This window comes from Marinobacter oulmenensis, assembly GCF_014201735.1.
Taxonomy (GTDB): domain Bacteria; phylum Pseudomonadota; class Gammaproteobacteria; order Pseudomonadales; family Oleiphilaceae; genus Marinobacter; species Marinobacter oulmenensis.
In genome coordinates, this window is the sequence record NZ_JACHFE010000007.1 from 1 (window position 1) to 115343 (window position 115343).

Sequence of the window (115343 nt, forward strand, 5' to 3'; positions counted from 1 at the left end):
CTCTGACAGGTCGCTTGCCTTGATATCTCGTATCCGACATACCTCGGCCAGCGCCCACACGAATTACTTGGTCCACTTGTTAAAGAGCGTTGAGCTGCTGCTCAATCAAGGCCGCGTATTCTACATCGCTTGCCGCCTCTGTCAACCGCTTTTTTTGAAGAGTTTTTCGAAGCGACTCAAGCGCCTAACCCCGACTTTCCTTCAAGACCAAAAGCGGCCTTTTCTCCGAATCAGTCGCCGTGGCTGACTGCCTCAGAAGTGGTGCGCATTTTACAGCGAATCGCCACCCTGTCAACCACTTTCTCGCAAATCCAATTTAAAAATTTTCTATGCGTTTCAAGCGGTTAAACCTCTCAAATCTCCCCGCCTTACGGCCGGGTGCCTCAAGAGAGATGCGCATTCTACAGGTGGCAGAGAAACTGTCAACGACCTATGAAAGAAAAAGCATTCCAGCTTCGGTTTCCACCTACATGCCGCCCCACAAACGTCCCTGCATCGGTCAGATATCGATCAATTCGGGCGCCAAGGGGAAAGCGACACAACAGGACTATGTTTGACCCGGGTTTTCGTGAAAATTCACGACCGGCGAACACCGGCCGAGAATCGTCACTGGCTGACTCGACCAGGCTTACCCCGGAACAGAGCCCTCACTGGACCCGAGACCGCGTAAAGCAGGAACGCGGTAAACAGCACGGTGGCCGGATCCAGGGCGATCACCACCAGCATCAGGACCACCAGCAGGATAGCCGCGAAAGGAACGCGTCCGCGCAGATCCAGATCCTTGAAGCTGCGATAGAGGATATTGCTCACCATCAGCAATCCAGAGCCAGCCACCACGACGATGGTTAGCAGGGACAACCAGGATGATTCGCCAAAATCATGGAAACACCAGACCAGGCCGGCTACGCAGGCCGCCGCCGAGGGACTGGCCAAACCCACAAAGTACTTCTTGTCCACAGAGCCGATCTGGGTGTTGAACCGGGCCAGCCGGAGCGCGGCGCCCGCCACGTAGATAAAGGTGACAGCCCAGCCGATTTTGCCCAGGCCATTCAGTGACCAGAAAAACGCCACCAGTCCCGGCGCCACACCAAATGCCACCATGTCCGCAAGGCTGTCGTATTCCTCGCCAAACTTGCTCTGGGTGTTGGTCATACGCGCAACACGGCCATCGAGCCCGTCCAGAACCATGGAGACAAACACGGCAATGGCGGCATTGTCGAAAATACCGTTGGCCGCAGAAACAATGGCGTAGAAGCCGGAGAACAGGGAGGCGGTGGTCAGGGCGTTGGGCAACAGGTAAATCCCCTTGCGCCTGACTTTGGCGCCTTCCACCATCTCTTCTTCCACCACTTCTCCGTCTTCGATTTCCACGTCCTCGGGGTCCCGGGTATCGGGTGCGTCGGCAGATGTCTTTTCTTCGGTCATTCCAAAAACTCCGGAAATGCTTTGGGCGGAGTATATACGAAAAACGCGGCCACACGGGCCGCGTTCTGTCAAAACTGGTCCGGAATCCGGATCAGTTTTTGTCTTTGTCCACGATCTTGTTCGCGGAAATCCACGGCATCATGGAGCGCAACTTCTCGCCGACCACTTCGATCTCGTGCGCCGCGTTCTGACGACGACGGGCGGTCATGGACGGATAGTTCAGGCCACCTTCAGAGATAAACATCTTGGCGTATTCACCGCTTTGAATGCGCTTGAGCGCGTTGCGCATGGCTTCGCGGGATTCGTCGTTGATGATCTCGGGGCCAGTCACGTACTCGCCATACTCCGCGTTGTTGGAGATGGAGTAGTTCATGTTGGCGATGCCGCCTTCGTACATCAGATCAACGATCAGCTTGAGTTCGTGCAGACACTCGAAGTACGCCATTTCCGGCGCGTAACCGGCCTCTACCAAGGTTTCGAAACCGGCTTTTACCAGCTCAACGGTACCGCCACACAGAACGGCCTGCTCACCGAACAGATCGGTTTCGGTTTCATCCTTGAAGCTGGTTTCGATGATACCGGTACGACCACCACCAATGCCGCTGGCGTAGGACAGAGCCAGGTTCTTGGCGTTGCCGGAGGCGTCCTGGAAGATGGCGATCAGATCCGGGATGCCGCCGCCACGCTCGAACTCGGTGCGCACGGTGTGGCCCGGCGCCTTGGGAGCAACCATGATGACGTCCAGGTCCTTGCGCGGAACGATCTGGTTGTAATGGATGGCAAAACCGTGGGCAAATGCCAGGGTTGCACCGTCCTTCAGGTTCGGCTCGATGTCACTGGCGTACAGCGCTGCCTGGTATTCATCCGGAGTCAGGACCATGACCACATCGGCACCGGCAACGGCGGTCGGCACATCAGCGGTCTTCAGACCATAGGCTTCGGCCTTGGCAATGGAGGAAGAACCCGGGCGCAGACCGACAGTCACATCAACACCGGACTCTTTCAGGTTGCATGCGTGAGCATGGCCCTGGGAACCAAACCCGAGGATGGCCACTTTCTTGCTCTGGATAAGGGAGAGATCACAATCTTTATCGTAGTAAACCTGCATGAGAACCTCTTGTCTGTTGTGGCTTCGCGCCACTCAATTCAATGATCAATCACAAACAGCCCTTAAAGGCTGAGAACTTTTTCGCCCCGGGCGATACCGGAAACACCGGTCCGGACCACTTCCAGCACTCCGGAGGTGCCCACCGCCTGGATAAAACCATCGAGCTTTTCACTGTTGCCCGCCAACTGGACGGTGTAGACCGAACTGGTCACATCCACGATCTGGCCACGGAAGATGTCCACCGTACGCTTGATCTCGGCCCGCTGCGAACCGGTGGCCTTGAGCTTCACCAGCATCAGCTCACGCTCGATGTGGGAACCTTCGGTCAGATCCACCAGCTTGACGACTTCAATCAGCTTGTTCAGCTGCTTGGTAATCTGCTCGATCACCTTGTCGGAACCGGTGGTCGTTACCGTCAGACGTGACAGGGTTTCGTCCTCAGTGGGCGCCACCGTCAGTGTCTCGATATTGTAGTTACGCTGGGAGAACAGCCCAACCACCCGTGACAGCGCGCCCGGCTCGTTTTCCAGCAATACAGAAATGATTCGACGCATGATCACACCCTCTCTGTCTTGCTGAGCCACATGTCTTTCATGGAACCGCGGGCTACCTGCATGGGGTAGACGTGCTCGAACCGATCGACATAGATATCAATGAACACCAGCTTGTCTTTCATCGCCAGCGCTTCCTTGAGCTTGGGCTCCAGGTCTTCCTTGCGATCAATGCGCATGCCGACATGGCCGTAGGCCTCAACCAGCTTGATGAAATCCGGCAGGGATTCCATGTAGGACTGCGAGTGGCGGGATTCATAGTTCATGTCCTGCCACTGCTTGACCATGCCCAGCGCCTGGTTGTTCAGGTTGATGATCTTCACCGGAATGTCGTACTGCTTGCAGGTGGACAGCTCCTGGATGTTCATCTGGATACTGCCTTCACCGGTGATGCACAGCACTTCGTCATCCGGGTGCGTCAGCTTGACTCCCATGGCCGCGGGAAACCCGAAGCCCATGGTGCCCAGACCACCAGAGTTGATCCAGCGGTTGGGCCGGTCGAACTTGTAGTACTGGGCCGCAAACATCTGGTGCTGACCGACATCCGAGGCGACAAAGGCCTCACCCTTGGTCAGACGACTGAGCATCTCCACCACTTCCTGGGGTTTGATCACCTCGGGACTGGTTTCATAGCGCATGCCATGGAACGCACGCCATTCGTCGATCTGTTTCCACCAGGAGGCAAGCGCTTCCGCGTCCGGCTCGGTCTTGGCGCTCTTGACCAGGGACAGCATCTCCTTGAGCACGGCATCGACGGGGCCAACGATGGGCACATCCGCCTCAACCGTCTTTGAGATGGACGCCGGGTCAATATCAATGTGGATGATCCGTGCCCCCGGGCAGAACTTCTCCGTGGCATTGGTAACGCGGTCATCAAAGCGCGCGCCCACCGCCAGAATCAGATCCGAGTGGTGCATGGCCATGTTGGCTTCATAGGTGCCATGCATGCCCAGCCAGCCCAGGTGTTGCTTGTCGGAACAGGGGTAGCAGCCGATCCCCATCAGGGTATTGGTCAGCGGATAGCCCAGCAGACGGGTCAGCTCCGTCAACTGTTCCGTTGCCTTGCCGAGGATAACCCCGCCACCGGCATAGATCACCGGCCGACGGGCAGCCAGCATCATATCCACAGCCTTCTTGATCTGACCGGCGTGGCCACGAATGGCCGGGTTGTAGGAGCGCAGCTTCACTTTCTTCGGATAGACATACTCATACCGCTCGTTGGGCGAGGTCATATCCTTGGGAATGTCCACCACAACCGGGCCGGGGCGACCGGTGGATGCGATGTAGTAAGCCTTGCGGATGATTTCCGGAATGTCCTGGGGATGACGGACACTCAGGTTGTGCTTCACCACCGGACGGGAGACGCCGATCATATCGGTTTCCTGGAAGGCGTCTTCGCCGATCAGCGAGGAGGCAACCTGGCCACAGAGCACAACCATGGGAATGGAATCCATGAAGGCGGTGGCGATGCCGGTGATGGTGTTGGTGGCTCCAGGACCCGAGGTCACCAGTACGGTACCTGGTTTCCCGGTTGCGCGGGCGTAGCCGTCGGCCATATGAACCGCCGCCTGCTCATGGCGAACCAGGATATGCTTGACTTTGTCCTGCCTGAACAGCGCGTCATAGATATGCAGCGCTGCACCACCCGGATAGCCGTATATGTTCTCGATCCCTTCGTCCTGGAGGGACCGGATCAGCATATCGGCGCCAGACAATAACTCCACGATTAACTACCCTCTTCTACGAGTGAATGATCCGGGCCCACGCCCGGTCGCCTGGATTCCCGGTGTCCCTGCTTCTTGTGAAAGCGGTACCGGCTTACTCCTCCACACTTTCCTTTGAGAGGTTGTCTCCTGGCCGGCCGACCTCCTGAGGGTTGCGGAGAGCGGCCAATCATCGGGTTGCACGTAAGCAACAACCAACGCATATCCGAACGGATACGCTCAGTGTGGTGATCAACGGGGGATACTTGCTCGGGATTGCCTGCCGTATTGCCCCAGTTTCAGGCAGTCCACAATTCTGACAGCGGGAAACTCCCTGTCAATAGGCGCTCCGGCTTAATTCGGGCGCTTTCGGGGCATTGTCTGCCATACTGGAAGCAATTGTTATTCAGAGATTTGAACCAGGCATAGGAACCGGCATACTTCTGGTGGCATTATCAAGGCAGGAAGCAACCGATAACGGGCATAGACATGAATCGAAAACTCCTGATGCTGACGATAGTAATGAGCCTGCTGCCAGTCATGGCCGCCGGCAGTTCGGTGTACAAGTGGACCGATGAAAACGGCGTGACCCACTTCGGTGATCGTCAGCCGACCGGACAGAACTCAGAACAGGTCGACGTTCGCTCTGGCACCAGCGGCTCCGCCACCAAAGAACGGGCGAGCCCGCAGGAACAGGTTGAAGAGCTGGAACAGCGACAGCAGGAAGAGCAGCAACGCCAGAAGGAAACGGCAGTGCAGGAGGCACGACGCAAGCAGCGCGAAGCCAACTGCGCCACGGCCCGCTCCAATCTTGAGATCATCGAGAATAACGCCCGGATCCGTACCGAGGAAAACGGCGAAATGCGCTATCTGAGCCCCGAGGAGATTGAAGAGCGGCGCCAGCAGTTCCAGAAAATCGCGGAAGACAACTGCGGCCCTGCAGAAGAGGGGCAGTAGCACCGACTCCCTTCGGTGCTACCTTCCTGATCAAGCCTTGTCGAAGACCAGGGCTCCATCCTGAACCTGTGCCCGGATGGTATCGCCGGGCACAAAGTCACCCTGCAACAGACGCTGGGCCAGTGGATTTTCAATCATCCGCTGGATAGCACGCTTGAGCGGGCGGGCACCATATACCGGATCGTAGCCAACCTCTGCCAGCAACTGCATGGCGTCGTCGCCCAGATCCAGGGCAATATCCTGCTCCTTCAGGCGCAGCGCCAGATTCTCGATCTGGATACGGGCAATCCCCTGGATCTGCCCTTCCGCCAGCGGGTGGAACACCACCACTTCATCCACACGGTTGATGAACTCGGGCCGGAAGTGGGTACCCACGACTTCCATGACTGCGGCTTTCATTGCTTCATAATTCTCTTCCCCTGCCTGCTGCTGGATGATGTCCGAGCCCAGATTCGAGGTCATCACAATGACGGTATTCCGGAAGTCCACGGTGCGCCCCTGACCATCGGTCAGACGGCCATCCTCCAGCACCTGGAGAAGAATGTTGAAGACATCCGGGTGCGCCTTTTCAACCTCGTCCAGCAGCAGCACCGAATAGGGCCGGCGACGAACGGACTCGGTCAGGTAGCCCCCTTCCTCGTAGCCGACGTAGCCCGGAGGCGCACCGATCAGGCGGGCCACGGAGTGTTTCTCCATGAACTCGGACATATCGATGCGAACCATGGCCTCTTCGGTATCGAACAGGAACGAGGCCAGCGCCTTGCACAGCTCGGTTTTACCCACACCGGTCGGCCCCAGGAACAGGAAGGAACCGTTCGGACGATGCGGGTCCGCCAGACCGGCCCGTGAGCGGCGCACCGCATTGGACACCGCTTCCACGGCTTCATCCTGGCCAATCACCCGGTCGTGCAGCGCCTCTTCCATGCGCATCAGCTTGTCGCGCTCGCCTTCCAGCATCTTGGAGACGGGAATACCGGTCCACTTGGAGACGATCTCGGCGATCTCCTCGTCGGTCACGCGATTGCGCAGCAGCTTCATTTCCATCATCTCGGCCTGGCTGGCCATATCCAGCTGGCGCTCAAGCTCGGGAATGGTGCCGTACTGAAGCTCGGACATCTTGCCCAGATCGCCAGCCCGACGGGCGTTCTCCAGATCAATCCGCACCTGCTCAAGCTTGCTCTTGATCTTCTGGGAACCGTGCAGGGCCGCTTTCTCGGTGTTCCAGACCTCTTCGAGATCCGCATACTCACGCTCGACACCGGCGATCACCGAGGACAATTCCTCCAGGCGCTTCTTGGATGCCGCATCGGTTTCCTTTTTCAGCGCCTCCCGCTCAATCTTCAACTGGATCAGACGGCGCTCCAGGCGGTCCAGAGCCTCGGGCTTGGAGTCCATTTCCATACGGATCTGACTGGCTGCCTCATCCACCAGGTCAATCGCCTTGTCCGGCAACTGACGATCGGTAATGTACCGGTGGGACAGTTTGGCCGCCGCGATGATGGCACCATCCGTGACTTCAACACCGTGGTGCACCTCATAACGCTCTTTCAGACCGCGGAGAATGGCAATGGTGTCTTCCTCTGTCGGCTCACTGACCACCACTTTCTGGAAGCGACGCTCCAGCGCGGCATCTTTTTCGATGTTCTCGCGATATTCATCCAGAGTGGTGGCCCCTACGCAGTGCAGTTCACCCCGGGCCAGCGCGGGCTTGAGCATGTTGCCGGCATCCATGGAGCCCTCGGCCTTGCCGGCGCCCACCATGGTGTGAATCTCGTCAATAAACAGGATGATCTGGCCTTCCTGCTTGGCCAGTTCATTCAGCACCGCTTTCAGGCGCTCCTCGAACTCACCCCGGAACTTGGCGCCTGCGATCAGTGCGCCCATGTCCAGGGACAGGACCTTCTTGTCCTTGAGGCCATCCGGCACTTCGCCGTTCACGATACGCTGGGCCAGCCCTTCAACGATTGCGGTTTTACCCACGCCCGGCTCACCAATCAGTACCGGGTTGTTCTTGCGACGGCGCTGAAGCACCTGGATGGTTCTGCGAATCTCGTCGTCACGACCGATCACCGGGTCCAGTTTGCCCGCCTCGGCCCTGTCGGTCAGATTGATGGTGTACTTGTCCAGAGCCTGCCGGTTCTCCTCGGCGCTGGCATCGTTCACATTCTCACCGCCCCGGACCTCATCAATGGCGCTTTCGAGCGCGGCCTTGTCGACACCCTGCTCACGGAGAATCCGGCCCAGGGAGCCACGGTCTTCCAGAGCCGCCAGCAGAACCAGCTCGCTGGAAACGAACTGATCGCCGCGCTGCTGGGCGTATTTGTCGGATATATTGAACAGCCGCCCCATATCATTGGACATGGAGACGTCTCCGGCGCTGCCCTGCACTTCCGGCAGGTTTTCGATCTCCCGCGCGACCGCCTGGCGGACCCGGCCAGGCTCGACGCCGATCTGCTGCAACAGAGGCTTGATTGAACCGCCCTGCTGGTCCATCAGCGCCTGCATCAGGTGCACCGGCTCAATAAAATTATGGTCTTTGCCTACCGCGATGGACTGCGCATCCGCCAGAGCGGATTGCAGTTTGCTGGTGAGCTTGTCGATTCTCATGTGTTCTCTACCCCAAATTTTGACTCGAACGCGGGCGAGGCTGTCGGCCCACGGTTCTCATTGCTTTGTCAATAAATGTAGGGGCAGTTGGAGGGACTTCAAGCGCAGAAAGGGGATTTCGTCAGAAAATTGACGGCCATCATGATTCCGGACTGACGGTCTGTTTCAGCCAGACCAGAGTCGCCATCCGGCCAGTCTGGCCATCCCGACGATAGGAAAAGAAACGGGCGGAGTCGCTCACCGTGCACAACCCTCCCCCGTGGATGCGGGTGACACCGGCGTGCGCCAGGCGAATCCGGGCCAGTTCATAGATGTCGGCCAGATAGTGGCCGGAGCGGGACGGGCTGGTGACAAAGGCCCGCTCGGCTTCCGGATGCTGACTGATAAACGCCTCGCGGACTTCCGGCCCGACTTCGAAACGTTCAGGCCCGATAGCCGGGCCCAGCCAGGCATGCAGGCATTGGCGACCAACACCCAGACTGTCGACCAGGTTCTCAAGCACCCCACCACACAGACTGCGCCAACCGGCATGGGCCGCGCCGACAACACTGGCCTGGTCATCCGCCAACACAACGGGCAGGCAGTCTGCGGTCAGGATGGCACAGGCCATTCCCGGGTGGCGGGTAAAACTGGCATCGGCCTCCGGCACAGTGGTCACCGTTTGCGGCGTCAGTTCCACCACGCGGGTGCCATGGACCTGATCCAGCCAGCCAATGGAGCCAGACTCCAGTCCCGCCGATTGGGCCAGGCGGCGCCGGTTCCGGATTACATGGTCGGGGTTATCGCCCACGTGCAGGCCCTGGTTGAACGAATCCCAGGGCGCCTCACTGACACCACCCAGGCGCGTGGTGCACAGCGCACCTACACGATCTGTCAGGGGCCACTCGGGCTCCAGCCATTGACGTTCAGAAATCACGTGCCTCCTGCTCGCTGGCATGCTTGCGCAGAGCGTCTATCAGCTTGACCATATCATCCGGCAAAGGCACCTCCCAACTCAGGGTTTCGCCGGACTCCGGATGCTCCAGTGTCAGTTGCCGGGCGTGCAGCGCCTGGCGATGGAAACCCGCCAGCACCGCCCGCAATTCCTCACTAGTGCCCTTGGGCAGGCGCAACCGCCCGCCGTAGACCGGGTCCCCCACCAGCGGGTGATTCACATGGGCCATATGGACCCGAATCTGGTGCGTACGTCCACTCTCCAGCTTGCAGCGAACATGGGTATGGGCCGCAAAACGCTCAATCAGCCGGTAGTGAGTCACCGCGGGCTTGCCCGTGGGTACCACCGCCATGCGCTTGCGGTCCGTGGGATGGCGGCCGATCGGGGCATCCACGGTGGCGCCCCCGGTCAACGAACCTACCACCACGGCCTCGTATTCGCGGCCCATGGTTCTGGTCTGCAACTGCTCCACCAGCGAGGTGTGGGCAATCAGACTGCGGGCCACCACCATGATTCCGGAGGTGTCCTTATCCAGCCGATGCACAATGCCCGCACGGGGCAGGTTTTCCACCTCCGGCGCATGGTTGAGCAGGGCGTTGACCAGAGTCCCGTCGGCGTGGCCGGCCGCGGGATGAACCACCAGCCCGGCCGGTTTATTGATCACCAGAAGGTGCTCATCTTCATACACAACATCGAGACTGATGGGCTCGGCCTGCCAGGTAACCTGGGCTTCCGGCTCGGCATCCAGATCCAGCGCATCGTCGAGCATGACCTTGTCACGGGGCTTGCGGGTCTGGCCGTTTACCGTTAGCGCGCCCCCTTTGATCCACGACTGCAGCCGGGAGCGGGAGTGTTCGGGCATGAGCGACGCCGCAGCCTGGTCCAGGCGCTTGCCGCTTAACTCCGGGGGAATGGTGAAATGACCGGTAATTCGGTTTTCGGAAGACATTCGGCCTCGTATTGCCAGTTCGATGAAGTGTGTCCGGCCCGCAGGTTAACAGGCCGGCAAGGTTACCTTTCGGTCAGGTTATCTCAACAACCGTCTGAAGACACTGCACATGGGGGCTCTTCCCCGTTACAATGGCGCCTTCAACTTAAGTCCAGACCATTATACGGGATTCCGGCATGAGATCAGTTGTCCGTTTACTGCTACTTTCCACCATCATGATGCTGGCTGCCGGCTGTGCCTCCCAGCAACAGGATGAGCCGGAAGTTCTTGCGGAGAAGACCTACTACGAGAACGCCCGCGAAGCGATGAATTCGGGCAATTTCAATGAGGCCGAGGAAAATCTGGACGCGCTGGAAACCTACTACCCGTTTGGCCGTTATGCCGAACAAGCGCAACTGGACCTGATCTATGCCCGCTACCAGAACATGGACCTGGAAGGGTCCCGCGCGGCCGCCGACCGATTCATGCGACTGAACCCGCAAAGCGATCACCTGGACTACGCGCTCTATATGCGGGGACTGGCGTCATACAACATTGACCTGGGCCTGGCGGCGCGTTACTTCCCGATTGATCCGTCAGCACGTAACCCGGGCGAGCAACTGCAGGCGTTTCGTGACTTCACGCAACTGCTTAACCGCTTTCCGAACAGCGACTACGCGCTGGATGCCCGCCAGCGGATGATCGCCATCCGCAACCGCATGGCGGAACTCGAACTGCACGCGGCACGTTATTACATCAAACGCGAAGCCTATCTGGCCGCTAACAACCGCGCCCGCTACGTGGTGGAGAACTATCCGTCATCCCCGGCCGTGGAAGAGGCCCTGATCCTGCTGGCCGATACCTTCCGTTACCTTGAGCTCCCTGAGGGAGCCGACAGCGCCATTGCCACGCTACGCAAGAACTTCCCGCACAGCGAAGTCTTTGACGCCGACGGCAACTACCAGTCCGACCGGCTGCAGCGCCAGGACCGGTCTCTGCTCAACGTAGTGACCTTTGGCCTGATGGGCGAGGACTGATCGCCCATCAGTTGCCGAGTTTCCAGCCATTGGTGATGGGGTAGCGGCGGTCCTTGCCAAAGCCCCGCTCGGTAATCCGGACGCCTATCGGAGCTTGCCGACGCTTGTACTCATTGATATCAACCAGACGAATCACCCGCTCAACATCCGCCGGCTCGAACCCTTCCGCCACAATCGCCTCAGCGCTGAAATCCCGCTCCACATAAAGATTCAGAATCTCGTCCAGGACGTCGTAACCAGGTAGGTTGTCCTCGTCTTTCTGGTCCGGTGCCAGTTCGGCGGACGGTGGACGGGTAATCACCCGTTCCGGGATGACCGGCGACAGGGTATTACGGTACTGAGCCAATCTATACACCAGTGTTTTGGGCACATCCTTGAGGGCATCAAAACCACCGGCCATATCACCGTAGAGGGTTGAATAGCCCACCGCCATCTCGCTCTTGTTGCCGGTGGTCAGAACCAGGGAGCCGAACTTGTTTGATAGTGACATCAGCAGAACGCCGCGCAGCCGGGCCTGCAGGTTTTCTTCCGTAGTATCCGGTGTGGTTCCCTCAAAGGGCCCGGCAAGAGTCTCCATAAAGCTGTCGTACATCGGCTCAATGGAGAAGACATCGTACTGCACACCCAGCGCCCGGGCCTCGGCCTCGGCGTCCTCAATACTTATACTCGCGGTGTAACGGAACGGCATCATCACCGCCCGAACCCGCTCCTTGCCCAGAGCATCCACCGCCACCGCCAGGGTCACCGCCGAGTCGATCCCCCCAGACAGACCCAGGACCACGGACCGGAACCGGTTCTTGTTCACATAGTCGCGAACGCCGGTCACCAGTGCGTTGTAGACATTCTCCTCCAGGGAGGGCTCATCAGGAAGAGTCTGGGAGACCGGCTGGCAATGGCGCTCATGCAGGAAATCCACGGCGAACAGCCCATCGCGGAACTGGGGCACTTCCACCGCCAGGGTGCCGGAATGGTCATAGACCATGGAACCGCCATCAAACACCAGCTCATCCTGCCCGCCAACCAGATTGACGTAGACAATACTCACCTGGTTCTCTGAGGCCTTGCGCTCAAGCAGTGCCTTGCGACGGGCCTGCTTATCGATGTCGTACGGGGAGGCGTTGAGGTTAAGGATCAGCTTGGCGCCGGCCGCAGCGGCGTCTTCCACCGGGCCATCCTTCCAGAGGTCTTCACAGACTGTGATGCCCACCGACACTCCGCGGATATCCAGCACCTGGGTTTCCAACCCCGGCGCAAAGTACCGCATCTCGTCAAACACCTGATAGTTGGGCGGAAAGCGCTTGAAATACCGAGCCCGGACTTCCCCACCCTCAATAACGACCGCAGCGTTGTAGAGCAACCCGCCGCTTCGCAGGGGAACACCGAGTACAATCGCTGGCTCCAGCGCCTCGGCCTGGAGCCGATCCATGGCTTCAGCAATGCGAAGATCCAGGCTGGGCCGCAACAGCAGATCTTCCGGCGGATAACCGGTCAGGGCCAATTCCGGGAACACCACGACGTCGGCCCCGTGCCGCTCACGGGCCTCCCGGGTTGCCTGGATGATCAGATCGGTATTGCCGGGGATATCCCCCACCAGAAAATCGAGCTGGGCCATTACCACCCGAAGTTTCCGGGCACTGGCTGATTCGGTAAGTGCACTACCGGCTGCCGACATGCATGGGCTCCTGTCTATTGTTGCCATTGAACCGCTATTATAACCTCCCAGAGCTACGAATTTCTTCACTCAGGAGCCCTCGGGACGTCAATGACCACGCCACCCGGTAACGTCGCCTCGCCAGCCAGCAGCGGCTCAGTCGCAGAAATACAGCAGATCCGGCTGTTCCGCATTTACAACCACTATCGTGTGGTGGTCAGCCTGATGCTGGTAGGGCTGCTTTTCATTGAGCCATTTACCGCCGATACCCGGTTCCGCTGGCTGGAGTACTACCAGGGCGGCGTTTTCTCCTATCTGGCCATTAACGCCTTCACCGCTCTGGTGATGGTCGCGGGATTCTGTCCGCGCGAGCGCCATGTCATCGTGTCCGTTCTGCTGGACATTCTGGTCCTTCACGGCCTGCTGCTGACCAGCTCCGGAATCACCAACGGCATCGCCAACCTGGTGATTGTGTCTGTCGCCGCCGGCAATATTCTGACCCCCACCCGGATGGGTACGTTTTACGCCGCCCTTGCTGCCATCTGCTCTCTGGGCATCTCTGCCTGGGCGGTTCTCGCCATCAATGAAACTGCAGACGATATCGTTCGGGCCGGCACACTCGGGATTCTTTATTTCGCCACCGCCTTCGTGCTGCAGAGCATCTCCCGCCGCATGATCCGAAGCGAGGCTCTCGCCCGCAGCCGAGCCCGCAGCATCGCCGAGCTGGAACAGATCAATCGCCAGATCATACAGCGCATGCGTACCGGCATACTGGTACTGGATGCCTCCGGCAGCATTCGGCTGGCCAATGCGGCCGCCGAGGAGCTGCTGTTTGGCGCTGCCAGCCGAAACGACTCCGCACACCCGGGAGACCGAATCCTCCCGGCTCCCCTCAAACAGGGCCTGCTCGCCTGGCGCAAACATCCAGGCAAACGGATAGAACCCTTTCAGGCGACGGCCACCTCGCCTCTGCTGCAGGCCAACTTCACTCAGCTCGATCAGGACCAGGGCGACCAGACGCTGGTGTTCATCGAAGACATGAGCAAAGTGACCCAGCAGGCCCAGCAGATGAAACTGGCGTCCCTGGGCAGGCTGACGGCCGGCATCGCCCACGAAATCCGCAATCCACTCGGAGCCATCAGTCACGCGGCCCAGCTTATGGAGGAATCACCCCAGCTGGATGAAGGCGACCACCAGATGCTCGATATTATCCGGCGCCACTCAAAGCGGGTGAACGGTATTATCGAGAATGTGCTGGACCTGTCCCGGCGGCGCCCTGCTGAGGCTGAAGCCGTCGATCTCCCGCACTGGCTTGAGCAGTTCTGCATTGACTTCGAGCAGACCCGGGGCGATGGCGAGCCTCTGGCAATTGAACTCTCACCAGACCCTGCCACGCCCCAGGCGAGATTTGATCGGAGCCAAATCGAGCAGGTGCTGGTCAACCTCTGTGACAACGGTTTGCGATACAGCAAACAGCAAATCGGGGAAAACAGGATACAATTGGAGGCAGGGGCTACGGCCGATGGTGAGCGAGCCTACGTGGATGTCCGGGACTTTGGCCCCGGCATACCCGCCGAGCATCGCCATTCCGTTTTCGAGCCTTTCTTTACAACTGACAAGGGCGGCACCGGCCTGGGCCTTTACCTGGCACGGGAATTGTGTGAAGCCAATCAGGCCCATCTGTCGCTGGTTGAAGACGACCAGCCCGGGTGCCGTTTCAGGATCACCTTTGCCCATCCGGGGCGGATGATCTGAGTCGTCAGACTGGCCAGTGGCCAGCAGCCATTCAACAGGGAACCGAAGACTGACAATGACAACACAGACCGCGCTGATCGTTGATGACGAGCCGGATATCCGCAGCCTGCTGGAGATCACCCTCAGCCGCATGGGCATTACCACCCATACCGCACCAGACCTGACCACGGCCCGGTCTCTGCTGGAACAACACAGCCCCCAGTTGTGCCTCACAGACATGAACCTGCCGGACGGCAACGGCATCGACCTGGTGCACTGGATCCAGCAGCACGCGCCCAATACCCCGGTCGCCGTGATTACTGCCTATGGCAACATGGACACCGCCATCGAGTCCCTGAAAGCCGGTGCTTTTGACTTTGTCTCCAAGCCGGTTGATCTCCCCCGCCTGAGGGAACTGGTCAACAGCGCGCTGAAACTGTCAGAGCCCGGCCCCCGGGACACCACCGAGGCCGACCAGCCGGGCCTGTTGCTGGGTGAATCCGCCCAGATCCGCAAACTTCGCAACCAGACCCGTAAACTGGCCCGAAGCCAGGCCCCGGTGTTCGTCAGCGGCGAATCCGGTACCGGCAAGGAACTGGTCGCCCGAATGATCCACATGCAGGGCCCTCGCAGCGACGGCCCCTTCGTCGCGGTTAACTGTGGCGCCATTCCCTCCGAACTGATGGAAAGCGAGTTCTTTGGCCACAAGAAGGGAAGCTTTACCGGCGCAGTGGAAAGCAAGGACGGCCTGTTCCGCTCTGCTGATGGCGGCACCCTGTTCCTGGACGAGGTGGCCGACCTGCCCCTGGCCATGCAGGTGAAACTGCTGCGGGCCATCCAGGAGAAAGCGGTACGCCCGGTGGGCGAAACCCGGGAGGTTCCCGTGGATATCCGGGTACTCAGCGCCACCCACAAGAACCTGACAGAACTGGTCCAGGAGGGCAGTTTCCGACAGGACCTGTTCTACCGTATCAACGTGATCGAACTGGTGGTGCCACCCCTGCGCGAACGCTCCGAGGACATCCCGCTACTGGCCCGCCATGTGCTGGAACGCATTGCCCGGGAGTACGAGTGTGAGCCCGCGACACTCACTCAGACGGCCATCGAGCAACTGCGCGGCTATGAATTCCCCGGCAATGTGCGGGAACTGGAAAACATCCTCGAGCGGGCTTTCACGCTCTGCGATGACGATCGCATCGACGCGGATGACCTGCATCTGAACGGAGGCATGGCGCCGGCCAGTCCCACCAACGGGGAACCGGAAGCCACAGAAGAGCCCCGGATACCGGACGGAAACATCGATCTGGAAGGCTACCTGGAGAGCATCGAGCGCCAGGCCATTGAAAAGGCCCTGGAGGCCACACGCTGGAACAAAACCGCGGCGGCCAAACGGCTGGGGATCAGTTTCCGGGCGTTGCGTTATCGGTTGAAGAAACTGGGGATGGAGTAGAGGCAGACATCGGGTGTAGGATGGAACTGAGCAGGATGCTCGCTTGAAACTATCTCAGAACAAGGATGTCTCTGATGAAACCTACACGGACGCTTGGCGGCTTTACGCTCGTGGAGCTAATGGTAACTCTCGCTATTCTGGCAGTTATCCTTGGTTTTGGCATTCCCAGCTTCAGGTATCTTGTATTGAGCAATACAAGATCCGAATTGGCCAACAGATACCTTGGCGCGTTCGCATACGCTCGAAGCCAAGCGGTCAACACCCGGAAAATCGTCGGAATCTGCCCGCTGAATTCATCCAATGAGTGTCACGATAACTGGGATCGGCCCGTTTCCGTCTTTCCAGACGACAACCGTGATGGACATCCAGACAGCGACGAAGTATGGAGCCTGCTCGCCGGCACCAAAGAAGGCTTTTCCGTCCACTCAAGAACTGCCGGAACCGGTTCTTTCCATTTCGGGATGGACGGCATGGTTTACGGTGGAACCGGCAGCTTGGTCATCTGCCCAAACGAAGTCTCTACCGCCCAGATGACCTATATTGCAGTTAGCCGGGGAGGCAGGGCTCGATCAGTCACTGACGATGATGGTGACGGGATCATCACACTTTCCTGGGGCGGAAAGATAGTTTGCCCATGACGCTCTAATCTTGCCAGTCATTTTCACCGGCATCAGAGGTATCCCCATCATCGTTTTCATCCCAGCCCCTTCGACCGGTATGGTCCAGCGTCAAGATGCCATTTCCGGCCTGGGCGTTTTTGGGAGTAGCCTGCAGGGAATAGGAGGTCGCATCTGCGGCTTCTATGGTCAAATCATAAAATTTTTGAGCCCCATCAACCGGAGATTCATCCGCGTAAACTGCGGGGGCTCCCGTATCTGCCCCACCCGCGGCCGCTCCGGCATAGGAGCCGTTAGCTGCACGATGCCTTTCCATGGCACCCGACAGCCCCATCAATGCACCTTGGGCATCAGATCTACGTGCGCCTTCGACATAATCCATGTAGCTTGGGTAAGCGATGGCGGCGAGAATACCAATCACCGCCACGACGATCATCAACTCTATAAGGGTAAAACCTCTGGTATCTCTCACTGATAACACCCCTACTTACTCCTCATACCAATAAATCTTCTGAATTGGCGCCCCAGGCTCTGGAGGCATAAGGGTTTCTGCACCCGCCACTACAATCTCCACACCATCAATAGTTATAGCCTTGGGAGACGGAGGCAACCCGAGCGTTTTCAGATTAACGTAACGATCGGATGCCGTCAGATCCTCGTCTGCGTCGCCTCCAATACCGTCATAATTGACCACAGCCCGACCGTCCCAGAGCTTCACATGGTAAAGCCGTGACTGACCTGCCGCAGGAATGCAGGGGTCCAGATTGGCAGAAGGCTCAAAAGTTGTGAAGAACACATCACCCCGAAGCGTAGTGCTCATCGACAGCACCTTCTCTCCCGCTCTGGTGAACCGAATATACCACCCGTTCGCTTCCGAAAGTGCCACACGAGCCTCTCTTTGTTGCTCGTCAGTACCTTCCTGTATCAGGTTGGCGGTCGTATCCATCAAATCCGATTCACTCAATGTCGTATATTCCACCTCGTCATCCTCGTTCTTCGGAACACCGATGGATGAGATGGTAATTTTGTAAAATCGGTCATCGATATCCTTATCAAGAGGGTGTGCCTGGTAACCAGACCCAATCGCCAGGTTCAGATAACGAAGACCATTTTTCAAAGTGCCGGACACATCCGGCGAGTAGAAGAAACGCCGATTGGATGACGCAGTATCACCAGCGAAATCCGCAATAATTCCACCCGTTGCAAGTGAGTCAGCCTCCTGGCCATTACGGAGGTCGAACCGGAAAATCTGCCCCCCCATATCACCGACATAGATCTGATCAGCCAGGCCATCGCCATTAACGTCTACAACAGTAGGCGTAGCCGGGATGCTGTAGTCCATTCCGGTAATCTCAAGATCCGCATTACTTTCATCATTTCCGGCCCACCAGAGTCGCTCGCCGGTTTCAGCGTCCACCATGTAGAGAGCTCTGCCCATGGAGTCCTCAGTCCTGACACCGACGTTATCCTGATTGGGATCGTAGCCCCCGGAGAAGAACAACACGTCCTTCACTTCATCGCCTATCCGGACCCGGTGCTTAACCGGATCAGACCAGGTTTGCGCAAGCTCCTCATAGTCGCCGGAACCACCTCGAATAACCCATAGAGCTGAAGGAGATGAGCGATCCGTGACATCGAGCGCATAGTAATTCCTGCCACCCCGACGCATCCCTGCATAGATGTATACGGAGTCTTCGTTATCAACGACTCGGTCTAAATCGGTGTCGTTAAACCACGCAACCACCGACCCATCCATACCATAAGGCCTTGTCGTTTCCGAGAGCTGCTGGTCCATATACTGCCCTTGATTCGACAGCAGCTCACCCGGGATGAAGGAAAACTCAAGCTCCCCGGTTTCGCCATCTACAGCGTGGATATACCCCTGGTTGTCGCCATAGAAGACCGTCGTATCGGGGTTCTCTTCATCCCCACCATACACCTGGAGATAGGGACGCGAGTGAAGCGGGTCTGCGAGAAAGTTCCGTGAATCAGAACGGTTGCCGTCACTATCCTCGTCAAAGACGTCTTCCCCTCGCGTCCATCGAATCAGTTGAGCCAAGCGGGCGTCGGTCATCCCCGAATCGCCAAACAAAGTCTTGCTAAGATTGTCGTTTGTTGTAACAACGTTGTTGGCAGACGCCGTCAGGGAAGTTGAAGAAGATCCCTCGTAGTATGTGTATACGTTACGATCACTGACGTCGTCGTCCATAACACTGGAGGCACCACCAAGGTCGATTCTTGGGCCGTCGACATTTGATGACCAATAGCTTTTCGCGGAATCCTTGAAAAATCCGGTTGATTCATCGACAGCAGCATTACCATTTTGATCCACAATGGTACCGTCAGCTTTTAGTCGATATTTTTTAAGGTTACCGGGCCATAAAGGGTCCACTATCGGTTCAAATACGGCAAAGTAGAGCGAGTCAAGATGATTCAGTTGGTTAAAGTTACTGACACTCACGCCCGGTGAGGAGAATGTTGTATTTGTCGAGAGAACTTCCCGGAAAATGGAGTTAAACGCTTCTTCCAACTGATCTGCACTCTCAGCCAGGTAGTAGCTTCCATTGCCCTTATCAGCGGTATCAGAAAGCAATGTCTGATCTGTCTGGAAGCCCACTGTATGAGTGATAACCCGCTGGGTTCCCGTAAAATCGCTGTTTATGTCCTCGTTGTACATATAATCGGCGATTTCATCCAGGCAATTGCCACTACAATCGACTCCCAGCTCATTCTCCATTTCACCATCGTGGTTGGAATCCCGGGTGGGCTCACCATCTGTCAACAGAACGATATGGTTAGCCTGACACTCAAGATCAATCGGGCTTTTATAGTTGTTACCATCCATGGCTGAATCCGCTTGCCGATTGACCGGGCTAAGAAACGGCTGTCGTCCCTCAAAATATCTTTTCGCACCGAACAGCGTCTCCGACAGCGGGGTATTAGTATCCGCTCCAAGAGCATCAACAGCATTTTTGAAGTCCGACCGTCCCTCGCTGATCGGCCTGACGGGTTCCACTATGACACCGCCCTCGCCTTTGTCTCCAGCCTGTTTATCAAAAACCATCAGGCCAACATTCACACCTTCCAGCCCGTCTGCAAGGCTCTTTGCGACATCCTTCACGATTTCAAGACGGGTCATTGTTGTGACCGTGCGGTGGTTGTCATGCCAATTCATATAATTGGCGCTGTAAAACTCCTCCGCACTAATTCTGGACCAGTCAACCTGATCATTACCATCTGCTTCGCACACGGTATCGGAATAATTTACATCCGTAGATTCGAAAGAGTTCCAACGGCTCTGGTAATAATACGCCATTTTATAAGGCGCTGTTTTTCCGATGTTATTGAGCTTTGTCGAAATATCTGAACACTCAATAACACTTTTTTTGATGCTATATGTCCAGTCACCCCATCCATCAAAATAATAGATATAATCGTCGCTATAATTACCGGAATAGTCAGTCGAGGGATCAAAGTCCCGGGATTCTACTTCAACATCTGCATCCATACTCCCAGAGTTATCCAAGAGAAAGAGAATGTTTGGCGCAGATACATCCTGCTCAATATTGAAAAAAATCTCGGTATCGTCGGCACTGGCGCTGCTAAGGAAAGGAGACAACAGCAGGAACTGGACAATTGATACGTTACGCAGAAATCTATATGTATTCATGACGACACCCCGACCTTACTGCCCGTAAAACCTGACTTTTTCCGCCAAGCGCGTTTCCGGGTCAAAAAATACTACCCCGGGCTCACCGTTTTTGCTCAATGCTGAAGACACGGAAACCGCCTCGTCTCCCAAGTAGACTTCCATATTCCTGGCTGGCAGGAATGTGGTTGGCCTACACCCTTCACACTCAACAATCGAAACATTCACCGGCTCACCGGAACCTGACGCCATGATCCGTAGGTCGACGCCCTCGGCGGCTTTTTGAACCGTCACATAACGCTGACCGACCGCAGAGGAATCCTGAGCCCATGCCGAAACAGAAACCAGAAAACCGAAGACAGCTAATAGGACAGAGTGACAGAAGCAGCGTGTTAACCTCATGAGATATCTCCCCAAATGCAATCGTTCAGTTGGGCTCAAAACCCTGAATATGACTTGTCCCTACCTGAGTTTGCGCATTATCCGTTGTCAGCCGAAGCTCAAACCTTGCCCTTGGAATCTGCGCTTGCCCAGATGTTGGGGCGGATCGTTCCTGCCCCGGCCGGGCAAACAACCCTGCATCGCCCACATAAGTCATGGTGTATTCCGCAGAGACCGGCGCGGTTGCACCACTGAAGTTCTGCGCAGCACTCGGAACACCGACACCTCGATCAATGGCGTCGCTCATGGCTGTTGAGGTTCCACCGATCACAGAATCATCTTCAAGAACATCCTCCAGCAGACTGGCGGTGTTCTGGAACGCGACATTCTTGTTCTGGGCATTAACAGCCATACGCTCCTGAAATACCGCCGTCTCCAGGCTTCCCAGCCCAAGCAATGTCACGACAAGCAGTACTATCAGACTGATGACAAGCACAGCCCCTTGTTGCCGCCCGGGGCCTGCCATCGCTATCGGTTTACAATCCATAATGTCCGCCATTGTCATTACTCGACATCAATCCGGTTCCTGACCTTAATGGTCATTGTAAACGCTGCTCTCAATCGGTCATCAGCCGGGTAGACTGCATCGGCTCCCCCCGTGCCAACTGGCTGAACGGTCATTCCTGGCAACTCGTAATCTTTGGCATCCGCCAGCTCAAGCACACTCTGTTCATCGCTGACCAGTAATCCGAGTTGAACCATGTCGACAGAATTCCAATCGTCGTTCCCCATATTCTCAGCATCTTGGAACTGAACATTGTCATCATCACGAACGCCGTAAAGCACTTGCAGACGCTCTACCCCACTAACAACTTCCAGACCATTCTGGTAGAGAGCAAATATGGCGTTACCGTTCTGATCGGTACGGCCCGTATCCCCTGTCCAATAACTGGTCGTATTGAAATGATATATCCGGGACCCCTCAGGATAGGACTGAGATAGCGCCTGATGATTAATCTGGTCATCATTCAAGCCGTCCGGGTCTCCGACTGTGAAGATGTCTGCACCGGCACAGTTCGTAATAAGTGCGTTCTGCCCCATAAGATACTCAGCCACAGCCCGATCAGATTCCGTATCAATAACACTCGACTCATTGGCCATATCCTGATCGAGAGCAAAGGAAGGGCCCGCAGTCCTTCGAATTTGCAGAACGTCTGACCCCGTCACCGCCGAAGCCTCCAACGCGGGGATGGCAAAATTATCGGCCGTATCACTCCAGCCATTGGCACCAGCTCGGGCACCCTGTAAGCCAGAGTCATAGAAGTTGCTATCAAGGTTAGAGCCAACGAAAGCAGGTATGAAATCCTGCATGGGATAAGAGCAACCCTGGTAACCAACCATCCGCAGATCCCTGGCAATCAGATCGAGCGCAATACGGCCAGACTCCTGCACCCTCGCAAGGGAGCGGCTGACCCGGGATGTTTCTGTGGAATCCAGGTACATCGTCAAGATGCCCAGCGTCAGCAGCGTACTCAAAAGTAACGCTATCATCAGCTCGATCAAGGATAAGCCTGTCTGCCAGGGCAACCCCTTATGAAAATGAACTCGACTGGATTCAGACGTCATCGCTCTCTGCCTTATAGATTGAACGCCATCTGGAACTGCTGGTTGTCATCATCATTGAACTCACCATCCTGACTGCTCCACTCAACCTGCTTCCAGGTAATCGTTATCGTGAAGGTATCTCCATTACGGTTAATGGATCCACCGGCGTCCGGCAGCAGGGTTGGACCAGTACTCGCTCCCTGCAGAGCACGAGTCCATGAAGCCAAGTCAGCATCCGCTAATTCACTTGGGGAACAAGCGGTACCCCCGGAGTAACAGGCAGGAATCGTCGGCGGATTTGAAACATTGAATCCATCATAGTTACCAGATTCCGCACCTTCCGGATTAGCCCGAATTCGGTCTGCAATATCATAAGCGAGGATATTGGCTTGGGTTCTCAGATAGGCATTCCGGTTATTTTCCAGGCCATTTATCACCATGGCTGCTGCACCTAGCAAACCAACAGAAACGATGACCAGAGTAACCAGAATCTCTATCATGGTTATGCCAGTTTCGCGACGCCACGAAAGCCACACTCGACAAGTCATAGGACGCTCCAGAAAGTTATCCATTCAAGGACAAGCGATGGCGTTACCCGCATGGTCTTGACCATTGCTAACGCTCCTTACCTGGCCAGCTGCCGAAACGACCAGCGCTTCAGCATTGGCCACGCCACGGTCATCACATACGATAAATGTACCTGCGCCAATAGTGCCCGCAGGCATTCTGGGCATCCCCTCGCTGTCAAACCGCACAGAGGAGTTAACACCGCCAAACCCGCGAACACGGAGAGTATTTCCACCGGCCAGTCCATTGTTAACACGAAGGACTTCATCGGCAGCATCTACTGAAACATCACCATTCACGTCTCTGAATACTAGCCAGCCGGTTTCCCACTGAGCATTACCACTGCAACTGGCGCCATCAGTGCTTGCACAGAATGTCACAAACTCCCCTGGCCGGATCGATGCGGAGCTGCGGGCGAAAGCGAGCGTTCCCGAAACAGTATTTATCTGGGAGGCGATCCTGTTGTTCTGAACCATCACCTGAAAAGACGGAATGGCAAAACCAATGACGATGCTCAGAACAAGCAGCGTCACCATTAACTCAACCAATGTCACCCCGGACTGATACCGCATTCGATCACCGCTCATCGGATTTCATTAATAAAAGGATAGGTTCTGCCAGTGGCTTTGTAGATAGTCTAGCGACAAGCGGTAAGAAGAATGAGATGAACGGCAGAATAATTCCGTATAGCGTGACCCAGATCACGGCCAGCAATAGCCACTTTTTTTGGCAGTGAGGTAAGGAGCGAAGGTTAGTTTATTGCGGCCGGGTTATCCCACCTCGACCGCATCAATGCGAAGCTCACGGGGCATGGAGAAAACGATATTCTCCTCTCTTCCTGAGACTTCTTCAGGCTCTTCCCCACCCAGTTCCTTCAGGCGGTTGATGACGTCAGCCACCAGAACTTCCGGCGCTGAGGCGCCGGCCGTCACGCCGACGGTGTCCCGGCCTTCCAGCCATTGCGGGTCAATCTGCTGGGCCTGGTCGATCAGGTAGGCGGGCGTGCCCATACGTTCGGCCAGTTCCCGCAAACGGTTGGAATTGGAGCTGTTCGGCGAGCCCACCACCAGCATCAGGTCGCAGTCGCTGGCCAGCTGTTTAACGGCGTCCTGCCGGTTCTGGGTGGCGTAACAGATGTCGTCTTTTCTGGGGCCTTCGATCTCCGGGAAGTTGGCGCGCAGGGCATCAATCACCCGGGCGGTATCGTCCATCGACAGGGTAGTCTGGGTCACGAAGGACAAGCGGCTGGGATCTTTCACCTCAAGGTTGGCCACGTCCTTTTCGTTTTCGACCAGATAGATCTCGCCGCCGTTGCTTCGATCATACTGGCCCATGGTGCCCTCAACTTCCGGGTGCCCCTGGTGACCAATAAGAATGCATTCCCGACCGTCCCTGCTGTAGCGCATGACTTCCAGGTGGACTTTGGTCACCAGCGGGCAGGTGGCATCGAATACTTTCAGGCCCCGCCGGTCCGCTTCTTTCTGCACGGCTTGCGACACGCCATGGGCGCTGAAGATCACCAAGGTGTCGTCCGGCACTTCGTGCAGTTCATCCACGAAGACGGCACCGCGGTCACGCAGGTTGTCGACCACGAACTTGTTATGGACCACTTCATGGCGTACGTAGATGGGCGCCCCAAACACGTCCAGCGCGCGGTTCACAATTTCAATGGCGCGATCCACGCCGGCGCAGAAGCCTCTGGGATTTGCCAGTCTGATTTGCATTTTGTTGCCTTTGGATTACGTCGCCCGCGGTGTGCGGGGCTGGCCTTTCCGGGACACGCGGTAAATACGTCCATGTAGCTTGACTGCAGCATCCCTGCTGCAGACAGTCCCGAAAAGGCCAGCCCCACACCCCACTAAGTCAGAGTGTACCGGTTAGTGCGTCGGCCCTGCCGGTTCGACATCCAGAATTTTCACTTCGAATTCCAGTGTACGCCCCGCCAGCGGATGGTTGAAGTCCACGTCCACTTCGTCGCCTTCCACCCGGCTTATCACGCCCGGAAGTTCCTGTTGGCGGGCATCGGCAAAGGAAACCACCACACCCGGCTCCAGCACCATATCAGCACTGAATTCATGACGTTTGAAGCTCTGCACATTACTGGGATTATGCTGCCCAAAGCCTTTTTCCGGGGAGACTTCGTAAGCGGCATGGTCGCCAGCCTTCATGCCGATAATCAGCGCCTCAAAGTTTTCGGGCAGATTTTCATCACCGATTTCGAGAGTGGCAGGCTCACTATCGAAGGTGGTATCCACCACTTCGCCGTCCTTGATCTTCAGGGCGAAATGCAGCTGTACGCGGGTTCCCTTGTCTACGGGTAATTCTTTCATGAGTGTTGGTCACTCCTTTAGGCATCGCCGCCGTCGGCGGGCTTGCGAAACAGGTCCAGAATCATCATGGCAGCGCCAATGGTAATAGCCGTATCGGCCAGGTTAAACGCGGGGAAATGCCAGTTACGCCAGTAAAAATGCAGGAAATCCACCACGTACCCATGCACCACCCGGTCATACACATTGCCCAAAGCGCCGCCCAGAATCAGTACGATGGCGATAGCGGTCCAGGTCTCCCCGGCTTTCAGTTTCCGGAGCCACCCTACCAGAACAACACTGACCACCAGCGCCAGGATCACAAAGAACCAGCGCTGCCAGCCACTGCCATCGGCCAGAAAGCTGAAGGCGGCACCGGTGTTATGCAGCAGGGTCAGGTTGAACATCGGCAGGACCGGCAAAGGATCTGCGTAGGTCAACAGGGCACTCGCCAGAGCCTTGCTGCCCAGATCAATGGCAATAACCAGCGCCGCCAGCCAGAGCCATTTCAATTTGCTGCCTGCCCTGCCCTCCGTCACCAGCGACTCCATCAGGCGTAGGCGCGGGTTTCGCCCGGCCCTTCCACGTTGGTCACGCAGCGGCCGCACAGATCCTCGTACTTGCCGTTCTGTCCCACGTCCTCGCGATGGTGCCAGCAACGCTCACATTTGGCGTGACTGGCCGGGGTTACCTTCACCATCAGACCTTCATGGCCGGTCTGTTCGGCACCGTCAGCTTCGGCAACAGGCCGCACGCGAGCTTCGGAGGTGATCAGCACAAAGCGCAGTTCCTCACCCAGGTGGTTCAGGCGCTCGGCCAGGTCACCCTCACAGTACAGCGTCACCTCTGCACTCAGGGAGCCCTTGATTTCACCGCGACCACGCGCTTCCTCGAGGCACTTGTTGACCGCTTCCTTCACGCTATAGATGTCGCTCCAGTACTCACGGCCCAGTTCCACATTCTCCGGCAGTTCGCTCAGACCTTCGTACCAGGTTTCGTAGAACACCGTCTCGCCGCGTTCACCCGGCAGGTGCTGCCAGATCTCATCCGCGGTGAAGCTGAGGATCGGGGCGATCCAGCGCACCAGGGCTTCGGCAACGTGATAGAGCGCGGTCTGGCAGGAGCGCCGTGCCAGGCTGTCTGACTGGGTGGTGTACTGGCGGTCCTTGATGATATCCAGGTAGAAGCCGCCCAGCGTCGCCTCACAGAAGTTATAGACCTTCTGGTAAATGCGCAGGAAAGCATAGTTACCGAAGTCCTCGTGGATCTCCCGCTGCAGGCGCAGCGCCTTGTCCACCATCCAGCGGTCCAGGGCGATCATCTCTTCGGGCGCCACCATGTGCTCCGACGGTTCAAACCCATTCAGGTTGCTGAGCAGGAAACGCGCCGTGTTACGAATCCGGCGATAACCGTCCGCGGTCTGTTTGAGGATGTCATTGGACACCGTCATTTCGCCGCTGTAGTCGGTCGCAGCCACCCACAGGCGCAGGATGTCCGCACCCAGCTGGTTCATCACCTCCTGGGGAGCAATCACGTTACCCAGGGACTTGGACATCTTGCGGCCCTTGCCATCCACGGTGAAGCCGTGGGTCAGTACCTGCCGGTAAGGCGCTACACCATTCATCGCGATGGAGGTTTTCAGGGACGACTGGAACCAGCCACGATGCTGGTCGGAGCCTTCCAGGTACATGTCGGCCGGGAACTGCCCCAGTTCCGGGCGCACCCGGAGTACCGATTCATGGGTCACACCGGAGTCAAACCAGACGTCCAGGGTGTCCGTCACCTTCTCGTACTGATCAGCGTCCGCACCCAGCAGTTCGTCCTGATCCAGATCGTACCAGGCATCAATGCCAGCAACCTCGATCGCCTGCGCAGCCTTCTCGATCAGCGCCTGGGTATCCGGATGCAGCTCCTGGGTATCCTTGTGGATGAACAGGGTGATGGGCACACCCCAGGTCCGCTGACGGGAGATACACCAGTCCGGGCTCTGTTCGAACATGGCTTCAATGCGGTTCTGGCCCCAGGCCGGCACCCAGCGCACACCCTTGATAGCTTCCAGAGCGTCCGCCCGCAGGTTGTGCTTGTCCATACTGATAAACCACTGCGGGGTGGCGCGGTAGATCAGCGGCGTTTTGGTGCGCCAGCAATGCGGGTAGCTGTGCTGGAATTTCTCGGAATGGACCAGCTTGCCTTCACGGGTCAGCGCAGCGCAGACCGGTTCGTCGGCCTTGTACACGTGCACCCCGGCAAATTCGCCGGCGGCCTCTGTATAGGTGCCGTCCGCCTTCACCAGGTTGACGGTATCGATGCCGTATTCCTTGCCGACCTCAAAGTCTTCCATACCGTGATCCGGCGCCGTGTGAACCGCCCCGGTACCGGCATCCAGGGAAACGTGATCACCGAGGATCACCGGCACCTGCTTGTCATAGATCGGGTGGTGCAGTTGCTGGTGTTCCAGAGCCGCGCCAGCGACATTAGCCAGCACGCGATAGTCTTCGATCCCCCAACGGGCCATGATGCCTTCGACCATGTCGGTGGCCAGGATCATGCGCTCCGGCCCCTGGCCGGCATTCACCTGAACCAGTGCGTATTCCAGATCGGCACCCAGAGACACCGCCTGGTTGGCGGGAATGGTCCAGGGCGTGGTGGTCCAGATAACAACGGAGATATCCCCCTCACCCTCTTCGGTACCAAAGGCCGCCAGCACCTTGGCCGGCTCCACAGCGGTAAAACGCACATCAATCTGTGTGGACGTCTTGTCCTGGTACTCCACCTCGGCTTCTGCCAGTGCGGACTGACCAACCACACTCCAGTAAACCGGCTTGTAGCCACGCACCAGGTGGCCCTTCTCCACAATCTTGCCGAGGGCGCGCACAATGCCCGCTTCCACCTTCGGGTCCATGGTGAGGTAGGGTTTGTCCCACTCACCCATCACTCCGAGGCGAATAAAGTCGGCCTTCTGGCCTTCGATCTGCTTGGCCGCATAGTCTCGACAGGCCTGGCGGAAGGTTTTGTAGTCCACCTTCACCCCGGCCTTGCCGATCTCCTGCTCGACCTTGTGTTCAATCGGCAGGCCATGGCAGTCCCAGCCAGGCACGTAAGGTGCGTCATAACCCATGAAACCACGGGATTTGACGATCATATCCTTGATGATCTTGTTGACCGCATGCCCGATGTGAATGCTGCCGTTGGCGTACGGAGGGCCATCGTGCAGGATGAACTTGTCACGGCCTTCACGCTGCTTGCGCAGGTTTCCGTAAACATCAAGATCCTGCCAGCGCTTGAGCATGTCGGGCTCGCGCTTGGCCAGGTTACCGCGCATGGGGAAGGCGGTTTCCGGCAGATTCAGGGTATGCTTGTAGTCGCTCATGTCGGTGTGCGCACTCTCTCGTTGGTCAGTCTGATCAATTAAATTCAGTCATCGTCCGCGGGCAACGGGTTATCCGCCAGCCATTCACGGGCCTGCTCAAAATCCCGGGCAATCTGCTGCCTCAACTCATCAACAGAATCGAACTTCACTTCGTCCCGCAGCCCATGGCGGAACCCCACATCCAGATGCCGGCCGTAAAGTGTGCCAGCAAAGTCAAACAGGTGCACTTCCAGGGATGGCCGCTTGCCATCCACGGTAGGTCGCAACCCGATGTTGGCAGCGCCGTCGTAGCTTTCACCGTTATCAAGCGTTGCTCTTACCACGTAGACGCCCCGCAGTGCCGGCATGCGATCAAGCAGGATATTGGCCGTGGGCGCGCCGATGGTACGGCCCAGTTGCCGGCCATAGACCACACGACCGTGAACCCGGTAAGGGTGACCCAACAGGCGCTCGGCCGCTTCCAGACCGTTCACATTCAGCAAGTTGCGAACCCGAGTGCTACTCACCCGGTCCCCATCCACCATCACGGTGCGGGTATTCTCAACGGTAAACCCCCGTTCTGCACCCACTGATTCAAGTAACCTGAAATCACCGGCACGATCACAGCCAAAGCGGAAATCATCCCCCACCACCAGGTGATGCACACCCAGGCCGTCAATGAGGATATGCTCAACGAACTCCATGGCTGAATAGCTGCGAAAACGGTCGTTGAAGCGCACGCACAGGACAATATCCACCCCGGCAGCCAGCAGCGCCTCGAACTTCTGACGGAATGGCATCAGCCGCGGCGGGGCATCCCGCCCCTGGAAAAACTCCTGAGGCTGGGGCTCAAAAATCATGACAACCGAGGGCACCCCCAGTTCAGAGGCCCGGCTTCGCACCTGATCAATGATGGTCTGGTGCCCCCGGTGAACCCCGTCAAAATTGCCAATGGTTGCAATGCAACCACGAGCCAGGGGCGATGCCGGGTCCCCGGAGAGCCGCTGAAGATTGGTCAGACCTCGAATCAGACGCATGTACCGCGAACCTTAATTTGCCGTCGGGTGATTTCAACGCCCGTGCCCGGACAAGTCACTGGTGAGAAAACGGGCGATTATACCTCAGGAACCCGGTGGGTAGAAATCAATCGGCGGCTCAGGAAGGCTGCCGGAAGTGCCGAATACGCACACCGGCAACGGCCAGCGCAAAGAAGTAGGCCAACACGCCAGCGATCACCAGTACGGCCATCTGCCAGGCCCGCTCCAGACCACCAAGGGCAAACCACTGGGCCGAAGACGCATTCAGCCAGACAATGACCGCCGCCAGGGCGGCATTGGCCACCAGCAACTGCAACAGAAAGCGAGTCCAGCCTGGCTGGCTCTGCCAGGCCCCTTCCCGGCGCAGGCCACGCCACAACAGAAAACCGTTAAGCCAGGCCGAAAGCGCTGTAGCCAGTGCCAGACCGGCATGGGCCAGCGGAACAATCAACGCCAGGTTGAACACCATATTCGCCACCATGGCAATAACACCGATGCGTACCGGCGTGCTCGTGTCCTGGCGCGCGAAGAACCCCGGCGCCAGAACCTTGATCAGCATGAACGCCAGAAGGCCCGCAGAATAGGCTCGCAGACTCTGGGCCGACATGATCACATCCCGGTCCGTCACTTCGCCATAATGGAACAGAGTGGCAATGAGCGGCTCGGCCAGCAAAGCCAGCGCCAGAGCCGCTGGCAGACCAATCAACAGAACCGCCCGCACCGCCCAGTCCAGGGTTGCGGCAAACTGCTCCGCCGAGGCGGCGGCGTGTTTGCGGGAAAGGCTCGGCAGAATCACGGTACCAATGGCGATACCGAATACACCAAGAGGCAGTTCTGAGAGCCGGTCCGAATAATACAGCCAGGACACGCTGCCGGTCTGGAGAAAAGAAGCCAGCACCGTATCCAGCAGCAGATTGATCTGACTGACCGACACGCCGAACAGCGCCGGCGCCATCAGCTTGAGGATACGGATCACCCCTTCATGGCGGTAATCCACCCTCGGCCTGGGCAACAGGCCCAGTCGCATCAAAAACGGCAGCTGGAAAAAAAGCTGTAACGCCCCGGCGATCATCACCCCCCAGGCCAGCGCCATCACCTCATCCTGCATTAATGGTGTCAGGAAAATCGCTGCTCCGATCATCGACAGGTTCAGCAGCACCGGGGTAAAAGCCGGTACGGCAAAGCGGTCATAGCTGTTCAGTATCGCGCCGGCAAAGGCGGTCAGGGAAATCAGCAACAGGTAGGGAAAGGTGATCCGCAGCATATCGCTGGCCAGCTCGAACTTGACCGGCTCATCCAGAAAGCCCGGGGCGAACACCGCCGTCAGCGCCGGCGCCCCCAACATCGCCACCAGCGTAACGGCCAGCAACACCAGCCCCAGAGACCCGGCCACAGCGTTAACCAGTCGCCGGACTTCCGAGGCATCCCCCTTTTCCCGATAGGATGACAGCACCGGCACAAAGGCCTGGGAAAAGGCGCCTTCGGCAAACAGACGGCGCAGGAAATTGGGGATTTTAAACGCCACGAAAAACGCATCGGCACCGGTGCCGGCGCCAAAATAGCGGGCTATCACCATGTCACGGGCCAGACCCAGCACCCGCGACAGCATGGTCATGGAACCCACGACTCCCGAGGAACGCAGCAAGCCTGGCGGCTTGGGAACAGGGCGGTTATTCGACTCGGCCTGGCCTGGCGTATTGTCTTCCGATGGCATGATAGGGTTCCAGAATACGGATGGCGTCTCGGTAATCCACAGGGTGCCCGGAGGACCTTTCCCCGGAGCCTGAAAGCGATGCGCGAGTGTACCACAGGCCGCCACACCCGGGGATCATGGCACCTCGTCGGCCTTGACATTTCAGGGTTTCACCGGCATAGTTCCGCGTCATTTATTTCGACGCGCTGCATTTGGCGCGCACGCGATACAAACAGTTTCAGTTTCTATAGTAACGAATTTCAGGAGTTTTACGGTGGCAAATTCCCCGCAAGCCAGAAAGCGCGCTCGTCAGAACGAGAACAACCGCAAGCACAACGCCAGCCTGCGTTCCATGGCCCGTACCTACGTCAAGAAGGTTGAAGCCAAGATCAAGGCCGGCAACGCCGAAGAAGCTCAGGCCGCTCTGAAAGAAGCCCAGCCGATCATGGACAGCATGGTCAACAAGGGCGTGTTCGCCAAGAACAAGATTGCTCGCCAGAAGAGCCGCCTGAACGCCCAGATCAAGGCCCTGAACAACGCCTGATCCGAGCGACGCAGAGAACCGGAAAAGCCGCGACCCAGGTCGCGGCTTTTTTTTGCCACCGTATCCGTTCTGTCACACTTGCCTGTTAAAAGTCGCTTCTGTTCCTCCCCTCCAGTCAATCAAGGAGCAAGTGACATGACCCACCAGAACATGATCGACCCGGAAGATCATCCGGAAATTGAACAGACCGATTTCGACCGCCTGACCGCCAAAGGCATCAGCCGCCGCAACTTCCTGCGCGGCGGCACCGCAGCCATGGGCCTGTTCCTGGCCGCAAGCCCTCTGGCCCAGGCCATTGCCGCGACCAGCCAGACCAGAGCCAGCAAACTCCTGGGCTTCAGCGCGGTTCCGGCCAGCACAGCCGACACCTTTGCCGTGCCCAAAGGGTACGTCGCCAAACCCCTTATTTCCTGGGGCGACCCCATTCTGAAGGGGGCACCGGCCTTTGACCCGTCCGGCAATCAGGATGCCGCCGCCCAGGCCGGCCAGTTCGGTGACAACACCGATGGCATGAGCTTCTTCCCTCTGTCGGAAGACCGTGCCCTGCTGGCCGTGAACAATGAATACACCAACTACGAATACCTCTTTGCCCACCAGGGCAAACAGGACCTGACCGCCGACGAGGTTCGCAAATCCCAGTCCGCCCACGGCGTCTCTGTCTTCGAAATCCGCCGCAACAGCCAGGGCGAATGGCAGGTTGCACCGGATTCCGACTACAACCGGCGGATCACTGCCAACACCCCGATGGAACTGACCGGCCCGGCCGCCGGCCATGACCTGATGAAAACCGCAGCAGACCCGAGCGGACGCAAGCCACTGGGCACATTCAACAACTGCGCCAATGGCCAGACCCCCTGGGGCACCTACCTCACCTGCGAGGAAAACTTCCACGGTTACTTTGCCTCGACCCAGGACCAGGTGGATCTGCCAGCCAGGGACACCCGTTACGGTCTGAAAGCCGGCAACCGGGGCTATCAGTGGTACCGGCACGACGAACGCTTCGATCTGGCCAAACACCCCAACGAGCCGCACCGGTTCGGCTGGGTAGTGGAAATTGACCCCATGAACCCCGAGGCCACCCCCCGAAAGCGCACCGCACTGGGCCGGTTCAAGCACGAAAACGCCGCTCTCACCATCGACCGCTCAGGCCATGTGGTGGTTTATCTGGGCGATGACGAGCGTGGCGAACACCTGTACAAGTTCGTGTCCCGTGACCGCTACAACCCGGACAACCAGAAGGCGAACCGGAACCTTCTGGAGGAAGGCACGCTGTATGTCGCGCGGTTCCGCGCCAACGACGGTGAGATCAAGGGCAAAGGGGAATGGCTGGAACTCAGCCATGGCAAGAATGGACTGACGGCCGAAAACGGCTTCGCTGACCAGGCTGAAGTGATGATTTTTGCCCGTGAAGCGGCAACGCAGGTCGGCGCCACCACCATGGACCGCCCCGAGTGGGTTGCCGTTCACCCGAACAACAAAGCGGTGTTCTGCACGCTGACCAATAACAAGAACCGCGGCCAGGAAGGCCAGCCTGTGGGCGGCCCGAACCCCCGCGCCAAGAACAACTACGGGCAGATTCTGCGCTGGTGGCCGACCAACGGCGACCACACCGCGACAAGCTTCGACTGGGACCTGTTTGCCATTGCCGGCAACCCGACGGTAGCCGAAGGCCTCTACGCCGGCAGCGATAACATCAATGCTGACAACATGTTCAACAGCCCGGATGGCATTGGCTTTGACCGTACAGGTCGCCTCTGGATCCAGACCGACGGCAAGTATTCCAATACCGGGGAGTTTGCGGGCATGGGCAACAACCAGATGCTCTGCGCGGACCCGGAAACCGGTGAAATCCGGCGCTTCGCTACCGGCCCGATCGCCTGCGAGATTACCGGACTGACGTTCTCTCCGGACCAGCGCACCGTCTTCGTGGGCGTACAGCACCCGGGCGAGGATCTGGCGCCCTCCCATTTCCCGGAGGGCGGCAACAGCAAGCCTCGCTCAACCATCATGATGATTCAGCGCCGGGATGGCGGGATGATCGGAGCCTGACGGGCATCACGGGCCAGGGATGGCCCGTCGTTTTGCGGGGATCAGACAATCACCAGGTTGTCCCGGTGAATCATCTCCTCATCGGAAATGTAACCCAGCACATCATTGATGCACTGGCTTGAGCGCCCGGCAATGGCCCGGGCCTCATCCGCATCGTAGTTGACCAGCCCCCGGGCAATCTCACGGCCACTCTCATCAACGCAGGACACCATTTCCCCGCGACGGAACCGACCGGACACTGAAGTGACCCCCACCGGCAGCAGACTGCGGCCACCCAGCCGCAGAACCCGCACCGCGCCGGCATCCAGGGTCAGACGGCCGCGCGTCTGCAGATGCCCGGCAATCCACTGTTTGCGAGCCGCCACGCGGCTTTGATCGGGCAACAGCAAAGTGCCAATCACATCGCCCTGGCGCAGGCGGTAGATCACTTTCTCGATCCGACCACCAACGATGACCGTAAAAGCCCCCGAACGCGCCGCCAGCCGGGAGGCCCGGAGTTTTGTCATCATCCCGCCCCGGCCCAGCGTTCCAGCTCCGCCGCCAGCCATGGCGTCCAGCTCCGGATCACTGGCCATGCGCTCGGCAACCAGTTCCGCATCCGCGTGCTTGCGCGGGTCCCGATTGAACAGCCCCAACTGGTCGGTAAGGATGAGCAAACCGTCCGCTTCAACCAGGTTGGCCACCAGCGCCCCCAGGGTGTCGTTGTCACCAAAACGGATTTCGTCGGTGACCACTGTGTCATTCTCATTGACGATAGGAATAACCCCCACGTCAAGCAGGGCCCGGAGTGTGCTGCGGCCATTAAGATAGCGCTTGCGGTCCGACAGGTCATCATGAGTCAGCAGGATCTGGGCGGTATGAATGCCGTGACGCATGAACTGGGCTTCCCAGCTCTGCACCAGCCCCATCTGGCCAACGGCTGCCGCCGCCTGCAGCTCATGCAGCTGCCCCGGGCGCCGCAGCCAGCCCAGACGGTTCATGCCAACCGCAACCGCCCCCGAGGACACAATCACAACCTCCACGCCATCCGCCACCAGATCCGCAATCTGGTCCACCCAAAGCCCCAGCGACACCTCATCCAGCCCCTTACCATCATTGGTCAGCAGGGCACTGCCGATCTTGATCACCAGACGTTTTGCCTGGCGCAACTGGACTCGTTCGCTCATGGTAAGGTGTTCTGCCTCTGGGCTGTGATGGGTTTAATAAGGGGCGTAGACCACCTCGACGCCGTCATCATCATCGTCGTCAAAATCGTCATCGTCGTCCTGCCGTGCCGCCCGGCGGGCCTGGCGATCGGCTGCCAGCTTGGCACGGGCTTCTTCGTCCATGCGTTGGCGCCGGGCAGCCTCAGCCTCGGCGGCTTCCGGGTTTTCGGCCTCGACTTCCGCCTGCTCCTCGATCCAGCGCATAACGGCCTGAACCAGCGGTTTGGTGCCCTCGCCCGTCAGCGCGGAAATCCAGAACACGGGGCCATCCCAGCCCAGCTCATCGACAATCGCCTGGCAGTGAGCCTCACGCTCATCCTCCGCCACCATGTCGACCTTGTTCAGCACCAGCCAGCGGGGGCGCTCGGCCAGCGTCTCACTGAACTTTTCAAGCTCGTGGGCGATGGTCTTCACCGAGTCAGCCGGAGACGAACCGTCATAGGGTGCCACATCCACCAGATGCAGCAGCAGACGGGTGCGCACCAGATGCTTCAGGAAACGCACACCCAGCCCGGCGCCTTCGGCCGCCCCTTCAATCAGCCCCGGAATATCCGCAATCACGAAACTCTGGTGAGCCTGAACACTGACCACGCCGAGATTCGGCACCAGCGTAGTAAACGGGTAATTGGCCACTTTGGGTTTGGCGGCCGAGACGGACCGGATAAAGGTGGATTTGCCCGCATTGGGCAACCCGAGCAGACCCACGTCCGCCAATACCTTCAACTCCAGGCGCAGATTACGGGCCTCACCCTCGGAGCCATTGGTGGTCTGCCGGGGCGCCCGGTTTACCGAGGACTTGAAGCGGGTGTTGCCCAACCCATGGAAACCGCCCTGGGCCACTTTCAGGCGCTGCCCTTCCCGGGTCAGGTCGCCCAGGACTTCGTGGGTGTCCATATCCACCACCGTTGTGCCCACCGGCACCGGCAGCACCAGATCCTCGCCCTTGGTACCTGTGCGGTTGCGCCCGGCCCCGGGCTCGCCGTTATGGGCCTTGTGTTTGCGCTGGTAACGGTAGTCGATCAGCGTGTTGAGCGAGCCATCCGCTTCCAGATAGACAGAGCCGCCGTCGCCGCCGTCGCCGCCGTCGGGACCGCCTTTGGGCACGTATTTCTCGCGCCGGAAGCTCAGGCAGCCGTGCCCGCCCTTTCCGGCTTCGACGATAATGGTGGCTTCATCTACAAATTTCATGATTAACCCTTTGCGCCTTGCGCATAAACTAAAAAGCCCCGCAGCCTCTAGGAAGCTATGCGGGGCTCCGGATGGTTCTGACTCCCGACTAGGTCAGGATATCACTGCCATCCCGGGTTCGGCAGAACCGGATCGCCGCTGCGTTACGCAGCCGGAACGATGCTGACGAACTTGCGGCTCTGCGGACCTTTGGTCTCGAACTTCACCTGACCGTCTGCCTTGGCAAACAGGGTGTGGTCTTTACCAATGCCTACGTTGGAACCAGCGTGGAAGCGGGTGCCACGCTGACGAACGATAATGCTGCCTGCAGATACAGTCTGACCGCCGAAGCTTTTGACCCCAAGTCGTTTCGACTCGGAATCGCGACCGTTACGGGTACTACCTGCTGCCTTTTTATGAGCCATTACAAGCCTCCTGTTTAAAGGGGTTAGTCCCGGGCTTAGCCCTGGATACCCGTGATCTTGACTTCAGTGAACCACTGACGGTGGCCCTGACGCTTCATGGAATGCTTACGACGACGGAACTTGATGATCTGAACCTTGTCGTGACGACCATGGTTGACCACTTCTGCAGTCACCTTGGCGCCGTCCACTACCGGGGCGCCGACTTTCACGTCATCGCCATCGGCAACCAGCAGTACACGGTCGAATTCAACAGTGCCACCTGTTTCAACTTCCAGTTTTTCCAGCTTCAGGGTTTCGCCTTCCTGAACGCGGTGCTGCTTGCCACCGCTAACAATTACTGCGTACATTCAATGCTCTCCGAGATTGACCCATCCCTGCTCTTATCCGCCTGGTTCTAAGGGAAGCGCTTTGGCAACCCTATTGCAGGGAGCGCAGGTTGGGATGAGTTGGGCGCGCAATTGTACGGCAAGCAGCCAGCCAACACAACCCGTGGTGGCGCTCAAGTTGACACTCCAGGCGTCAGTACATAGCATTGCCGCGACCTGCCCAAAAAGGCATCGACAGTACCAGCAAGGGACCCACCTGCCCGATGACAGCCGAGCGTATTTACGACACCGTGGCCGACGATTTCAGTCGCGTCAATGACCTGATTATCCGGCGGCTTGCCTCCGATGTGCCACTGGTGGAAAAAATCGCCCAGTACATCATCGAAAGCGGTGGCAAGCGCCTGCGCCCGCTGCTGGTTCTGCTGTCCAGCCAGGCTGCCGGCTACCGGGAAGACAACCACCTGAAGCTGGCCGCAGTCATTGAGTTCCTGCATACAGCCACACTACTGCATGACGATGTAGTGGACACCTCCGACATGCGCCGTGGCCGCAGCACCGCCAATGCCAAATGGGGCAACGCGCCCAGCGTGCTTGTTGGTGATTTCCTCTATGCCCGGGCCTTCGAGATGATGGTGGAGCTCAAAAGCCTGCCGATCATGGAAGTGCTCTCCCACGCCACGGCGGTGATCGCCGAAGGCGAGGTCATGCAGTTGATGAACGTGAAGAACCCGGACCTCACCGAAGACCAGTACATGAAGGTCATCCACAACAAGACCGCCATGCTGTTCGAGGCCGCCTCCCATACTGGCGCGCAGCTCGCCGGCGCCACCGAAGAACAGGAAACCGCCCTGCGGGATTACGGCAAACACCTCGGGCTGGCATTCCAGTTGGTGGATGATGTACTCGATTATCAGGGCAACGCCGAGACCATGGGCAAGAATGTCGGTGATGACCTGGCCGAAGGCAAGACCACCCTGCCACTGATTCAGGCCATGGCCACCGGCACGGACGAAGAGCGCCAACTGATTCGCCAGGCCATTCGCAAAGGTGGGCTGGATGACCTGCCGAAGGTATTGGAGACGGTTCGCCAGTCCGGCGCCATCGAATACACCATGAACAAGGCCAAGGAGCAGGCCCGGATTGCCCGGGACCTGCTCACCTGCCTGCCGGAATCGGCACACCGCCAGTCACTGGAGCTTCTTACCGAGGTGGCTGTTGCCCGGGTGAGCTAACTCCCCAAGCTTGACGCACGCCGACGGGCCTGCACCTTAGTGATCTAACTCACACTTTCACGCCCGTGCGGCGAACTGAAATCCAGCTCTGGCCCCACAGGCACGATCTGAGTGGGGTTCACGGTGCGCTGGCTCACGTAGTAGTGGCGCTTGATCTGTCCGATATCGACGGTATCGGCAACACCCGGCATCTGGTACAGCTCCCGAAGGTAACCGGACAGGTTCGGATAGTCCCGGATCTGCTGGCGATTGCATTTGAAGTGGCTGTAGTAAACCGCATCAAAGCGCACCAGCGTGGTAAACAGGCGCCAGTCAGCCTCGGTGATCCGGCTGCCGGTCAGATAGCGCCGGTCGGCAAGAATCGCCTCCAGCCAGTCCAGCGAGTCGAACAGCTCACGATAGGCTTTCTCATACTTGTCCTGTGCCGTGGCAAAACCGGCCTTGTAGACGCCGTTGTTGACGGTGTCGTAGACCCGCTCATTGATGCCTTCAATGTCATCACGAAGCGCCTCGGGGTAGAAATCCAGACCGGCATCCACGCCCTCAAGCCCATTGAAAGCCGAGTTGAACATGCGGATGATTTCGGCCGACTCATTGCTGACCACCGTCTCCTGCCGCTTGTCCCAAAGCACTGGGACCGTCACCCGGCCACTGTAGTCAGGTGCTGCGCGGGTGTAGAGCTGATGCAGGTACTGCAGGCCGTAGAGGTCATCCCGATGACCTGGCTGGTCCGGCCGGAACTCCCAGCCATTTTCCAGCATATCCGGATGCACCACGGACACTGATATGTGCGGCTCAAGCCCTTTGAGTTTCCGGAAAACCAGCGTCCGGTGTGCCCAGGGGCACGCCATGGCAACGTAGAGATGATAGCGCCCAGTCTCCGCCTTGAAACCGTCCACACCGGATGGCCCGGCGGAACCATCCGCGGTCACCCAGTTGCGGAAACGGGCCGCCTCCCGCTCAAACTTGCCGTCGGTCTTGTCGGTGTCATACCACTGATCAACCCACTGGCCATCAACCAACAGCCCCATAAAACCTCCTTTGCGAATGCTCACGCTGACCCATCAGATTTATAACGACAGGCTAACGCCTCTCCTGATAGGCTGATAACAAGCGTTTCTGGCAAACACATTCAGATTATTCGAACATGCATACAGACATTACGATCGACGCACTCAAGGTGCTCGACGCCATCGACCGCAAAGGCAGCTTTGCGGGCGCCGCGTCAGAACTGTTCCGGGTTCCCTCCGCCATCAGCTATACCGTGCAGAAGCTGGAAGAGGATCTGAACGTCAATATTTATGACCGAAGTGGCCACAAGGCCGTGCTGACACCAGCGGGCCGATACCTGCTGGAGGAAGGCCGATCCCTGCTGGAAGCCGCGGAGAATCTGGCCCACAGTACCCGCCAGGTCGCTGAAGGCTGGGAAACGCGGTTGCGCATCGGCTTCAACTCACTGATGCCGGCCAATCTGCTGTTCCCGGCGGTCAATGAATTCCAGCAACTGGGCGTCCCGGTAGATGTCCAGATTATCGAGGAAGTCTTTGCCGGCACCTGGGATGCCCTGCAAAGCCGGCGGGTGGATCTGATCATTGGCGCGGACCAGCTCAGCAAACCCGCAGCCAGCTTCACCACAGCCCCTCTGGGGGAAATCGAGTTTGCTTTTGCCGTCGCCCCGGACCATCCACTGGCCAGCGCCAGCGAGCCCCTCACCGAATCGGATATCGCCAGTTACCCGGCGGCCGTCGCGGCCGACACCTCCCGCTCTTTGCCTCCGGGCAATTCGGGCATCTTCCGGCGGCAGCGCACACTGACGGTCAGTAATATTGACCAGAAGATTGAAGTGCAGGAAGCGGGGCTCGGCGTAGGCTGGCTGCCAGTGCCCAGAATCCGCCAGCCACTTCAACGCGGTTCACTGGTACTCAAAGAGGTGCAGGAGCCCAAGGCCCCGGTTGGCATTCATCTGGCAAGGCACAGTGAGGATCGGGGCAAGGCTCTGATGTGGTTCTGGCAGCGCCTGGAGAACGACACCAGCATTCGGAGCTGGCTGGAACGGAATCCCCGATGACAGCCATGGAACGGGGCCGATGACACGCATAGCGCGGGTCATCAGCTGAGACTTACCCGTCCCCGGGAAGAGGTGTTATTCGAAGGCCCAACGCAGGAAGGTACGCTTCTCTTCCTGATTCGCCTGCTCCCAAAGTCCCTTGAGCTGTTCCAGTGTATTGCCCTGGGGTAGCACTGTGCGATTGCCACCGGCAGTGCCCGCCGTAGAGGTGGCCGACTGGTCAAACATGGACCGGCCATCCCACTCACTGGAAGAAGCCACTTCACTACCATTGGACGACACCACGGTAACGGCAAAGTCGTCTTTCATCCGCTCGGCTTCACGACGGTTGTCCGGTTTATCAAACTCGAAACGGTAGGTCGCTCCGGCACGGGCGTTGAAACGCACCACCTGGGGCTCGGTTTCAACGACAGACACGCTGGATTCGTCGTTATCGGTAACTCTGGGGTTGGCCCAGATTGACTTGTAGGTGAAGATCACTTCGGCATCACCCGGCAAAATACCATAATCCAGAGCCAGGTCTTCCAGCAGGTAAGTCTGCATACTCATGCCGTTAATACTCTTGACCTGAATAGAGCCAGGCGCCTCCAGTACTGCAGGGTTGGCAGATCCCTGAGGATTACCATCCCAGGCATTGAGCTGGGCGGCAGACGATGCGCAACCGGCAATGTAAGCACTTGCAAGCACCAGCAAGGCCAACCTCAAAATTACTGAAACACGACTCATATTCGCCTAACTCCTTAATTACCGGACTGTATTCTCATCTGCCAAGCCTCAGGGCCCACGGTCTGGCTGGCACCAGCGAGCATTCTGACCATAGCCACCGCGGAGGGCAAGGCTATTTCATGGATTTCAAGACCTGCCCAGGTCCGCAAAGAACAAAATTTAATCAAATTTGCGCCGAATCAGGTTGCTTTTGCCCCATCTTGGATTAACTTGAACAGAAAGGACTCGGCTTGATTCACCCGGCGCCCAAAAACACAGAAGATATGCGCCCAGGAGATGTCATGGATACTCAGCGCAGATCTGGAGAAGATGGGCCGGTGCCCTTCCGCAGCAGTCGTTTCTTCTGTGTCGGCAGCAACTGGTACTTTACCACCCGAGAGGGTTTCGACAGTGGTCCTTTTGCCTCAAGAGAGCGGGCGGAAATCGGTCTGAAACGCTTCCTGCATGTAGTTCGGTTACTTCCTGAAGAGTATCACTGAGCAGCCCTTAACGCCGGCGTCTCGGGTGAGAACGAATCACACCAGATAGGGCATCAGCCAGGCGTCGATGGCCCAGAGGCTGACCAGCGCCATGCCCCCAGCCAGGATGTCGTCCACCATGATACCCAGCCCGCCCGGCAGGTGCTCATCCAGCCAGCTGATAGGCCAGGGTTTGACCACATCAAACAGCCGGAACAGCATGAACGCCATCAGCACGCCGTATATGTCCTCGGGCATCAGGCCCAGGGCAATCCACATGCCGGCAAACTCATCCCAGACGATACCGCCATGGTCATGCACCTTCAGGTCACGGGCGGTCTTGCCACAGAGCCAGATACCGATGACACAGGCGAAAAACACAACCAGCCAGTAAAACGGCAGGGGTAGCCAGGCAAACAGGTACCAGATCGGGATCGCCACAAGGCTGCCCCAGGTACCGGGCGCACGGGGGGCAGCGCCACTACCAAAGCCAAACGCCAGCAAATGGACCGGATGACGAAGAAACCCCGGTGGTAGTATAGCCTGCGGGGCTTCCGGTTCATGCTCCCCGTGTTCGTCTGTCAAACTGACCTCCCGAAATGATCATACCCTGACGCCCCGGACAACGAGCGCCCCCCTTCAAGCCTCAGCCCTGACCCGGCCTCTACCCGGCCGATGGTTGTCAATTGCGAGCGCACAGCCTCCGGCAGACTCATCAACGCCTCATCATTGATACAGACGCACAGTTCGTAATCATCCCCGGCAGACAATGCCAGTTCGACGGCCCGGTCGCCTGTCAGTTCCACCAATGCCTTGCTCAGTGGAATGCAGCCAGGGTCAATGCTCGCGCCAACGCCGGAAGCCGAGAGTATATGATTCAGGTCCGCAAGCAGCCCATCGGAGATATCGATCGCCGCCGAGGCTGCCCCGATCAGGGCCTGCGCCAGCTCAATGGGTGGCCGGGGAAAATGATAACTGGCCAGCACGGCCTTCTGAGCCTGACTCGGCTCGGTGACACCCAGAAAATCCAGTGCCGCCCCGGCATTGCCCAGCGGACCGGTCACACAGATCCTGTCGCCCACCCTCGCGCCGGACCGGCGAAGCGCGCCACCGGCCGGAACAGTTCCATGAACCTGCAGGGAAAGAGTCAGGGGGCCACGGGTGGTATCCCCGCCGGCCAGGCTCAGGCGGAAGGTTTCGCTGGCTCGGGCCAGCCCACGGGCAACTTCCGACAACCAGCGCTCATCCGCCGCGGGAAGCGTCAATGCCAGGGTAAAGCAGACAGGAGAAGCCCCCATGGCAGCAAGGTCACTGGCAGCCACCGCCAGCGAACGCCAGCCCAGGTTGAAAGCCGGGTAGTCATGGGGGAAGTGGGCACCTTCGACAAGGGTGTCCACAGAGAACACCAGGTCCCGGTCCGCCGGCACCCGCTGTATGGCACAGTCGTCACCGGGGCCGAGAATGAGCTGCTCCCGGCTGGCCATCACTGACAGCGGCTGAAAGAACCGGCGGATCAGCTCAAATTCGCCCATGGGCCAGTCTCAGCGCGGACGGGTTTCCGCCAGCCGAACGCGACGGCTGAGCTTGTCGAGAATGCTGTTCACGAACTTGTGGCCCTCGGTGCCGCCAAAGCGCTTGGCCATCTCGATGCCCTCATTGATCACGACCCGATAGGGCACATCCAGACGATGCTTCAGTTCATAGGCACCCAGCCGGACGATGGCCAGTTCAATGGGATCGACCTCCGCCAGGGGCCGGTCGAGGTAAGGCTCTAGCAGGCGGTCAAGCTCATCCTGTTCACGGTGAACGCCGCGAAGCAGATCCCGGAAGTACATCTGGTCAACCTTGCTCATGTCGTTATCGACAATCAGCTCTGCCTCAATATCCGCAACCGGCGTCTTGCTGAAATGCCGGTGATACAGGCCCTGCATGGCCAGAGCCCTGGCCCTGCGGCGGTCGCCGGCTTTCGGCTGACCGCTTTTACCCGCCTGGGGCGTGTTTTCGCCAGTATCGCTCATCACTCACCCAACTTCCTGAACAGGCTGACCATCTCCAGGGCGGTAACGGCGGCTTCCGCGCCCTTGTTACCGGCCTTGGTACCGGAGCGCTCAATAGCCTGCTCGATGGAGTCCACCGTCAGCACGCCAAAGGTCACCGGCACGTCGGTCTCCAGGCTGACGGCACCGAGCCCGCTGGACGCTTCTCCGGCCACATAATCGAAATGCGGGGTTCCGCCACGGATCACGGCCCCCAGGGCAATAATGGCGTCGTAGTCGGCAGTTTGAGCCACGCGCTTAACTGCCAGCGGCATTTCATAGGCTCCGGGCACCCGCACAATGGTGATGTCGTCCCGGGAGATGCCATGACGAATCAGCGTGTCCACAGCCCCCTCGACCAGACTTTCAACAACAAAGCCGTTAAAACGGCCCACCACCAGCGCATACCGTCCGCTGCACTGGGTAAAATCACCTTCAATTACTTTGATATCTGCCATCACACTATCCTTCAGTGGTTACGACCCACACAGGCCGGCAACCGGGTTATCAGTTTTCGGTATAGGGCACATATTCCACCACTTCCAGGGCAAACCCGGAAATGGCGGAGAATTTGACCGGCGGGCTCAGCAACCGCATTTTACCCACGCCGATGTCCCGGAGAATCTGGGAACCGGTACCTACGGTGAAATACACGCCGGACCCGCCTTTGCCCGAGGAGTGCTGCCCCTGGTCAAAGAATTCATGAATCCGGTCTTCCAGGTTGTAGCTGTCCTCGGCGCTGTTGAGCAGCACAACCACACCCTGACCTTCCTCAGCCACCTTCTCGAGGGCATGGTGCAGCGGCCAGCTCCGGGAATCCTTGCGCCGTGCACCCAGCAGATCCCTCAGGGTGTCGGTGATGTGAACACGGACGTATGCCGGTTCCTCCGGACGGATATCGCCCATGATCATGGCCAGGTGGGTAGCGCCCTGAATGTTGTCACGATAGGTACGCAACCTGAATACGCCGTACTCCGTATCCAGCTCGTTCTCCTCTACGCACTCGACGGTTTTCTCGTTCATGGTGCGGTAGTGGATCAGGTCGGCAATGGTACCGATCTTCAGGCCATGGTGCTCGGCGAACTTCTCAAGATCCTCGCGACGGGCCATGGAGCCATCGTCGTTCATCACCTCGCAGATCACGCCGGCCGGTTCACAACCCGCCAACTGCGCCAGGTCACAGGAGGCCTCAGTGTGGCCCGCCCGGCTCAGAACCCCGCCCGGATCCGACATCAGCGGGAAGATATGCCCCGGCTGGACGATATCCGAGGGCTTGGCATTGAGTGCTACCGCAGCCTGCACGGTGCGGGCACGGTCGGCCGCGGAAATGCCGGTGGTCACCCCTTCGGCCGCTTCAATGGAGAGGGTGAACTTGGTGCCGAAACCGGACGCGTTCTGCTGCACCATCAGGGGCAGGTCCAGTTGCTCACAGCGTTCCCGGGTCATGGGCATACAGATCAGGCCACAGGCGAAACGTGCCATGAAATTGATGGCCTCGGGCGTGCAGTACTCGGCAGCCATGACGAGATCGCCTTCGTTTTCACGATCCTCGTCATCCATCAGAATGACCATCTTGCCCTGACGGATGTCTTCGATAATCTCTTCAATAGAGTTTAATGCCATAGCTATATGCATCCTGTCGGCTTCACCGGCGCCAAAGACCCGGTGAAGTGGATTGAATGGTTAACGCGGAACCAGAATCAGGCGCTGGTCATCGCCTACCTGGCGACGGTCCTGGACCCGCCACTGAATTTTGTCGGCCATGGTTTCCAGGGCCAGATGTGCGGTCGGTCGTCCGGTACTTCCCAGGAACACTGGCGCCTGGTAGAGCCAGAGTTCATCCACCAGGTTTTCGCGCACGAAGGTCCCGGCCAGGGTGGGCCCGGCTTCAACCAGCAGTTCGTTGATCCCCAGTTCCCCAAGGGCATCCAGAAGCTCGGGCACATCCACGCCGTTATCACGCCAGGCGACACCGGTCAGGCTGATCCCCAGGGCCGCCAGATCCTGGGCCTGGCCCGATGACAACGCGGAGCTGGCACAGAATATATGCACATTCCCGCCCTGCAGGATTCTCGAGGTGGGCGGCGTACGGGCATCCCGGTCGGCAATCACCCGAAGCGGCTGCCGGGAAGGATCCGTGGCGTCACCGATGTCCCCCATTTCATCCCGCCTGACCGTCAGGGACGGATCGTCGGCGAGCACGGTGCCCACCCCGGTCAGGATGGCATCGCTCATGGCCCGCAGTCTCTGTACATCACCCCGGGCCGCCGCACCGGTGATCCACTGGCTTTCGCCGGAGGCCATGGATGTTCGTCCGTCCAGACTTGCCGCCATTTTCAGGCGCACCCAGGGCCGGCCACGGGTCATGCGTTTCATGAAGCCGGGATTCAGTCGTGCCGCTTCGTCAGCCATCAGCCCTTCCGAGACCTTGATGCCCACTTCCCGGAGCATCTCAAGGCCCCGCCCGGCCACCGCCGGATTGGGGTCCAGCGTTCCCACAAAGACCTGGGCCACACCGGCATCAATCAGCGCCTTGGCGCAGGGCGGCGTACGGCCATAGTGACTGCAGGGTTCCAGGGTCACATAGACCGTGGCGCCACGGGCATCGTGGCCGGCCTGACTGAGCGCCTGAACCTCGGCATGGGCTTCGCCGGCACGCTCATGCCAGCCTTCCCCAACGATCCGGTCGCCTCGCGCAATCACGCAGCCAACCCGGGGATTGGGGTGGGTGGAGTAACGCCCCCGCCATGCCAACTGGATGGCCCGGGCCATCATTGCCCTTTCACGGTCGAGAATCATGAATCGCTCTTGTCCGGATTGCCATCAGCCAGAACCCGGGCAACATCCACAGCGGTCTCGCCGTTGCCCTGGGACAGTCGCTCGATTTCTTCCTTGAACTCATTGATGTCCTGGAAGCTCCGGTAAACCGAGGCAAAACGGACATAGGCCACCTTGTCCAGTTGCTTGAGTTCGGTCATGACCTCTTCGCCCAGCTGACGCGACTGGATCTCGCGTTCTCCGGTGGCCCGCAGGCGGTAGCGGATGTGGTTGAGGGCCGCATCGATACGCTCAATGCTGACCGGGCGCTTCTCCAGTGCTTTCATCATGCCGGCCCGCAGCTTGTCTTCATCAAACGGCTGACGGGTCCCGTCCTCCTTCACCACACGGGGCATGACCAGTTCCGCGCTTTCAAAGGTGGTAAACCGCTCATGGCAGGAGAGACACTCCCTGCGGCGACGCACCTGGTCGCCTTCGGCCACCAGGCGTGAATCAATCACCTTGGTATCCGCTTCACCACAGAAAGGACAATGCATAAGAGATGCTCCGGAAAGGACAGCCGGCAGGGTTGATCCTGCCGGCTGCAGAATTAAACAGGGATCAGCCGTAGACCGGGAACCGGTTGCAAACGGCTTCGACCTGTTCCTGAACACGCTTGATCACGGCTTCGTCGTCAAGGTTGTCCAGAATGTCACACATCCAGCCTGCCAGGTCACGGCACTCGGCTTCGCCGAACCCGCGGGTTGTCACCGCCGGCGTGCCAATGCGCAGACCGGAGGTCACAAACGGCGAACGCGGGTCGTTCGGTACCGCATTCTTGTTCACGGTGATGTGGGCCCGGCCCAGAGCCGCATCCGCATCCTTACCGGTGATATCCTGTTTGATCAGGCTGACCAGGAACAGGTGGTTCTTGGTGCCACCGGACACCACATCGTATCCACGCTCGATGAACACCTCGGCCATGGCCGCAGCGTTTTTGACCACCTGCTGCTGGTAGGCCCTGAACTCGTCGCTCATGGCTTCCTTGAAACACACCGCCTTGGCCGCGATCACGTGCATCAGCGGGCCACCCTGGCCACCCGGGAAAACGGCGGAGTTCAGTTTCTTCTGCAGGTCGGCGTCGTCACAGGCCAGGATCAGGCCGCCACGGGGGCCGCGCAGGGTCTTGTGGGTGGTGGTTGCCACCACATGAGCGTGCGGGACCGGGTCCGGGTAAACGCCAGCGGCGACCAGACCAGCAACATGGGCCATATCCACAAACAGGTAAGCACCCACCTTGTCGGCGATCTCACGGAAGCGGGCAAAATCCAGTTGCTGGGAATAGGCAGAGAAGCCGGCAATGATCATCTTGGGCTTGTGCTCAACCGCCAGCGCCTCGACTTCATCGTAGTCGATCAGGCCGGTCTCGGTATTGATTCCGTACTGGACGGCGTTGTAGATCTTGCCGGAGAAGTTCACGGTCGCACCGTGAGTCAGGTGGCCACCGTGGGCCAGGCTCATGCCCAGTACCGTATCGCCCGGCTTGAGCAGCGCCATGAAGACGGCAGAGTTGGCCTGGGAACCGGAATGCGGCTGGACGTTGGCGTAGGCCGCCCCGAACAGCTCCTTGGCGCGGTCGATGGCCAGCTCTTCCGCCTTGTCGACAAATTCGCAACCGCCGTAGTAGCGCTTGCCGGGATAGCCTTCCGCGTACTTGTTGGTCAGCACGCTGCCCTGGGCTTCCATCACCCGTGGGCTGGTGTAGTTCTCGGAAGCAATCAGTTCGATATGGACTTCCTGGCGGTTGCGCTCCGCCTCCATTGCCGTCCAGAGTTCATCGTCGTAGCCGGCGATTTTCATATCACGATTAAACATGGAAGTGCTGCCCCTGTCTGAGTGGCTGGCCCGGAGTGCTCGCAGGCAGGCCGGACCCCTGAAAAATTGGGCAGCCATTCTATCCCGAAAGCGGGTTAAAAATCATCCTTTATGACGTCCGCAGATACCGGCACGCCTGTTCTTCATGGCCGGAACCTGGCGCCAGAACGAATGGCTATTCAAGCTCTTCGGGCGGGTCCATATAGGGCATGTGTCCGTCCAGCGACTCGAGAAAGGCCTTAAGCGCCTCAATGTCCTGTTCGTCCAGATCCAGCGGCTGGATCAGCGGTGACAGTTGGGCGGTGGGGATGTCGTTGCCCTTGTCCTCCAGTTCGGCATTCTGCCACCAGCCCATATTGTAAAGCGCCATCAGCATGTCCACATCCTCAACCATACCGCTGTGAGTGAACGGTGTCGTGGACAGGGCCCCACGCAGGCTGGGCGTGCGGAAGGCTCCAACATCGGCAGCCTCGCCGGTCACCCGGTAGCGCCCCTGAAAGTTGCCGACGTTATGGAAAGACGTACCCAGATGGTGATAGTTGCCGTCGCTTAACTGAGGGCCGTGATGACAGTTAATACAACGTGCCCGGGTCCGAAACAGATGCAGCCCCCGGATCTGCTGATCGGTCAGCGCCCCTGAATCCCCCCGCATGAAGCGGTCGAAGTCCGTGTTGGCCAACCGCAGGGTGCGCACGAAGGTAGCGATTGCAGCCGCAATCCGGTCCGCCGTCACCGCCTGGTCACCAAACGCCTCGGTAAACAGAGGCTGATAACCCGCGATGGCCTGAATTCGCCCAACCGCCGCGGGTAGCTCCGCCGCCATCTCGCGGGGATTGGTCCAGCTGGCAACGACCTGCGCCTCCAGGCTGGCAACCCGGCCGTCCCAGAAGATTTCCTCCAGATAGGCGGCATTCACAACCGTCGGAGCGTTCATGTCCCCCTCCAGCCGGTTGTGGCCGATGGACTGTTTGCGCCCATCCGCCCATCCCAGGTCCGGGTCATGGCAGGAGGCACAGGCGATCTGGCGGGAGCGGGACAGTCGGCGGTCAAAGAAGAGCTGTTTGCCCAGCACCTTCCTGGCCTCGGTGTAGGGATTATCCTCCGGAAACGGTATCTCATCCGGGAGCGGCGCCAGGGGGTCATACGCTACCCCATCATCCACCATCGCGGGCGGCCATGACGCCTGACCTGAACGGTACGTCTCAACCAGTCCCTCGTCCGAGGCGGCGGTGGCCGAGGAGGCAAGCAGCACCATGAGGACACGCACCCGGCGCTTGCCCCTTGCAGACGTTCCACTCACCGACATATCACGCCACTCAGAACCGATAGCCCATTTCCAGCCAGTACTGCCGGCCCAGGCCATACAACTGGATGCCGGATTCGGAACTGATGACGTTGTCATTGTCGGTGACGTTAATCACATCCACTTTCAGGTACGGGGAGGATTTGCCTCCCAGCAGGTTGGCCTCAACGCTCAGATCCCAGCGAATCGTACTGCCCTGGTCCTCAATCTCGTACTCATCGAGCCCGGTCGCCGGATCTTCCCCGGTCCGCTCCAGATAACGGTAGCCGTTGGTAAAGGCCAGCCCGTTCACCATCGTGATACGGTGGTCAAACAACCCGGTGACAACATCCAGATTGGCGGTCACCGGCGTGGCGAAATCATCGGCCGGCAATTCCCTGCGCGCAATCCGGGAGCCCTTGAAGATCACATCCTCATCCGGGTCCAGCGCGGACTGATAACCTCCGGAATCGTCCCCGTAATCCGCATCGGTCTCCTTGTCCATCCAGGACATCGAGGCATTGACGTGCCAGGAGGAGTAGCCCCATCGCATGGCATGGGAACGCCAGTATAGGTCCACCTGCCGGGTTTCGCTGGCACCGGAATTGGCATACCAGTCGATGTCGGTATCCGGATCCGTTTTCGTGCGAATCTGATCATGCCCTTTACGCAGCACGGCCTGCAGCCCGAACTGACCGGTAAGGAAAGGGCCGTAGACACCGGCGCTCAGTTCATCGTCGTACGGGGTATCCAGGTGACGGTAAGTCCATTCATCCTCTGGCGCTACATCCACGAACGGGGCACTCGGGTCATAGGGTGCCGTGCGCTGACGTTTGCTCCTCAAATCCCGCTCTTTCTCGCGAAGGCGGTAGGTCAGAAAAGACTTGCCGTAGTAGCGGTTCGCACCGGCCCGAAACTCATAACGCTCGGCGTCATCGAGATGGAGGCCGGCCATCAGTCGGGGCGCAATGTTCGTGTTGCCCAGCCAGCCATCACGCTCGACCCGAACCCCTGGACGCCAGAAGAAGCGCCCGTAGTCCCCCTCCAGCTCGGCAAACAGGGCCGCGTTCAGGTTGGTGAAACTGATGTCTCCCTGACGGTAAATGACCTCTTCGTACAGGTGGTGATCCTCATAGGGCACCCCGTACACGCCGATCGCCGAGGCGGGCGGCTGGTAGGTCCGTTCGGTGTAGGGTGTATCCCGGTGCTGCTCATAGTGGGCCCATTTCAGTTCCAGGCCATAATTCACCACCGATGAGGCGGCTCCTAATGGCGTACTCAGCTCAATGTCGGTACCCAGGGTATGCTGGGTATTGGCCAGGTTGCCGTAGTTGCCGATGAACGCGCCCTCGCTGTAGAAGTTACGGCCGGTGTAGTTGTATAGGTAGTCGCGCTGGGTTTCCCGCTCATTGGTGCTTCGACCAGCACTCACATTGGCATCCAGGCGGGTCTCGCCAAGATACTGGCCGTAATTGACACTCAGGTTCAGGCCTTCAGTGTCCCGGTGGAAGTCTGACCCCAGATAGTTGATGAGAAAACTGTCTTCGCTGTAGTCGCTATAGGACAGCGAGGCGCTCAGATCGTAGGCGGTCTCCAGCGCATCCGCCCGAACGGTGAAAAAGCGGGAATGGTGATCCAGGCTCTTCGGGCCTTCAGCCTTGAAGATCAGACCGGTTTCCAGGAAATAATCGATATCGGTCGCTGCAAACTGTTTCTGGCGTGTGTGCGATCGCTTTTCACTGTAGCCTGCAAACACCCCGATATTGCCGACACGGGTCGCGCCCGACAGGGAAGTTTCCGATTTCCTGAACTCCGGCTGATACTCCCCCGGCGTCCCCGTCGGGTAGTTACCGGCCCCCGCCCCGAACTCGTCCTCCTGGTCCTCGTCGACGTGAAACTCCGTCCAGTCGCCGCTGGTCCGGCGATGACTGATCTCGAACTCGTCTTCCCCGGCGTAACTGCGCGTCTGTGATTTCACAACCCCGCCGGTAAACCCGCCCTCCCGGGCCGAGGCATTGATGTCGATCACTTCAACCGACGACAGGAAATCCGGGTCGATAAACAGCGCCTGGGAATGGCCTTCGACCTGGGTGCGACTCGGCACCTGGCTTCCGGCAGAGCGACCGTAAGCCGGATCCAGAAAACTGTCGATGCTGGCCCCATCCAGCATAATGTTGTTCTGGTAGGGGGCGGCCCCGCGGATGGAAAACTCCGCCGGCTTGAGATCGCTCTGCTGAAGGCTTGAACTGGCCGAGTCCGACACCCGGACCGAAGGAATCACACTCAGCGTCTCGGCAAGATCCGAACGCACGGTACTGCGGACATCCTCCGATTCGAGCCGCTGTACACCCGGCTCGGCGGACCGACCCAGCACAAGCACCGGAGCCAGCGTTGCCACATCGCCATCTGATGGGCCCGAAGGCAGCAGGCGAAAGCCCTGCCCTTCCACGTCGGCAACATGCAACTCACTACCCTGAACAAGCCGCTCCAGAACCTGTCGGGCCGTCAGTCCGCCCGACACCAAAGGGGCCATGCGACCGGCGGGCAGGGTTTCCGGCACCCGCACGGTCACACCAAACAAGCTCTCGACCCTTTTCAGGGACTCCATTAGCGGGCCGGCGGGTATCTGCACCTCAACCACGCGATTAACCGAACGGCTATCAGAGACCTGAGCATGGACCGGCACGGCCCCGGACAGAGAAAAGGCAAAAATGGCACTGCTAACAAGGGTTGGCTTGGCAAAAGACTTCGACATGCGGGAAGGTCACTCCATGTAGACGGGCGCGGCGGCTCTACAGGAGAACGGCCAACAACAGGCACGCAATACTACATGATAATTATTTTTATTCGCAACAGAGGCAATTGCCGCCCGCTCCCTGGTCAACCCGATTGCTATCCCCACCCTGTTTCGATACCTTACCCGGTCAACAGCCAAACAGGTCGCCGTGATTCGTCACGCCGGCAGTGGAGAGCCTCAGACAGCTTCCGGGCGCCCCGGAACTGTTCGACGCCTCTGACCGTTTTTCCCCAAATACCGAAGGATTCTGCCAACATGGCCCAATACGTATACACCATGAATCGCGTGGGCAAGGTGGTTCCGCCCAAGCGCGAAATCCTCAAGGACATTTCCCTGAGCTTCTTCCCCGGCGCCAAGATCGGCGTTCTCGGCCTCAACGGCGCCGGTAAATCCACTCTGCTGCGGATCATGGCGGGCGTGGACCAGGACTACATTGGTGAGGCCCGGCCGCAGCCCGGCATCAATGTGGGCTACCTGCCCCAGGAACCGGAACTGGACGAAGAGAAAACCGTCAAGGAAATCGTCGACGAAGCGGTTTCCCACGTTCACAACGCCCTGGCCGAACTGGACCAGGTTTACGCCGCCTACGCCGAGCCGGATGCCGACTTTGACGAACTGGCCAAGAAACAGGGCGAGCTGGAAGCCATCATCCAGGCCACCGACGGCCACGACATCGAACGCAAGATGGAAGTGGCGGCCGACGCCCTGCGCCTGCCACCCTGGGACCAGAAGGTGAAGGTGCTCTCCGGTGGTGAACGCCGCCGTGTGGCCCTGTGCCGCCTGCTGCTGTCCGGTCCGGACATGCTGCTGCTGGATGAGCCCACCAACCACCTGGACGCCGAATCCGTGGCCTGGCTGGAGCGCTTCCTGCACGACTACGACGGCACCGTCGTCGCCATCACCCACGACCGCTACTTCCTCGATAACGTGGCGGGCTGGATTCTGGAGCTGGACCGTGGCCACGGTATTCCGTTCGAAGGCAACTACAGCCAGTGGCTGGAGAACAAGGAGAAACGCCTGGAAATGGAGGCCAAGCAGGAGGCTTCCCACCAGAAGGCGGTCAAGCAGGAACTGGAGTGGGTGCGCTCCAATGCCAAGGGCCGTCAGTCCAAGAGCAAGGCCCGCCTGGCCCGCTTCGAGGAGATGAGCTCCCAGGAATTCCAGAAACGCAACGAGACCAACGAACTCTACATTCCGCCCGGACCTCGCCTGGGTAACAAGGTGATCGAGGTTGAGGGCATCAGCAAGTCCTTCGATGATCGCCTGCTGTATGAAGATGTCTCGTTCAGTGTGCCGCCCGGCGCCATCGTCGGCATCATCGGTGGTAACGGGGCCGGTAAGTCCACCCTGTTCAAGATGATCGGCGGCTACGACAAGCCGGACTCCGGCGAGATTGTCGTGGGCGAGACCGTGGAACTGGCCTACGTCGACCAGATGCGCGACCTGGACGGCGACAAAACCGTCTGGGAAGAGCTTTCCGACGGCCAGGACATCATCAAGGTCGGCAACTACGAGACCCCATCACGGGCCTACGTGGGCCGTTTCAACTTCAAGGGCAGCGACCAGCAGAAACGGGTTGGCGACCTGTCCGGTGGTGAGCGCAACCGCCTGCACCTGGCCAAGCTGCTGAAACAGGGTGGCAACGTGCTGCTGCTGGACGAACCCACCAACGACTTGGACGTGGAAACCCTGCGCGCCCTGGAAGAAGCCCTGCTGAACTTCCCGGGTTCCGCTCTGGTGATCTCGCACGACCGCTGGTTCCTGGACCGTGTTGCCACTCACATCCTCGCCTTTGAGGATGACGGCGAAGTGGTGTACTTCGAGGGCAACTTCAGCGAGTACGATGAAGACTTCAAGAAGCGCAAGGGCGATTCCGCCATGCAGCCCAAACGCATGAAGTACAAGAAACTGGCCTGATCGGCCGCCCAGGCCGGCTGCTCCCAGCCGGCCCTCTCCCTCCCTTCTCCCCGGCAAAACGGAACCCTGACCATGGCCAAAGCCAAAACCGCCTTTGTCTGTACCGAATGTGGCGCCGACTATTCCAAGTGGCAGGGCCAGTGCACCGCCTGCCAGGCCTGGAATACCATCAGCGAGGTCCGGGGCGTGGCAACGCCTGGCAAGGGCGCCCGCAGTGCCCGCTTTGAGGGGTACGCCGGCAGCCTGTCCGAGGTCAAAAGCCTGGATGATGTAAGCCTGGCGGAACAGCCCCGTATCAGCACCGGCATGAAGGAGTTCGACCGAGTGCTGGGCGGCGGTCTGGTGGAAGGCTCGGCAGTCCTGATGGGCGGCCACCCTGGCGCCGGCAAAAGTACCCTGCTGCTTCAGGCGGTGTGCCAGCTCGCCTCGCAAACTTCGGCGCTCTACGTCACCGGTGAGGAATCCCTGCAGCAGGTGGCCATGCGCGCCAAACGCCTGGATCTGCCGACGGCCGACCTCAAGATGCTGTCGGAAACCAGCGTTGAGCGCATCATGCAGGTGGCCGAGACGGAAAAGCCCCGGATCCTGGTGGTCGACAGTATCCAGGTCATGCATATGGCGGACATTGAGTCCGCCCCGGGCTCGGTCTCCCAGGTGCGGGAAAGCGCCGCCTACCTGACCCGCTTCGCCAAGCAGACCGGCACCATTCTGCTGCTGGTCGGGCATGTCACCAAGGACGGCAGCCTCGCCGGGCCGAAGGTGCTGGAACATATGATTGACTGCTCCATCCTGCTCGAAGGCTCCAGCGATACCCGCTATCGCACGCTTCGCGGCATCAAGAACCGGTTCGGTGCGGTCAATGAGCTGGGCGTGTTCGCCATGCTCGAGCAGGGACTGAAGGAAGTGAAGAACCCCAGCGCCATATTTCTCAACCGGGGTGAGGACGCAGCACCCGGTAGTGTGGTGATGGTGGTCTGGGAAGGCACCCGGCCCATACTGGTGGAAATCCAGGCACTGGTGGACATGGCCCAGGGCAGTTACCCGAGGCGGGTTGCCGTCGGGCTGGACCAGAATCGTCTGGCCATGCTGCTGGCCGTGCTGCATCGCCATGGTGGCATGCACGTGGCCGATCAGGACGTGTTCGTGAATGTGGTGGGCGGCGTGAAGGTGGCCGAGACCAGTGCGGACCTGGCATTGCTGTCCGCGGTGGTGTCCTCGTTCCGCAACCGGGCCCTGCCCCAGGACCTGGTGATTTTCGGCGAAGTCGGGCTATCCGGCGAAATTCGCCCGGTGCCCAGTGGTCAGGAACGTATCTACGAGGCGGCCAAGCACGGCTTTACCCGGGCCCTGGTGCCCAAGGCCAATGTGCCGCGCAAGCCCGTCGAGGGGATGAAGGTGATTCCGGTGACCAAGCTTTCGGATGCCCTTACGGCGTTGGAGGAGCTTTAGGGTTTGGCCCAGCCTGCAGGTATCGGGAGCGACGCGGTGTAGGAGGCAGCTTTCCAAAAATTTTGAGGCCCAAGGATGGCCCGAAATAAGCGCACAGGGAAGTGCTTGTAGCGGTTTTTGGAAAGCTGCCTCCTACACCACTCTCTTCACCGTGCAGTTATCGTCTTTAAAGCCTCGCTTTAGACTATCAATCCAGCATATGAGCAAATTCCCGCTCCAGTAACGCTGGGTCGCCCAGGTTAAGCTCCACGAGCCTTTTCAGGTGGGTCACGCTGTCCAGGTCAATGTACTGGCATTTGAACCCCAAATGGTCGTCTTCCACGTGTTTGAGTTCGACCGCCATCACAATCCCGGTGTCATGATCGTCCAGATGAATCACCACTTCACACGGGTCGTTCAGGGGTACGTTCCAGCCTTCCGGGCGGTGTACCAGCACGCCCTGCAGTGAAATATCGAGCACAGTGGTGGTCCACACCTGCTCCTGCCAGTGAAGGTCACAGGTTGCGTCGAAATTGATGCGGTGAAACCGGCGTTTCTCGGGGGTATGGGTCGGCAAGGGGCGGCTCCTGATTCTGGATCTTGTTTACCAGAACTATAGACCCGGCCGGAACGGGAAGCCAACCCGGACAGAGCAGGACTCCCGCGACACCGCCCGGCCAGGAAAATGCCAAGCCGGGCGGCGTCAGGAGGGGTCAGGTTATCCCTGCCCCTGAAAGGACTTACTGATGGTACTGAGGGCTCAGCTCGACCACCGCCTCGATAAAGGCCGCTGCGTGGTCCGGATCCACATCCGGGGTAATACCATGGCCGAGATTGAAGATATGGCCGGGGCCCTGGCCATAGCGCTTGAGGATATCCGCCACTTCTTCACGGATACGCTCTTTCGGGGCGTACAGCATAGCAGGGTCCATGTTGCCCTGCAGGGCCACCCGATCACCCACGCGCCTGCGGGCTTCGCCGATGTCGGTAGTCCAGTCCAGGCCCACGGCATCGCAGCCGGAATCGGCAATGGATTCAAGCCACTGACCACCGTTCTTGGTGAACAGGATCACCGGAATGTGCCGGCCTTCTTTCTCGCGGATCAGGCCGTCCACAATTTTTTTCATGTAGCGCAGCGAGAATTCCTCATAAGCCCAGCCACTGAGCACGCCACCCCAGGTGTCGAAGATCTGAACCGCCTGGGCACCGGCACGGATCTGGCTATTCAGGTAGTCCGTTACCGAATCCGCCAGATGGTCCATCAGGCGATGCATCACCTCAGGCTGGCCATACATGAGCTTTTTGGCTTCAGCGAAGTTCTTCGAGGAGCCGCCTTCGATCATATAGGTCGCCAGGGTCCAGGGGCTGCCGGAGAAACCGATCAGCGGGACACTGCCGTTCAGGGCACCCCGGATGGTGGAGACCGCGTTCATCACGTAATCCAGATCCACCTCGGCGTTCAGACTCGGCAGAGCCGCCACATCGGCTTCAGATCGGATCACGTTGCGGAACTTGGGACCCTCTCCGGTTTCGAAATACAGGCCCAGACCCAACGCATCGGGAATGGTCAAGATGTCAGAGAACAGGATGGCGGCGTCCAGCGGAAAACGTTCCAGCGGCTGCAGGGTCACTTCACAGGCCAGTTCGGTGTTCTTGCACAGGCTGAGAAAATCACCGGCCTTGGCGCGGGTGGCACGGTATTCCGGCAGGTAGCGGCCAGCCTGGCGCATCATCCACACTGGGGTGCGGTCAACGGGCTGGCGCATCAGTGCACGCAGGAAGCGGTCATTTTTCAGCTCGGTCATAGAGATTCCAGTCGTCGGTAAGTGGTCAATGACAATGGTCGCCAATGATACCCCGTTTGTGACAATAAAAAAGGGCGGTCTTGCTCAGCAAGCCGCCCTTCTGACACCGGTCAAGACGTTAATCAGACATCCAGGTAATCCAGGATACCCTCAGCCGCCTGACGCCCTTCCCAGATGGCCGTGACCACCAGATCGGAGCCCCGGACCATGTCACCACCGGCAAAGATTTTCGGGTTGCTGGTCTGGAAGGCAAAGTCCGATTGCTCCGGCGCGGCCACACGACCGGAATCGTCGGTCTCGACTCCGTGCTCGTCAAACCAGGTCGCCGGGCTGGGCCGGAAACCGAACGCGACCAGCACGGCGTCGGCAGGGATCACTTCCTCACTTCCCGGGATAACCTCGGGCCGGCGACGGCCGTTTTCGTCGGGATCGCCCAACTGCGTGGAGACGACCTTGACGCCTTCAACCCGGTCTTCACCGATAATGGCGATCGGCTGCCGGTTGAACAGGAACTGGACGCCCTCTTCCTTGGCGTTGGCCACTTCCTTGCGGGAACCGGGCATGTTCTCTTCGTCCCGGCGATAGGCACAGGTGACGCTTTCGGCCTGCTGGCGAATCGAGGTCCGGTTGCAGTCCATGGCGGTGTCGCCACCACCGAGAACCACGACCCGCTTGCCCTTCATGTTGATGAAGTCGGATTCGTTTTTCTCAAAACCCAGGCGACGGTTCACGTTCGACACCAGGAACGGCAGCGCTTCATAAACGCCGGGCAGGTCCTCGCCGGGGAAACCACCCTTCATGTAGGTGTAGGTACCCATGCCCATGAAGACGGCATCAAATTCATCCAGCAGGTTTTTGATCTGGACATCCTTGCCGACATCCACGCCCAGGCGGAACTCGACACCCATCTCTTCAAACACCTTGCGGCGACGGGTCATGACGGATTTTTCCAGCTTGAACTCCGGGATGCCGAAGGTCAGCAGTCCGCCGATTTCCTGGTAGCGGTCGAAGACCACCGGCTTGACGCCGTTGCGTACCAGAATGTCGGCACAGCCAAGGCCCGCCGGGCCGGCACCGATCACCGCCACTTTCTTGTCGGTCCACTTAACGCGCGACATGTCGGGCTTCCAGCCCAGGGCGAACGCCGTGTCAGTGATGTATTTCTCCACCGAGCCAATAGTGACCGCGCCATAACCGTCATTCAGGGTACAGGCACCTTCACACAGACGGTCCTGCGGACAGACACGACCACAGACCTCCGGCAGGGAGTTGGTCTGGTGACACATCTCCACAGCCTTCATCACATTGCCCTCGGAGACCAGCTTCAGCCAGTTGGGAATGTAGTTGTGAACCGGGCACTTCCACTCACAGTATGGGTTACCGCAGGCCAGACACCGGTGTGACTGGGACGCGGCGTGGGTTTCGCTGAAGGGATGGTAAATCTCCGCGAATTCCCGCTTGCGCTTCCGGGCCGGCACCTTTTTGGGGTCAACCCTGCCCACTTCCATAAACTGAAAGTCATTGTTGAGACGTTCTTTCATAATGCTGCTCTCATCATTCGATTTCGACCGGGCCCCGCAGGGCCCCTCACCGGCTGACCGCCAGAATTACTCCGGACGTGCCCGGGTGCTGGCCAGAAGGCTGCGCAGGTTCGCGGCCTTCGGTTTGACCAGCCAGAAACGGCCGATGTAATCGTCGAAATCATCAAGAATCTCTTCTGCCCAGGCACTGCCGGTTTCTGAAATATGCTCCCGGATCACACCGCGCAGGTGGTTCCGGTAGGATTCCATGTCTTCCCGGGAAATGCGCTGGATCTCCACCAGCTCATGGTTGTATTTATCAACGAAGGTGTTGTCCAGGTCCAGCACATAGGCAAAACCGCCGGTCATGCCGGCACCAAAGTTGTAACCGGTGTGACCAAGCACGGTGACCAGGCCACCGGTCATGTATTCACAGCAGTGGTCGCCCGCGCCTTCGACAACCGCATGGGCTCCGGAGTTTCGCACCGCGAAACGCTCGCCTGCGGTTCCGGCCGCAAACAGCTTGCCACCGGTGGCGCCATACAGACAGGTGTTACCGACGATGGCGGTCTCCTGGGTTTCGAAGTCACTGCCACGGGGCGGCTTGACCACCAGCTTGCCGCCGGTCATGCCTTTGCCCACGTAGTCGTTGGCGTCACCTTCAAGCACCAGGTTCAGACCGCCCACGTTCCAGACACCAAAGCTCTGCCCGGCGGTACCGGTCAGATCCAGGGTGATCGGAGCGTCCACCATGCCCTGGTTGCCGTGCCGGGCGGCAATTTCGCCGGAAAGGCGTGCGCCGATGGAACGGTCACAGTTGGTGACCCGGTAACTCCAGGCACCGCCGGATTTCTCCTCAATAGCCTTGATGATGTCAGACACCATCTGCTCCGCCAGGCGCCCCTCATCAAACGGATGGTTGCGCTCCACCTGGCAGGTCTGCGGCTTGTCGGCCGGGATATGATCGTTCTCCAGAAGACGGCTCAAATCCAGTTTCTTCTGGCGCTCGGTATCACCCGGCAGACGCTCCAGCAGGTCCACCCGACCCACCAGTTCCTCGAGACTGCGCACGCCCAGGCGAGCCATCCACTCCCGGGTTTCCTCCGCCACAAAGCGGAAGAAGTTCATGGCCATCTCAACCGTGCCCTTGAAATGCTCCTCGCGCAGGTAATCGTTCTGGGTGGCGACACCGGTGGCACAGTTGTTCAGGTGACAGATTCTCAGGTACTTGCAGCCCAGGGCCACCATCGGAGTGGTGCCAAAGCCAAAGCTTTCCGCACCAAGGATCGCACCTTTAACCACATCCAGGCCGGTTTTGATGCCACCATCGGTCTGCAGGCGGATCTTGCCCCGCAGGTCGTTGGCGCGCAGCGCCTGCTGGGTTTCGGTCAGGCCGAGCTCCCAGGGCGAACCGGCATAACGGATCGACGTCAGCGGACTCGCCGCCGTACCGCCGTCGTAACCGGAGACAGTGATCAGGTCGGCGTAAGCCTTGGCGACACCAGCCGCAATCGTGCCTACACCAGGCTCTGAAACCAGCTTGACCGAAACCAGGGCATCCGGATTGACCTGTTTGAGGTCAAAGATCAGTTGCGCCAGATCCTCAATCGAGTAGATGTCATGGTGCGGGGGCGGTGAAATCAGGGTCACGCCCGGCACGGAATAACGCAGGCGAGCGATCAGTTCGTTCACCTTGCCACCCGGCAACTGGCCGCCTTCGCCCGGCTTGGCGCCCTGGGCCACCTTGATCTGCATGACATCAGCGCTGCGCAGATATTCGGCAGTGACACCGAAGCGGCCAGAGGCCACCTGCTTGATCTTGGAACGCTTGTTGGTGCCGTACCGGACCGGATCTTCACCACCCTCACCGGAGTTGGACCGGCCACCGAGCGTATTCATCGCGACCGCCAGTGCCTCGTGGGCTTCCGGCGACAGGGCGCCGAGTGACATGGCGGCGGAGTCAAACCGGGGGAAGATGTTTTCCACCGGCTCCACTTCAGACACATCGATGGACTTCAGGTCCTTGCGCAAGACCAGCAGGTCACGCAGGGTCGCCACCGGTCGCTCGTTCACCAGGCCGGCATACTCCTGATAGGTGCCGTAGTTACCACTGCTCACCGCATCCTGCAGTTTGCCCACAACATCCGGGTTGAAGGCGTGGTATTCCTGGCCGTGAACATACTTGAGCAAGCCACCCTGGGAGATCGGCTTGCGAGGCTTCCAGGCCACGGCCGCCAGTTGCTCCTGGTCCTGCTGGAAGTCATAAAAGTCCGCGCCCTGGATACGGCTCGGCACACCTTTGAAACACAGATCGACCACGCTTTCAGACAGGCCGATGGCTTCAAACAACTGGGCACCACGATAGGAGGTGATGGTGGAGATGCCCATCTTCGACAGGATCTTCAGCAGCCCCTTGTTGATGCCCTTGCGGTAGTTATTCTTCGCTTCGATCGGATCCATCATCAGCTCGCCGGTGCGGATCAGATCGTTCAGCACCTGGTACGCGAGGTACGGGTAAACGGCGGTGGCACCGAAGCCGAACAGTACGGCGAAGTGGTGCGGATCCCGGGCCCAGCCGGTCTCAACGATGATGTTGGTGTCACAACGCAGACCACGGGCGACCAGGTGATGATGCACGGCACCGGTGGCCATCAGGGCGTTGGCGGGCAACTGCCCCTCGCTCAGGTCCTTGTCGGTCAGGATCAACAGAACCTTGCCATCACGGACGGTCTGTTCGGCCTGATCACAGATATTGCGAATCGCCTGCTCCAGCCCCACTTCCGGGCTGTATCCGAGGGAGACACGCGCCACCTCAAAGCCGGGCCGCTCGTTGTTGCTGATCTTCAGGAACTTGCCCGGCGACAGTACCGGCGTGGTCAGGATAATCCGGTCCGCGTGCCCCGGCGTTTCCTCAAAAACGTTCTGCTCGGCCCCCAGGCAGGTCTCCAGAGACATGACAATGGATTCCCGCAGCGGGTCGATGGCCGGGTTGGTCACCTGGGCGAACTTCTGGCGGAAATAGTCCGCAACGTGACGAACCTTGCTGGAAAGCACCGCCATGGGTGTGTCGTCCCCCATGGAACCGACGGCTTCCTGGCCATTCTCACCCAGCGGCCGCAGAACCTGATCACGCTCCTCAAAGGATACGTTGAACATTTTCTGGTGAATCAGCAGATCGTCCGGGTCCATCAGTTTGAACTCGGGCGTTGCCTGATTCAGCGTGGTTTCGACCCGCAGGGCGTTCTCTTTCAGCCAGCGCTTGTAGGGCTGGGCGGTCTTCAGCCGCTGGTCGACATCAGCGGTGTGCAGCACTTCCCCGGTTTCGGTATCAACCGCCAGCATCTGGCCCGGACCGACCCGGCCCTTGGCAACCACATCTTCCGGCTTGTAGCTGTAGGTGCCCACTTCTGAGGCCAGGGTAATGAAATCATCCTTGGTCACTACCCAGCGCGCCGGACGCAGACCATTACGGTCCAGCATACACATGGCGTAGCGGCCATCAGACATAACCAGCCCGGCAGGCCCATCCCAGGGTTCCATGTGCATGGAGTTGTATTCATAGAACGCCCGCAGCTGGGAGTCCATGGTATCCACATTCTGCCATGCGGGCGGAATCATCATCCGGACCGCGCGGAACAGGTCGACGCCCCCGGCCAGCAGAACCTCCAGCATGTTATCCATGCTTGAAGAGTCAGATCCGGAGAGGTTTACCAGCGGCTGCAGGGTTTGCAGGTCCGGCAGATCCGGCGAACTGAACTTGGCAGCACGGGCAATTGCCCAGTTGCGGTTACCGTCGATGGTATTGATTTCACCATTGTGCGCCAGGAACCGGAAGGGCTGAGCCAGCGGCCAGCGCGGCATCGTGTTGGTGGAAAAGCGCTGGTGGAAGACGCAGATCGCGGTTTCCAGGTCCGGGTCACCCAGATCCTTGTAGAAGTTGGCCAGATCCGCCGGCATCATCAGCCCCTTGTAGGCCAATGTGCGATGAGAAAGGCTGCAGATATAGAATTCGGCGTCCTCGGCCATGTCGCGCTCGGCATGACGACGGCCAACAAACAGGCTGATGGCGAAATCTTTCTCCGATTTACCGGCCGGTTCCACAAACACCTGTTCAATGCGTGGCAGACAATCCAGCGCCATGGGCCCCAGACAACTGCTGTCCACCGGCACATCACGCCAGCCCATTACCTCCAGGCCCTGCTCGGTCAGACGCTTCTCAACGGCGGCACGGCCGGCATCGGCTTTGGCTTCTTCCTGGGACAGGAACACCTGCCCTACGGCAAACAGCTCACCCGGCTCCTTGCCGAAAGCAGTCTTCGCTGCTTTTTTCAGGAAAGTCCGCGGAGCCTGCAACAGCAGCCCGCAACCATCCCCTGTCTTGCCATCGGCAGCAATACCGCCCCGGTGGGTCATACAGGTCAGTGATTCAATGGCCGTCTGCAACAGCTTATGGCTGGCCTCGCCCTTCATGTGGGCGATCAGGCCGAAACCGCAGTTGTCCCTGAATTCATCGGGATGATACAAGCCTGTTGTCATAACCGTTCTCTCGCGTAGAAATACTTTCCTGCCAGCCACAATGCGTCAGACCAGACTGATCGCACAATACACTGACACCTAAAAAGGGGGGATGGGATTCTACACACGTGTAACTACGTATACAAATTTTTCGCCGTCATTGGCAGTAGCCAAAGCGCCTCTGAAAGCCCGGCCCAGCGCGTTCAGAGGCTGTCAAAGGAGCGCACCCAGGGCTCACTCACACCCAGCTCATCCGGAAGGGCCCGAGCGGCATTGCGGGCTGCATCCTTCGACGGATAACTGCCATAAAACAGCATAAACCAGGGCTCGCCCTGACGCTCACCCAGTGTGTAGACCAGATTCGCGCCATCAGCGGCCCTGTCCATAACCCGCAGGATGGTTCTCTCGTAATTGCCCGCCACCAGCTGCATTGTCCAACCGGAGCGTTGGCGCAATTCGCCCAGGGCAACAAAGGCTTCCGGGCGTGCCGGCTCAAACGCCGGCTCAGCGGGCTCCGGAGCCTCCTCCCGGGCTTCGGGCACTGACTCGGGAGACGAAGCTGGCTCTGGCTCTGGCTCTGGCTCTGGCTCTGGCTCTGGCTCTGGCTCTGGCTCTGGCTCTGGCTCTGGCTCTGGCTCTGGCTCTGGCTCTGGCTCTGGAGCAGCCTGGACCGGCTCATTCTCAGAGGGCAAGGGTTCCGGGGGCTGGGTGGGCGCCGGATCTGCCGGCATTTCACCGGTATCCTGTGCCTCCGGCGCGGTGTCTTCTGAACCCGGGCCAATCGTGATGCTCTTGCGCTCACGTTCTGGCTCTTCCGGCTGAACCGTGCGGCTGATGGCGTCATCGTATTGCTGGGAGACGAACCACCAGGAGGCGCCCAGCAATACCAGAGCCAGGACAGGCCAGCGCCAGACGGCGAATGAAGGCAGCTTCAGACCACTGCCCCCTGACGCTCCGGCCACCATATCCAGCCAAACACCCGGCGCCACCCGACGAATACCGGCGAAGGTTCCGTGACTGAGAGCCTGGATCTTTTTCAGCCTTGCCGGGGACAGCAGTTCTGCAGGTTTGCCCCCGGCGCGCTCCACCCGGGGCCGGAGATAATCCGCCGTTTCCGCCTGGGTCAAAGACCTGAGGACAATATGATGCAGATTGGATGCCCCCACCGCTGGTGTCAGCAACGATTCCAGGCGCTCATGTCCGGCCAGCACCGGCACGGCAGCGGCTGTGCGATCGGAAGCCAGGAATGCCGACAGCAGCAGCGCAATGGCGTCGACATGGCCACGATCGGCTTCGTCCACCAGCAGCACCTGGCGCTGGCCTTTGTGCGCCCGACTTTCCGACCAGCGGAAATACTGGTACACAGCCTCATTCGGGTCTGTATCTTCTTCAATACCGGAATGCGCGACCTGCCGAAGATAACGAGCAAGCGCCTGCGGCCCTGCCAATGCCGAGGTGGGAATACGGTGAAAATCCAGGCGCGAGGATTCACTGCTGACCAGCTCCGCCAGTAACCGGGTTTTACCCACCCCAGCCGGGCCGCTGACAGCCAGAACCATATCACCGAAGCCGGCCAGGTGGCGGAGGGTTTCAAGTGCCTGTTGCCGGCCGGCCTCCGTAAAGAAAGGCGCCTCCATCTCCACGGGATTTTCCCGAAGGCCATAACGCTGCTGGAGGCGGGGAAAAAGCCCGCCATCATCCCGTGTATTCAAGCCGTCCTGTGCCACGCACCGCCCCTGTTTCTACGATTTGGATCGGGCCCGGGCAAACCAGGCCCACCCATCAGTGTATAAACGCCTGCAAGGTTGCACGGAGACTGTCCGGTGACGCATCACCAGTGACATACGCCTCTCCGAGTGATTTCAACAACACCAGGCGGAGGGAACCGTCCACGTTCTTCTTGTCCACCGCCATCAGATCCATGAAGCGAGCCTGCGACATACCGGCAGGTGCCATGTCAGGAAGTCTGGCTCGCCGGATAAGATCAACCGCACGGTCACGTTCAACCGCGGTTATACAACCCTCCCGCACGGACAGGTCGGCGGCCATCATCATGCCGGTCCCGACTGCTTCGCCATGGAGCCAGTTGCCATATCCCGCGTGGGTCTCGATGGCATGTCCAAAGGTGTGGCCAAGGTTCAGTATAGCCCGCAGACCACCTTCCTTTTCATCCAGGGCAACAACATCAGCCTTGCAGCGGCAGGACCGAAAAATGGCCTCGGCCTGCGCCTCCGGATCAAGGTCCAGCAGCGCCTGCATGTTGCCTTCCAGCCAGCCAAGAAAGGGTTCATCGCGAATTAGCCCGTACTTGATCACCTCAGCAAGCCCGGCCGACACTTCCCTGGGCGGCAGGGTTTTCAGTGTATCCGTATCGATCAGCACCGCCTGGGGCTGATGGAACGCACCCACCATGTTTTTACCCAGTGGGTGATTGATGCCGGTTTTACCACCCACCGAGGAATCCACCTGTGACAACAGAGTCGTCGGCATCTGGATGAATGGCACACCACGCTGGTAACAGGCGGCTGCGAAGCCAGCCATGTCGCCGATGACCCCGCCACCCAGTGCGGCAATCGTGGTCTTTCGGGTATGGCGGTTTTCCAGAAGTGCGTCGAAAATGCGATTGAGCGTCTGCCACTCCTTGTATTTCTCACCGTCCGGCAGAACCACCACATCAACCGACTTGCCGGGGAAACTGGCCTTTGCGCTATCCAGATACAGTGGCGCCACCGTCTCATTGGTGACGATCATGACCTGGGTTCCGGCCACATAGGGGCTCAGATCGTAGCCACCCATCAGGCCGCTACCGATCACGATCGGGTAGCTGCGTTCGCCCAGATCAACCCTGAGTTCGCGATATATCTTTTGCATTCTGCCGACCTTCTTTTCGTCGCTGCCGCTTATGACGGGGCGTCTTCGGATTGACCCGGTTAACCAGTTGGCGCACCACCAGGCGGGGACTCTTTCGATCTGTAAACATGACGATATCCGCCAGCTTCGTGTACAGAGGATCCCGCTCCCGGAACAGTTTTCTCAGAACCGCTTCCGGATCGTCATTCTGGAGCAGCGGGCGATTACGGTCCTTTCGGGTGCGTTCAACCTGCTGCTCAATGGACGTCTTGAGGTAGATGACCAGGGCATCCCGACGCAGCAATTCGTGATTCTCGGGACGGGTCACAGCACCGCCGCCGGTGGCCAGCACAGTCTTGTCCTCTCCGGACAGCTCATCCAGCATGGCGGTTTCCCGCAGCCGGAAGCCCTCTTCTCCTTCCACGTCGAATATCCAGGGAATATTGGCGCCACACCGCTCCTCAATAATCCGGTCGGAATCAAGAAAGCGGTATCCGAGTTCCCGGGCAAGCATCCGGCCGATGGTACTTTTGCCGGCCCCCATGGGCCCAACCAGTACGACACGTTTGGGCAAAGACATAATTTTCGCTCAAGAGATTTCAGGTGGCTGAGAATATCACAGGGCAGCCGAATCCATAAGCGACGACCAGCCAGGCAAAAAAAAGCCGCCGGTATCAGCGGCGGCTTTTGTCGGTCGGTTGAGGCTCTAGTTCAGCAGATCGCTCTCGATGATCCTCGGTGTGATGAACACCAGCAACTCGCTGCGCAGCTCTGTCGTCTCGGTACGTTTGAACAACCGCCCCAGATAGGGTATGTCGCCAAGGAACGGAGTCTTGCTCACAGTTTTCGAGTTGGTGGATTCAAAGATGCCACCAAGCACCACGGTTTCACCGTTGCCGACCAGAACCTGGGTGGTCACGGAATTGGTGTTGATGGCGGGGCCGGCGTTGGTGTCCTCACCCACGGAGTCCTGCTTTACGATCAGATCCATGATGATGTTGTCATCCGGCGTGATCTGCGGGGTCACCTCCAGTGACAGGGTCGCTTCCTTGAAACTGGTGCTGGTAGCACCGCTGGACGAGGCCTCCTGATACGGAATTTCCTGACCGGACTTGATAGAGGCCGCCTGACGGTCCGCTGTGACAACACGGGGCTGGGAAACAATCTCCACCTGACCGTCGCTTTCCAGGGCCGACAGCTCCATGTCAACCAGGAAGTCATCACCGCCCCAGCCAATTGCGACCGAGGAGGTGGCACCGGACACGCCCAGGTCGACACCCAGAGCATCCGGGTAGACCACCTCATTGTCATTCCAGAACCCTTCGTTCCCTTCAATTGAGCCGGTTCCGTAGACAATGCTGCTGCCAACATCGGCACGGACACCGCCACCCCAGCGAATACCAATATCTTCAGCAACGTTGGTCTGGGCCCGCACGATCCGCGCTTCAATGGACACCTGACGAACAGGAACATCCCAGGTATTCACCAGCCGGCGGATTTCCTCAAGCTTCTCGGCAGTTTCACGCACGCTGATGGTGTTGGTCCGCTCATCCGAGGAAACAAAGCCACGGGAGGAGATCAGCTCTTCATCGGCGCGAATCAAGGATACGATGTCAGAAGCCTTGGCATAGTTGACCTGAATAATATCCAGGCGAACCGGTGCCAGCTCTGCGATCTGCTTGTTGGTTTCCAACTCCAGCTTCTCGCGGGCTGCAATTTCGTCCGCAGGTGCGACCAGCAGCACGTTACCGACCTGGCGCTTGTCCAGCCCCTTGGTCTTCAGAATCAACTCCAGCGCCTGATCCCAGGGCACATTCTGCAGTCGCAGTGTAATACTGCCGCTAACGGTATCACTGGCCACCAGGTTCAGCCCGGTAAAGTCCGCAATCAACTGCAGTACGGAGCGCACTTCAATATCCTGGAAGTTCAGTGACAGCCGCTCTCCGGTGTAGGGAAATTTCTCTTCCCGGCGCTGTTCTGCCTCTTCCTCGGTCAGCTCCTCAACACTGACGGTAAACTCCGTGCCGGACTGGTACGCGATGTAGTCGTATTCCCCCTCCGGGTGGATATCAACCACGGCACTGCCATCTTCCAGATAGGTGTCAATGCGGGTTACCGGTGTCGCAAAATCCGTCACATCAAGGCGCCGGCGAAGGTTCTCCGGTACAGACAGTTCCGGCATCTTCAGGCGGATACGTCCGCCCTGCTCGGCCAGGTCAACGGCGGCGTCGCTGGCACCAAGGTCCACGATCACCCGTCCTTCACCATTCTGGCCCCGACGGAAGTCGACACCAGCCAGTGCATCCGCAGAAGCGACAGAAGATGCCATTGAGGTACTGGCGACCGGCTCGGCGGTCTGACGGCCAGCGCTGGCCATCTGTTCGTCACCAGTGCCGATGGTCATGACCAGGGCATTACCCTTCCGCTCGGTATTGTGTGGCACCAGTTCAACGAGATTGAAGATCAGACGGGTTCGATCCTTGGCCTCGACAATGGTCACGCTCTGGGCATTACCGGTACCCAGTGGAATGCTGCGTTTATTGAGGCCGCTGGCCGTATCTTTCAGGTCCAGCGCGATCCTGGCGGGACGGTCGATGGTATACCCCGCCGGTTCCGGCGGTGTTCCATCGAACTGCATCGTCACTTCCAGCCGTTCGCCCGGCAGCGATGAAAACGAAACATCTTCGAGCGTGACCGCACCGGCCAGGCTGGACCATAGACCGATGGCAATCGCGCCGACACAAAGCTTGAGTTTTTTGAACATCGCTAGCCTCGACCCCAGTATTTTTTCTGTAAGCATTTTTCTTCCGACCATCCTTTTCTCGCTCCTCAGCCTTCATCCAGAGACAGGGAGCGGGGGCGCTCGACCCATCCACCCCGACCATTGGGAACGATTTCAATCAATTCGATGCGGGTTTCACTGACCCCGACAATCCGGCCATAGTTCTGGCCCATGTAATTACCCTGCCGGACCCGATGGATTCCACCTTCGCCATCCCGTACCAGCGCATACTGCTGGCCTTCCGGCCCCTGAAGCGTACCGACCATTTCCAGCGTTTTGAGGTCGTGATTCTCCAGCACTTCTTTCGGGCGATCCAGGTCCGGCTCAACATTACTGACGGGCTGTTGATCCACCATGGTCAGTTGTACGTCAACCGGCGGTTCAAACGGTGCCCGACGATCTGCTGCCGAATAACTGAACGCCTCGTAGGCCTTGAATTCAGGCAGCGGCTCAACGTGCCCTCGGGGCTTGGCCCGGGTATCCGCCATGAACTTGTCCAGATCCGAGAAGCCGTTTCCCTGGGAACAAGCCGTCAACAAGGATGCCAGGCACACACCCAGCCAGGCTTTTCCCGCATGCTTTCCTGTCATGCTCATTCTCCAGCCCGGTAGCGGTAGGTACGGGCCACAACCTGCATATCAAGCTGCTCGCCATCTCCGCCCTGTGGTTTGATGGTTAGGTCGTGCAGGGTGACGATCCGTGGCAGGCTCGCGACACTGCTCACAAACGACGCCAGCTCGTGATAGGAGCCAGAGACGCGAATATTGATCGGCAACTCCGAGTAGAAATCCCGGCGCTGCTCTGACTGCAGTTTCACTTCCTGCAACGCAAGACCATTGCCCAGCGCAGTATTTGTGATGTCCTCAAGCAGGCCCGGCACCTCGGTTTCACTCGGCAATTGCCGAACCAGGGCACCGAAGGTTTCTTCCATCTCCTCCATCTGGGATTTGAACACATCCAGATTGGCAACCTGATAGGCCTTGGTCTCGTAGGTCTGCTTCAACTCCTGCTCTTGTTGTTCAACACGCTCAAGCTGACGGTACTGATCCTTGATAAAAAACCAGTAACCGCCTCCGAGAATCAGGCCGAAGACAATCAATACCACAATGAACTTGATCGGCCCCGGCCATATCCCGGCGTTGTTCAGGTCCAGATCATTGAGGTCAAAATCGTTGAGGCTTTTGAAAGAGTCCGCGAGGCTCATTGCTCATCCTCCCCTTCGGGCTCTGGAGTACTCTGAAGGACTGACAGCTCAAACTGACTGTAGCCCGCACGCTGCTTGTCTGCTGCAGCTACGTTGGCAAGGTCTGGATTGGTGAACCAGTCGGACTCTTCAAAACGCCGCATCAGGCTGGAGATCCGGCTGTTGGACTCGGCCATGCCGACAATACTGATGCGATCACCGGTTTTCTCAAGTTCCTTGTAAAACAGACCATCCGGCAGGGTACGAACCAGCTCGTCAAACACCCTGACGATCACTGGCCGCTTGCCCTGGAGATCCTGGATGACCTGCATTCGGGCCAGCAACTCATCACGCTTGCGCTTGAGGTCCTGGATCTCCTTGATCTGCTTGTCGAGTTCTTTAGTGGCCCGTTCAATGTAGGCGTTTCGGGATTCCTGATAAGCGATCCGGCTATCCATGTCCGATTTCCAGAGGAAGGCCAGGCCACCGGCAATAATCACCGCGCCCAGAATCATCACCACAAACTGCTTCTGTTTCTCGGCGCGCAGCTCTTCACGCCAGGGCCTGAGGTTGATCTTTGCCATCAGTCGAAACTCCTCATTGCCAGACCACAGGCAATCATCAACGAAGGCGCATCATTACTCAATGCCGATGCATTAACCCGTGACGCAACCGACATATCGGCAAAGGGGTTGGCGACCACCGTCGGCGTACCGGTCTTTTCTTCCACCATTTCCGTCAGCCCCTGAATGGATGCGGTGCCGCCTGCAAGCACCACGTAGTCGACCACATTGTACTGACTGGCCCCGAAGAAAAACTGCAAAGCCCGCGCAACCTGCTGGACCACCGCCTCCCGGAAAGGCGCCAGGACTTCCTCTTCGTAGTCATCGGGCAGGCCACCCTGTTTCTTGGCCAGCCCGGCTTCCTCCATGGACAGACCATAACGGCGCTGAATTTCCTCGGTCAGTTGTTTACCACCAAAAATCTGCTCACGGGTATAAACGGTTTTGCCTTCGGCAAGCACGCTCAGGGTGGTCATGGTTGCACCGACGTCGACCACCGCCACCACCAGTTCCTCTCCCTGAGAGTCCAGCTGTGGCTCAATTAGCTGATAGGCACGTTCCAGCGCGTAGGCTTCGACATCGACGATTTTGGTGGTTAACCCGGCGATCTCCAGGGCATCTTCCCGGACATCAACATTTTCCTTTCGGCACGCCGCAAGCAGCACGTCCACCTGGTCGGGATTGGCTTCGGAAGGCCCCTGAACCTCAAAGTCGATGGCAACTTCATCCAGGGGATAGGGAATGTATTGATCAGCCTCGTCGGCGATCAGGTCTTCCATCTCGAATTCGTTGAGCCCGGCTTCCATCTGAATAATCTTGGTGATGACCGCAGACCCGGAGACGGCAACCGCGACCTGCTTCAGGCCGGTACGGGACTTGGAAACAACCCGTTTGAGAACTTCACCCACAGCCTCAACATTGGTAATGTTTTTTTCAACGACCGCTTCAGCCGGCAGCGGCTCTACGGCATAACTCTCGACCCTGTAGCGGTCTCCGTGCTTCGACAGCTCCAGAAGCTTGACCGAACTGGAACTGACATCCACCCCCAGAACCGCACTGGACTTTTTTCCCGGTAATCCGAACACGCGCTCACCTGTACCTGGTTGACTACACCCTGCTCCGGAACCCCGAACCGCTCCCTGTTACAGCTTTCGTTCCAGTGGGTTCCACATGTTTTATATGTAAGAGAATTTCTTCGTTATACCGTCTACAATGCAACCCTTCAGTCGCGAAGAAGTCTTGCTTGCCGGCAGAAGCCCGACTATATCTAAAGCAACTTCTCAAATAATAGACCTATCTCTAACATTTGTCAGAAAAAAATGTCCTATTTGCTGCGCACATCTCGCATTTTTGCATGGTTACTGCTAACAGGCCTGAGTGTTGGAATTATTACCGCCTCGAGTCTGTACCTTTATCTTCGGCCCAACTTGCCGCCAGTGGAGCAAATACTGGACGTCAAGCTGCAGACGCCGCTGCGCGTATATAGCAAGGACAACAAATTAATAGCAGAATTCGGAGAAAAGAGAAGGGAGCCTGTCACAATCGAGGACATTCCCCAGCTCCAGCTCCAGGCCTTCCTGGCCGCGGAGGATTCACGATTCTTTGACCATTTCGGTGTCGACATCATGGGGCTGACCCGGGCCGCCGTGGAACTGGTCTCAACCGGCCAGATACAGTCCGGCGGCAGCACCATCACCATGCAGGTCGCCAAGAATTACTTTCTCACGCGTGACCGGACCTTTATCCGGAAATTCAATGAAATACTCCTGGCACTTCAGATTGAGCGCGAACTCTCCAAAGAGCGCATATTCGAGCTTTACCTGAACAAGATCTACCTGGGCAAACGGGCCTACGGCATTGCCGCTGCCGCCCGGGTCTACTACGACAAACCGGTCAACGAACTGTCGCTGGCACAGATGGCCATGCTGGCCGGCCTTCCCAAGGCGCCCTCAGCGTACAACCCGCTGGCCGATCCGGAGCGGGCCCTGTCCCGGCGCAACTGGATCCTCGGGCGCATGAAAGAGCTGGGCTATATCACACCGGACGCCTGGTCCCTCGCGACCCAGGCCCCGATTACTGCTCAGTACTACAGCCGGGAAACCGAAGTCGATGCCGACTACGTGGCGGAAATGGCCCGGTCTGAAATGCTTCGCCGTTACGGGGACAATGCCTACACTGACGGCTACACCGTCACCCTGACCGTGGACAGCGAAAAACAGCAGAAAGCCACCGATGCCTTGCGTGCCGGCCTGGAAGCCTATGACCGTCGCCACGGCTTCCGGGGCCCCATTGGCCAGTTCGATGTGTCAGATATGGACCAAGACGCGCTGTCCATGCAGATGCGCAACTACGTCGCTGTGGAATCACTATTGCCCGCCGTGGTAACCGCGGTGGACGATAACTCCGGCGAAGTGGGTGTTCACCTCCGGGACTATGGACAGGGCACCATGGCCTTTGAAACGATGACCTGGGCCAAGCGCTTTCGCACCGAAAGGCTGACCGGCCCGGCCCCCGAAACGCCATCCGATGTGGTCTCGCCGGGTGATGTGGTCTATGTCAAACTTCTGAACGGCGACGAACTGGAAGATACAACCGATGCCTCCGTTACCCCGCGGGTTGGCCTAGCACAGGTACCCAGCGTCGAAGGCGCCCTCATTTCCCTCAACGCACAGTCCGGCGCCATTGAGGCGTTGAGCGGTGGCTACAGTTTTGGCCAGAGCAAATACAACCGGGCCACCCAGGCCGAAAGGCAGCCAGGATCAAACTTCAAGCCCTTCCTTTATCTGTCCGCGCTGGAAAACGGCAAGACAGCGGCCACCATCTATAATGACGCCCCCATCGTCTTCGAAGATTCGGAACTGGAGACCGCCTGGCGTCCCCAGAACGCTTCCGGACAATTCTACGGACCAACGTCCCTGCGCAAGGGGCTGTATCGCTCCCGCAACCTGGTGTCCATCCGCCTGCTGCGGGATCTTGGCACCAACACCACACTGGACTACCTGAAACAGCTGCAGTTGCCAACGGACAAAATGCCGGACAACCTGTCCCTGGCTCTGGGCAGCGGCCTGGTCACGCCCATGGCAGTAGCACGCGGGTTCGCGGTGATCGCCAACGGCGGCTATGACGTGCAGCCTTATCTCATCGAGCGCATTGAGGAAGCAGACGGAACCCCGCTGTACGAAGCTCCTGAAACCCTTCTGTGCGATCAGGATTGCGGAACGCAGACCGCGCATGAAGACGGCGACAGCGCAACCACCATTGACGGCATGCAACTGCCAGCGTCCGAAGAAAGCAGCGAACCAAGAAAGATGCGGCGCCTGGCGGATGAACGTGCGGTATACATCATGCACTCCATGATGCGGGACGTAATTGAGCGCGGCACCGGTCGTCGGGCCCTGGCCCTGGATCGCCCCGACATAGCCGGCAAAACCGGCACCACCAACGAGCAGAAAGACACCTGGTTCTCCGGGTTTAACCACTCCCTGGCAACCACGGTCTGGGTGGGCTTTGACCAGCCGGCCCCCCTGGGCCGCGGAGAGTTTGGCGCGACCACAGCCCTTCCGATCTGGCTCGACTACATGAAGGTGGCACTGGACGGGGCCGAGCTGTCCACCATGCCCCGCCCCAATGGCGTGGTTAACATCCGAATCAATCCGGAAACCGGGGAGCGGGCAAGGCCGGGTGAAAACGGCGTGTTCGAGATTTTCCGGACAGAACAGGCACCGCCGCCGCTGCCCCCGGAAAACACCGGGCAGGATAACGCCGACGGGGAATCCGACGACCTCTCCCGGCAGATCTTCTGAGCCTCACCCACGGGGACCGGAACTTCCCGGCCCCGGGGTCAGGGCATAAAAAAACCGGCGGGATCACCGCCGGTTTTTTTTAGTCTGAAGCAGGACAATCAGATGATGTCATCCATGGACTTCAGCGGATAGTGCGCCGGATACGGATTGCGGGCAACCCCGGAATCCACTGCCGCACGCGCAACGGCTGCGGGCACGACTTCCAGCAGACGCACATCCATTGGCTTGGGAATAATGTATTCCCGGCCGAATTCAAAGCTGTCGACACCGTATGCCTCGCAGATTTCCTGAGGCACCGATTCCTTGGCCAGCTCACGGATCGCGTGAACGGCCGCAACCTTCATTTCCTCGTTAATGGCAGTCGCTCGAACGTCCAGCGCACCACGGAAAATGAAGGGGAAACCCAGCACATTGTTAACCTGGTTCGGATAGTCGGAGCGACCGGTGGCCATGATCAGGTCATCACGGACTTCCAGTGCCACTTCCGGACTGATTTCCGGATCCGGGTTGGAACAGGCAAACACAATCGGATTGGCCGCCATTTTCTTCAACTGGTCAGCAGACAGCAGGTTCGGGCCGGACAGGCCAACGAACACATCCGCGCCGTCGATGGCGTCATCCAGGGTGCGCCTGTCAGTCTCGTTGGCAAACATCGCCTTGTACTGGTTCAGATCCTCACGACCAGAGTGGATCACACCCTTGCGGTCGAGCATGAAAATGTTTTCAGAGCGGATACCGCAACTGATCAGCAGCTTCATGCAGGCAACGGCAGCGGCACCAGCCCCAAGACAGACCACCTTTGCCTCTTCAATTTTCTTGCCCTGCAGCTCAAGGGCATTGATCATGCCGGCTGCAGTCACAATTGCCGTGCCGTGCTGGTCATCATGGAAAACCGGCACATTGCACTTTTCGATCAGCGCGCGCTCAACCTCAAAACACTCGGGTGCCTTGATGTCCTCGAGGTTGATACCACCAAAGGTATCGGCGATGCGCTCGACGGTTTCGATAAACGCCTGCGGGCTCTCGGAATCGACTTCTATATCGAAGACATCAATTCCGGCAAAGCGCTTGAACAGTACGCCCTTGCCTTCCATGACCGGCTTGCTCGCCAGAGGCCCCAGATTGCCAAGACCCAGGATAGCGGAGCCGTCGGAAATCACGGCCACCAGGTTACCCTTGGCGGTGTACTTGTACGCATTCTCGGGGTCCTTTGCGATCTCGCGGACCGGTTCGGCAACCCCGGGACTGTACGCCAGGGAAAGGTCGCGGGAGGTGCGGGTGGGCTTGGTGATTTCAACACTCAGCTTACCCGGCCGCGGTTTGGCGTGATATTCAAGGGCTGCTTCTTTCAGATCTTGAGACATTGCCACTGTTCCGTTAGTCACATTTTTAGAGTTGAATCCCGCCCGACTCGATCAGGCGGGCAGGCCATTATGGCCCGGCGCTCTGGAAACAACAACCCGCCATATACGCTTTTTTACGTACGTCAATAGTTCATTTTGCCTATACAACACAGGTTTCCTGCTCCAGATACAAAAAAAGCGCCCGAAGGCGCTTTTTCTGCGGATCCCGGCAGGGTATCAGGACTTCTTGATACGGCCACCGAAACGCTTGTTGAACCGCTCGATACGGCCGCCAGTGTCCATCACCTTCTGCTTACCGGTGTAGAACGGGTGGCACTGGGAGCAAACGTCCAGCTGCAGGTCCTGGGTAAAAGTGGAGCGAGTCTTGAAGGAGTTACCGCAGGAACAGGTAACATTGACTTCTTCGTACTTCGGGTGAATACCTTCTTTCATGGCGAACCTCATTCGGTCATGCCGCTACCTGATCACACATTGGCCCCAGGCACCGCATGTTTGAATCCATTTACAAGACCGTGCACAATCTGCCCGGTCAGAATCAGACCGCGAATCTTACTGACAAACCCGGCCACAGGCAAGCATCTTCCAATGTCCGGGCCGCCCGGAACCGGCTATCCGGCGCCTTTTTTGCCCCATTTCAGGATACGCAGATACCGTGACACGGCCCCAGACCGCCCGAATTGCGCTGAACCGGCCACTGCGCCGACTGTTTGACTACGCCATTCCGCCTTCTGTCGAGGTGCGGCCGGGGCAACGGGTTCAGGTACCGTTCGGGCGCCAGAGCCTGACCGGTCTGGTAGTTGAAACCGGCGTCGAGCCCCCGCCGGGAATCACGCTCAAAACACTCTCCGAACCACTGGAAACCTGGAGCGCGCTGCCGGAAAGCACGTTCCGGTTGCTCACCTGGGCCAGCGATTACTACCAGCACCCATTGGGTGAATGCCTGTTTACCGCCCTGCCCCCAGCCCTGCGGCGTGGCCGACCGGCCCAGACAAAGGCGGAACAGCACTGGCGGGCAGTCGAGAGCGAAGCGGCATTGCCCGGCAACGCCCATCGCCAGAAAGCACTTCTCGAAACCATAGTCGCCGCGCCCGGTATAACCTCCAGCAGCCTGGTTGGCGCCGGCTTCACCCGCGCGCAGATTCGCAGTCTGGAAAACCGGGGGGCAATCATCCAGACAGAGCCCCCTTCTGACCGCGCGGCGCCTGACTCAGGGCTGCCAGCCCCAAAGTTGTCCCCTGCCCAGCAGGAGGCCGCCGACCAACTGCCCGGCAGCACCCGCACCTTTTGTGCCAGCCTGCTCTACGGCGTCACCGGCAGCGGCAAAACCGAACTCTACCTGGATTACCTGAAACAGCATCTGGGGCAGGACGAGCAGGCGCTGGTGCTGGTGCCCGAAATCAACCTGACGCCACAGACCCTGGCCCGGTTCCGGCGCTATTTCGGCAATCGCATCGTGGTCTGGCACTCAGCCCTCAACGACGGCGAACGACTGGCCACCTGGCTGAAAGTCCGCCACGGCGAACCGGTCATCCTGATTGGCACCCGGTCCGCCGTTCTGCTGCCCTTCACCGGCCTGCGCACCATTATTGTCGACGAGGAACACGACAGCTCCTACAAACAGGGCGAAGGCTTTCGCTATTCCGGGCGGGATGTGGCCGTCTACCGGGCACACCTGAATCAGTGCCCGATCATACTGGGGTCCGCAACCCCGTCCCTGGAGTCCTGGCACAATGCCCACCAGGGCAAATACCGGCTGATCACCCTGGGCGAACGAGCCGGCAAAGCCAGGCCTCCGGAACTGGCACTGCTGGATATCCGCAGCCGACCACTGCAGGCAGGGCTTTGCAAGCCGGCACTGGACGCCATCCACCAGACATTGGCCCGCGGAGAGCAGGCCCTGGTGTTCGTGAACCGCCGGGGGTTCGCCCCCGTCATGATGTGCTTTGACTGCGGGCATATCGCCGAATGCCCGCACTGTGACACCCGCCTGACCTATCACCGCCGGGATCGTGCCATGCGCTGTCACCATTGTGACTACCAGCAGGCGGCACAGCAGACCTGCCCCAAATGCAGCAGCGAGAATTATCAGCCAGTCGGCCAGGGGACGGAACGCACCGAGGAAACGCTGACCGAAGCCTTCCCGGAAACGCCGGTGGTCCGGGTGGATCGGGACAGCACCCAGCGCCGGGGCAGCATCCAGAGCATTCTGGACCAGGTCAACACCGGCCAGCCCTGCGTTCTCGTGGGCACCCAGATGCTCGCCAAAGGCCACGATTTCCCGAACGTCACCCTGGTGGTGGTGGTGAATGCCGATGGCGGTCTGTTCAGTGTCGACTTCCGGGCACCGGAACAGATGATCCAGACCCTGCTGCAGGTCAGTGGCCGGGCGGGCCGTGGCGACAAACCGGGGCGGGTACTGATCCAGACCTGCCACAGCGATCACCCGTTACTGCATGCCCTGTGCCGGGGAGACTACCGTTCCATCGCCGATCAATTGCTGACGGAGCGGGAAAGCGGACAACTGCCCCCGTTCCGCAGCATGGCCATTCTCCGGGCCGAAGCGGATAGCATGCAGGCCAGCCTGCAACTTCTGGACAGCCTCAAGCCACTCGCCCAGGCCACCGGGATTGACGTCTGGGGGCCTTTGCCAGCGGTCATAGCCAGAAAGGCCAACCGGCACCGGGCACAGCTGGTGCTCTGCAGCAACAGTCGGGGGCAGCTCAACCAGAGCCTGACCCGGCTTTGCCAGCACCTCGACCAGAGCCGCCTGCCGCCCGGCAGCAAATGGATCGTGGATGTCGATCCACAGGAAACCGGGTAGCGCCCGGAAGCGCCTACTTTGCGTACACCTGCGGTTTCCGCGATAATACGCGTCTTCTTTTTCACCGGGCGCCCTGCCCGATACCCATTTCCCAGTAAACCGAGTCATCTGACAGCATGAAAGAGACCGTATCCGAGCTTCTCCAGTCTGCACTGGCGACCCTGCAATCAGCTGGCACCCTGCCGGCGGACCAGACCTTCACTCCCCAGGTCGGCAACACCAAGGACAAGTCCCACGGCGACTACGCCTGCAACATTGCCCTGGTGGCCGCCAAAGCCGCAGGCTGTCCGCCACGACAACTGGCAGACGCCCTGGTGGCGGCCCTGCCCGAGAGCTCTGCAGTGGACAAGGTCGAGATTGCCGGACCAGGCTTTATCAACTTTTTCATGAGCACCGCCAGCGCCTTCGAGATTGTCGACACCATCCTCTCCGAGGGCGAGCGTTTCGGCCACAACAGCAACGGCGCCGGCCAGAAGGTCCAGGTGGAGTTCGTATCCGCCAACCCTACCGGCCCCCTGCACGTGGGCCATGGCCGGGGCGCCGCCATCGGCGACAGTCTTAGCCGGCTGCTCTCAGCCAATGGCTACGATGTTACCCGGGAGTTCTACTACAACGACGCCGGCGCCCAGATCAACAACCTGGCACTGTCGGTTCAGGCACGGGTTAAAGGCGTGACGCCGGACGATTCCAACTGGCCGGAAGACGGTTACCGGGGCGACTATATCGTGGATGTCGCCAACGCCTACCTGGCTGGCGAGACAGTCACCGCCGATGACCGGGAAGTCACCGGCAAGGCCGACCCGGAGGACCGGGACGCGATTCGCGAGTTTGCAGTCGCCTACCTGCGCCGGGAGCAGGACCTGGATCTGAAAGCCTTCGGCGTGCAGTTTGACGTGTACTTCCTGGAATCCTCCCTTTACGAGGAAGGCAAGGTGGAAGCCACGGTGCAACGGCTGACCGATAACGGTTACACCTACGAACAGGACGGCGCAACCTGGTTGAAAACCACCGAGTTCGGCGACGACAAAGACCGCGTCATGCGCAAGAAGGACGGCGGCTACACCTACTTCCTGCCGGACGTGGCCTACCACCTGGACAAATGGCAGCGCGGCTTCCAGACCGTGATCAATGAACAGGGCGCCGACCACCACTCCACCGTCACCCGCGTACGGGCCGGCCTTCAGGCACTGAATGTCGGTATCCCCAAAGGGTGGCCGGATTACGTGCTGCACCAGATGGTGATGGTGACCCGCTCCGGACAGGAGGTAAAAATCTCCAAGCGCGCCGGCAGTTATGTCACCGTGCGGGATCTCATCGACGAAGTGGGCCGGGACGCCACCCGCTTTTTCCTGGCAGCCCGCCGGGTGGACTCCCAACTGACGTTCGACATTGACCTGGCCCGCTCACAGACCAATGAAAACCCGGTGTACTATATCCAGTATGCCCACGCCCGCATCTGCAGCGTACTGCGCAAGCTGTCCGCAGAAGGTGTGAGCCGGGGCCTGCACGAGTGCGTCGGCGACCTGAGCCTGCTCACCCTGGACGAGGAAAAGGATCTGGCCAACCAGCTGGCGAAATACCCGGAACTGATCGCCAACGCCGCCGCCCAGCGTGAGCCGCACCATATCGCCCATTACCTGCGGGATCTGGCAGGGCAATTCCATACCTATTACAACGCCCACAAGGTGTTGATCGAGGATACCGCAGTGCGGGATGCCCGGGTCAGCCTCTATCTGGCGGTTCGCCAGGTTATTGCCAATGGCCTGGACCTGCTAGGCCTGAGTGCGCCGGAGGAGATGTAAGCCAGCCATGGCCAGAGATTACGCCAGGAAAAAACCGGCCGGGGGCAAGGGTGCGGCACCCACCCGCAAGAAAGCCGCCCCCGCCGCCAAACCGGCCAGAAAGTCGGCCAAACGGCCGGCGGCTCCTGCGCGCCCCCAACAGGGAGGACTCTCAGTGAAATGGATACTGTCCCTGGCGACGGTAGGCTGCTTTATCGGGTTTATTGTTTACCTGAACACGCTGCCGGGCAGCACGGGAACGAAAACCCAGCCTGAGCCGGCCCCCGCCGCCAGCCAACCCCAAAAACAAGACCCGCCTTCCCAGGCACCGGCCTCGTCCCCGAAGCAGGAACAGAAGTTCCGCTTCTACGAAATGCTGCCGGAATCCGAAGTGGTGCCGCCGGACGTCGAGGAATACGCCCCGGGTCCCGAACTGCAGGCCTTTGATTATGTGGTCCAGGCCGGCTCCTTCCGCAAACAGCCGGATGCCGAGCGGCTGCGGGCACAAATCGCCTTCCAGGGACTCCGGGCCCACGTTCAGGAGATCGAACAGTCCAGTGGCAGTATCTGGTACCGGGTCAACATCGGTCCTTTCAAATCCCGGAGCCGCATGAACGCGGCGGTGGACAAACTCGTTTCCATCGATATCCAGCCCCTGGTCAGGAAGATTCCCAAGGATGGCTAAAGCGGCGGGCCGTCGGTGACAGACGTCCTGACGGCCGCCAGCCACACGCCACGACTTGAATTCCGGGCCACCGCCTCCATAACCTCTGAAGACCGAACAAACAGGCAACTGGAGCCCCAATGACTACGATAGTTTCTGTCCGTCGTGACGACGAAGTCGCCATGGGCGGTGACGGCCAGGTATCCCTGGGCAACACCGTGATGAAAGGCAACGCCCGCAAGGTGCGACGACTCTATAACGGCAAGGTCATTGCCGGTTTTGCAGGCGGCACGGCAGATGCCTTTACCCTGTTCGAGCGTTTCGAGGCCCAACTGGAAAAGCACCAGGGCAACCTGACCCGGGCCGCTGTCGAACTGGCCAAAGACTGGCGAACAGACCGGGCCCTGCGAAAGCTTGAAGCCCTGCTGGCCGTGGCGGACAAAACCGCCTCCCTGATCATTACCGGTAACGGCGATGTCATTGAACCCGAGCAGGGGCTGATCGCCATCGGCTCCGGCGGCCCCTTCGCCCAGGCCTCGGCACGGGCGCTACTGGAGAACACGGAACTCTCCGCTCACGAGATTGCCGAGAAAGCCCTGGATATCGCCGCTGATATCTGCATCTACACCAATCACAACCGCACTCTGGAAGTGCTGCCCATCCAAGAGTGATCCGGAGTAACCATGTCTGCAATGACTCCCCGTGAGATTGTCCACGAACTGAACAAACACATCGTGGGCCAGGAAGAAGCCAAACGAGCCGTCGCCATCGCATTGCGTAACCGCTGGCGGCGCATGCAGCTCGACAGCAGCCTGCGAGACGAAATCACCCCCAAGAACATCCTGATGATCGGCCCCACCGGTGTCGGCAAGACGGAAATTGCCCGGCGCCTGGCCAAACTGGCCGATGCCCCCTTCCTGAAAGTGGAAGCCACCAAGTTCACGGAAGTGGGCTACGTGGGGCGCGATGTCGAATCCATCATCCGGGACCTGGCTGACATGGCCGTGAAAATGCTTCGCGAGAAGGAGATGAAGCGCCACGAACATCAGGCCATGGACGCGGCGGAAGAACGCATCCTTGATGCGCTTCTGCCCCCGCCCCGGGATTTCAATGAGGACAGCCAGCGCACCGGCTCCGATTCCTCCACCCGCCAGATGTTCCGCAAAAAACTGCGCGAAGGCGAGCTGGACGACAAGGAAATCGAGATCGACCTTAGCGCCAGTGCTGGCGGCGTGGAGATCATGGCACCGCCGGGTATGGAGGAAATGACCTCACAGCTGCAGAACATGTTCTCCAACCTGTCTTCCGACAAGCGCAAGACCAGCAAAATGAAGGTGTCGGATGCCCTGAAACGGGCTCGTGACGAGGAAGCCGCCAAACTGGTCAACGAGGAAGAGATCAAACAGAAGGCCATCCATGTGGTGGAGCAGAACGGCATCGTCTTTGTCGACGAGATCGACAAGGTCGCCAAGCGCTCCGAGAACACCTCATCGGATGTGTCCCGCGAAGGCGTACAACGGGACCTGCTGCCCCTGATCGAAGGCAGCACGGTCAGCACCAAGTACGGCTCGATCCGTACGGATCACATCCTGTTCATCGCGTCCGGGGCCTTCCACCTGTCCAAGCCGTCCGACCTGATTCCGGAACTGCAGGGCCGCCTGCCCATCCGGGTGGAACTCCAGGCCCTGACACCGGGCGACTTCAAGCGCATCCTGACCGAACCGGACGCATCCCTAGTCCAGCAGTATGAAGCACTGATGGCGACGGAGGGCGTCACTCTGACCTTCTCCGACGACGCGATCACCCGCATTGCGGAAGTGGCCTGGAAGGTGAACGAGACCACCGAGAACATCGGTGCGCGGCGACTGCATACGGTTCTCGAGCGTCTGCTTGAGGAACTGACCTACGATGCCGGCGACAAGGTAACCGATGGCTTTGAAGTAACTGCCGAGTACGTGGATGAGAAGCTCGCCGAGCTGTCCGAGGACGAGGACCTGAGTCGCTACATCCTATAGTGCCTCCCGCCCGGAAACAGAAAAGCCGATGGCTCATGGCCATCGGCTTTTTTTTGTTCCGCCCATTCAAACCGGTGTTCAGGAAGCAGCGGACTCCGCCAGAGCCGCACCGGATGTCCTGCCCGGCCGCAGGTAACGACCAAAGCCGGCGTTGCGCAGGGCCAGGTCCACACAGCTCTTGATGACATGGGGCGAATCCAGCAACAGGACGTCCTCAAGCAACTGGATGGCCCACTCCCGGTTCACGCTGCGGATCACCGATTTCACCTTGGGCAGACTGGCCGCGTTCATCGACAGTGAATCATAGCCCATGGCCATCAGCAGCAGGGCGCCACCAGGATCACCTGCCAGCTCACCACAGATTCCGACCGGCTTGCCCACCGAATGTGCATCCTGCGCCACCCGGACCAGAGCCTGAAGCACCGCAGGGTGGTAGGAATGGTACAACTGGGCCACCCGTGGATTGTTGCGATCCACCGCCAGCAGGTACTGGGTCAGGTCATTCGACCCCACCGACAGGAAATCCACCCGCTCGGCCAGCTCCCGGATCTGGTAGACCACAGCCGGGATCTCGACCATCACCCCGACCTTGGGCATGTGGATCTGGTAGCCCTCTTCCCGGACCTCATGATAGACCCGGTAGATCAGGTGCAGTGACTCCTCCACCTCCGAGATGTTGCTGATCATGGGCAGCATGATCTGCAGGTTATTCAGTCCCTCACTGGCCTTGAGCATAGCCCGGACCTGAACCAGAAAAATTTCCGGATGATCCAGGGTGACCCGGATACCCCGCCAACCCAGAAACGGGTTCTCTTCCTGGATCGGGAAATAGGTCAGCGCCTTGTCACCGCCGATATCCAGCGTCCGCATGGTCACCGGGTTCGGGGCAAAGGCTTCAAGCTGCTCCCGGTAGTACTCCCGCTGCTCCTGCTCGGAGGGGAAGCGATCCTTGATCATAAAGGGCACTTCGGTGCGATAAAGGCCAATGCCCTCGGCACCGTGGGACAGGGAGCGCACCACGTCGGTCATCAGGCCGGTATTGACCAGCAAGGCCAGGCGATGACCATCGGTGGTCTCGCAGGGCTTGTCCCGCAGCGCCTCCAGCCCACGGATCAGCTCGTTTTCCTCGTCACAGATTTCCTGGTAGAAAGAACGCAGGTCCGCCGAAGGCGACGCGTAAAGCTGACCTTCGAAGCCATCCACCACCAGCTCCTTGCCATCCAGCTGGTTAACCGGAATGTCCACCAGCCCCATCACCGTTGGGACTCCCATAGCACGGGCCAGAATGGCCACATGGGAGTTGCTGGAACCTTTGACCGACACCAGCCCTACCAGGCGCCCCTTGGGAACTTCACCGAGCATGGAGGGGGTCAGTTCCTCGCTGACCAGAACGGTCCTTTCCGGGTATTCCAGATCCTTCTGCTCACCTTCCTGCAGTCGTGACAACAGACGACGACCCAGATCCCGGATATCGACCGCGCGTTCCTGCAGATAATGATCGTCCATCATCTCGAAATGGCGGACATACTGCTGAACCACCTGCTTGAGCGCGCCCTGGGCCCAGATGCCCTCGCGGATACGATTGGCCACCTCTCCGGGCAGAGCCTCGTCACCGAGCATCCGCAAATAGACATCAAACAGCGCCTGTTCCTCCGGGCGCAGTTGCGACGACAGACGTTTGGCGACACGCTCAATATCTTCTCGAACAGCCTGAACCGCTGCCCGAAACAGATCCAGCTCCTGGTCAATGTCCTCTGTGCCTTTCTCCGGCACCAGATCCAGATCCGCCGCCGGGTACACCACCACGCCCGTGCCAATGGCCACACCCGGCGCGCCAGGCACACCATTAAAGCTGACATCGTGTGCTTCTTCCCCGGTCAGCGACAGACCACTGATGGCCCCGGTGGCCTCACTGTGGGCAATCACACCAGCGAGCTGGGCGGAAATGGTGACCAGGAATGCTTCTTCACCTTCGTCAAAGCAACGGGTGTTCTCCCGCTGCTGCACCACCAGAACCCCCATCAGGCGGCGGTGGTGAATGATGGGCACACCCAGGAAGGAACGGAACCGCTCTTCCCCGGTTTCCGGGAAATAGCGATACCGTGGATGGGACGGGGCGTCTTCCAGATTGATCGGCTCCTCACGGGAACCCACCAGGCCCACCAGGCCTTCGGAATAGCCCATGCTGACCTGCCCCACAGACTCCCGATACAGACCCTCTGTGGCCATCAGAATATAACGATTGGAGACCGGATCCAGCAGATAGACCGAGCAGACTTCCGTGCCCATGGCCTTCTGCACCCGCGACACAATGATATCCAGCGCCTCCTGCAGATCACGGGCGCTGTTTACCTCTTGTACGATGTTTCGCAGGGTGCTCAGCATGGGTTAGTCCATCATTTCCGGTAGTCCTTCGAGCGCTGGTTCTGGCTGCCCCCACCCTGCCAATGCTCCATGTTATGGAACAATCGGGGGGCAAGCTCCCTCAGTGCACGCCTGTAGACTTCTCTCTTGAATGAAACCACCTGGCCCAACGGATACCAGTAACTGACCCACTGCCATCCATCGAACTCCGGTGACTCCGTACCATCAACGCGTACATGCGCGTCTGGCGATAACATCCTCAGCAGGAACCATTTCTGTTTTTGCCCCACGCAGACGGGGTGCGAGTTGTGGCGTACCATCCTCCTCGGGAGTCGGTAACGCAGCCAGCCCCGGGTACAGCTGATGATTTCAACATCGCCGGCACCCAGGCCGATTTCCTCTCCAAGCTCCCGGTAAAGCGCTTCCTCTGGCGACTCGTCGTGCTTGATGCCACCCTGTGGGAACTGCCAGGAGTCCTGCCCTATTCGCCTAGCCCAGAGAACTTCGCCCCTGTGGTTGGCCAGAATGATTCCGACATTGGGTCTGAAACCGTCTGAATCGATCACGGCACAGTCCTCTCATAAGTCGGCTGCCGGTCAATTTTTAACCGGCAAACTAAGTCCAAGTTGCTCTCATTCTTGCAGAAACCCAAGGCATGGGCAAACGGGCTTCCCCATACGCGGCAATAAGCGCCGGGGGCCTGCCCGTGGTAGACTGAGCGCTTTGCCACAAAGCCCGATGCAAGGGAGGAGATCGCTTGACGCTCGCAATTTTCGATCTGGACAACACGCTGCTGGCCGGTGACAGCGACCACGCCTGGGGCGAATTTCTGGTTGAGGAAGGTCTGGTGGATGCCGAGGATTATCGCAAGGCCAATGATCGTTTCTACCAGGAATACCTGGACGGTGAGCTGGATATGCTCGAGTACCAGCGTTTCTCCCTTGAGCCCCTCACCCACCACAACCTTGAGGAACTGGAAGGCTGGCGCGAGACCTTCATGGCCAAGAAGGTCCAGTCCATGCTGCTCAACAAGGCAAAACAACTTCTGGCAGACCATCAGTCCCAGGGGCACACCCTGATGATCATCACTGCTACCAACCGGTTCATCACCGAACCCATTGCAGAATTACTGGGCGTTCCCCACCTGATCGCGACGGAGCCAGAACTGGTCAACGGCCGCTTCACCGGGCAGATCGCCGGCACGCCGAGTTTTCAGGAAGGCAAGGTCACAAGATTGAATGACTGGCTGGCGGCAAACCAGGAGAACCTGGAAGGCGCCTGGTTCTACAGCGACTCCCATAACGATGCACCGCTTCTGCGCAGGGTGGACCACCCGGTCGCTGTGGACCCGGACCCGACGCTGGAAGCCCTCGCCCGGGAACAGGGCTGGCGCATTCTTTCGCTCCGGGACTGAAAGCCCCGGAGCACACACCGGTCTCTAGAAGAAACCGGTCAGGGAACGGGCAAAGCAGGCCTTGATGTAGTCGGTCTCGCGAATGCCCGGCACCGCCGGATGATCCGGGGCCTGATGCCCCTGTTCCAGCAGTTGCACAAAACGGTCAATTCGCCGGCCGCTGCCGCGAATGATGTCCACCAGGCGATCCTGGGACAGGTGCATGGAGCAGGAGGCCGATACCAGCAAACCATCCCTCTCAAGCAACCGCAACCCCAACTGATTGAGCCGGGCATAGGCCTGCTCACCGGCCTTCTGGTCACGCCGCCGCGGAATCAGTGCGGGCGGGTCCAGCACCACGACGTCGTATTTTTCTTTCTCATCCGCCAGCGCCTTGAGCGCCTCAAACGCATCCCCATGCAGGGTGTCGACGTTGTCCAGCCTGTTCAGCCCGGCATTGTGATGGACCGAATCCAGCGCAGCCGAGGAGGCATCCACACAGGTAACCTGTGACGCCCCGGCCAGAGCCGCCTGGATACCCCAGCCGCCCACGTAGCTGAACACATCCAACACCCGCAAGCCGGAGGCATAGGCCTGAAGGCGCCGACGGTTCATCCGGTGATCGTAGAACCAGCCGGTTTTCTGCCCTCCGGCCAGGGGTACCTCGAAACGGGCGCCGTTTTCCTCAACCGCCAATAGCTCAACATCCGGCCCGTGGGCGGTCTCGACATAGTCCGCCAGCCCCTCAACGCGGCGCATCTTGCCGTCGTTCTTGAAGATGATCGAGCGGGCATGAGTGAGTCGCTGGATCGCCCGAACAATGGCGTCTTTCATCTGCTCCATACCGGCACAGGAAATCTGCACCACCACCACATCATCGAAACGGTCCACCACCAGACCGCTCAGGCCATCACCATCCCCGAAGATCCAGCGATAGAACGGCTTGTCGAACAGTCGCTGGCGTAACTGGAGGGCTGCTTCCATTCGCTCGGTCAGCAACCGTGGTGTCAGGCCATGGGCGGCATCGCGGGTAACCAGGCGGCCGCAGATCAGGGCGTGGGGGTTCACAAACGCAATCCCCACCGGCTTGTCGTTCGCAGCGCGGACCTGAACCTGAGAACCGGATTCAAAGCCACTCAAGGGTGAACGGCGGGTATCGACTTCATTACTGTAGACCCATAGGTGGCCGGCCCGCAGCCGGCGCTCAGCGCCCTTGCGCAGGTAAAGAACAGGAAATTCCATGGCGGGATTACGCCTCAGCGGCTACGTGATCGGCGTAAGTATCCGGGTCCATCAGGCCATCCAGCTCACCGGTATCCGCCAGCTTCACCCGGAACATCCAGCCTTCGCCATAAGGGTCTTCATTGACCAGTTCGGGCTCATCCTCAAGCGCCTCATTGACCGCAACCACCTCACCGGTCACCGGACTGAACACATCGGAAGCGGATTTGACCGACTCGGCCACACCGGCTTCCTCACCGCCGTTGACCGTCACCCCGACCTCAGGATTGCCGATATAGACGATATCGCCCAGCTGAGCCTGAGCAAAGTCAGTAATACCAACCGTGGCGGTGCCGTCGTCAGACACACGGACCCACTGGTGTGTTTCGATGTATTTGAGGTCTGCCGGAATGTCGCTCATTGCTTGTGTCCTCGAGATTTTTCGCGCAGTTTAACGCAAGACGTCAGTTCCAGCGAATCTCCCGGGCAAGCTGCACAAAGGCATCCAGGTAATCGATGCCGGCGTCCCTTTCCCGAAAACCCAGAAAGATCTGCTTGTCGATACCCGCTTCACCCAGGCGCAGGGCCCGGAGCTCGATCGTCCGGCCGTACTCCGCCACCAGCCAGGCCGGCAACGCCGCAACACCACGCCCCGCAGATACCATCTGGAGCATGATATCCGTCGTCTCAATAACCTTGTGGCGCGCCGGCGTCACCCCGGCCGGAAGGAAGAAGCGGGTAAAGATATCCAGCCGCTCCACCGCCACCGGATAGGTGATCAGGGTCTCGCCCCGTAACTGCTCCGGAGCGACCACCGCCTCCCCCGCCAGAGGATGTTCCGGCCCGACCACCAGCACCTGTTCGTAATCGAACACGCTTTCAAAATGCACACCCGGTTTCTGCAGAGGGTCCGGGGTCACCAGCAGGTCGATATCGTGACTGAACAGGGCCCCCATGCCACCGAACTGGAATTCCTGCTTCACATCTACATCCACGTCCGGCCACTGCTCGAGATACGGCCCGACGACCTTTAGCAGCCACTGATAACAGGGATGGCACTCCATGCCGACCCGCAGGCTGCCACGCTGACCAAGGGCCATCTGGCTGACCAGCATCTCGGCATGCTCAAACTGGGGCAGAATCCGGTTTGCCAGTCCCAGCAGGTACTGACCGGCAGGCGTAAACCGAAGCTGACGTCCGTCACGCTCCCACAGCGGAGCACCAATCCGTTGCTCCAGCTTGCGCATGGCATGACTCAGGGCCGATTGGGTCAGATGTAACTGTTCAGCAGCCGCCGTCAGTGAGCCATAACGCTCGACGGCACGCAGGGTTTCCAGATGGTGACGGTCTATCACGCTCCCTCCATGAATATTATTCACATACCCCTGAAATAATACCATTTCTATTCATGGAACTTCCCGCCTAATCTTACCAGCCATAGTCGAGATTCAACTGAAGGGAGTTGGCAATGGTCACTACTCATAATCTGGGATTTCCCCGCATCGGCGCACACCGGGAACTCAAGTTTGCCCTTGAAAACTACTGGGCGGGCAACTCGGGGGAAACAGAACTGGACGCGACGGCAGCAACACTGCGTCACCGCCACTGGCGCCAGCAGAGCCACCTGGACCTGATTCCGGTGGGGGACTTCTCACTTTACGATCAGGTGCTGGACATGTCCGCCACTCTGGGCAACCTGCCAGAGCGGGCCCGCGGAAATGAAGCCAACCCACTGGACGATTACTTCCGGGCGGCCCGGGGCCGGAGCCCCGGTGACGCCGACTGCCAGGTGGCCCACGCCGGCGAGATGACTAAATGGTTCGACACCAACTACCACTACATCGTGCCGGAGTTCTGTCAGTCCACCCGCTTCCACCTGAATCCGGAACGCCTGCTGGCGGAATTATCCGAAGCCAGGGCGCAGGGAATCGCCACCAAACCGGTGATCATCGGCCCGGTGACCTATCTCTGGCTGGGCAAAACCACAGACGACAGCAACCGCCTGGAACTGCTTGCGGACCTGCTGCCCGTTTACGGCGAACTCCTGGACCTGTTGGCCCAGGCGGGTGCCGACTGGGTTCAGATCGACGAACCGGCTCTGGTTACAGACCTGGATGCCGACTGGCGGCACGCATTCAACCTCGCCTATCACCAGCTCAAGGCAAGCCGTCCCAACCTGCTGCTGACTACCTACTTTGGGGAGTTGCGGGAAAACCTGCAGCTGGCCTGCGAACTGCCGGTAGCCGGCCTGCATGTGGACGCCGTCAGCAGCCCCGGCGAACTGGCCCGGGTAGCCGACTGGCTGCCACCCCACAAGATCCTGTCGCTGGGCGTGATTAACGGGCGCAACATCTGGAAAACCGACCTGAACGCACTCCTGGAACAGCTTGAGCCTGTCCATTGCAGGCTGGGTGACCGGTTGTGGCTGGCCCCATCGTGTTCACTTCTGCATGTGCCCGTGGACCTTTCACTGGAGCAGGAACTGGATCCGGAGATTCACCAGTGGCTGGCCTTTGCCGTACAGAAACTGGAAGAACTGAGGGTGCTGGCCCAGGCCCTGAACCATGGCCGGACATCCGTCGCCGACGCTCTGGACAGCAATCGCCAGGCTGTGGAGAGCCGAAGGTACTCGGACCGGGTACGCAATCCCGAACTACGCGACGCCATAACCAATCTGGCGCCCGGGTTGGGCAGTCGCCACGCGCCCTATCCCGAACGGATCAGCCTGCAACAGAAAAACCTGAACCTGCCGGTTTTTCCGACCACAACCATTGGCTCCTTTCCGCAGACAGTGGACATCCGGCAGGCCCGCCTGCAATACCGCCAAGGCAACCTGCCAGAGCCCGAGTACCGGGCCAGAATGAAAGAGGAAATTGCCCATTGCATCCGTGAGCAGGAAAAACTCGGCCTGGATGTACTGGTGCACGGTGAACCGGAACGCAACGACATGGTCGAGTATTTTGGTGAACAGCTTGAGGGCTACGCTTTCACACGCCATGGCTGGGTGCAGTCCTACGGCTCACGCTGCGTGAAACCACCGATTCTGTTCGGCGATATCCGTCGCCCACACCCCATGACCCTGGACTGGATTCGCTATGCCCAGTCGCTGACAGACAAGCCGGTCAAAGGCATGCTGACCGGACCGGTGACCATCCTGAACTGGTCTTTCGTACGCGACGATCAGCCCCGGGAGGCGTCCTGCCGGCAACTGGCGCTGGCCATTCGTGAAGAAGTGCAGGATCTGGAACAGGCGGGCGTTGCCATCATTCAGATCGACGAGGCCGCGCTCCGGGAAGGACTGCCCCTGCGTCGCTCCGACTGGGCCGGTTACCTGGAATGGGCCATCGACAGCTTCCGGCTGGCCGCCAACGGCGTCGCCGACAGCACCCAGATACACACCCACATGTGTTACTCCGAGTTCAATGACATTATCGAGGCCATTGCCCGGATGGACGCCGACGTGATCACGATCGAGACGTCGCGTTCAAACATGGAGTTGCTGGACGCCTTCGAGGACTTTGAATACCCCAATGACATCGGCCCCGGCGTCTATGACATTCACTCTCCCAACCAGCCCGAGCAGGCGCACATTGAGCAACTGCTGGAACTGGCCGCACACAGAATCCCCGCTGAGCGATTGTGGGTGAACCCGGACTGCGGACTGAAAACAAGGAATTGGGAAGAAGTGAGGCCGGCGCTCCAGACCATGGTGGCAGCGGCCAGGAACCTGCGCGGGAAACAACTGACTCAGTAGCCGCCACTGCCCTCATCGAGCTGGAAACGGAAGCTCTCCGCCCGGACCACTTCCGTGGAAAATTCACCATCCGGAGCCAGCTCGAACCAGCGGTAGCCAGGCGCGACAGGCTCCACTCCGAAATCCACCGACTGCGGAGTAAACTGGATGCAGGTTGAGGGTGTGGCAATCAGATGCAGGTGGCTACGGCGCTGGTGAAAGGCCTGGTGCACATGGCCCCAGAGCACCACGCGCACCTGGGGGTGGCGGTCCACGACCTGCCAGAAAGCGTCCGGATTGGCGAGCCCGATCCGGTCCATCCAGTCAGACCCGACCGGCACCGGTTGATGATGCAGACTGATCAGGGTGGGCCGCTCCGGGCTGGCTGACAGCACCTGCTCCAGAAACTGAAGCTCACTGTCTGCCAGTTCACCATGAACCTGGCCGGGCACGGAGGAGTCCAGCATCACAAACTGCCACCCTCCCTGTTCCCGCTGACGGCCAGCCGCACCGGATTCAGCCGCAACCCGGGCCAGAAGGCTGGCATCATCGTGATTGCCCGGGATCCAGAGAGAGGTGCAATGAAAAGCCTGCAGTTGATCGGTCAGATGACGGTAGGCTTCCGGGGAGCCATCCTGGCTAATGTCCCCGGTCACCAGAATCAGGTCGGGCTGGCCGTGGGTCTCAAGCACCTGCGCAATCACCGCCGCCAGGCTGTCACGGGTATTGATACCCAGCAAGCTGCCATCCCGACTGGCCATCAGGTGGGGATCTGTCAGTTGTAAAACCCGGAGCGGGTTTCTGGACCGAGTGGGAGTCATCTCTTGCCTGCCATCCTGTCAGCGAACAGTTATTCTTTGCAGCAAGTGTACGACAGGCTATACCGGGTTGATGGCCGGCAAATGGAAGATTGATCACATTCCGAACAGTTGGAGGCGGAATTTTGCAAGTTTTGACAAGGTTGTCATCTTTCTGGCGATTTTCAGGCACGGAAACGGAGATAAAGCGTCAATCCAGGCCCTCACCAGCGGTCCAGGCAGCCTTCTCCATGGGCAGGAGACCAAAGCGCAAACAGTAATCCAGCCAGTCCGCCAGAAAACCGTTCACTTGCACTTTTTCATCAGGATGATGCATGAAACGGTTGGGGTAATCATTAACGGGGGCGATCTGGCGCTGGCGGTAACAGCTGATCACTTCGGCCTGGGCGGCGTCGTGATACACCCTGACTGTCATCCGGGGGTTATTGAGCCAGCGACCGCTGTTGTGGACCTGTTCCAGCAGCAGGGTTTCGGTGAACCGGGCGGACTGAAGCACTTCGATCCGGACCCGGCCCAGATACTGGTTTTCACGGTGCAGCTCGAACTCGCAAACCGACTGATCAGCGTTTTCAAGCTGCCGGAGTTTACACAGACGCCGGTAATTGCCGTCGCACAGGGCGCCCAGTTGGCGCAGATCCGGCACATAACGCTTCGGCCGTTTTACCCATTCGGTCATGCCTGCCACTCCTCGCGCAGACGACTTCTGTTCAACTGTAACCACTGGATGGCAATAATGGCCGCCGCGTTGTTAATCCGGCCGTCAGTGATCATACGCATGGCCTCTTCCGCCGCCACCACGTGGGCGCGGATGTCTTCATGTTCGTGCGCAAGACCGTACAGCCCTCCGGCAGCCTCGGTGGCCACCTGGCCACAATACAGGTGAATCATTTCTGTGCTGCCACCCGGCGACACCAGATAGTCACAGATTTTCTCAAGCCGGCTGAAGCACAACCCGGCTTCTTCCTGGCCTTCCCGCTGAGCGACCTCTTCGGGCGATTCGCCGTCTTCGTTCATGCCAGCGACCAGTTCCAGCAACCAGGGAGACTGCTCCCGCTCCAGCGCTCCCAGACGAAACTGTTCAAGCAGGACCACTTCATCCCGCTCTGGATCGTAGGGCAATACGCAGGTGGCATCACCACGGATGAAAAGCTCCCGGGTGAATACCGGCATCTCGTCACCATCGAAACGCGGGTGTGTGAGCCAGAGCTTGTCCATACGGAAAAAGCCCTGAAACACGGTCTCGCGTTTTTTGACGATGACGTCGCTGGCGCTGAATTGAAACGGTTTCGGCATGGGAACGTCCGGTTTCGAGTTCGGCTTGGAACGATAGCTGGAAGCGCCGCCAGGGTGCAAGTTAATCCCCCAGCCTGCTTGTTGGGAGATGGGCATGTCGGGCAGAACCTCCAAAAACACGCTCCTGCGGCCCATCCATGGGGCGCTTGGGCTCCGCCATCCCTGGCTCCGCACAGTTTTTGGAGGCCCTACCCGACATTCCCAGTCGCATATTGTGCTGCTCGCAAATGTCAGCCACCCAACACCGTGACGGCAAAACGAAGAATGAAGCCTCCGGTAAAGTCTGCGCGAATCGAGGCGATATCCCCCCAACCCTGAGAGTCATGGCGGGCCAGCCGTTCAGGAGTGTGCGGAGCCAGGGATGGCGGAGCCCAAGCCGCACAGGGATGTCTCGAGGCGTCTCCTGAACGGCTGGCCCGCCATGGCTCCTGCTCATAAGCTGCAGGCTACGAGATCCCCCCCAATTTCAGACCTTGTCGTAGATCTTACTACCAGACTCCACGAACTCCCGCGACTTCTCCTGCATGCCGGCATCAATCGCCGTTACTTCGTCCAGGCCATTTTCCGCCGCGTAATCCCGCACTTCCTGCGAAATTTTCATGGAGCAGAACTTCGGCCCACACATGGAGCAGAAATGGGCCACTTTGGCCGACTCCTTGGGCAGGGTTTCGTCGTGGTAGGCGCGTGCTGTGTCCGGGTCCAGACCAAGGTTGAACTGGTCCTCCCAGCGGAACTCGAAACGGGCCTTGGACAGCGCGTTGTCGCGAATCTGGGCACCTGGATGGCCCTTCGCCAGATCGGCGGCGTGGGCGGCGATCTTGTAGGTGATGATCCCGGTTTTCACATCGTCCTTGTTGGGCAAGCCCAGGTGCTCTTTGGGTGTTACGTAGCAGAGCATGGCGCAGCCGTACCAACCAATCATCGCGGCACCGATGCCGGAGGTAATGTGGTCGTAGCCCGGCGCAATGTCCGTGATCAGCGGGCCGAGGGTGTAGAACGGGGCTTCGTCGCAGCATTCGAGCTGCTTGTCCATGTTCTCTTTCACCAGGTGCATGGGCACGTGGCCGGGACCTTCGATCATGCACTGCACATCATGTTTCCAGGCGATCTTGGTCAGCTCACCCAGGGTCTCCAACTCACCGAACTGAGCCGCATCGTTGGCATCAGCGATGGAACCCGGGCGCAGGCCGTCGCCCAGACTGAAGGCCACGTCGTAGGCTTTCATGATTTCGCAGATGTCTTCGAAGTGCTCGTACAGGAAGCTCTCCCTGTGATGCGCCAGGCACCACTTGGCCATGATCGAACCACCGCGTGAAACAATGCCCGTGGTCCGCTTGGCGGTCAGCGGCACGTGATGCAGGCGCACACCGGCGTGAATGGTGAAGTAATCCACGCCCTGCTCGGCCTGTTCAATCAGTGTGTCCCGGAAGATTTCCCAGGTTAGGTCTTCGGCGGCGCCGCCAACTTTTTCCAGTGCCTGGTAAATGGGGACCGTGCCGATGGGCACCGGCGAGTTGCGGATGATCCACTCACGGGTTTCGTGAATGTTTTTGCCGGTGGACAGGTCCATCACCGTGTCCGAGCCCCAGCGGATGCCCCAGGTGAGTTTTTCGACTTCCTCCTCAATCGAAGAACTGACTGCCGAGTTGCCAATATTACCGTTGATTTTCACCAGGAAGTTACGACCGATGATCATCGGTTCGGTTTCCGGGTGGTTGATGTTGGCAGGAATGATCGCGCGACCACGGGCCACTTCCTCACGCACAAACTCAGGAGTAATCTCCGGCGGCAGGTTCGCGCCGAAGGACTGGCCCGGATGCTGGTCTTCCAGCAGGCCGTTTTCACGGGCCTCCTGCAACTTCATGTTTTCCCGGATGGCGATGAATTCCATCTCCGGCGTGATGATGCCCTGGCGTGCATAGTGCATCTGGCTGACGTTCTTGCCGGGTTTGGCACGCAATGGCTTGCGCTCATCCATGAACCGCAGTGGGTCCAGCTGCGGGTCTTTCATGCGCCGGCGGGTGAACTCGGAGGTGTAATCCTCCAGTTGTTCCACATCGCCGCGTTCCTCAATCCACGCCTGGCGGAGAGGCTTAAGGCCCTTGCGCAGGTCGATGGTGGCTTCAGGATCGGTGTAAGGACCCGATGTGTCGTAGACCATGACTGGCGGGTTCTTTTCCCCGCCCATTTCCGTGGGCGTGTCTTCCACCGTAATTTCCCGCATTGGCACGCGGAGATCGGGTCGGCTACCCTGCACGTAGATTTTTCGTGAGCTTGGTAATGGTTTGATTGCTGCCGAATCCACTTGCGCGGAATCGCTGAGATAGGAAGGAAGGTCCGTCATTTGCTGCTCCCGTTCATTGGTGTGGTCGGGTCGCGTTTGACGGAGCCTGCGCGCAGGCGCAATGCGCCTGCGGCAGTAGTCGTGCAGTCTCAATCCCTACGCCGGTATTATCCGGATCAGGTAGCGGGTTTTGCTATGCAATCTCAGCCAGGAGGCCACGCCGGCCCCTAGCACCCCGTCAAGACGCGAAGAAATGTCACGTCTGCAAGTGTAGAGACGGGAACCATTATTGTCCATAATGACCCTTTCCATTCCAGAGTCCGGGAATCCCGGAGGCTCATATAACCCCAGAGGCTTCCGGCCATTTTCAGGACCAAGGATGCCCGGAGACAGCTTGTCAGGAGAAAAAATGAAGAAACGCTTACTTCCAGGACTGATCACCCTGTTCGCAGCCCAGCCCGCCTTGGCTCTGGATCTGATGGATACCTACGAAAAGGCGCTGTCCTATGATTCCGGCATTGCATCCGCCCGCGCCAGCTTCGAGGCACAGCAGTCCGCCACAGACGTCAGCAAAAGCCAGCTGCTACCGCAAATCAGCGCATTTGCCGATGCCAACCACACCGATTTCGAAAGTACCGGCAACAGCGCCTCGGATGACAGCTACAAAACACTGAACTACGGTGTGCAGCTGAGCCAGCCGCTGTTCCGTGCCCAGACCTGGTTCCAGTATGACGCCAGCCAGTTCCAGACCGATGCGGCTGAAGCCCAGTACAACCTGGCCCAGCAACAGCTCATGCTGGATGTGTCCACGGCCTATTTCGATGTTCTCAGAGCGCAGGACACGGTCACCACGGCCAAAGCCACTGAAGCTGCCATTCAGCGCCAATACGATCAGGCCCAGGAGCGCTTTGACGTGGGCCTGATTGCCATCACAGAGGTGTACGAGGCGCGCGCAAGCTACGATGACGCCAAGAGCCAGCGCATTGCTGCTGAAAACCAGTTGAATGTAGCCCGGGAACAACTGGCACGGCTGATTGGTGAATACCCGGACGATCTGGAAAACCTGCGCCAGAATTTCCCGCTTGGCCGCCCTCAGCCAATGGACCCGAGCGCCTGGGAAAGCACCGCGCTCAAGCAGAACTGGTCCATCCAGGCGGCTCTGTCGCAGCTTAATGTCAGCGAGGCAAACCTGAAGGAAGCCAAATCCGGCCACCTTCCCACACTGGACCTGAACGCCTCCTACTCCGAAACCGATCTGGACGGCGCACGCACGCCACAACAGGAAGGTACCCAAGGCGTTATCGGGCTGTCACTGAACGTGCCTCTCTACTCTGGCGGCGGCACACAGGCGGGCGTGCGACAGCAGCGCTCCCTGGTGACTGCAGCAGAGGAAGACCTGAAGACCACCCGCCGGGATGTTCAGGTAAACACCCGCAGCCTGTTCCTGACCATCAACAACAACGTTGAATCGGCTAATGCCCTGGCCCAGACCATCATCTCCCGCCGGAGTGCATTGGATGCCACCCGTGCCGGTTACGATGTCGGTACGCGGAACATTGTGGAAGTTCTGGATGCAGAACGGGCCTACTACGTCGCCCTGAGGGACTACGCCAATGCCCGCTACGATTACGTGGTCAACAGCCTGCAACTGAAACAGGCCACCGGTATTCTGAGCCCGGAAGACCTTCGTGAACTGAACAACTGGCTCAGTGAAGGCGCACGGGGCATTGAAGCCACCGCCGAGGAAGACCGGACCCTCGAAGACCCCATGCAGTAAAAGGGTAACCGGTGATCACGCCCGGGCATGAAAGTGCCCGGGTGTCAGAACTGCCGGGCGATCCCTTCCACAACCCGTTCCAGCGCCCCCCGATTCCGGTTGACCACCGCCTGTGCCCGCTGGCCCAGCGCTTCAGCCTGAGAGGGATCGGAGAACAGCTGCGCCAGGGTATTTGCCAGTTCGTCTTCACCCTGAACAAAACGGACTCCGTCATGGGTCCTGAACTGTTCGTAGATGGTTTCGAAGTTGAACACGTTCTCACCTGATAACACCGGAAGCCCCCAGGCGGCAGGCTCCAGGGGATTATGCCCGCCCCGCTCCACCAGCGAACCGCCGACAAAGGCCACATCGGCGGCGCCGTAGAGCATCATCAGCTCGCCCATGGCATCCCCCAGGTAGACCTCGGTTTTCTCACTGCACGCTTCCCGGGAGCGACGCGCGACCGTGAACCCTTCCGCACAGGACAACTCCGCGACCGTGTCAAACCTTTCGGGATGTCTCGGCACCAGAATCAGCAGAGCAGAGGGGTATTGGGCCAGCAGCTTCCGGTGGGCCGCCAGCAGGATGGCATCCTCGCCCTGGTGAGTGCTGCCTGCGATCCACACCGGGCGCTCCCCCAGACTGGCGCGAAGCTCCGAGGCGGCCGAACGGGTTGCGGCAGGGATCTCCACATCGAATTTCACACTGCCGGTGACCTCTACCCGGGAGGCCGAAACCCCGATGCGGCGGAAACGGCGGGCATCACTTTCCGCCTGGGCGGCAATCCAGGTCAGGTTGTCCATGACCGGGGCAACCAGGGCGCGGACTTTTTCATAGCCCTGGGCGGAGCGCTCTGACAGGCGGGCATTGACGAGAATTGAGGGCACATCACGACGGTGGCACTGCACGATCATGTTGGGCCAGATTTCGGTTTCCATAATGACCAGGACGGCGGGATTGACCCGTTTCAGAAACCGGCGAAGCGCCCCCGGGGTATCGTAAGGCGCATAGGCGTAACTCACCTGATCACCAAACATCTTCCGGGCCTGGGCCTGGCCGGTATCGGTCATCGCAGTCATCAACACCCGGGTGTGGGGGTCACGCGCCAGTAACTGGCGGACCAGCGGACCGGCGGCAATGGTTTCCCCTACCGAGACTGCATGAACCCAGACAATACGCCCCGTCATCCGCGGTACATACCCCAGCCGGTGGCACCAGTTCTTCCTGCGAGCCGGGGCCTGACGCCCTCGCCACCAGAGCCTGATCAGGATCAGGGGCAGCGCCAGCCTGACCAGTTGTGAGTATATGAACAGCAACACGCGGGACTCCCGGCGAAACGATGCGTTATCATGGTACGGTTAGCCTGTCGCAGGGCATCTTGCCCTCGGACAGACCGTTTGTCGATGCAGGATCACCGATTTTGAAGAAGAAGTACCGCAAGCTTCCAAGGAATACAGATTACTCCGCCTACCGTCATCCCCGATGGTGGCCAACCTGGTTGGGCATCGGCGCCATGTGGCTGGCAGCCCAGCTTCCGCTGCGCGTCCAGTGGCAACTGGGACGAATGGCCGGGCTGCTGACCTGGAAATTTGCCAAATCCCGCCGCCATATTACCGAGACCAACATCCATCTGTGCTTTCCGGAACTGAACGGGCAGCAGCAACAGGCCCTGGTCCGCAACAGCTTTATCGCCAACGGCATCGGCCTGATGGAGATCGGCATTGGCTGGTTCCGCGATACCGAAAAACTGAAAAAAATCACCCGAATCCACGGCCTGGAACACTTTGAAAAAGCCAAAGAGGCTGGCCGTGGCATCCTGCTGGTGGGCGGGCACTACAGTACGCTGGAAATGGGCGGCTCTCTGGTCACCCAGTATATTGAAGCCGACGTCATGCAGCGGGACCACAACAACCCGCTGATGAATGCCGTGATGACGCGCTCCCGTGAGAAGCGTTATGGCAACGTGCTGGCCGCCCGGGATTTGCGGGGGCTGTTCCGCAGCCTGAAGCAGAACCGTGCGGTGTGGTACGCCACCGATCAGGATTATGGCCGAAAAGACATTGTCTTTGCCCCCTTCTTCGGCATCCCGGCGGGCACGATCACAGCCACGTCACGCATCGCCGAGCGCAGCGGCTGCACCGTCATGCCTTTCAGCCATTTCCGTGATGATGACAAGCCCGGCTATGAAATCCACTTCCATCCACCGCTGGAGGATTTCCCCAGTGGTGATGACCTGGCCGACGCCACCCGCATCAATGCCATCATTGAGCAGGAAATCCGTAAAGCGCCCGACCAGTACCTTTGGATGCACCGGCGCTTCAAGACCCGTCCGGAACGGAGCGACCCCGGTTTTTACGGGCGCAAGCAAAAACAATAACGCAACAGCCGGGTTTCTGGCGGCCCGGCAATGGAGCGCTTAAGATAGGCTCAACGTGTTCGAACATCCAACTGAACGGCACCAGGTTCATTCCAAAAACGCTCAACATCGGAGTGCAACATGATTCACCCCGTCATCATGGCCGGAGGCACCGGCTCCCGGCTCTGGCCACTGTCCAGGCAACTGAACCCGAAACAGTTCCTGAAACTGACGGACGATCATCTGTCCATGCTGCAGTTGACACTGGATCGCCTGAACGGCCTGGACTGCTCCGAACCGCTGCTGATCTGCAATGAGGAACACCGGTTCCTGACCGCCGAACAGATGCGCCAGAGTGGTTACCTAGAGCCGGACATTATCCTTGAACCCTGCGGGCGCAATACCGCGCCAGCGATTGCGCTGGCCGCTTTGACTCTGACGGCAAAGGCCGCGGCCGATGACGACCCGCTCATGCTGGTGCTGGCGGCCGACCACCTGATTCAGGATGTCGACGCCTTCCAGGCCGGTATAAAACGGGCGGTTCCGCTCGCGGAACAGGGCAAACTGGTCACCTTTGGCATTGTTCCGACCCATGCCGAAACCGGCTATGGCTATATCCAGCGCGGTCAGGGCTTGTCCGAGGGCAGCTTTGAGGTCTCGCGGTTCGTGGAAAAACCAGACCTCGACACGGCTGAAAGCTACCTGACTTCGGGGGACTACCTCTGGAACAGTGGCATGTTCATGTTCAGCGCCCGCCGCTACCTGCAGGAACTGCAAACCTACCGCCCGGACATTCTGGCCATTTGCCAGGCCGCCCTGGACGACGCCCGGGAAGACCTGGACTTCACCCGCGTGAACGCTGACATTTTCGCGGAATGCCCGGAGGATTCCATCGACTACGCCGTGATGGAAAAAACCGACAACGCCGCCGTGGTCGCGCTCGATGCCGGGTGGAGTGACATCGGCTCCTGGTCAGCACTCTGGGAAGTCAGCGAAAAGGACGGCGATGGCAACAGCTTCACCGGCGACGTCATCGCGCACGATACCGCCACCACCCTGGTCCGCGCCGACAACCGGCTGGTGGCGACGGTAGGCGTGGAGAACCTGGTCATCATCGAAACCAAGGACGCCCTTCTGGTCGCCCACAAAGACAGGGTGCAGGACGTCAAGAAAGTGGTCGAACGCATCCGTAACGATGGCCGCCACGAGCACATGAACCACCGGGAAGTGTACCGGCCATGGGGCGTCTACGACTCCATCGACAATGGCACCCGCTACCAGGCCAAGCACATCACGGTGAAGCCAGGGGCGAAGCTGTCAGTCCAGATGCACCACCACCGCGCCGAACACTGGGTTGTTGTCAGCGGTACCGCCCGGGTCACCAACGGCGACAAGACCTATCTGGTGACCGAAAACCAGTCCACTTACATTCCGATCGGCCAGGTTCATTCGCTGGAAAATCCGGGAGTGATTGACCTGGAACTGATTGAGGTCCAGTCCGGCTCCTACCTGGGCGAAGACGACATCGTGCGCTTTGAGGATCGATACGGCCGGTCATGAGCAAGCTGAAGTATTACCTGATCGTCGCCCCTCTGCGTCTGGCTGGCGCCCTGCCCCTTGGACTGGCCCAGAAACTGGGCCGCTTGGGTGGGCAACTGGCCTGGATGCTGGGCTCCGGGTCCCGCAAGGTGACCGAAACCAATATCCGGCTGTGCCTGCCAGAGCTCTCAGAACAGCAAAGGCAGGCCCTGGCCCGCCGCTCACTGGCGCATACCGGAATGACCGCCATGGAGATTCCCCTGATGTGGGAATGGCCGGTGGAAAAGTGCTTCGGGCTGATCCGTGAAACCGAAGGGCTGGACCTGGTGGATCAGGCCCTGGCCTCCGGCCGCGGCCTGATCCTGATGGCCCCACACCTGGGTAACTGGGAACTGGCCGGCCTTTTCTTCTCTTCACGCTACCGGATGGCCGCGCTTTACAGCCCGCCCCACGTCCCCGAGTTCGAGGACTACATGATCCGCGTCCGCAGCCGACTGGGCTCGGAACTGGTTCGGGGCGATCGCAAGGGGCTGTCCCGTCTGATGGGCATTCTCAAGGAAGGCGGCGTCGCCGGCATTCTTCCGGATCAGTCCCCCAGAGGTAAGACCAACGCCTACGCACCGTTTTTCGGTATCGATGTCCGCACCATGACGCTGATAAACAAGCTGGTCCAGAAGACCGGAGCCAATGCGCTGGTGACCTACGCAGAGCGCCTGCCGGACCAGCAGGGCTTCCGCATCGTGGTCACCGAGGCCGCGCCCGGACTGGACGCGGCAGATCCGACAACCGCCGCAACCGCGCTGAACCAGTCGGTTGAGAAGGTTGTCCGGCGCATTCCCGAACAATACCAGTGGGAGTACAAACGCCTGCGGCATCAACCGGAAGGCCGGCCCAATCCTTACAAAGACACTGACAAGTCCTGACATGGCCATCGAAGCAAAAATCGAACCCTCCGTCTGGCTGATCACCGATAACAAGCCCGGTCACCGCAACCAGTTGCGCGGACTGGGGGAGCGGCTGGCCTCCCGTTTTGGCGCCAGTCTCACCTGGATCGATGCCAATCAGTACCCGGCCTCCTGGCCCCGGGCCATTGCCGGCCTGGCGCCCGACATCGCCGGACCTGATCCTGACATCATCATTGCCGCCGGCAGCCTGCCCCAGCGACTTCTGCTGGCCTGTCGCCGGCGCTACAAAGCCTTGCGGGTGGTACTGATGCGACCGGCTCTGCCATTCTTCCGGCCGGACCTGGCCATCGTTCCGATGCACGATGATCCACCGGATCGCCCCGATGTACTGGTCACCCGGGGGGTTCTGAATGCCGTTACGCCAAGGTCTGGCGAGGTTACCGGCCAGAATAGCCTGATCCTGCTGGGCGGCCCGTCCGAGCACTATCACTGGAACAGCGACGACATCCTCGAACAGCTCAAGGTGCTGTCGGTGGAATACCCGGACTGGCACTGGCAGGTGACATCGTCCCGGCGTACCCCGGCGCCGTTGATCGAGACGCTCTCAAGTCTTGGCCTGGACAACGTGACTTTCCACCACCACGAGGACACAGGCCCCGACTGGCTACCCGCCACCCTGGCCCGAAGCAGTGCTGTGTGGGTATCCCCGGACAGCGTGTCCATGGTTTACGAGGCGATCACCTCGGGGGCGCCCACGGGGCTGTTCCAGTTAACCGCAAAGAGTGTCAGCCGGGTGGTCCGTGGCCTGAAGGGCCTGCAGGCCGACGGCCTGGTTACCCCCTGGGCGGACCGTGCGCGCCTGATGCAGGATCAGGCCAGGCAGGGGCCGCCTCTCTGGGAGGCGGACCGGGCGGCAGAATGGCTGATGCAACAGTATGGAGAACACGCCAGATGAGGGTTTTGCAGACGCTACCAGCCCTGAACAGCGGAGGGGTTGAGCGTGGCACCGTGGAATTTGCCCGGGAACTGGTCCGGCACGGCCATGAATCGATCGTGCTGTCTTCCGGGGGCCGGTTGGTGCCCCAGCTGGAAGCCGAGGGTTCCCGCCATATCAGCAGGCCGGTGCACCGCAAGTCACTTGCTTCCTTTGGCCAGATTCGCCCGGTCCGGCGCCTGCTGCGGGAGCTGAAACCGGATGTGGTCCATGTTCGCTCACGCATGCCGGCCTGGATTCTCTGGCTGGCCTGGCGCGGCCTGCCGGAAAACGAGCGGCCTGCCCTGGTGAGCACATTCCACGGCATGTACTCGGTCAATGCCTACAGCGCCATCATGGCCAGGCCCAGACACCTGATCGCCATTTCACGCTGTGTGGAGCGGTACATACTCGACAACTATCGGGTTGCGCCGGACCGGATCACAGTCATCCAGCGGGGTGTAGACACCCGGGCCTTTTCCCCGGAACCGCCGGACCAGGACTGGGTCGAGGCACTCTACAGCGAGTACCCGGAGCTCCAGGGGCGCAAACTGGTTCTGATGCCCGGACGCCTCACCCGCTGGAAAGGCCAGGAAGCCTTTCTCGACATGATGGCGGACCTGAGCCGCCGTGACCCGGCCGTTCATGGTGTCGTGGTCGGTGGGGCGGAAAAAAACAAGAAAAGCTACCTGGCCGAACTTGAAGAAAAAACAGCGAGCCTGGGCCTGGACCAGCACATCACCTTCGCTGGCCATCGCTCGGACATCGTCCAGTTCTACCGGCTGGCTGATGTGGTGTGCCATATGTCCAGCAAACCGGAGCCTTTTGGGCGGACTCTCACCGAAGCCCTGGCGGTGGGCACTCCCGTGGTCGCCTTCGACCGGGGCGGTGCGGCGGAATCCCTGTCCGCCTGCTTTCCGGAGGGGCTGGTTCCGGCCGACGACCTGAGTGCTTTTGCCGGGCGAGTGCATCACCTGCTCGACCAGCAGCCACAGATTGAGGTGCACCCGGAGTTCCGGCTGGATCACCAGGTGCAGGCAACCCTGGATGTCTACCAAAGAGCCCTTGCCGGTGCCGGAAGACCCTGACTGCGCCGGCTGGTACAATGGCCGCTTTCCAATTCAGAGGACCCGCCCGACATGCGAGTACTTCACATTGCCTATCAGCAACTGCGCCGCTATGGCCAGACCCGGGTAAGCTGGGCACAAAAGCTGACCAACGGCCTGATCAAGAACGACCACTATGTGTCGGTCTTCAGTGATCGGGACGTCGCGGCCTTTGAAGCGCCGCTGGGTATTCGCGATCTCGGCAAGAGCAAGGCCAATCAGAAGCTACTGGAAACCGTTGATGCGGTGGAACCGGACCTGGTGATCGCCGGCCACTGCGACATCATCAGTAACGAAACCCTGAAGGAAATCCGCCAGCGTCACCCGGCGGTCACCATCGCCCACTGCAACAACGACCCCCTGTTTGTGCCGGACAACGTCGAGCGAATCAAACACCGGGCTTCGGTTGTTGATGCCATTTTTGTGTCCACCGGTCGCCGGGAACTGGAGATCTTCGAAGGTCTGGGAGCGCGGGTTTATCACATGCCCAACCCGGTGGACCCGGCCATTGAGTCCATGCGCAATGATGAGCGCACCGACCTGGACATTGATCTGCTGTTCTGCAGCAACAGCACCAACTTCACCAAGCGCCTGGAAATGGTCAAATGGCTGAAAGACCAGCTGGGTGATGAGCTGAATTTCAAGACCTTTGGCAGCTTCGGCGAACCCCCGGTATGGGGGCGTGACTACGACCGGGCACTTGCCCGCACCCGGATGGGCCTGAATCTCAACCGCCAGGAAGGTCATTACTGGTACTCTTCTGCCCGGATGGCGCAACTGGCCGGCAACGGCATTCTTCAGTTCAGCCACAGCGGGCCCCGGTTTGACGAGCTGCTGCCCCCGGAGAGTGTGGTCTACTTCAATGACCAGGAGGATCTGCTGGCCAGGATCCGCGAGTTCCATCACGACGATGCCAAGCGCCGGCTGTGGGCTTCCCGGGCGAGGGAGTTTTTCCATACCGAGATCAACTCGAAACTCTATGCCCAGTACATTCTGGAAGCATCCCTGATGCAGCCGTTCTCCCACGATTACGTCTGGGCGCAGGACATCAACCTGGACGGTTCCCGTCGATGACCCTGATGCTGTCGGACCAAAAGCCATTTGCCAAAGGCGGCCACCGCCTGTGCTTTGTGCATCCGGAAGACAAGCAGCGGTGCATCAAGGTGCGACGCCCGGATTTCACGCTGGTGGACCTGCGCCGGTCAAAGGGCTTCCCGAAGAATCTGAGGCCGTTGAGCAGCTTCGATGACAATCTCGAAGAATACCGCGTCATTACCGATATCGCCCAAACCGTAGGGGCAGAGGCATCCCGGCACATCTACCGGTGTTACGGCTTTGTGGACACTGATCTGGGCCGGGGCCTGGAATGCGAGCTGATCCGGGACGGATCCGGTCTGATCTCCCTGTCGCTGAAACAGTACCTATGGGAGCACGGTTACACCGACGACTGCCGCCAGGCTGTCGACGAACTCACAGCCTTCTGGACCAGGCACCAGATCCCCTCGAGAAAACTGCTGACCCACAACATTATGGTGCAGCAGGCAGACAACGGTGAAATCCTTCGCCTGGTGGTCATTGACGGACTCGGCTCCCCCAACCTGTTGCCATGGGGCTGGTTGCCGGCTTCCCTCCGCAAAAAGCGGGTTCGGGAACGCATCCAGCACCTGCAACAAAAGATTGAGGAAGCCGTGGACAAGAGAGCACGCGGAATTGCGCCCAGTCAGGTCGGCTTCCAGCACCACAGAGACGACCGAAACACACCCGATCCATCTCGGCCAGGCATGCACGGGGAACACTGATTCATGCGGGTAATGCAGATACTCCTTTCCCAGTCCCAGGCAGGGGCAGAAACCTACTTCGAGAAAGTGGCTGCGGCCATTGCCCAGGACCCTTCCATTACCCAGAAAGTGGTGATCGAAGCCCTGCCCCCGCGCGAACAACGCCTGGACAACGCCGGCGTCGATTACTTCACGCTACCTATGGGCAAGCTGAGCAAGCCCCTTCTCTATGACTGGAAGCTGAAATCGATCGTTCGGGATTTCAAGCCGGACCTGATCGTCACCTGGGTCAACCGGGCATCCAGAAAATGCCCGCCCACCAGCGCAGTGGTCGTGGGCCGGCTCGGCGGTTACTACGATCTGAAGAATTACCAGAAATGTGATCACCTGATTGTGAACACGCAAGACCTGGTCAGACACGTTACCGACAATGGCTGGCCAGCCGATCATGTCAGCATGATCAGCAACTTCGGTGAATTGCCCTCACGCCTCAGTGTGCCGGCGCCAAAACCCGTCATCCCTGAGGGGCACCGGGTACTGCTGGCGCTTGGCCGCCTCCACGAAAAGAAGGCCCATGATACGCTGATCAAGGCATTGCCTGACATTCCGGACACCACTCTGCTGATCGCCGGAACCGGAGAGCTTCAGGGGCAACTGGAACAGTTGGCCGAAGAGCTTCAGGTCAGTGATCGGGTCCAGTTTCTGGGACTCAGAAAAGACATCCAGGAACTTTTCGACCTGACCGACGTGTGCGTTTTCCCCTCCCGCTTTGAGCCTCTGGGCAATGTCGTGCTGGAAGCCTGGGCGACCCGGACACCGATTGTCGCCGCCGCCAGCCAGGGCCCGTCCTGGCTGATCACGGATGGAGAAGATGGCCGCCTGTTCGAGGTGGATTCCTCTACTGAATGCGCCCGGGCCGTGAACCAGGTGCTGGCAGATGACGGTCTTGCCCGCCGACTGGCCGAAAACGGCCATCGGGTTTTCCTGGAGCGATTTTCCAAGGACGTGATCGTCGACCAGTACAAGGCGCTTTTCCAGCGCCTGGTCAACGAACGACAGGCGAGAGCCTCCAACCCAGCCGATCAGCCAGGGAGTCCGACATGACCCAACCTCGCATTGCCCAGGTGCTTGCCGGCGCGGAACAGGGTGGCGCCGAGAACTTCTTTGTGCGCCTGGTTAAAGGTCTCCAGGACACCGGGCAGGTCAACCAGCAGGCCTTTATTCGCGGCCACCGACACCGCATGGAAGCCCTGGAGGCCGGAGGCGTTCCCACCCGGGGCTTCCGCTTTGGCGGCCGTCTGAATCCGATGGACCGACTGCGCTTTCACCGGGCCCTGCGCAAGTTCCACCCGGATATTGTCATGACCTGGATGAACCGGGCCTCCATTGCCACACCGCCGGGGGATTACACCCTGGTGAGCCGGCTCGGCCACTACTACAACCTGAAATACTACCGCCATGCGGATTACTGGGTCGGGATCTCCCGGGGCATTTGCGACCACCTCGTTCGTGGCGGCATGCCTGCGGAACGGGTGTTTTATATCCCCAACTTTGCTGACGAAACCCCTGTTGAAGCCCTGCCAAGGGACAGCTTTGACACACCGGCCGATCAGCCCCTGATACTCGCCGCAGGCAGGCTCCACGAGAACAAAGGCTTCGACATTCTTCTCAAGGCACTGAAAGACGTACCTGACGCCATACTATGGCTGGCGGGCAGTGGCCCGGAAGAACAGGCACTGAAGCAGCAATGCAGCGAGCTGGGGCTGGATGAACGGGTACGCTTCCTTGGCTGGCGGGACGATGTGACCACCCTGATGAAAACCGCAGACCTGTTTGTCTGCCCGTCACGTCACGAGGGGCTGGGCTCCATTGTTATGGAATCCTGGGCTCATGAGTGCCCGATCATTGCGACAGATTCGCAGGGCCCGGGGGAACTGATCGATTCCGGCGAAACCGGCATTGTCACCCCCGTGGATGAACCCGAGCCTCTTGCCGGCGCCATCCGGCAACTGCTGGCCAATCCCACCGAGTCAGAGCGACTGGTAAAGAATGCCAGCGAGCATTACTGGGCCCATTTCAGCCGGTCAGTGATTGTTCAGCAGTATCTGGACCTCTACGCATCATTTCCGAGGAAGAAGGAAAATTAGTGGCCAACAACGCCGAAAACTTAATCTTTGCCCTTGGAGCTCCGCCGATAAGATGATGAATATGGTTCTTGTTACACAACTCAGGCAGACAACCAGAAAGACTCATCCATAGCTATGAAAATAATGCTCGTGTTTGGAACACGCCCAGAAGCCATCAAGATGGCGCCACTTATTAAACGTTTAAAAGCGGCCAAGCTTGAGGTTTGCGTATGCGTCACTGCGCAACACCGCCAGATGCTGGACCAGGTAATGTCTCTGTTTGAGATTTCGGCTGACTACGACCTGAATCTCATGAAGCCTCATCAAAGCCTGACAGACATTACGGTGAACGTATTAACCGGCCTTGAGTCGATTCTGGAAAAAGAGTCGCCAGACTGGGTTGGGGTCCATGGAGACACAACAACGACTATGGCAGCAAGCCTCGCTGCGTTTTATAAAAAAATACCGGTCTTCCATGTCGAAGCCGGTCTGCGAACCGGTGACATATACGCGCCGTGGCCGGAAGAAATGAATCGACGACTCGCCGGAACCATTGCCAGCACCCACTTCGCCCCCACTGACGCGTCAGCCGGCAATCTGCTGAAGGAAGGAGTCAGCCACAAAACGGTTGTGGTAACAGGCAATACCGTTATCGATGCGCTACTCGATACTGTACAAAAACTCGATAACGACCAGGATCTCCAGGCCGAATGCCGTCAACTTGCACAACTGGATGACCTGTCAAGCCATCGGCATCTACTGCTCGTCACAGGCCATCGGAGAGAGAACTTTGGCCGGGGTTTCCAGCAAATATGTCAGGCACTACAGAAACTGGCACATAAACACCCGGACCTTGCCATCGTTTATCCGGTTCATCTAAACCCCCAGGTTCAAGAACCGGTGTACAAACTTCTATCGGGGTTGCCAAACGTAAACCTTATAGAACCACTGGATTACCTGCCGTTCGTTTACCTGATGCAGCAAGCCAGCCTGATAGTGACCGATTCCGGAGGCATTCAGGAGGAAGCCCCCTCTCTTGGTAAGCCCGTGCTGGTCACTCGGGAGTCCACAGAAAGGCCCGAAGCTGTGGACGCAGGAACAGTAAAACTCGTTGGCACAGATGGAGAAAAAATAATTCATCATGTGGAACAGCTAATTACGGATACTGAGGCCTATCGCAGAATGGCTTTCGCCCACAATCCCTATGGCGACGGACAGGCGTCCACAAGGATTGTGAACCACCTGCTCAAATCTGAACATGCCTCTTGAAAGGTGCCAATATGAAAATCGCAATGATCACTAACGAATACCCACCGAGTATCGGGGGCGTTCAGACGCATGTTCATGAACTCAGTAAAGCGCTGGTTGCGCTGGGACATGAAGTGCACGTCGTGACTCGTTGGAAAGACAAGACAACATTACAGACTGAAATGCAGGATGGTATACATATCCACCGTATCGCTCTGTCAAAAAGCCATTGGATCTATGACTGGCAGCTCAGTCGTTATCTAAACAGACTGGATCAAAAAATACAGCTGGATGTACTCCACGTGCATGGCATGAGGCCTCTGAAAGCATGTTCACGGCTGGAGACCCCGTTGATTTTCACCAATCACACATCCTCTTTCCTCAAACGTGCCAAACAAGACAAAATCCATCTGGATAAAATGGCGGCCCAGCTAGAGCCTGCGAACCTGGTTCTGGCCCCGAGTGAAGAACTGGCTGAGGCGACAAGGAAATGCGGTTACAAAGGACCCGTTGAGTTTATTGCCAATGGTGTCGATACCGACAAGTTTTCTCCCGGGCCATCAAACCTCCGAGACAAACTCAAGATCCCTCGAGATGCCTTTGTTGTCGTCCTGGCCCGTCGCCTCTATGAGAAAAACGGTGTCCTCTTCCTAGCAGAGGCCTTCGGGAAGCTTAAAAACCCCAACCTCTACCTGCTTGTAGCCGGAGCCGGAACCGAGCAAGACGCTTTCGAGCGAATCATCCTCGACAGTGGGGCGAAAGAACGGGTTTATATGCTCGGAGGCGTCGCTAATGGAGATATGCCTGAGGTCTATAGAGCCTCTGATGTCTCTGTTTTACCCTCCCTGATGGAGGCTACGAGCATTGCCGGATTAGAGGCGATGGCATGTGGTCTCCCTCTCATTGGAACCAATGTTGGCGGAATACCAGCCATCTTGCGACATCACGATAATGGCTTGCTCGTTGAACCCAGATCCCCGGAGCAATTGGCAGAGGCGATTACGAGCCTGACAGATAATCCAGCGACCTGCACGCAGATGGGCCGTCGAAGTCGTGAACGAACGATCGAGGAATTTTCCTGGAAAGCAATCGGTACCCAGACCATTGCACACTATGAAAGCATCCTTGCGTAACTAATCACCTCAGAGACAAAAGCACCTTGGCAATCCAATCTAAGAACGAGCTTCTGCCCAAAGAGGCCGCCCCAGGCAACATTAATTACCAAAGATGGCTCTTTGGAGCTGGTTTTCTGGTGCTTCTGGCTTATACCGCAGTCAGCCTCCTTATAGAGCCCGCAGAGAGTTATATATCCTCACTCCTGCTATTACTGGGTTTTGGAGGCTTTTTCTGGATGGGGCACCAACTCCGGGTGTCGCCTCCGATGTGGATGTTTGTTGCAGCTATCGCCATCGCCCTGCTCTCCTGGATGTTGGCACACGCCCACCACCCTGAGTGGGCAGAAAACTCACCCAAGGTGCATCGTCTCACCATATGGCTCCAGTTTATTGCTGTGGCCTGGCTTCTGGGAGGGAGTACCCGCCGAACATTAATACTTTGGGGTACCTTTGCCCTGTCTCTGCTATTCGTTCCCTGGGTCACCGGGAACGGTATAGGGGAGTGGATAAGCGGGTTCAAGGGACAGCGCATCGATTTCGGCATGCTCAACGCCCAACATACAGCCCTGCTTTATGCTATTGCGTTTATGGGAATGATCGCGTTCAGCCATAGATTCCTCAAACCGGGTAAAGCCCACACCCTGCGGATCGTGCTTTGGGCAACAGGCCTGACGATATATGGAGCGGCAACCGTCATAACGCAAACCCGTGGAGTGTGGCTTGGCTGCCTCGCTGCAGCCGCCGTATTCGCTGCAGCCTTCATCGTATGGATGGTTCGTATATCACCTTCAAGCGCCGAAAAAAGGCGGCTGACAGGAGCTCTGGTAGTCGCTATTGGAGTGGCAAGCCTAGCTGTTATGTCGTTGAATGACATTGTTGAGGCCCGTATTAATGCCGAATCAAACATTATCGATAAGCTATTATCCGACGAGCCCTATGACGGCAAAAGCTCCAGCATTAACTACCGCATTGCCAGTTGGAGTGCAGCCTTACCATGGATTAAAGAGCGCCCAATCATTGGCTGGGGAGGGAATGGACGAAAACTGGTCTTGGACCATTCAGAGCAACTTCCTTCCTGGATTCAGAGCCGAACTGGCCACCTACACAGCTCCTATATGGATATACTGGTCAATTTCGGGCTGCTGGGGCTTGGCCTATTCCTGACCATTCTTATCTGGACCACAGTTTCCGGGATAAAAGCATGGAAACACGGCCATTTGCCAGGAGACATTCTCGTCTTTTACCTGGCTTTCATAGCTTTTTGGCTAGTGGTCAACACCTTTGAGTCTTTCATGTTCTATTCTACCGGCCAATACATTTTTGGGCTGATGTTAGGCGGGATCGTTACACACATCTGGCGGGCGCAGCTAGAAACTTCAAGAGAAAAAGATAATACGCTGTTGGCAATAAAATAAGCCCCCCAATAAGGGGGGCTTGGCATTACCCGCTGACAACCGTCAGCCAGTCCTTATGCTCTGGCAATTCACCTTTCACCGCAGCAAAGTACTTGGCCTGCATTTGCTCGGTAACCGGGCCACGCTTGCCTTCGCCGATCTGGCGGCCATCCAGTTCCCGGATTGGCAGCACTTCAGCAGCCGTGCCGGTGAAGAACGCCTCTTCCGCCACGTAGACTTCGTCACGGGTGATGCGGCGCTCTTTCACTTGCAGCCCCATATCGCGGGCAAAGTCGAGGATGGTCGCGCGGGTGATGCCTTCCAGGCAGGATGTCAGTTCCGGTGTGTGCAGTACACCGTCACGAACGATAAAGATGTTCTCACCGGAGCCTTCCGCCACGTAGCCCTCGTTGTCCAGCAACAGGGCTTCCTCCGCGCCGCCGGTAATGGCTTCGTTCAGAGCGAGCATGGAGTTGATATAGTTGCCGTTAGCCTTCGCCTTGCACATGGTGATGTTCACATGATGGCGGGTGTAGGAAGACGTGCGAACCTTGATGCCGAGTTCCTTCGCCTCCGGCGACATATAGGACGGCCAACTCCAGGCCGCAACCATAACGTGGACTTTCAGGTTGTCTGCACGCAGACCCATGCCTTCAGAACCGAGAAAAACCATCGGGCGCAGGTAGGCTTCGTCCAGGTTATTCTCGCGCACGGCCGCACGCTGAGCCTCATTGAGCTCCTCTTTGCTGAACGGCATTTTCATATTCAGGATATGGGCGGAGCGGAACAGGCGATCAGTATGCTCTTTGAGACGGAAAATCGCCGGGCCGTTCGCGGTTTCGTACGCACGCACACCTTCAAAGCAGCCAAGGCCGTAATGCAGGGTGTGGGTCAGCACGTGGGTTTTGGCATCCCGCCAGGGAACCATTTCACCATCCAGCCAGATAAGGCCATCGCGATCAGCCATCGACATCGTTCTTGCTCCTGAATAAGCGTTTTGAGGACCCTCGATTCTAGCAGGAAAAGCCGCCGGAATTGAATTTGCCCTATCCCTCAATCATGACTTTTTTCCACATGGCATGGATAAATTCTCTCTCCTCCCGGAAGGCGTCACCGGCCACCTGACTGTTCAGGTTCTGCAATGCCCGGCGGTGAATGGTGGAACGCAGGGTAATAAAGGTCTCTCGTAGCTGCTCCGTATCTTCAACCGGCAGGATCCCTGCTCGCCCAAGTTCTTCGAGCTGGCGGATGTTGTCACTGTACTGGGTGAGCTCTGGGTGATCAGAGCACCAGGCGAGCATCAGGTACTGGACCATGAATTCGATATCAACCATGCCTCCGGCATCGTGCTTGATGTGGAAGGTTTCGGATTGTTTGCTTCCGGGAGTCCCAAGATTGGCCCGCATTCGTTCGCGCATGCTGACGACCTCATCCCGGAGCGAGGCTCTGTCACGGGACTGGCACAGTATCCGGTGACGAATGGATTCGAAGGCTTCCAGAGTGTCACGACAACCGGCCACACCCCTTGCCCGAGCCAGGGCCTGATGCTCCCAGGTCCAGGCGTCGCTTTGCTGGTATTTCTCAAAAGCCTGCAGGGTGCTGACCAGGAGACCGGAATTGCCCGAGGGACGAAGACGCATGTCGACTTCATAGAGTTGCCCGGAGGGTGTCTGGGTACTGAGGATATGGACAATACGCTGACCGAGACGGGTATAGAACACGGCATTGTCGATGGGTTTGTCGCCGTCAGTGCTCAGTTGCGGGTCCGCCTGGTGGACAAAAACCAGATCCAGGTCCGACGTATAGCCCAACTCGATGCCACCCAACTTGCCATAACCGATGATGGCAAAGTCGGTATCGCAGGCTGAGCCATCCGCCCGTTTCGGGTGGCCGTGACGGCTGACCAGGTTCGCGAAGGCTACGTCCACAACATGGTCGAGCACCACCTCAGCGATCCATGTCAGGTAATCGCTGACCTTCATCAATGGCAGGGTGCCGCGCAGCTCCGAAGCGGCAACACGCAGCACATGGGCCTTTTTGAAGTAGCGCAGCGACTCCATCTGCTCCTCAAGGTCCTCGAACGGAATCCGCAGCATCTGCTGACGCAGGTCATCCTGGAGTTCTTCCTTGGCCGGCGGCGTGTACAGACTCTCGGCGTTCAGCAACTCATCCAGCAGCAGTGGTGTATCCGCCAGCAGACTGGCAATCCAGGGGCTCTCACTGCACAACCGAACCAGTTGGGTCAGTGCGCCCGGGTTTTCCATCAGAAGAACGATATAAGCGGTCCGGCGCAGGATTGCTTCCACCAGTTGCAACACGCGGTCCAGGGTTTCGGAGCTGTTCTCCACGTCCAGCAGCGCATTGAGCAGTTGTGGCATGAACTGGTTCAGCCGCCGGCGGCCCTGGGTCTGAAGGGTCTGGACCGTCCGGCTGTCGCGCAGATCGGTCAGCCGTTTGAGGCTGTTTTCCGGGTCTTCAAAGCCTTTGTCCGACAACCAGGCCAGCGCGGTGCTGTCATCCATCTCAGCCAACCACAGCTCAACACAGCCGTCGTCGATCTCGGACTCGGCTTCGTTTTCGTCGTCGTCACTGGCAATGATGTTGGCGAAATGGCTGGCGACACGGTCACGATGCCCCTGCAAGACCGCCTCCAGGCCCGCCCAGTCATCAAAGCCCATGATCCGGGTCACCCGG

General features: G+C 59.0%; 96 protein-coding genes and 1 riboswitch (1 of these 97 running past the window's edge). Of the genes, 33 read left to right on the plus strand and 63 right to left on the minus strand.

What is annotated here, in order from left to right; genetic code table 11:
- Positions 1 to 606 precede the first annotated feature (606 nt).
- The 4 genes from pssA to HNR38_RS13155 form a co-directional block, all read right to left on the minus strand.
- Entirely contained in the window at positions 607 to 1425 is an 819-nt protein-coding gene (gene pssA, locus HNR38_RS13140) for a CDP-diacylglycerol--serine O-phosphatidyltransferase (RefSeq protein WP_183705008.1), read from the minus strand.
- Positions 1426 to 1516: 91 nt separating this feature from the next.
- Complete coding sequence (ilvC, locus tag HNR38_RS13145; RefSeq protein WP_183705010.1) at positions 1517 to 2533, minus strand: ketol-acid reductoisomerase; 1017 nt, start codon at positions 2531 to 2533, stop codon at positions 1517 to 1519.
- A gap of 62 nt (positions 2534 to 2595) precedes the next feature.
- On the minus strand, positions 2596 to 3087 hold the full coding sequence (gene ilvN, locus HNR38_RS13150) for an acetolactate synthase small subunit (RefSeq protein WP_183705017.1): 492 nt from the start codon (positions 3085 to 3087) through the stop codon (positions 2596 to 2598).
- Positions 3088 to 3089: 2 nt separating this feature from the next.
- On the minus strand, positions 3090 to 4808 hold the full coding sequence (locus HNR38_RS13155) for an acetolactate synthase 3 large subunit (RefSeq protein ID WP_183705019.1): 1719 nt from the start codon (positions 4806 to 4808) through the stop codon (positions 3090 to 3092).
- A gap of 468 nt (positions 4809 to 5276) precedes the next feature.
- Between HNR38_RS13155 and HNR38_RS13160 the strand changes: the two genes are divergently transcribed.
- Positions 5277 to 5744 carry a DUF4124 domain-containing protein gene (locus tag HNR38_RS13160; RefSeq protein WP_183705021.1) on the plus strand — a complete coding sequence of 156 codons (468 nt, stop codon included), beginning with the start codon at positions 5277 to 5279 and terminating at the stop codon, positions 5742 to 5744.
- Between the two features lie 30 nt (positions 5745 to 5774).
- Here the strand turns inward: HNR38_RS13160 and clpB are convergent, their stop codons facing one another.
- The 3 genes from clpB to rluD form a co-directional block, all read right to left on the minus strand.
- Positions 5775 to 8351, minus strand: a complete 2577-nt coding sequence (gene clpB / locus HNR38_RS13165) for an ATP-dependent chaperone ClpB (RefSeq protein WP_183705023.1) — start codon at positions 8349 to 8351, stop codon at positions 5775 to 5777.
- Between the two features lie 139 nt (positions 8352 to 8490).
- Complete coding sequence (gene pgeF, locus HNR38_RS13170) at positions 8491 to 9267, minus strand: peptidoglycan editing factor PgeF (RefSeq protein WP_343068320.1); 777 nt, start codon at positions 9265 to 9267, stop codon at positions 8491 to 8493.
- On the minus strand, positions 9257 to 10234 hold the full coding sequence (rluD, locus tag HNR38_RS13175; protein ID WP_183705027.1) for a 23S rRNA pseudouridine(1911/1915/1917) synthase RluD: 978 nt from the start codon (positions 10232 to 10234) through the stop codon (positions 9257 to 9259). The genes pgeF and rluD overlap by 11 nt, the downstream gene beginning before the upstream one ends.
- Before the next feature lie 176 nt (positions 10235 to 10410).
- Here rluD and HNR38_RS13180 point away from each other — a divergent pair, with 176 nt between their 5' ends.
- Positions 10411 to 11250 (plus strand): outer membrane protein assembly factor BamD, encoded by an 840-nt coding sequence (locus tag HNR38_RS13180; RefSeq protein ID WP_183705029.1) that lies wholly within the window; start codon positions 10411 to 10413, stop codon positions 11248 to 11250.
- A gap of 7 nt (positions 11251 to 11257) precedes the next feature.
- Here the strand turns inward: HNR38_RS13180 and HNR38_RS13185 are convergent, their stop codons facing one another.
- Positions 11258 to 12922 carry an NAD+ synthase gene (locus tag HNR38_RS13185; protein ID WP_183705031.1) on the minus strand — a complete coding sequence of 555 codons (1665 nt, stop codon included), beginning with the start codon at positions 12920 to 12922 and terminating at the stop codon, positions 11258 to 11260.
- Between the two features lie 90 nt (positions 12923 to 13012).
- Here HNR38_RS13185 and HNR38_RS13190 point away from each other — a divergent pair, with 90 nt between their 5' ends.
- The 3 genes from HNR38_RS13190 to HNR38_RS13200 all read left to right on the plus strand — a co-directional run bounded on the left by HNR38_RS13190 (position 13013) and on the right by HNR38_RS13200 (position 16723).
- A complete protein-coding gene (locus HNR38_RS13190) occupies positions 13013 to 14656 on the plus strand; it encodes a sensor histidine kinase (protein WP_183705033.1) in 1644 nt (547 codons plus the stop codon).
- 55 nt (positions 14657 to 14711) lie between these two features.
- Entirely contained in the window at positions 14712 to 16085 is a 1374-nt protein-coding gene (locus HNR38_RS13195) for a sigma-54-dependent transcriptional regulator (protein ID WP_183705035.1), read from the plus strand.
- Between the two features lie 74 nt (positions 16086 to 16159).
- On the plus strand, positions 16160 to 16723 hold the full coding sequence (locus HNR38_RS13200; protein ID WP_183705037.1) for a GspH/FimT family pseudopilin: 564 nt from the start codon (positions 16160 to 16162) through the stop codon (positions 16721 to 16723).
- Between the two features lie 4 nt (positions 16724 to 16727).
- Here the strand turns inward: HNR38_RS13200 and HNR38_RS13205 are convergent, their stop codons facing one another.
- The 13 genes from HNR38_RS13205 to murJ form a co-directional block, all read right to left on the minus strand.
- Positions 16728 to 17174, minus strand: a complete 447-nt coding sequence (locus HNR38_RS13205; protein ID WP_183705039.1) for a type IV pilin protein — start codon at positions 17172 to 17174, stop codon at positions 16728 to 16730.
- Positions 17175 to 17189: 15 nt separating this feature from the next.
- Positions 17190 to 20372, minus strand: coding sequence for a PilC/PilY family type IV pilus protein (locus tag HNR38_RS13210; protein ID WP_183705041.1), 3183 nt, complete (start codon positions 20370 to 20372; stop codon positions 17190 to 17192).
- Between the two features lie 15 nt (positions 20373 to 20387).
- The gene (locus tag HNR38_RS13215) at positions 20388 to 20753 is read right to left on the minus strand and encodes a hypothetical protein (protein ID WP_183705043.1); all 366 of its coding nucleotides are present in this window, start codon (positions 20751 to 20753) and stop codon (positions 20388 to 20390) included.
- A 25-nt stretch (positions 20754 to 20778) separates the two neighbouring features.
- The gene (locus HNR38_RS13220) at positions 20779 to 21297 is read right to left on the minus strand and encodes a PilX N-terminal domain-containing pilus assembly protein (protein WP_183705045.1); all 519 of its coding nucleotides are present in this window, start codon (positions 21295 to 21297) and stop codon (positions 20779 to 20781) included.
- Complete coding sequence (locus HNR38_RS13225; protein ID WP_183705047.1) at positions 21297 to 22295, minus strand: PilW family protein; 999 nt, start codon at positions 22293 to 22295, stop codon at positions 21297 to 21299. The genes HNR38_RS13220 and HNR38_RS13225 overlap by 1 nt, the downstream gene beginning before the upstream one ends.
- 74 nt (positions 22296 to 22369) lie before the next feature.
- On the minus strand, positions 22370 to 22909 hold the full coding sequence (pilV, locus tag HNR38_RS13230) for a type IV pilus modification protein PilV (RefSeq protein WP_343068321.1): 540 nt from the start codon (positions 22907 to 22909) through the stop codon (positions 22370 to 22372).
- Complete coding sequence (locus tag HNR38_RS13235) at positions 22910 to 23491, minus strand: GspH/FimT family pseudopilin (protein WP_246362713.1); 582 nt, start codon at positions 23489 to 23491, stop codon at positions 22910 to 22912.
- A 183-nt stretch (positions 23492 to 23674) separates the two neighbouring features.
- Positions 23675 to 24628: a 4-hydroxy-3-methylbut-2-enyl diphosphate reductase gene (gene ispH, locus HNR38_RS13240; RefSeq protein WP_183705051.1), complete on the minus strand. Its 954-nt coding sequence runs from the start codon at positions 24626 to 24628 to the stop codon at positions 23675 to 23677.
- 153 nt (positions 24629 to 24781) lie between these two features.
- Positions 24782 to 25234, minus strand: a complete 453-nt coding sequence (locus HNR38_RS13245) for an FKBP-type peptidyl-prolyl cis-trans isomerase (protein ID WP_183705052.1) — start codon at positions 25232 to 25234, stop codon at positions 24782 to 24784.
- Positions 25235 to 25251: 17 nt separating this feature from the next.
- Positions 25252 to 25749: a signal peptidase II gene (gene lspA, locus HNR38_RS13250; protein ID WP_379919210.1), complete on the minus strand. Its 498-nt coding sequence runs from the start codon at positions 25747 to 25749 to the stop codon at positions 25252 to 25254.
- An 11-nt stretch (positions 25750 to 25760) separates the two neighbouring features.
- On the minus strand, positions 25761 to 28580 hold the full coding sequence (ileS, locus tag HNR38_RS13255; RefSeq protein ID WP_183705056.1) for an isoleucine--tRNA ligase: 2820 nt from the start codon (positions 28578 to 28580) through the stop codon (positions 25761 to 25763).
- Between the two features lie 44 nt (positions 28581 to 28624).
- A complete protein-coding gene (ribF, locus tag HNR38_RS13260) occupies positions 28625 to 29596 on the minus strand; it encodes a bifunctional riboflavin kinase/FAD synthetase (protein WP_183705058.1) in 972 nt (323 codons plus the stop codon).
- 118 nt (positions 29597 to 29714) lie between these two features.
- Positions 29715 to 31310, minus strand: coding sequence for a murein biosynthesis integral membrane protein MurJ (murJ, locus tag HNR38_RS13265; RefSeq protein WP_183705061.1), 1596 nt, complete (start codon positions 31308 to 31310; stop codon positions 29715 to 29717).
- A gap of 253 nt (positions 31311 to 31563) precedes the next feature.
- Here murJ and rpsT point away from each other — a divergent pair, with 253 nt between their 5' ends.
- Positions 31564 to 31833 carry a 30S ribosomal protein S20 gene (gene rpsT / locus HNR38_RS13270; protein WP_183705063.1) on the plus strand — a complete coding sequence of 90 codons (270 nt, stop codon included), beginning with the start codon at positions 31564 to 31566 and terminating at the stop codon, positions 31831 to 31833.
- Positions 31834 to 31968: 135 nt separating this feature from the next.
- The gene (locus HNR38_RS13275) at positions 31969 to 33882 is read left to right on the plus strand and encodes a PhoX family protein (RefSeq protein ID WP_221275819.1); all 1914 of its coding nucleotides are present in this window, start codon (positions 31969 to 31971) and stop codon (positions 33880 to 33882) included.
- A 41-nt stretch (positions 33883 to 33923) separates the two neighbouring features.
- On the opposite strand, the gene proB is transcribed toward HNR38_RS13275, so the two are convergent.
- The 4 genes from proB to rplU form a co-directional block, all read right to left on the minus strand.
- Positions 33924 to 35048 (minus strand): glutamate 5-kinase, encoded by a 1125-nt coding sequence (gene proB / locus HNR38_RS13280; RefSeq protein ID WP_183705065.1) that lies wholly within the window; start codon positions 35046 to 35048, stop codon positions 33924 to 33926.
- 33 nt (positions 35049 to 35081) lie between these two features.
- A complete protein-coding gene (gene cgtA / locus HNR38_RS13285) occupies positions 35082 to 36275 on the minus strand; it encodes an Obg family GTPase CgtA (protein WP_183705067.1) in 1194 nt (397 codons plus the stop codon).
- Positions 36276 to 36418: 143 nt separating this feature from the next.
- Positions 36419 to 36679 (minus strand): 50S ribosomal protein L27, encoded by a 261-nt coding sequence (rpmA, locus tag HNR38_RS13290; RefSeq protein WP_183705069.1) that lies wholly within the window; start codon positions 36677 to 36679, stop codon positions 36419 to 36421.
- A gap of 35 nt (positions 36680 to 36714) precedes the next feature.
- A complete protein-coding gene (gene rplU, locus HNR38_RS13295; RefSeq protein ID WP_183705071.1) occupies positions 36715 to 37026 on the minus strand; it encodes a 50S ribosomal protein L21 in 312 nt (103 codons plus the stop codon).
- 242 nt (positions 37027 to 37268) lie between these two features.
- Here rplU and ispB point away from each other — a divergent pair, with 242 nt between their 5' ends.
- On the plus strand, positions 37269 to 38237 hold the full coding sequence (gene ispB / locus HNR38_RS13300; RefSeq protein WP_183705073.1) for an octaprenyl diphosphate synthase: 969 nt from the start codon (positions 37269 to 37271) through the stop codon (positions 38235 to 38237).
- A 44-nt stretch (positions 38238 to 38281) separates the two neighbouring features.
- Here ispB and HNR38_RS13305 read toward each other — a convergent pair whose 3' ends face one another.
- On the minus strand, positions 38282 to 39268 hold the full coding sequence (locus tag HNR38_RS13305) for a glutathione S-transferase family protein (RefSeq protein ID WP_183705075.1): 987 nt from the start codon (positions 39266 to 39268) through the stop codon (positions 38282 to 38284).
- A gap of 116 nt (positions 39269 to 39384) precedes the next feature.
- On the opposite strand from HNR38_RS13305, the gene HNR38_RS13310 reads away from it, so the two are divergent.
- Complete coding sequence (locus HNR38_RS13310; protein ID WP_183705077.1) at positions 39385 to 40305, plus strand: LysR family transcriptional regulator; 921 nt, start codon at positions 39385 to 39387, stop codon at positions 40303 to 40305.
- 75 nt (positions 40306 to 40380) lie between these two features.
- Here the strand turns inward: HNR38_RS13310 and HNR38_RS13315 are convergent, their stop codons facing one another.
- Positions 40381 to 41031 (minus strand): DUF2057 family protein, encoded by a 651-nt coding sequence (locus HNR38_RS13315; RefSeq protein ID WP_183705079.1) that lies wholly within the window; start codon positions 41029 to 41031, stop codon positions 40381 to 40383.
- Positions 41032 to 41312: 281 nt separating this feature from the next.
- Between HNR38_RS13315 and HNR38_RS13320 the strand changes: the two genes are divergently transcribed.
- Positions 41313 to 41510: a DUF6316 family protein gene (locus tag HNR38_RS13320; protein ID WP_183705081.1), complete on the plus strand. Its 198-nt coding sequence runs from the start codon at positions 41313 to 41315 to the stop codon at positions 41508 to 41510.
- A gap of 36 nt (positions 41511 to 41546) precedes the next feature.
- On the opposite strand, the gene HNR38_RS13325 is transcribed toward HNR38_RS13320, so the two are convergent.
- The 10 genes from HNR38_RS13325 to HNR38_RS13370 all read right to left on the minus strand — a co-directional run bounded on the left by HNR38_RS13325 (position 41547) and on the right by HNR38_RS13370 (position 52194).
- Entirely contained in the window at positions 41547 to 42074 is a 528-nt protein-coding gene (locus HNR38_RS13325) for a phosphatidylglycerophosphatase A family protein (protein ID WP_183705083.1), read from the minus strand.
- Positions 42071 to 43021, minus strand: a complete 951-nt coding sequence (gene thiL / locus HNR38_RS13330; protein WP_183705085.1) for a thiamine-phosphate kinase — start codon at positions 43019 to 43021, stop codon at positions 42071 to 42073. The genes HNR38_RS13325 and thiL overlap by 4 nt, the downstream gene beginning before the upstream one ends.
- A gap of 9 nt (positions 43022 to 43030) precedes the next feature.
- Entirely contained in the window at positions 43031 to 43507 is a 477-nt protein-coding gene (nusB, locus tag HNR38_RS13335; RefSeq protein WP_183705087.1) for a transcription antitermination factor NusB, read from the minus strand.
- A complete protein-coding gene (gene ribH / locus HNR38_RS13340) occupies positions 43507 to 43983 on the minus strand; it encodes a 6,7-dimethyl-8-ribityllumazine synthase (protein WP_183705089.1) in 477 nt (158 codons plus the stop codon). Before ribH ends, nusB begins: the two co-directional genes overlap by 1 nt.
- Before the next feature lie 49 nt (positions 43984 to 44032).
- Positions 44033 to 45148 carry a bifunctional 3,4-dihydroxy-2-butanone-4-phosphate synthase/GTP cyclohydrolase II gene (gene ribBA / locus HNR38_RS13345; RefSeq protein WP_183705091.1) on the minus strand — a complete coding sequence of 372 codons (1116 nt, stop codon included), beginning with the start codon at positions 45146 to 45148 and terminating at the stop codon, positions 44033 to 44035.
- 60 nt (positions 45149 to 45208) lie between these two features.
- Positions 45209 to 46324, minus strand: a complete 1116-nt coding sequence (ribD, locus tag HNR38_RS13350; RefSeq protein WP_183705093.1) for a bifunctional diaminohydroxyphosphoribosylaminopyrimidine deaminase/5-amino-6-(5-phosphoribosylamino)uracil reductase RibD — start codon at positions 46322 to 46324, stop codon at positions 45209 to 45211.
- Positions 46321 to 46839, minus strand: coding sequence for a transcriptional regulator NrdR (gene nrdR, locus HNR38_RS13355; protein WP_183705102.1), 519 nt, complete (start codon positions 46837 to 46839; stop codon positions 46321 to 46323). Before nrdR ends, ribD begins: the two co-directional genes overlap by 4 nt.
- A 64-nt stretch (positions 46840 to 46903) precedes the next feature.
- A complete protein-coding gene (glyA, locus tag HNR38_RS13360; RefSeq protein WP_183705104.1) occupies positions 46904 to 48157 on the minus strand; it encodes a serine hydroxymethyltransferase in 1254 nt (417 codons plus the stop codon).
- 175 nt (positions 48158 to 48332) lie between these two features.
- On the minus strand, positions 48333 to 49463 hold the full coding sequence (locus HNR38_RS13365) for a cytochrome-c peroxidase (protein WP_221275820.1): 1131 nt from the start codon (positions 49461 to 49463) through the stop codon (positions 48333 to 48335).
- 10 nt (positions 49464 to 49473) lie between these two features.
- On the minus strand, positions 49474 to 52194 hold the full coding sequence (locus HNR38_RS13370; RefSeq protein ID WP_183705108.1) for a TonB-dependent receptor plug domain-containing protein: 2721 nt from the start codon (positions 52192 to 52194) through the stop codon (positions 49474 to 49476).
- Positions 52195 to 52491: 297 nt separating this feature from the next.
- Between HNR38_RS13370 and ettA the strand changes: the two genes are divergently transcribed.
- Positions 52492 to 54153 (plus strand): energy-dependent translational throttle protein EttA, encoded by a 1662-nt coding sequence (gene ettA, locus HNR38_RS13375; protein WP_183705110.1) that lies wholly within the window; start codon positions 52492 to 52494, stop codon positions 54151 to 54153.
- Positions 54154 to 54225: 72 nt separating this feature from the next.
- Complete coding sequence (radA, locus tag HNR38_RS13380) at positions 54226 to 55602, plus strand: DNA repair protein RadA (protein ID WP_183705113.1); 1377 nt, start codon at positions 54226 to 54228, stop codon at positions 55600 to 55602.
- Positions 55603 to 55789: 187 nt separating this feature from the next.
- Here the strand turns inward: radA and HNR38_RS13385 are convergent, their stop codons facing one another.
- From HNR38_RS13385 to HNR38_RS13440, 12 genes are all read right to left on the minus strand, one after another.
- Entirely contained in the window at positions 55790 to 56158 is a 369-nt protein-coding gene (locus tag HNR38_RS13385) for a PilZ domain-containing protein (RefSeq protein ID WP_183705115.1), read from the minus strand.
- 163 nt (positions 56159 to 56321) lie between these two features.
- Positions 56322 to 57386, minus strand: a complete 1065-nt coding sequence (gene hemE / locus HNR38_RS13390; RefSeq protein WP_183705117.1) for a uroporphyrinogen decarboxylase — start codon at positions 57384 to 57386, stop codon at positions 56322 to 56324.
- Between the two features lie 122 nt (positions 57387 to 57508).
- A complete protein-coding gene (locus HNR38_RS13395) occupies positions 57509 to 58927 on the minus strand; it encodes a glutamate synthase subunit beta (RefSeq protein WP_183705118.1) in 1419 nt (472 codons plus the stop codon).
- A gap of 66 nt (positions 58928 to 58993) precedes the next feature.
- Positions 58994 to 63442 (minus strand): glutamate synthase large subunit, encoded by a 4449-nt coding sequence (gene gltB / locus HNR38_RS13400; RefSeq protein ID WP_183705120.1) that lies wholly within the window; start codon positions 63440 to 63442, stop codon positions 58994 to 58996.
- Positions 63443 to 63624: 182 nt separating this feature from the next.
- On the minus strand, positions 63625 to 65148 hold the full coding sequence (locus tag HNR38_RS13405; RefSeq protein WP_183705122.1) for an AAA family ATPase: 1524 nt from the start codon (positions 65146 to 65148) through the stop codon (positions 63625 to 63627).
- A 55-nt stretch (positions 65149 to 65203) separates the two neighbouring features.
- Positions 65204 to 66292, minus strand: coding sequence for a 3-dehydroquinate synthase (gene aroB / locus HNR38_RS13410; protein WP_183705124.1), 1089 nt, complete (start codon positions 66290 to 66292; stop codon positions 65204 to 65206).
- Positions 66261 to 66851 (minus strand): shikimate kinase AroK, encoded by a 591-nt coding sequence (gene aroK, locus HNR38_RS13415; RefSeq protein WP_183705125.1) that lies wholly within the window; start codon positions 66849 to 66851, stop codon positions 66261 to 66263. Before aroK ends, aroB begins: the two co-directional genes overlap by 32 nt.
- A gap of 126 nt (positions 66852 to 66977) precedes the next feature.
- Positions 66978 to 69035 carry a type IV pilus secretin PilQ gene (locus HNR38_RS13420; protein ID WP_183705127.1) on the minus strand — a complete coding sequence of 686 codons (2058 nt, stop codon included), beginning with the start codon at positions 69033 to 69035 and terminating at the stop codon, positions 66978 to 66980.
- Positions 69036 to 69100: 65 nt separating this feature from the next.
- Positions 69101 to 69643 carry a pilus assembly protein PilP gene (locus HNR38_RS13425; RefSeq protein ID WP_246362715.1) on the minus strand — a complete coding sequence of 181 codons (543 nt, stop codon included), beginning with the start codon at positions 69641 to 69643 and terminating at the stop codon, positions 69101 to 69103.
- A 2-nt stretch (positions 69644 to 69645) separates the two neighbouring features.
- Positions 69646 to 70257, minus strand: a complete 612-nt coding sequence (locus HNR38_RS13430) for a type IV pilus inner membrane component PilO (protein ID WP_183705129.1) — start codon at positions 70255 to 70257, stop codon at positions 69646 to 69648.
- Positions 70254 to 70820 carry a PilN domain-containing protein gene (locus HNR38_RS13435; protein WP_183705131.1) on the minus strand — a complete coding sequence of 189 codons (567 nt, stop codon included), beginning with the start codon at positions 70818 to 70820 and terminating at the stop codon, positions 70254 to 70256. Before HNR38_RS13435 ends, HNR38_RS13430 begins: the two co-directional genes overlap by 4 nt.
- Entirely contained in the window at positions 70820 to 71884 is a 1065-nt protein-coding gene (locus tag HNR38_RS13440) for a type IV pilus assembly protein PilM (RefSeq protein ID WP_183705133.1), read from the minus strand. Before HNR38_RS13440 ends, HNR38_RS13435 begins: the two co-directional genes overlap by 1 nt.
- Positions 71885 to 72118: 234 nt before the next feature.
- Here HNR38_RS13440 and HNR38_RS13445 point away from each other — a divergent pair, with 234 nt between their 5' ends.
- The gene (locus HNR38_RS13445; RefSeq protein ID WP_183705135.1) at positions 72119 to 74602 is read left to right on the plus strand and encodes a penicillin-binding protein 1A; all 2484 of its coding nucleotides are present in this window, start codon (positions 72119 to 72121) and stop codon (positions 74600 to 74602) included.
- 98 nt (positions 74603 to 74700) lie between these two features.
- Here HNR38_RS13445 and HNR38_RS13450 read toward each other — a convergent pair whose 3' ends face one another.
- Positions 74701 to 75966, minus strand: a complete 1266-nt coding sequence (locus tag HNR38_RS13450; RefSeq protein ID WP_183705137.1) for a malic enzyme-like NAD(P)-binding protein — start codon at positions 75964 to 75966, stop codon at positions 74701 to 74703.
- A gap of 216 nt (positions 75967 to 76182) precedes the next feature.
- Positions 76183 to 76398 (minus strand): 50S ribosomal protein L31, encoded by a 216-nt coding sequence (gene rpmE, locus HNR38_RS13455; protein ID WP_183705145.1) that lies wholly within the window; start codon positions 76396 to 76398, stop codon positions 76183 to 76185.
- A gap of 220 nt (positions 76399 to 76618) precedes the next feature.
- On the opposite strand from rpmE, the gene HNR38_RS13460 reads away from it, so the two are divergent.
- The 5 genes from HNR38_RS13460 to hslU all read left to right on the plus strand — a co-directional run bounded on the left by HNR38_RS13460 (position 76619) and on the right by hslU (position 83247).
- On the plus strand, positions 76619 to 78787 hold the full coding sequence (locus HNR38_RS13460) for a primosomal protein N' (protein ID WP_183705148.1): 2169 nt from the start codon (positions 76619 to 76621) through the stop codon (positions 78785 to 78787).
- Positions 78788 to 78903: 116 nt separating this feature from the next.
- Entirely contained in the window at positions 78904 to 80589 is a 1686-nt protein-coding gene (argS, locus tag HNR38_RS13465; RefSeq protein ID WP_183705150.1) for an arginine--tRNA ligase, read from the plus strand.
- 7 nt (positions 80590 to 80596) lie between these two features.
- Positions 80597 to 81253 carry an SPOR domain-containing protein gene (locus tag HNR38_RS13470; RefSeq protein ID WP_183705152.1) on the plus strand — a complete coding sequence of 219 codons (657 nt, stop codon included), beginning with the start codon at positions 80597 to 80599 and terminating at the stop codon, positions 81251 to 81253.
- A gap of 119 nt (positions 81254 to 81372) precedes the next feature.
- Positions 81373 to 81903, plus strand: coding sequence for an ATP-dependent protease subunit HslV (hslV, locus tag HNR38_RS13475; protein WP_183705154.1), 531 nt, complete (start codon positions 81373 to 81375; stop codon positions 81901 to 81903).
- 12 nt (positions 81904 to 81915) lie between these two features.
- Positions 81916 to 83247, plus strand: a complete 1332-nt coding sequence (gene hslU, locus HNR38_RS13480; protein WP_183705156.1) for an ATP-dependent protease ATPase subunit HslU — start codon at positions 81916 to 81918, stop codon at positions 83245 to 83247.
- A 78-nt stretch (positions 83248 to 83325) separates the two neighbouring features.
- On the opposite strand, the gene ptsP is transcribed toward hslU, so the two are convergent.
- Positions 83326 to 85632, minus strand: a complete 2307-nt coding sequence (ptsP, locus tag HNR38_RS13485) for a phosphoenolpyruvate--protein phosphotransferase (RefSeq protein WP_183705158.1) — start codon at positions 85630 to 85632, stop codon at positions 83326 to 83328.
- An 11-nt stretch (positions 85633 to 85643) separates the two neighbouring features.
- Entirely contained in the window at positions 85644 to 86177 is a 534-nt protein-coding gene (locus HNR38_RS13490; RefSeq protein WP_183705160.1) for an RNA pyrophosphohydrolase, read from the minus strand.
- 191 nt (positions 86178 to 86368) lie between these two features.
- Between HNR38_RS13490 and HNR38_RS13495 the strand changes: the two genes are divergently transcribed.
- Positions 86369 to 87025, plus strand: a complete 657-nt coding sequence (locus HNR38_RS13495) for a histidinol-phosphatase (RefSeq protein ID WP_183705162.1) — start codon at positions 86369 to 86371, stop codon at positions 87023 to 87025.
- A gap of 24 nt (positions 87026 to 87049) precedes the next feature.
- Here the strand turns inward: HNR38_RS13495 and HNR38_RS13500 are convergent, their stop codons facing one another.
- The 3 genes from HNR38_RS13500 to HNR38_RS13510 are packed head-to-tail and all read right to left on the minus strand — an operon-like array spanning position 87050 to position 89580.
- Positions 87050 to 88246 carry a class I SAM-dependent rRNA methyltransferase gene (locus HNR38_RS13500; protein ID WP_183705164.1) on the minus strand — a complete coding sequence of 399 codons (1197 nt, stop codon included), beginning with the start codon at positions 88244 to 88246 and terminating at the stop codon, positions 87050 to 87052.
- 7 nt (positions 88247 to 88253) lie between these two features.
- Complete coding sequence (gcvH, locus tag HNR38_RS13505) at positions 88254 to 88646, minus strand: glycine cleavage system protein GcvH (protein WP_183705166.1); 393 nt, start codon at positions 88644 to 88646, stop codon at positions 88254 to 88256.
- Between the two features lie 43 nt (positions 88647 to 88689).
- A complete protein-coding gene (locus HNR38_RS13510) occupies positions 88690 to 89580 on the minus strand; it encodes a LysR substrate-binding domain-containing protein (RefSeq protein ID WP_183705168.1) in 891 nt (296 codons plus the stop codon).
- A gap of 113 nt (positions 89581 to 89693) precedes the next feature.
- On the opposite strand from HNR38_RS13510, the gene metE reads away from it, so the two are divergent.
- The gene (gene metE / locus HNR38_RS13515) at positions 89694 to 91979 is read left to right on the plus strand and encodes a 5-methyltetrahydropteroyltriglutamate--homocysteine S-methyltransferase (protein WP_183705170.1); all 2286 of its coding nucleotides are present in this window, start codon (positions 89694 to 89696) and stop codon (positions 91977 to 91979) included.
- Here metE and cpdA read toward each other — a convergent pair.
- The 4 genes from cpdA to thiC form a co-directional block, all read right to left on the minus strand.
- Entirely contained in the window at positions 91973 to 92779 is an 807-nt protein-coding gene (cpdA, locus tag HNR38_RS13520; RefSeq protein WP_183705172.1) for a 3',5'-cyclic-AMP phosphodiesterase, read from the minus strand. The genes metE and cpdA overlap by 7 nt on opposite strands.
- Before the next feature lie 187 nt (positions 92780 to 92966).
- Positions 92967 to 93452 (minus strand): DUF1249 domain-containing protein, encoded by a 486-nt coding sequence (locus HNR38_RS13525; RefSeq protein WP_183705174.1) that lies wholly within the window; start codon positions 93450 to 93452, stop codon positions 92967 to 92969.
- On the minus strand, positions 93449 to 94069 hold the full coding sequence (locus HNR38_RS13530; RefSeq protein ID WP_183705176.1) for an NUDIX domain-containing protein: 621 nt from the start codon (positions 94067 to 94069) through the stop codon (positions 93449 to 93451). The genes HNR38_RS13525 and HNR38_RS13530 overlap by 4 nt, the downstream gene beginning before the upstream one ends.
- Before the next feature lie 466 nt (positions 94070 to 94535).
- Positions 94536 to 96413: a phosphomethylpyrimidine synthase ThiC gene (thiC, locus tag HNR38_RS13535; protein ID WP_183705178.1), complete on the minus strand. Its 1878-nt coding sequence runs from the start codon at positions 96411 to 96413 to the stop codon at positions 94536 to 94538.
- Between the two features lie 76 nt (positions 96414 to 96489).
- A riboswitch (TPP riboswitch) is annotated at positions 96490 to 96601 on the minus strand.
- Between the two features lie 161 nt (positions 96602 to 96762).
- Here thiC and HNR38_RS13540 point away from each other — a divergent pair.
- A complete protein-coding gene (locus HNR38_RS13540) occupies positions 96763 to 98130 on the plus strand; it encodes a TolC family outer membrane protein (RefSeq protein WP_183705181.1) in 1368 nt (455 codons plus the stop codon).
- Positions 98131 to 98174: 44 nt separating this feature from the next.
- Here the strand turns inward: HNR38_RS13540 and waaA are convergent, their stop codons facing one another.
- Entirely contained in the window at positions 98175 to 99428 is a 1254-nt protein-coding gene (waaA, locus tag HNR38_RS13545) for a lipid IV(A) 3-deoxy-D-manno-octulosonic acid transferase (protein WP_183705183.1), read from the minus strand.
- Positions 99429 to 99529: 101 nt separating this feature from the next.
- Between waaA and lpxL the strand changes: the two genes are divergently transcribed.
- The 12 genes from lpxL to HNR38_RS13605 all read left to right on the plus strand — a co-directional run bounded on the left by lpxL (position 99530) and on the right by HNR38_RS13605 (position 112670).
- The gene (gene lpxL, locus HNR38_RS13550) at positions 99530 to 100486 is read left to right on the plus strand and encodes an LpxL/LpxP family Kdo(2)-lipid IV(A) lauroyl/palmitoleoyl acyltransferase (RefSeq protein ID WP_246362719.1); all 957 of its coding nucleotides are present in this window, start codon (positions 99530 to 99532) and stop codon (positions 100484 to 100486) included.
- 120 nt (positions 100487 to 100606) lie between these two features.
- On the plus strand, positions 100607 to 102025 hold the full coding sequence (locus tag HNR38_RS13555) for a mannose-1-phosphate guanylyltransferase/mannose-6-phosphate isomerase (RefSeq protein ID WP_183705187.1): 1419 nt from the start codon (positions 100607 to 100609) through the stop codon (positions 102023 to 102025).
- Entirely contained in the window at positions 102022 to 102927 is a 906-nt protein-coding gene (locus HNR38_RS13560) for a lysophospholipid acyltransferase family protein (protein WP_183705189.1), read from the plus strand. The genes HNR38_RS13555 and HNR38_RS13560 overlap by 4 nt, the downstream gene beginning before the upstream one ends.
- Before the next feature lies 1 nt (position 102928).
- Positions 102929 to 103864 (plus strand): mitochondrial fission ELM1 family protein, encoded by a 936-nt coding sequence (locus HNR38_RS13565; RefSeq protein ID WP_183705191.1) that lies wholly within the window; start codon positions 102929 to 102931, stop codon positions 103862 to 103864.
- Positions 103861 to 104970: a glycosyltransferase family 4 protein gene (locus HNR38_RS13570; RefSeq protein WP_183705193.1), complete on the plus strand. Its 1110-nt coding sequence runs from the start codon at positions 103861 to 103863 to the stop codon at positions 104968 to 104970. Before HNR38_RS13565 ends, HNR38_RS13570 begins: the two co-directional genes overlap by 4 nt.
- A 51-nt stretch (positions 104971 to 105021) precedes the next feature.
- Complete coding sequence (locus HNR38_RS13575; protein WP_183705195.1) at positions 105022 to 106062, plus strand: glycosyltransferase family protein; 1041 nt, start codon at positions 105022 to 105024, stop codon at positions 106060 to 106062.
- On the plus strand, positions 106059 to 106787 hold the full coding sequence (locus HNR38_RS13580; RefSeq protein WP_221275822.1) for a YrbL family protein: 729 nt from the start codon (positions 106059 to 106061) through the stop codon (positions 106785 to 106787). The genes HNR38_RS13575 and HNR38_RS13580 overlap by 4 nt, the downstream gene beginning before the upstream one ends.
- 3 nt (positions 106788 to 106790) lie before the next feature.
- On the plus strand, positions 106791 to 107870 hold the full coding sequence (locus HNR38_RS13585; RefSeq protein WP_183705197.1) for a glycosyltransferase: 1080 nt from the start codon (positions 106791 to 106793) through the stop codon (positions 107868 to 107870).
- Positions 107867 to 108913 (plus strand): glycosyltransferase, encoded by a 1047-nt coding sequence (locus HNR38_RS13590; RefSeq protein ID WP_183705200.1) that lies wholly within the window; start codon positions 107867 to 107869, stop codon positions 108911 to 108913. Before HNR38_RS13585 ends, HNR38_RS13590 begins: the two co-directional genes overlap by 4 nt.
- Positions 108914 to 109021: 108 nt before the next feature.
- Positions 109022 to 110161: a non-hydrolyzing UDP-N-acetylglucosamine 2-epimerase gene (gene wecB, locus HNR38_RS13595; RefSeq protein WP_343068330.1), complete on the plus strand. Its 1140-nt coding sequence runs from the start codon at positions 109022 to 109024 to the stop codon at positions 110159 to 110161.
- 11 nt (positions 110162 to 110172) lie between these two features.
- Complete coding sequence (locus HNR38_RS13600) at positions 110173 to 111273, plus strand: glycosyltransferase family 4 protein (protein ID WP_183705204.1); 1101 nt, start codon at positions 110173 to 110175, stop codon at positions 111271 to 111273.
- A 26-nt stretch (positions 111274 to 111299) separates the two neighbouring features.
- Positions 111300 to 112670, plus strand: a complete 1371-nt coding sequence (locus HNR38_RS13605) for an O-antigen ligase family protein (RefSeq protein ID WP_183705206.1) — start codon at positions 111300 to 111302, stop codon at positions 112668 to 112670.
- Between the two features lie 25 nt (positions 112671 to 112695).
- Here HNR38_RS13605 and HNR38_RS13610 read toward each other — a convergent pair whose 3' ends face one another.
- Together HNR38_RS13610 and glnE are read right to left on the minus strand one after the other, a co-directional pair.
- Positions 112696 to 113622 (minus strand): branched-chain amino acid transaminase, encoded by a 927-nt coding sequence (locus HNR38_RS13610; RefSeq protein ID WP_183705208.1) that lies wholly within the window; start codon positions 113620 to 113622, stop codon positions 112696 to 112698.
- 73 nt (positions 113623 to 113695) lie between these two features.
- Positions 113696 to 115343 carry the 3' portion of a bifunctional [glutamate--ammonia ligase]-adenylyl-L-tyrosine phosphorylase/[glutamate--ammonia-ligase] adenylyltransferase gene (glnE, locus tag HNR38_RS13615; protein WP_183705210.1) on the minus strand. Its footprint extends 1256 nt past the window's final position, so only the last 1648 of its 2904 coding nucleotides appear in the window; the start codon falls outside the window, past its right edge; the stop codon is at positions 113696 to 113698.

Bases quoted from the DNA above. Each gene is read 5' to 3' on its own strand.
- pssA (WP_183705008.1), bottom strand. From the start codon at position 1,425: ATGACCGAAGAAAAGACATCTGCCGACGCACCCGATACCCGGGACCCC.
- ilvC (WP_183705010.1), bottom strand. From the start codon at position 2,533: ATGCAGGTTTACTACGATAAAGATTGTGATCTCTCCCTTATCCAGAGC.
- ilvN (WP_183705017.1), bottom strand. From the start codon at position 3,087: ATGCGTCGAATCATTTCTGTATTGCTGGAAAACGAGCCGGGCGCGCTG.
- HNR38_RS13160 (WP_183705021.1), top strand. From the start codon at position 5,277: ATGAATCGAAAACTCCTGATGCTGACGATAGTAATGAGCCTGCTGCCA.
- clpB (WP_183705023.1), bottom strand. From the start codon at position 8,351: ATGAGAATCGACAAGCTCACCAGCAAACTGCAATCCGCTCTGGCGGAT.
- rluD (WP_183705027.1), bottom strand. From the start codon at position 10,234: ATGTCTTCCGAAAACCGAATTACCGGTCATTTCACCATTCCCCCGGAG.
- HNR38_RS13180 (WP_183705029.1), top strand. From the start codon at position 10,411: ATGAGATCAGTTGTCCGTTTACTGCTACTTTCCACCATCATGATGCTG.
- HNR38_RS13185 (WP_183705031.1), bottom strand. From the start codon at position 12,922: ATGTCGGCAGCCGGTAGTGCACTTACCGAATCAGCCAGTGCCCGGAAA.
- HNR38_RS13190 (WP_183705033.1), top strand. From the start codon at position 13,013: ATGACCACGCCACCCGGTAACGTCGCCTCGCCAGCCAGCAGCGGCTCA.
- HNR38_RS13195 (WP_183705035.1), top strand. From the start codon at position 14,712: ATGACAACACAGACCGCGCTGATCGTTGATGACGAGCCGGATATCCGC.
- HNR38_RS13200 (WP_183705037.1), top strand. From the start codon at position 16,160: ATGAAACCTACACGGACGCTTGGCGGCTTTACGCTCGTGGAGCTAATG.
- HNR38_RS13210 (WP_183705041.1), bottom strand. From the start codon at position 20,372: ATGAATACATATAGATTTCTGCGTAACGTATCAATTGTCCAGTTCCTG.
- HNR38_RS13215 (WP_183705043.1), bottom strand. From the start codon at position 20,753: ATGAGGTTAACACGCTGCTTCTGTCACTCTGTCCTATTAGCTGTCTTC.
- HNR38_RS13220 (WP_183705045.1), bottom strand. From the start codon at position 21,297: ATGACAATGGCGGACATTATGGATTGTAAACCGATAGCGATGGCAGGC.
- pilV (WP_343068321.1), bottom strand. From the start codon at position 22,909: ATGGATAACTTTCTGGAGCGTCCTATGACTTGTCGAGTGTGGCTTTCG.
- HNR38_RS13235 (WP_246362713.1), bottom strand. From the start codon at position 23,491: ATGAGCGGTGATCGAATGCGGTATCAGTCCGGGGTGACATTGGTTGAG.
- ispH (WP_183705051.1), bottom strand. From the start codon at position 24,628: ATGCAAATCAGACTGGCAAATCCCAGAGGCTTCTGCGCCGGCGTGGAT.
- HNR38_RS13245 (WP_183705052.1), bottom strand. From the start codon at position 25,234: ATGAAAGAATTACCCGTAGACAAGGGAACCCGCGTACAGCTGCATTTC.
- ileS (WP_183705056.1), bottom strand. From the start codon at position 28,580: ATGAGCGACTACAAGCATACCCTGAATCTGCCGGAAACCGCCTTCCCC.
- ribF (WP_183705058.1), bottom strand. From the start codon at position 29,596: ATGCGTCTGATTCGAGGTCTGACCAATCTTCAGCGGCTCTCCGGGGAC.
- murJ (WP_183705061.1), bottom strand. From the start codon at position 31,310: ATGCCATCGGAAGACAATACGCCAGGCCAGGCCGAGTCGAATAACCGC.
- HNR38_RS13275 (WP_221275819.1), top strand. From the start codon at position 31,969: ATGACCCACCAGAACATGATCGACCCGGAAGATCATCCGGAAATTGAA.
- proB (WP_183705065.1), bottom strand. From the start codon at position 35,048: ATGAGCGAACGAGTCCAGTTGCGCCAGGCAAAACGTCTGGTGATCAAG.
- cgtA (WP_183705067.1), bottom strand. From the start codon at position 36,275: ATGAAATTTGTAGATGAAGCCACCATTATCGTCGAAGCCGGAAAGGGC.
- rpmA (WP_183705069.1), bottom strand. From the start codon at position 36,679: ATGGCTCATAAAAAGGCAGCAGGTAGTACCCGTAACGGTCGCGATTCC.
- rplU (WP_183705071.1), bottom strand. From the start codon at position 37,026: ATGTACGCAGTAATTGTTAGCGGTGGCAAGCAGCACCGCGTTCAGGAA.
- ispB (WP_183705073.1), top strand. From the start codon at position 37,269: ATGACAGCCGAGCGTATTTACGACACCGTGGCCGACGATTTCAGTCGC.
- HNR38_RS13305 (WP_183705075.1), bottom strand. From the start codon at position 39,268: ATGGGGCTGTTGGTTGATGGCCAGTGGGTTGATCAGTGGTATGACACC.
- HNR38_RS13310 (WP_183705077.1), top strand. From the start codon at position 39,385: ATGCATACAGACATTACGATCGACGCACTCAAGGTGCTCGACGCCATC.
- HNR38_RS13315 (WP_183705079.1), bottom strand. From the start codon at position 41,031: ATGAGTCGTGTTTCAGTAATTTTGAGGTTGGCCTTGCTGGTGCTTGCA.
- HNR38_RS13320 (WP_183705081.1), top strand. From the start codon at position 41,313: ATGGATACTCAGCGCAGATCTGGAGAAGATGGGCCGGTGCCCTTCCGC.
- thiL (WP_183705085.1), bottom strand. From the start codon at position 43,021: ATGGGCGAATTTGAGCTGATCCGCCGGTTCTTTCAGCCGCTGTCAGTG.
- nusB (WP_183705087.1), bottom strand. From the start codon at position 43,507: ATGAGCGATACTGGCGAAAACACGCCCCAGGCGGGTAAAAGCGGTCAG.
- ribH (WP_183705089.1), bottom strand. From the start codon at position 43,983: ATGGCAGATATCAAAGTAATTGAAGGTGATTTTACCCAGTGCAGCGGA.
- ribBA (WP_183705091.1), bottom strand. From the start codon at position 45,148: ATGGCATTAAACTCTATTGAAGAGATTATCGAAGACATCCGTCAGGGC.
- ribD (WP_183705093.1), bottom strand. From the start codon at position 46,324: ATGATTCTCGACCGTGAAAGGGCAATGATGGCCCGGGCCATCCAGTTG.
- nrdR (WP_183705102.1), bottom strand. From the start codon at position 46,839: ATGCATTGTCCTTTCTGTGGTGAAGCGGATACCAAGGTGATTGATTCA.
- glyA (WP_183705104.1), bottom strand. From the start codon at position 48,157: ATGTTTAATCGTGATATGAAAATCGCCGGCTACGACGATGAACTCTGG.
- HNR38_RS13365 (WP_221275820.1), bottom strand. From the start codon at position 49,463: ATGTCGGTGAGTGGAACGTCTGCAAGGGGCAAGCGCCGGGTGCGTGTC.
- HNR38_RS13370 (WP_183705108.1), bottom strand. From the start codon at position 52,194: ATGTCGAAGTCTTTTGCCAAGCCAACCCTTGTTAGCAGTGCCATTTTT.
- ettA (WP_183705110.1), top strand. From the start codon at position 52,492: ATGGCCCAATACGTATACACCATGAATCGCGTGGGCAAGGTGGTTCCG.
- radA (WP_183705113.1), top strand. From the start codon at position 54,226: ATGGCCAAAGCCAAAACCGCCTTTGTCTGTACCGAATGTGGCGCCGAC.
- hemE (WP_183705117.1), bottom strand. From the start codon at position 57,386: ATGACCGAGCTGAAAAATGACCGCTTCCTGCGTGCACTGATGCGCCAG.
- HNR38_RS13395 (WP_183705118.1), bottom strand. From the start codon at position 58,927: ATGAAAGAACGTCTCAACAATGACTTTCAGTTTATGGAAGTGGGCAGG.
- gltB (WP_183705120.1), bottom strand. From the start codon at position 63,442: ATGACAACAGGCTTGTATCATCCCGATGAATTCAGGGACAACTGCGGT.
- aroB (WP_183705124.1), bottom strand. From the start codon at position 66,292: ATGCAAAAGATATATCGCGAACTCAGGGTTGATCTGGGCGAACGCAGC.
- aroK (WP_183705125.1), bottom strand. From the start codon at position 66,851: ATGTCTTTGCCCAAACGTGTCGTACTGGTTGGGCCCATGGGGGCCGGC.
- HNR38_RS13420 (WP_183705127.1), bottom strand. From the start codon at position 69,035: ATGTTCAAAAAACTCAAGCTTTGTGTCGGCGCGATTGCCATCGGTCTA.
- HNR38_RS13425 (WP_246362715.1), bottom strand. From the start codon at position 69,643: ATGACAGGAAAGCATGCGGGAAAAGCCTGGCTGGGTGTGTGCCTGGCA.
- HNR38_RS13430 (WP_183705129.1), bottom strand. From the start codon at position 70,257: ATGAGCCTCGCGGACTCTTTCAAAAGCCTCAACGATTTTGACCTCAAT.
- HNR38_RS13435 (WP_183705131.1), bottom strand. From the start codon at position 70,820: ATGGCAAAGATCAACCTCAGGCCCTGGCGTGAAGAGCTGCGCGCCGAG.
- HNR38_RS13445 (WP_183705135.1), top strand. From the start codon at position 72,119: ATGTCCTATTTGCTGCGCACATCTCGCATTTTTGCATGGTTACTGCTA.
- HNR38_RS13450 (WP_183705137.1), bottom strand. From the start codon at position 75,966: ATGTCTCAAGATCTGAAAGAAGCAGCCCTTGAATATCACGCCAAACCG.
- rpmE (WP_183705145.1), bottom strand. From the start codon at position 76,398: ATGAAAGAAGGTATTCACCCGAAGTACGAAGAAGTCAATGTTACCTGT.
- argS (WP_183705150.1), top strand. From the start codon at position 78,904: ATGAAAGAGACCGTATCCGAGCTTCTCCAGTCTGCACTGGCGACCCTG.
- HNR38_RS13470 (WP_183705152.1), top strand. From the start codon at position 80,597: ATGGCCAGAGATTACGCCAGGAAAAAACCGGCCGGGGGCAAGGGTGCG.
- hslV (WP_183705154.1), top strand. From the start codon at position 81,373: ATGACTACGATAGTTTCTGTCCGTCGTGACGACGAAGTCGCCATGGGC.
- hslU (WP_183705156.1), top strand. From the start codon at position 81,916: ATGTCTGCAATGACTCCCCGTGAGATTGTCCACGAACTGAACAAACAC.
- ptsP (WP_183705158.1), bottom strand. From the start codon at position 85,632: ATGCTGAGCACCCTGCGAAACATCGTACAAGAGGTAAACAGCGCCCGT.
- HNR38_RS13500 (WP_183705164.1), bottom strand. From the start codon at position 88,246: ATGGAATTTCCTGTTCTTTACCTGCGCAAGGGCGCTGAGCGCCGGCTG.
- gcvH (WP_183705166.1), bottom strand. From the start codon at position 88,646: ATGAGCGACATTCCGGCAGACCTCAAATACATCGAAACACACCAGTGG.
- metE (WP_183705170.1), top strand. From the start codon at position 89,694: ATGGTCACTACTCATAATCTGGGATTTCCCCGCATCGGCGCACACCGG.
- cpdA (WP_183705172.1), bottom strand. From the start codon at position 92,779: ATGACTCCCACTCGGTCCAGAAACCCGCTCCGGGTTTTACAACTGACA.
- HNR38_RS13525 (WP_183705174.1), bottom strand. From the start codon at position 93,452: ATGACCGAATGGGTAAAACGGCCGAAGCGTTATGTGCCGGATCTGCGC.
- HNR38_RS13530 (WP_183705176.1), bottom strand. From the start codon at position 94,069: ATGCCGAAACCGTTTCAATTCAGCGCCAGCGACGTCATCGTCAAAAAA.
- thiC (WP_183705178.1), bottom strand. From the start codon at position 96,413: ATGACGGACCTTCCTTCCTATCTCAGCGATTCCGCGCAAGTGGATTCG.
- HNR38_RS13540 (WP_183705181.1), top strand. From the start codon at position 96,763: ATGAAGAAACGCTTACTTCCAGGACTGATCACCCTGTTCGCAGCCCAG.
- HNR38_RS13555 (WP_183705187.1), top strand. From the start codon at position 100,607: ATGATTCACCCCGTCATCATGGCCGGAGGCACCGGCTCCCGGCTCTGG.
- HNR38_RS13560 (WP_183705189.1), top strand. From the start codon at position 102,022: ATGAGCAAGCTGAAGTATTACCTGATCGTCGCCCCTCTGCGTCTGGCT.
- HNR38_RS13565 (WP_183705191.1), top strand. From the start codon at position 102,929: ATGGCCATCGAAGCAAAAATCGAACCCTCCGTCTGGCTGATCACCGAT.
- HNR38_RS13570 (WP_183705193.1), top strand. From the start codon at position 103,861: ATGAGGGTTTTGCAGACGCTACCAGCCCTGAACAGCGGAGGGGTTGAG.
- HNR38_RS13575 (WP_183705195.1), top strand. From the start codon at position 105,022: ATGCGAGTACTTCACATTGCCTATCAGCAACTGCGCCGCTATGGCCAG.
- HNR38_RS13580 (WP_221275822.1), top strand. From the start codon at position 106,059: ATGACCCTGATGCTGTCGGACCAAAAGCCATTTGCCAAAGGCGGCCAC.
- HNR38_RS13585 (WP_183705197.1), top strand. From the start codon at position 106,791: ATGCGGGTAATGCAGATACTCCTTTCCCAGTCCCAGGCAGGGGCAGAA.
- HNR38_RS13590 (WP_183705200.1), top strand. From the start codon at position 107,867: ATGACCCAACCTCGCATTGCCCAGGTGCTTGCCGGCGCGGAACAGGGT.
- HNR38_RS13600 (WP_183705204.1), top strand. From the start codon at position 110,173: ATGAAAATCGCAATGATCACTAACGAATACCCACCGAGTATCGGGGGC.
- HNR38_RS13610 (WP_183705208.1), bottom strand. From the start codon at position 113,622: ATGTCGATGGCTGATCGCGATGGCCTTATCTGGCTGGATGGTGAAATG.